General features: G+C 73.1%; 106 protein-coding genes and 3 pseudogenes (1 of these 109 cut by a window edge). 51 read left to right on the top strand and 58 right to left on the bottom strand.

Going from position 1 to position 112,294, the window contains the following annotated elements; translation table 11 throughout:
• Positions 1–722: pseudogene (locus C4J65_RS00005) on the bottom strand (GAF domain-containing protein); the annotation flags it as partial.
• Positions 723–1,060: 338 nt separating this feature from the next.
• Positions 1,061–2,323 (bottom strand): S1 family peptidase, encoded by a 1,263-nt coding sequence (locus tag C4J65_RS00010; RefSeq protein ID WP_115740455.1) that lies wholly within the window; start codon positions 2,321–2,323, stop codon positions 1,061–1,063.
• A gap of 605 nt (positions 2,324–2,928) precedes the next feature.
• Here C4J65_RS00010 and C4J65_RS00015 point away from each other — a divergent pair.
• The 9 genes from C4J65_RS00015 (at position 2,929) to C4J65_RS00055 (ending at position 12,373) form a co-directional block, all read left to right on the top strand.
• Complete coding sequence (locus C4J65_RS00015) at positions 2,929–3,144, top strand: type A2 lantipeptide (protein ID WP_115740456.1); 216 nt, start codon at positions 2,929–2,931, stop codon at positions 3,142–3,144.
• A 119-nt stretch (positions 3,145–3,263) separates the two neighbouring features.
• The gene (locus tag C4J65_RS00020; RefSeq protein ID WP_162832950.1) at positions 3,264–4,070 is read left to right on the top strand and encodes an HlyD family efflux transporter periplasmic adaptor subunit; all 807 of its coding nucleotides are present in this window, start codon (positions 3,264–3,266) and stop codon (positions 4,068–4,070) included.
• Positions 4,067–6,289: an NHLP family bacteriocin export ABC transporter peptidase/permease/ATPase subunit gene (locus C4J65_RS00025; RefSeq protein WP_115740458.1), complete on the top strand. Its 2,223-nt coding sequence runs from the start codon at positions 4,067–4,069 to the stop codon at positions 6,287–6,289. Before C4J65_RS00020 ends, C4J65_RS00025 begins: the two co-directional genes overlap by 4 nt.
• A 1-nt stretch (position 6,290) precedes the next feature.
• Positions 6,291–9,113 carry an NHLP bacteriocin export ABC transporter permease/ATPase subunit gene (locus tag C4J65_RS00030; RefSeq protein ID WP_115740459.1) on the top strand — a complete coding sequence of 941 codons (2,823 nt, stop codon included), beginning with the start codon at positions 6,291–6,293 and terminating at the stop codon, positions 9,111–9,113.
• A 30-nt stretch (positions 9,114–9,143) separates the two neighbouring features.
• Complete coding sequence (locus tag C4J65_RS00035; RefSeq protein WP_115740460.1) at positions 9,144–10,154, top strand: Ppx/GppA family phosphatase; 1,011 nt, start codon at positions 9,144–9,146, stop codon at positions 10,152–10,154.
• 48 nt (positions 10,155–10,202) lie between these two features.
• Positions 10,203–10,382 carry a hypothetical protein gene (locus C4J65_RS00040; protein ID WP_115740461.1) on the top strand — a complete coding sequence of 60 codons (180 nt, stop codon included), beginning with the start codon at positions 10,203–10,205 and terminating at the stop codon, positions 10,380–10,382.
• Positions 10,383–10,437: 55 nt separating this feature from the next.
• Positions 10,438–11,469, top strand: a complete 1,032-nt coding sequence (locus C4J65_RS00045; RefSeq protein WP_115746222.1) for an iron-containing redox enzyme family protein — start codon at positions 10,438–10,440, stop codon at positions 11,467–11,469.
• A 30-nt stretch (positions 11,470–11,499) separates the two neighbouring features.
• Entirely contained in the window at positions 11,500–12,144 is a 645-nt protein-coding gene (locus tag C4J65_RS00050; RefSeq protein ID WP_205350932.1) for a HemK2/MTQ2 family protein methyltransferase, read from the top strand.
• Entirely contained in the window at positions 12,125–12,373 is a 249-nt protein-coding gene (locus tag C4J65_RS00055) for a CDGSH iron-sulfur domain-containing protein (RefSeq protein WP_162832951.1), read from the top strand. Before C4J65_RS00050 ends, C4J65_RS00055 begins: the two co-directional genes overlap by 20 nt.
• Positions 12,374–12,518: 145 nt before the next feature.
• Here the strand turns inward: C4J65_RS00055 and C4J65_RS00060 are convergent, their stop codons facing one another.
• Positions 12,519–12,953, bottom strand: coding sequence for a protease inhibitor (locus tag C4J65_RS00060; protein ID WP_115740463.1), 435 nt, complete (start codon positions 12,951–12,953; stop codon positions 12,519–12,521).
• 359 nt (positions 12,954–13,312) lie between these two features.
• Here C4J65_RS00060 and C4J65_RS00065 point away from each other — a divergent pair, with 359 nt between their 5' ends.
• The gene (locus C4J65_RS00065; RefSeq protein WP_115740464.1) at positions 13,313–14,482 is read left to right on the top strand and encodes a lactate 2-monooxygenase; all 1,170 of its coding nucleotides are present in this window, start codon (positions 13,313–13,315) and stop codon (positions 14,480–14,482) included.
• A 61-nt stretch (positions 14,483–14,543) separates the two neighbouring features.
• Here the strand turns inward: C4J65_RS00065 and C4J65_RS00070 are convergent, their stop codons facing one another.
• From C4J65_RS00070 to C4J65_RS00080, 3 genes are all read right to left on the bottom strand, one after another.
• Positions 14,544–16,151 carry an RICIN domain-containing protein gene (locus tag C4J65_RS00070; RefSeq protein WP_115740465.1) on the bottom strand — a complete coding sequence of 536 codons (1,608 nt, stop codon included), beginning with the start codon at positions 16,149–16,151 and terminating at the stop codon, positions 14,544–14,546.
• 379 nt (positions 16,152–16,530) lie between these two features.
• Positions 16,531–18,774 carry a cellulase gene (locus C4J65_RS00075; protein ID WP_115740466.1) on the bottom strand — a complete coding sequence of 748 codons (2,244 nt, stop codon included), beginning with the start codon at positions 18,772–18,774 and terminating at the stop codon, positions 16,531–16,533.
• Between the two features lie 153 nt (positions 18,775–18,927).
• Positions 18,928–22,014: a glycoside hydrolase family 2 TIM barrel-domain containing protein gene (locus tag C4J65_RS00080; RefSeq protein ID WP_115740467.1), complete on the bottom strand. Its 3,087-nt coding sequence runs from the start codon at positions 22,012–22,014 to the stop codon at positions 18,928–18,930.
• Between the two features lie 278 nt (positions 22,015–22,292).
• Between C4J65_RS00080 and C4J65_RS00085 the strand changes: the two genes are divergently transcribed.
• Entirely contained in the window at positions 22,293–24,674 is a 2,382-nt protein-coding gene (locus tag C4J65_RS00085) for a SpoIIE family protein phosphatase (RefSeq protein ID WP_115740468.1), read from the top strand.
• A 132-nt stretch (positions 24,675–24,806) separates the two neighbouring features.
• A complete protein-coding gene (locus C4J65_RS00090) occupies positions 24,807–25,472 on the top strand; it encodes a DUF4232 domain-containing protein (protein WP_115740469.1) in 666 nt (221 codons plus the stop codon).
• A 37-nt stretch (positions 25,473–25,509) separates the two neighbouring features.
• Here the strand turns inward: C4J65_RS00090 and C4J65_RS00095 are convergent, their stop codons facing one another.
• The 5 genes from C4J65_RS00095 to C4J65_RS00115 all read right to left on the bottom strand — a co-directional run bounded on the left by C4J65_RS00095 (position 25,510) and on the right by C4J65_RS00115 (position 29,836).
• On the bottom strand, positions 25,510–26,478 hold the full coding sequence (locus C4J65_RS00095) for an aldo/keto reductase (protein ID WP_115740470.1): 969 nt from the start codon (positions 26,476–26,478) through the stop codon (positions 25,510–25,512).
• A gap of 78 nt (positions 26,479–26,556) precedes the next feature.
• Complete coding sequence (locus C4J65_RS00100; RefSeq protein ID WP_115740471.1) at positions 26,557–27,114, bottom strand: flavoprotein; 558 nt, start codon at positions 27,112–27,114, stop codon at positions 26,557–26,559.
• Positions 27,115–27,119: 5 nt separating this feature from the next.
• Positions 27,120–28,757, bottom strand: coding sequence for an IS200/IS605 family accessory protein TnpB-related protein (locus tag C4J65_RS00105; RefSeq protein WP_115740472.1), 1,638 nt, complete (start codon positions 28,755–28,757; stop codon positions 27,120–27,122).
• The gene (locus C4J65_RS00110; RefSeq protein ID WP_115740473.1) at positions 28,750–29,325 is read right to left on the bottom strand and encodes an IS607 family transposase; all 576 of its coding nucleotides are present in this window, start codon (positions 29,323–29,325) and stop codon (positions 28,750–28,752) included. The genes C4J65_RS00105 and C4J65_RS00110 overlap by 8 nt, the downstream gene beginning before the upstream one ends.
• Before the next feature lie 73 nt (positions 29,326–29,398).
• Positions 29,399–29,836, bottom strand: coding sequence for a nuclear transport factor 2 family protein (locus C4J65_RS00115; RefSeq protein ID WP_115740474.1), 438 nt, complete (start codon positions 29,834–29,836; stop codon positions 29,399–29,401).
• Positions 29,837–29,931: 95 nt separating this feature from the next.
• On the opposite strand from C4J65_RS00115, the gene C4J65_RS00120 reads away from it, so the two are divergent.
• Entirely contained in the window at positions 29,932–30,510 is a 579-nt protein-coding gene (locus tag C4J65_RS00120; protein ID WP_115740475.1) for a TetR/AcrR family transcriptional regulator, read from the top strand.
• Here the strand turns inward: C4J65_RS00120 and C4J65_RS00125 are convergent.
• Together C4J65_RS00125 and C4J65_RS00130 are read right to left on the bottom strand one after the other, a co-directional pair.
• Positions 30,485–30,685: a ferredoxin gene (locus C4J65_RS00125; protein ID WP_115740476.1), complete on the bottom strand. Its 201-nt coding sequence runs from the start codon at positions 30,683–30,685 to the stop codon at positions 30,485–30,487. The two genes, C4J65_RS00120 and C4J65_RS00125, sit on opposite strands and share 26 nt — an antisense overlap.
• Positions 30,686–30,697: 12 nt before the next feature.
• A complete protein-coding gene (locus C4J65_RS00130) occupies positions 30,698–31,918 on the bottom strand; it encodes a cytochrome P450 (protein WP_115740477.1) in 1,221 nt (406 codons plus the stop codon).
• Between the two features lie 310 nt (positions 31,919–32,228).
• On the opposite strand from C4J65_RS00130, the gene C4J65_RS00135 reads away from it, so the two are divergent.
• Positions 32,229–32,678, top strand: coding sequence for a nitroreductase family deazaflavin-dependent oxidoreductase (locus tag C4J65_RS00135; protein WP_115746224.1), 450 nt, complete (start codon positions 32,229–32,231; stop codon positions 32,676–32,678).
• 64 nt (positions 32,679–32,742) lie between these two features.
• Here C4J65_RS00135 and C4J65_RS00140 read toward each other — a convergent pair whose 3' ends face one another.
• On the bottom strand, positions 32,743–33,726 hold the full coding sequence (locus C4J65_RS00140) for a cation diffusion facilitator family transporter (protein ID WP_240330353.1): 984 nt from the start codon (positions 33,724–33,726) through the stop codon (positions 32,743–32,745).
• A 222-nt stretch (positions 33,727–33,948) separates the two neighbouring features.
• On the opposite strand from C4J65_RS00140, the gene C4J65_RS00145 reads away from it, so the two are divergent.
• Both C4J65_RS00145 and C4J65_RS00150 read left to right on the top strand, forming a co-directional pair.
• Positions 33,949–34,974, top strand: a complete 1,026-nt coding sequence (locus tag C4J65_RS00145) for a glutathione S-transferase C-terminal domain-containing protein (RefSeq protein WP_115740479.1) — start codon at positions 33,949–33,951, stop codon at positions 34,972–34,974.
• A 48-nt stretch (positions 34,975–35,022) separates the two neighbouring features.
• Positions 35,023–35,325 (top strand): DUF4235 domain-containing protein, encoded by a 303-nt coding sequence (locus C4J65_RS00150; protein ID WP_115740480.1) that lies wholly within the window; start codon positions 35,023–35,025, stop codon positions 35,323–35,325.
• Positions 35,326–35,345: 20 nt separating this feature from the next.
• Here the strand turns inward: C4J65_RS00150 and C4J65_RS00155 are convergent, their stop codons facing one another.
• Positions 35,346–35,741, bottom strand: a complete 396-nt coding sequence (locus C4J65_RS00155; RefSeq protein ID WP_115740481.1) for a VOC family protein — start codon at positions 35,739–35,741, stop codon at positions 35,346–35,348.
• A gap of 163 nt (positions 35,742–35,904) precedes the next feature.
• On the opposite strand from C4J65_RS00155, the gene C4J65_RS00160 reads away from it, so the two are divergent.
• Positions 35,905–36,846, top strand: a complete 942-nt coding sequence (locus C4J65_RS00160; RefSeq protein ID WP_115740482.1) for an NADP-dependent oxidoreductase — start codon at positions 35,905–35,907, stop codon at positions 36,844–36,846.
• 185 nt (positions 36,847–37,031) lie between these two features.
• Entirely contained in the window at positions 37,032–37,418 is a 387-nt protein-coding gene (locus tag C4J65_RS00165) for an anti-sigma factor antagonist (protein ID WP_115740483.1), read from the top strand.
• On the opposite strand, the gene C4J65_RS00170 is transcribed toward C4J65_RS00165, so the two are convergent.
• A complete protein-coding gene (locus C4J65_RS00170; RefSeq protein WP_115740484.1) occupies positions 37,384–38,337 on the bottom strand; it encodes a ribose-phosphate pyrophosphokinase in 954 nt (317 codons plus the stop codon). The two genes, C4J65_RS00165 and C4J65_RS00170, sit on opposite strands and share 35 nt — an antisense overlap.
• Positions 38,338–38,538: 201 nt before the next feature.
• Here C4J65_RS00170 and otr(A) point away from each other — a divergent pair, with 201 nt between their 5' ends.
• Together otr(A) and C4J65_RS00180 are read left to right on the top strand one after the other, a co-directional pair.
• Entirely contained in the window at positions 38,539–40,446 is a 1,908-nt protein-coding gene (gene otr(A), locus C4J65_RS00175) for a tetracycline resistance ribosomal protection protein Otr(A) (RefSeq protein ID WP_115740485.1), read from the top strand.
• A 17-nt stretch (positions 40,447–40,463) separates the two neighbouring features.
• Positions 40,464–41,147: a DUF4230 domain-containing protein gene (locus C4J65_RS00180; protein ID WP_115740486.1), complete on the top strand. Its 684-nt coding sequence runs from the start codon at positions 40,464–40,466 to the stop codon at positions 41,145–41,147.
• Between the two features lie 28 nt (positions 41,148–41,175).
• On the opposite strand, the gene C4J65_RS00185 is transcribed toward C4J65_RS00180, so the two are convergent.
• Genes C4J65_RS00185 through C4J65_RS00210 form a run of 6 tightly spaced genes read right to left on the bottom strand, consistent with a single transcriptional unit; the run spans position 41,176 to position 45,012 of the window.
• Positions 41,176–42,957 carry a complex I subunit 5 family protein gene (locus C4J65_RS00185; protein WP_115740487.1) on the bottom strand — a complete coding sequence of 594 codons (1,782 nt, stop codon included), beginning with the start codon at positions 42,955–42,957 and terminating at the stop codon, positions 41,176–41,178.
• Positions 42,957–43,316 carry a sodium:proton antiporter gene (locus C4J65_RS00190; protein ID WP_115740488.1) on the bottom strand — a complete coding sequence of 120 codons (360 nt, stop codon included), beginning with the start codon at positions 43,314–43,316 and terminating at the stop codon, positions 42,957–42,959. Before C4J65_RS00190 ends, C4J65_RS00185 begins: the two co-directional genes overlap by 1 nt.
• Before the next feature lie 7 nt (positions 43,317–43,323).
• Positions 43,324–44,100, bottom strand: a complete 777-nt coding sequence (locus C4J65_RS00195; protein WP_115740489.1) for an MnhB domain-containing protein — start codon at positions 44,098–44,100, stop codon at positions 43,324–43,326.
• On the bottom strand, positions 44,097–44,387 hold the full coding sequence (locus C4J65_RS00200; RefSeq protein WP_115740490.1) for a hydrogenase subunit MbhD domain-containing protein: 291 nt from the start codon (positions 44,385–44,387) through the stop codon (positions 44,097–44,099). Before C4J65_RS00200 ends, C4J65_RS00195 begins: the two co-directional genes overlap by 4 nt.
• Complete coding sequence (locus C4J65_RS00205) at positions 44,384–44,833, bottom strand: MrpF/PhaF family protein (protein ID WP_115740491.1); 450 nt, start codon at positions 44,831–44,833, stop codon at positions 44,384–44,386. Before C4J65_RS00205 ends, C4J65_RS00200 begins: the two co-directional genes overlap by 4 nt.
• On the bottom strand, positions 44,830–45,012 hold the full coding sequence (locus C4J65_RS00210) for a hypothetical protein (protein WP_115740492.1): 183 nt from the start codon (positions 45,010–45,012) through the stop codon (positions 44,830–44,832). Before C4J65_RS00210 ends, C4J65_RS00205 begins: the two co-directional genes overlap by 4 nt.
• A gap of 231 nt (positions 45,013–45,243) precedes the next feature.
• Between C4J65_RS00210 and C4J65_RS00220 the strand changes: the two genes are divergently transcribed.
• Positions 45,244–45,783, top strand: a complete 540-nt coding sequence (locus tag C4J65_RS00220; RefSeq protein WP_115740494.1) for a VanZ family protein — start codon at positions 45,244–45,246, stop codon at positions 45,781–45,783.
• A 130-nt stretch (positions 45,784–45,913) separates the two neighbouring features.
• Positions 45,914–47,188, top strand: a complete 1,275-nt coding sequence (locus tag C4J65_RS00225) for a glycoside hydrolase family 16 protein (protein ID WP_115740495.1) — start codon at positions 45,914–45,916, stop codon at positions 47,186–47,188.
• A gap of 52 nt (positions 47,189–47,240) precedes the next feature.
• On the opposite strand, the gene C4J65_RS00230 is transcribed toward C4J65_RS00225, so the two are convergent.
• On the bottom strand, positions 47,241–47,477 hold the full coding sequence (locus C4J65_RS00230; RefSeq protein WP_115740496.1) for a hypothetical protein: 237 nt from the start codon (positions 47,475–47,477) through the stop codon (positions 47,241–47,243).
• Positions 47,478–47,617: 140 nt separating this feature from the next.
• On the opposite strand from C4J65_RS00230, the gene C4J65_RS00235 reads away from it, so the two are divergent.
• The 4 genes and pseudogenes from C4J65_RS00235 (at position 47,618) to C4J65_RS00250 (ending at position 51,982) form a co-directional block, all read left to right on the top strand.
• Positions 47,618–48,649: a PHP domain-containing protein gene (locus C4J65_RS00235; protein WP_205351121.1), complete on the top strand. Its 1,032-nt coding sequence runs from the start codon at positions 47,618–47,620 to the stop codon at positions 48,647–48,649.
• A 55-nt stretch (positions 48,650–48,704) separates the two neighbouring features.
• Positions 48,705–49,361 (top strand): HAD family hydrolase, encoded by a 657-nt coding sequence (locus tag C4J65_RS00240; RefSeq protein ID WP_115740498.1) that lies wholly within the window; start codon positions 48,705–48,707, stop codon positions 49,359–49,361.
• A 106-nt stretch (positions 49,362–49,467) separates the two neighbouring features.
• Positions 49,468–50,664, top strand: coding sequence for an FUSC family protein (locus C4J65_RS00245; protein ID WP_205350933.1), 1,197 nt, complete (start codon positions 49,468–49,470; stop codon positions 50,662–50,664).
• A gap of 296 nt (positions 50,665–50,960) precedes the next feature.
• Positions 50,961–51,982: pseudogene (locus tag C4J65_RS00250) on the top strand (SDR family oxidoreductase).
• Positions 51,983–51,999: 17 nt separating this feature from the next.
• Here C4J65_RS00250 and C4J65_RS00255 read toward each other — a convergent pair.
• Positions 52,000–52,308, bottom strand: a complete 309-nt coding sequence (locus tag C4J65_RS00255) for a hypothetical protein (RefSeq protein WP_115740499.1) — start codon at positions 52,306–52,308, stop codon at positions 52,000–52,002.
• 63 nt (positions 52,309–52,371) lie between these two features.
• On the bottom strand, positions 52,372–53,661 hold the full coding sequence (locus C4J65_RS00260; protein WP_115740500.1) for an ROK family transcriptional regulator: 1,290 nt from the start codon (positions 53,659–53,661) through the stop codon (positions 52,372–52,374).
• 226 nt (positions 53,662–53,887) lie between these two features.
• On the opposite strand from C4J65_RS00260, the gene C4J65_RS00265 reads away from it, so the two are divergent.
• The 4 genes from C4J65_RS00265 (at position 53,888) to C4J65_RS00280 (ending at position 58,126) form a co-directional block, all read left to right on the top strand.
• Entirely contained in the window at positions 53,888–54,382 is a 495-nt protein-coding gene (locus tag C4J65_RS00265) for an FBP domain-containing protein (RefSeq protein WP_115740501.1), read from the top strand.
• A 105-nt stretch (positions 54,383–54,487) separates the two neighbouring features.
• Positions 54,488–55,756 carry an FUSC family protein gene (locus C4J65_RS00270; RefSeq protein WP_205350934.1) on the top strand — a complete coding sequence of 423 codons (1,269 nt, stop codon included), beginning with the start codon at positions 54,488–54,490 and terminating at the stop codon, positions 55,754–55,756.
• 76 nt (positions 55,757–55,832) lie between these two features.
• Positions 55,833–56,873, top strand: coding sequence for a hypothetical protein (locus C4J65_RS00275; protein WP_115740503.1), 1,041 nt, complete (start codon positions 55,833–55,835; stop codon positions 56,871–56,873).
• Positions 56,874–56,908: 35 nt separating this feature from the next.
• Entirely contained in the window at positions 56,909–58,126 is a 1,218-nt protein-coding gene (locus tag C4J65_RS00280; protein WP_205350935.1) for a lactonase family protein, read from the top strand.
• Here the strand turns inward: C4J65_RS00280 and C4J65_RS00285 are convergent.
• Together C4J65_RS00285 and C4J65_RS00290 are read right to left on the bottom strand one after the other, a co-directional pair.
• Positions 58,094–58,817: pseudogene (locus tag C4J65_RS00285) on the bottom strand (DUF2470 domain-containing protein). The gene C4J65_RS00280 and the pseudogene C4J65_RS00285 sit on opposite strands and share 33 nt — an antisense overlap.
• A 107-nt stretch (positions 58,818–58,924) precedes the next feature.
• Positions 58,925–59,533, bottom strand: coding sequence for a TetR/AcrR family transcriptional regulator (locus C4J65_RS00290; RefSeq protein ID WP_162832952.1), 609 nt, complete (start codon positions 59,531–59,533; stop codon positions 58,925–58,927).
• Positions 59,534–59,656: 123 nt separating this feature from the next.
• Here C4J65_RS00290 and C4J65_RS00295 point away from each other — a divergent pair, with 123 nt between their 5' ends.
• Complete coding sequence (locus C4J65_RS00295; protein WP_115740506.1) at positions 59,657–61,174, top strand: cytochrome P450; 1,518 nt, start codon at positions 59,657–59,659, stop codon at positions 61,172–61,174.
• Here C4J65_RS00295 and C4J65_RS00300 read toward each other — a convergent pair.
• The 10 genes from C4J65_RS00300 to C4J65_RS00345 form a co-directional block, all read right to left on the bottom strand.
• On the bottom strand, positions 61,136–61,984 hold the full coding sequence (locus tag C4J65_RS00300) for a pentapeptide repeat-containing protein (protein ID WP_115740507.1): 849 nt from the start codon (positions 61,982–61,984) through the stop codon (positions 61,136–61,138). The genes C4J65_RS00295 and C4J65_RS00300 overlap by 39 nt on opposite strands.
• Positions 61,985–62,005: 21 nt before the next feature.
• Positions 62,006–62,980, bottom strand: coding sequence for a sigma-70 family RNA polymerase sigma factor (locus C4J65_RS00305; RefSeq protein WP_115740508.1), 975 nt, complete (start codon positions 62,978–62,980; stop codon positions 62,006–62,008).
• Between the two features lie 4 nt (positions 62,981–62,984).
• Positions 62,985–63,728, bottom strand: a complete 744-nt coding sequence (locus tag C4J65_RS00310; RefSeq protein ID WP_115740509.1) for a PIG-L deacetylase family protein — start codon at positions 63,726–63,728, stop codon at positions 62,985–62,987.
• Positions 63,729–63,824: 96 nt separating this feature from the next.
• Positions 63,825–65,126: an alpha/beta fold hydrolase gene (locus tag C4J65_RS00315; RefSeq protein WP_115740510.1), complete on the bottom strand. Its 1,302-nt coding sequence runs from the start codon at positions 65,124–65,126 to the stop codon at positions 63,825–63,827.
• A gap of 127 nt (positions 65,127–65,253) precedes the next feature.
• The gene (locus C4J65_RS00320; RefSeq protein WP_115740511.1) at positions 65,254–66,279 is read right to left on the bottom strand and encodes a LacI family DNA-binding transcriptional regulator; all 1,026 of its coding nucleotides are present in this window, start codon (positions 66,277–66,279) and stop codon (positions 65,254–65,256) included.
• 87 nt (positions 66,280–66,366) lie between these two features.
• Complete coding sequence (locus C4J65_RS00325; RefSeq protein WP_115740512.1) at positions 66,367–66,687, bottom strand: L-rhamnose mutarotase; 321 nt, start codon at positions 66,685–66,687, stop codon at positions 66,367–66,369.
• Positions 66,688–66,724: 37 nt separating this feature from the next.
• Entirely contained in the window at positions 66,725–67,807 is a 1,083-nt protein-coding gene (gene rhaS / locus C4J65_RS00330; RefSeq protein WP_115740513.1) for a rhamnose ABC transporter substrate-binding protein, read from the bottom strand.
• A gap of 39 nt (positions 67,808–67,846) precedes the next feature.
• Positions 67,847–68,860 carry an ABC transporter permease gene (locus C4J65_RS00335; RefSeq protein WP_115740514.1) on the bottom strand — a complete coding sequence of 338 codons (1,014 nt, stop codon included), beginning with the start codon at positions 68,858–68,860 and terminating at the stop codon, positions 67,847–67,849.
• Complete coding sequence (locus C4J65_RS00340; protein WP_115740515.1) at positions 68,853–69,893, bottom strand: ABC transporter permease; 1,041 nt, start codon at positions 69,891–69,893, stop codon at positions 68,853–68,855. The genes C4J65_RS00335 and C4J65_RS00340 overlap by 8 nt, the downstream gene beginning before the upstream one ends.
• Positions 69,890–71,407 (bottom strand): sugar ABC transporter ATP-binding protein, encoded by a 1,518-nt coding sequence (locus tag C4J65_RS00345; RefSeq protein ID WP_115740516.1) that lies wholly within the window; start codon positions 71,405–71,407, stop codon positions 69,890–69,892. Before C4J65_RS00345 ends, C4J65_RS00340 begins: the two co-directional genes overlap by 4 nt.
• A gap of 277 nt (positions 71,408–71,684) precedes the next feature.
• On the opposite strand from C4J65_RS00345, the gene rhaI reads away from it, so the two are divergent.
• From rhaI to C4J65_RS00385, 8 genes are all read left to right on the top strand, one after another.
• Positions 71,685–72,845, top strand: a complete 1,161-nt coding sequence (gene rhaI / locus C4J65_RS00350; RefSeq protein WP_115740517.1) for an L-rhamnose isomerase — start codon at positions 71,685–71,687, stop codon at positions 72,843–72,845.
• Positions 72,846–72,987: 142 nt separating this feature from the next.
• The gene (locus C4J65_RS00355) at positions 72,988–75,027 is read left to right on the top strand and encodes a bifunctional aldolase/short-chain dehydrogenase (protein WP_115740518.1); all 2,040 of its coding nucleotides are present in this window, start codon (positions 72,988–72,990) and stop codon (positions 75,025–75,027) included.
• Positions 75,024–76,478 (top strand): rhamnulokinase family protein, encoded by a 1,455-nt coding sequence (locus tag C4J65_RS00360; protein ID WP_115740519.1) that lies wholly within the window; start codon positions 75,024–75,026, stop codon positions 76,476–76,478. The genes C4J65_RS00355 and C4J65_RS00360 overlap by 4 nt, the downstream gene beginning before the upstream one ends.
• A 78-nt stretch (positions 76,479–76,556) precedes the next feature.
• The gene (locus tag C4J65_RS00365; RefSeq protein WP_115740520.1) at positions 76,557–77,309 is read left to right on the top strand and encodes a (Fe-S)-binding protein; all 753 of its coding nucleotides are present in this window, start codon (positions 76,557–76,559) and stop codon (positions 77,307–77,309) included.
• Positions 77,306–78,799: a LutB/LldF family L-lactate oxidation iron-sulfur protein gene (locus C4J65_RS00370; protein WP_115740521.1), complete on the top strand. Its 1,494-nt coding sequence runs from the start codon at positions 77,306–77,308 to the stop codon at positions 78,797–78,799. The genes C4J65_RS00365 and C4J65_RS00370 overlap by 4 nt, the downstream gene beginning before the upstream one ends.
• Positions 78,796–79,443 (top strand): lactate utilization protein C, encoded by a 648-nt coding sequence (locus tag C4J65_RS00375; RefSeq protein WP_115740522.1) that lies wholly within the window; start codon positions 78,796–78,798, stop codon positions 79,441–79,443. Before C4J65_RS00370 ends, C4J65_RS00375 begins: the two co-directional genes overlap by 4 nt.
• Before the next feature lie 126 nt (positions 79,444–79,569).
• A complete protein-coding gene (locus C4J65_RS00380) occupies positions 79,570–80,355 on the top strand; it encodes an ABC transporter ATP-binding protein (RefSeq protein WP_205350936.1) in 786 nt (261 codons plus the stop codon).
• A 3-nt stretch (positions 80,356–80,358) separates the two neighbouring features.
• Positions 80,359–81,669: an ABC transporter permease gene (locus C4J65_RS00385; protein WP_115740524.1), complete on the top strand. Its 1,311-nt coding sequence runs from the start codon at positions 80,359–80,361 to the stop codon at positions 81,667–81,669.
• A gap of 77 nt (positions 81,670–81,746) precedes the next feature.
• Here C4J65_RS00385 and C4J65_RS00390 read toward each other — a convergent pair whose 3' ends face one another.
• The 3 genes from C4J65_RS00390 to C4J65_RS00400 form a co-directional block, all read right to left on the bottom strand.
• The gene (locus tag C4J65_RS00390; RefSeq protein ID WP_007389344.1) at positions 81,747–82,106 is read right to left on the bottom strand and encodes a cupin domain-containing protein; all 360 of its coding nucleotides are present in this window, start codon (positions 82,104–82,106) and stop codon (positions 81,747–81,749) included.
• A gap of 80 nt (positions 82,107–82,186) precedes the next feature.
• Positions 82,187–83,164: a pyridoxal-phosphate dependent enzyme gene (locus tag C4J65_RS00395; RefSeq protein ID WP_115740525.1), complete on the bottom strand. Its 978-nt coding sequence runs from the start codon at positions 83,162–83,164 to the stop codon at positions 82,187–82,189.
• Between the two features lie 8 nt (positions 83,165–83,172).
• Positions 83,173–83,853, bottom strand: a complete 681-nt coding sequence (locus tag C4J65_RS00400; RefSeq protein ID WP_115740526.1) for a PAS domain-containing protein — start codon at positions 83,851–83,853, stop codon at positions 83,173–83,175.
• A 222-nt stretch (positions 83,854–84,075) separates the two neighbouring features.
• On the opposite strand from C4J65_RS00400, the gene C4J65_RS00405 reads away from it, so the two are divergent.
• Both C4J65_RS00405 and C4J65_RS00410 read left to right on the top strand, forming a co-directional pair.
• Positions 84,076–84,219 (top strand): hypothetical protein, encoded by a 144-nt coding sequence (locus C4J65_RS00405; RefSeq protein ID WP_240330354.1) that lies wholly within the window; start codon positions 84,076–84,078, stop codon positions 84,217–84,219.
• Positions 84,220–84,275: 56 nt separating this feature from the next.
• The gene (locus tag C4J65_RS00410) at positions 84,276–85,076 is read left to right on the top strand and encodes a class I SAM-dependent methyltransferase (RefSeq protein ID WP_115740527.1); all 801 of its coding nucleotides are present in this window, start codon (positions 84,276–84,278) and stop codon (positions 85,074–85,076) included.
• Positions 85,077–85,120: 44 nt separating this feature from the next.
• Here C4J65_RS00410 and C4J65_RS00415 read toward each other — a convergent pair whose 3' ends face one another.
• On the bottom strand, positions 85,121–85,276 hold the full coding sequence (locus tag C4J65_RS00415; protein WP_205350937.1) for a hypothetical protein: 156 nt from the start codon (positions 85,274–85,276) through the stop codon (positions 85,121–85,123).
• A gap of 145 nt (positions 85,277–85,421) precedes the next feature.
• Between C4J65_RS00415 and C4J65_RS00420 the strand changes: the two genes are divergently transcribed.
• Positions 85,422–87,083, top strand: a complete 1,662-nt coding sequence (locus tag C4J65_RS00420) for an alkaline phosphatase D family protein (protein WP_115740529.1) — start codon at positions 85,422–85,424, stop codon at positions 87,081–87,083.
• A 204-nt stretch (positions 87,084–87,287) separates the two neighbouring features.
• The gene (locus C4J65_RS00425) at positions 87,288–88,664 is read left to right on the top strand and encodes an alpha-lytic protease prodomain-containing protein (protein ID WP_115740530.1); all 1,377 of its coding nucleotides are present in this window, start codon (positions 87,288–87,290) and stop codon (positions 88,662–88,664) included.
• A 62-nt stretch (positions 88,665–88,726) separates the two neighbouring features.
• On the opposite strand, the gene C4J65_RS00430 is transcribed toward C4J65_RS00425, so the two are convergent.
• From C4J65_RS00430 to C4J65_RS00460, 7 genes are all read right to left on the bottom strand, one after another.
• A complete protein-coding gene (locus C4J65_RS00430; protein ID WP_115740531.1) occupies positions 88,727–89,806 on the bottom strand; it encodes a serine hydrolase domain-containing protein in 1,080 nt (359 codons plus the stop codon).
• Positions 89,803–90,723, bottom strand: a complete 921-nt coding sequence (locus C4J65_RS00435) for a hypothetical protein (protein ID WP_115740532.1) — start codon at positions 90,721–90,723, stop codon at positions 89,803–89,805. Before C4J65_RS00435 ends, C4J65_RS00430 begins: the two co-directional genes overlap by 4 nt.
• Entirely contained in the window at positions 90,720–91,652 is a 933-nt protein-coding gene (locus tag C4J65_RS00440) for a hypothetical protein (protein ID WP_115740533.1), read from the bottom strand. The genes C4J65_RS00435 and C4J65_RS00440 overlap by 4 nt, the downstream gene beginning before the upstream one ends.
• Entirely contained in the window at positions 91,649–92,338 is a 690-nt protein-coding gene (locus C4J65_RS00445; RefSeq protein WP_115740534.1) for a hypothetical protein, read from the bottom strand. Before C4J65_RS00445 ends, C4J65_RS00440 begins: the two co-directional genes overlap by 4 nt.
• Positions 92,339–92,358: 20 nt before the next feature.
• On the bottom strand, positions 92,359–92,547 hold the full coding sequence (locus C4J65_RS00450; RefSeq protein ID WP_115740535.1) for a hypothetical protein: 189 nt from the start codon (positions 92,545–92,547) through the stop codon (positions 92,359–92,361).
• Between the two features lie 125 nt (positions 92,548–92,672).
• Positions 92,673–93,311, bottom strand: coding sequence for a class I SAM-dependent methyltransferase (locus C4J65_RS00455; protein ID WP_115740536.1), 639 nt, complete (start codon positions 93,309–93,311; stop codon positions 92,673–92,675).
• A 139-nt stretch (positions 93,312–93,450) separates the two neighbouring features.
• Positions 93,451–94,470 carry a mechanosensitive ion channel family protein gene (locus C4J65_RS00460; protein ID WP_115740537.1) on the bottom strand — a complete coding sequence of 340 codons (1,020 nt, stop codon included), beginning with the start codon at positions 94,468–94,470 and terminating at the stop codon, positions 93,451–93,453.
• A gap of 142 nt (positions 94,471–94,612) precedes the next feature.
• On the opposite strand from C4J65_RS00460, the gene C4J65_RS35965 reads away from it, so the two are divergent.
• Entirely contained in the window at positions 94,613–94,831 is a 219-nt protein-coding gene (locus tag C4J65_RS35965) for a hypothetical protein (RefSeq protein WP_162832938.1), read from the top strand.
• 124 nt (positions 94,832–94,955) lie between these two features.
• Complete coding sequence (locus tag C4J65_RS00470) at positions 94,956–95,381, top strand: PPOX class F420-dependent oxidoreductase (protein WP_115740539.1); 426 nt, start codon at positions 94,956–94,958, stop codon at positions 95,379–95,381.
• 13 nt (positions 95,382–95,394) lie between these two features.
• Here C4J65_RS00470 and C4J65_RS00475 read toward each other — a convergent pair whose 3' ends face one another.
• Together C4J65_RS00475 and C4J65_RS00480 are read right to left on the bottom strand one after the other, a co-directional pair.
• Entirely contained in the window at positions 95,395–97,512 is a 2,118-nt protein-coding gene (locus C4J65_RS00475; protein ID WP_115740540.1) for an MMPL family transporter, read from the bottom strand.
• Positions 97,513–97,655: 143 nt separating this feature from the next.
• Positions 97,656–98,162 carry a MarR family winged helix-turn-helix transcriptional regulator gene (locus C4J65_RS00480; protein ID WP_115740541.1) on the bottom strand — a complete coding sequence of 169 codons (507 nt, stop codon included), beginning with the start codon at positions 98,160–98,162 and terminating at the stop codon, positions 97,656–97,658.
• A 311-nt stretch (positions 98,163–98,473) separates the two neighbouring features.
• Here C4J65_RS00480 and C4J65_RS00485 point away from each other — a divergent pair, with 311 nt between their 5' ends.
• The gene (locus tag C4J65_RS00485; protein WP_115740542.1) at positions 98,474–99,850 is read left to right on the top strand and encodes a deoxyribodipyrimidine photo-lyase; all 1,377 of its coding nucleotides are present in this window, start codon (positions 98,474–98,476) and stop codon (positions 99,848–99,850) included.
• A gap of 27 nt (positions 99,851–99,877) precedes the next feature.
• On the opposite strand, the gene C4J65_RS00490 is transcribed toward C4J65_RS00485, so the two are convergent.
• The 3 genes from C4J65_RS00490 to C4J65_RS00500 are packed head-to-tail and all read right to left on the bottom strand — an operon-like array spanning position 99,878 to position 100,880.
• Positions 99,878–100,312 carry a hypothetical protein gene (locus C4J65_RS00490; RefSeq protein WP_115740543.1) on the bottom strand — a complete coding sequence of 145 codons (435 nt, stop codon included), beginning with the start codon at positions 100,310–100,312 and terminating at the stop codon, positions 99,878–99,880.
• Positions 100,305–100,646, bottom strand: a complete 342-nt coding sequence (locus C4J65_RS00495; protein WP_115740544.1) for a DUF3140 domain-containing protein — start codon at positions 100,644–100,646, stop codon at positions 100,305–100,307. The genes C4J65_RS00490 and C4J65_RS00495 overlap by 8 nt, the downstream gene beginning before the upstream one ends.
• Before the next feature lie 6 nt (positions 100,647–100,652).
• Positions 100,653–100,880 (bottom strand): DUF2945 domain-containing protein, encoded by a 228-nt coding sequence (locus C4J65_RS00500; RefSeq protein WP_115740545.1) that lies wholly within the window; start codon positions 100,878–100,880, stop codon positions 100,653–100,655.
• A gap of 187 nt (positions 100,881–101,067) precedes the next feature.
• Between C4J65_RS00500 and C4J65_RS00505 the strand changes: the two genes are divergently transcribed.
• Positions 101,068–101,868, top strand: a complete 801-nt coding sequence (locus tag C4J65_RS00505; RefSeq protein WP_115740546.1) for a thioesterase family protein — start codon at positions 101,068–101,070, stop codon at positions 101,866–101,868.
• Between the two features lie 28 nt (positions 101,869–101,896).
• On the opposite strand, the gene C4J65_RS00510 is transcribed toward C4J65_RS00505, so the two are convergent.
• The 4 genes from C4J65_RS00510 to C4J65_RS00525 form a co-directional block, all read right to left on the bottom strand.
• Positions 101,897–102,349, bottom strand: coding sequence for a VOC family protein (locus tag C4J65_RS00510; RefSeq protein WP_115740547.1), 453 nt, complete (start codon positions 102,347–102,349; stop codon positions 101,897–101,899).
• An 86-nt stretch (positions 102,350–102,435) separates the two neighbouring features.
• Positions 102,436–103,437 (bottom strand): NADPH:quinone reductase, encoded by a 1,002-nt coding sequence (locus C4J65_RS00515; protein ID WP_115740548.1) that lies wholly within the window; start codon positions 103,435–103,437, stop codon positions 102,436–102,438.
• Between the two features lie 71 nt (positions 103,438–103,508).
• Complete coding sequence (locus C4J65_RS00520; protein WP_115740549.1) at positions 103,509–105,143, bottom strand: fucose isomerase; 1,635 nt, start codon at positions 105,141–105,143, stop codon at positions 103,509–103,511.
• A gap of 62 nt (positions 105,144–105,205) precedes the next feature.
• The gene (locus tag C4J65_RS00525) at positions 105,206–106,684 is read right to left on the bottom strand and encodes an FGGY-family carbohydrate kinase (RefSeq protein ID WP_115740550.1); all 1,479 of its coding nucleotides are present in this window, start codon (positions 106,682–106,684) and stop codon (positions 105,206–105,208) included.
• 284 nt (positions 106,685–106,968) lie between these two features.
• Here C4J65_RS00525 and C4J65_RS00530 point away from each other — a divergent pair, with 284 nt between their 5' ends.
• The 4 genes from C4J65_RS00530 to C4J65_RS00545 all read left to right on the top strand — a co-directional run bounded on the left by C4J65_RS00530 (position 106,969) and on the right by C4J65_RS00545 (position 111,368).
• Positions 106,969–108,060, top strand: a complete 1,092-nt coding sequence (locus tag C4J65_RS00530; protein WP_115740551.1) for a glycoside hydrolase family 172 protein — start codon at positions 106,969–106,971, stop codon at positions 108,058–108,060.
• A 74-nt stretch (positions 108,061–108,134) separates the two neighbouring features.
• Complete coding sequence (locus tag C4J65_RS00535) at positions 108,135–109,514, top strand: sugar ABC transporter substrate-binding protein (protein WP_115740552.1); 1,380 nt, start codon at positions 108,135–108,137, stop codon at positions 109,512–109,514.
• Positions 109,511–110,473, top strand: coding sequence for a sugar ABC transporter permease (locus C4J65_RS00540; protein WP_115740553.1), 963 nt, complete (start codon positions 109,511–109,513; stop codon positions 110,471–110,473). The genes C4J65_RS00535 and C4J65_RS00540 overlap by 4 nt, the downstream gene beginning before the upstream one ends.
• A complete protein-coding gene (locus C4J65_RS00545) occupies positions 110,463–111,368 on the top strand; it encodes a carbohydrate ABC transporter permease (protein ID WP_115740554.1) in 906 nt (301 codons plus the stop codon). The genes C4J65_RS00540 and C4J65_RS00545 overlap by 11 nt, the downstream gene beginning before the upstream one ends.
• A 125-nt stretch (positions 111,369–111,493) precedes the next feature.
• On the opposite strand, the gene C4J65_RS00550 is transcribed toward C4J65_RS00545, so the two are convergent.
• A protein-coding gene (locus C4J65_RS00550; protein ID WP_115740555.1) for a LacI family DNA-binding transcriptional regulator crosses the window boundary here: on the bottom strand, positions 111,494–112,294 show its 3' portion. It continues 264 nt past the right edge of the window; 801 of the gene's 1,065 nt are visible here — the last part of the coding sequence; the start codon falls outside the window, past its right edge; it ends in the stop codon at positions 111,494–111,496.

Genomic DNA, 112,294 nt, shown 5'->3' on the forward strand with positions numbered 1-112,294 from the left:
GGACTCGGTCACCGACATGAGCGACGGCAGGTCCTCCGGCACGGTCAGACCGAGCAGCGTCTCGACCTTGCCGTCGAACTCCCGGGGGCGAGTCCGAACAGCCGCAGGATGCCGTCGCCGACCTCCGCCCGGCCGGTGTCCATCGCCAGGGTGAAGGCGTCCGGCTGGAGGTCACCGGACCCGGCGCGCTCGGCGCTCCCGGCCGGGGCGGGGCAGGTCATCGCCTCGGCGATCACCTCCAGGCACGCACGGTCGTCGGCGTCGAAGCCGTCGGGGCGTTCGGTCAGGGCGAGGAGGCAGCCGCCGCCGTCCCCGCGCACGGGCAGGACGGCGAGCGAGAAGCCGCTCGACGGCACGTGCCGTGACTCCGCCGATCCGGCGAACTCCTCCGGTCCGATCCACACCGCCTCGCCGGCGCGGTGGGCGTCGGCGACCGGGGAGCCGCCGGACGCGGGATAGCTGTCGCGTACGCCGTACAGGGTGCGGGGCACTCCGGCCGACTCGACCAGGCAGAGCAGGTCGCGGTCGTCGCCCGGCGAGTAGAGCCCGGCGAAGGAGGCGCCCGCGAAGACCAGCGCCTGCTCGAGGATCCCGCGCAGCCGCTGCTGCGGCACCGGCCCGGCCACGATCGCGTTCAGGGCGCCCTCGGCACGCAGCGTCCTCGGTCCGCGTTCCGCAGCGTCCTCTCCGACCACGTCGCCATTACAGCGCTTATGGGACATCTGCGCAGCCCCTACGGACCGGGGACCGGAGATCGGGAGCACTCCGGGCTCGCGGACCGGCGCTTCGCACCCCGCGCCGCTGCGCGAGGGACATGAACCGGTGCGCCGGGCGACACGGCCGGGGCAGACCTGCCGAGCCGTCCCTGGCCCGCGCCGGCGTCGCACGGTCTCGCGCGGGCCACGGACACCTGCCACCGGCTGCCGGCTGCGGAGCCTGCACGTCCACCGGACGCCCGGACCGGACCCGGGCCGCCGCCCGGCCCCGTCGAAGGGTCCGGCCGCGGTCCGGGGCGGGAGAACGTGGCGTCAGCCCCTCAGCCCCTCCGCCCCTCAGCCCCTCAGCCCGTCAGCCCCGAATCGTCTCCACCGCCGACAGCCGCACCGTCACTCGCGTCACCCGCACCGCCGTCACCCGTGTCTCCGGCACCCACGTCGCCCGCGTCCCCCGCACCGGCACCGCCGGCACCCGCGCCGCCGTCCTCGCCCCCGAGGGTGGCGCCGACCGCCTCCAGTGCGGTGGTGACCGGCTGGAAGAAGGTCTCGCCACCGGCCGTGCAGTCACCGCTGCCGCCGGAGGTCAGGCCGATCGCCAGGCCGTCGCGCGTGAACAGGGAGCCGCCGCTGTCGCCGGGCTCGGCGCAGACGTCGGTCTGTATGAGGCCGGTGACCGTGCCCTCGGGGTAGTTGACGGTGGCGTCCAGGCCGAGCACCTGCCCGTCGGCCAGTCCGGTCGTGCTGCCCATGCGGAAGACCTCCTGACCGACCGTCGCCTCGGCGGCCCCGCTGATCGGCAGGGTCTGGTCGCCGAGGTTGACCTCGCTCGGTGCCTCGGTCGCCGGGTCGTCGTACCTGACGAGTGCGAAGTCGCCCTCGCCGGGGAAGACCGCCTGGTCGACGGTGGCGACCGGCTGGCCGCCCTGCGCGTCGGACCACTGGTCGGCCGCGACCCCGCAGTGACCGGCCGTCAGGAAGGCGGGCGAGCCGTCGCCCGCGGTGACGTTGAAGCCTAGGGAGCAGCGCGCTCCGCCGCCGAAGATCGCGTCGCCGCCCGACGCGAAGGTCTTGAAGGTGCCGGCGGACTTCCTGACCGTCGCCATGCCGGAGCCGAGGCCGTCGACGGTGGACTCCAGCCGGTCCCACCGGTCGCCGGTGACGGTGCTGTCGGCGGTCACCAGGATCTTGTTGGTGCGCGGGTCGATCGCCCACGAGGTCCCGGGGATGCTCGCCTCGGCCTTCAGGGTCTGCGCGCCGCTCCGCAGCTCGCCCATGCTGTTGTCGACCTCGCGGACCTCCGCGCCCGCCTTCTCGGCCTGCACGACCACCTGGTCGTCGTCGCCGGGGACGACGTTGACGACGAGCTGCCGCGCGCCGGAGTCGTAGTAGGAGCCGGCGAAGGTGTCGCCGAGCAGGCCGGCGAGCCGTGAGGCGAGATCCGAGGCGTCCGCCGCCTTGAGGGTCCTGGGTGCCGCGGCGGCATCGTCGGAGGAGCCGCCGTCCTGCGAGGCGTTGGCGTTCGGCAGCAGGATCGCGGCCGCGCCGAGCGCCACCACACCGCCCGCCGCCATCGCGGCCCTGCGCTTCGGGATTCGCTTGTGACTCAACCTACTCGACCTCCTGGGACCGGGGTTGCTACCCGACGGTCCGGCAGCTGTTGGGGGGCGCCTGGACGGCTGTTGGTACGCACGGGCCGCGCGGGGTGTTCAGACGGACCGTCAGCTCGCACCGGGCGCACGCCGATCAGCGCGCCGCACGAGCACCCTGCGCGTCCACTCGGCGACGCACCGTTGCGATCACGGAGCGGAATGCCTGCTTCAGTGAATCTGCACATCGAATGCCCAACCCGGTCACTCCCGTTGGAGCATCTGCACAAGCCCGCGGCGGCCCGTACGCCTTTGGGGCCGGAGTGCCCCAATCCTCTCCGCAGGGGCAAGGGGTCGCACGAGCCGATCTCGCGCACGGTGTGAAGAAGTGGCCGCGAAGGCGTGCGCGCCCCTGCACGCTTGGGCGCGCATGCCTCGCAAGTGTGCTGGTGAGAGGGGTGTTTGATTGGAAGCCCGGACCGGCCGCGTGCTTTGATCCATCGCACCGCGGGGGCCGCGGAGGGCTCCGGAAAGGGGCGCCCGGCGCCTGCGGTCGCGGCCGTCATCTGTCCCCAGAGGGGGCCGCTCCCCCCTTGTGAAATGGCTATACGAAGGGAAGTTCCATCATGAACTCCACCCCCCGGGTTGAGACCGTCGAGATCTCCGACGCCGACCTCGACAACGTCTCCGGCGGCCTGAACGTGAACGCCGTCGGCACCGTCACCGGCCTGGTGGACGGCATCGCCCCGGTCTCCGGCCTGCTCAACACGGCCGTCGGCACCGTCGAGGGTGTCACCGGCCTGAACACGGCCCCGGTCACGGGCCTGGTCGCCGGTCTCTGACCGCGCCCTTGCGTCGCTGAGTCCCGGAGCCGTCCAGGCTCCGGGACTTTTCGGCTGTTCTCCCTCTTCGGCCGTGCTCGTCCTCCGGCCGTTCTCACCGAGCCCTGGATACGTCAGCCGTGCAGTTCCGCCAACAGGCCCTCGCAAAACTCCAGTCACCGGAGGAGCTCGATCTCCCGGTGCGCTTCGCCCGTCCCCAGGGCTGGCTGGTGCTGTCCGTGACGGTGATCGCCATGGCCGCCGCGTCCGTGTGGGCGGTGGGTGGCTCGGTGACCTCGACCGTGTCCGCGCCCGCCATCCTCACCCACGGCCAGGGCAGTTACCTTCTGCAGAGCCCCGTCTCCGGGCAGGTCACCGCGGTCCTCGCCCGTCCTGGTCAGCGGCTGGCCGCCGACGCCCCGGTGCTGAAGGTCCGCACCGCGAAGGGCGAGACGGTGGTCCGCGCGGTGGACGCCGGCCGGGTCAGCGCGCTCGCGGCCACCGTCGGGCAGATCATCGGCACTGGCGCGAACGTCGCGTCCGTCGAGAAGGTCGCCCACGCCGACGATCCCCTCTACGCCACCGTCTACGTCCCCGCCGAGAAGGCCGCCGCCATCCCCGCGCACGCCTCCGTCGACCTGACCGTCCAGTCGGTGCCGACGCAGCAGTACGGCGTCCTGCACGGCGAGGTGAAGGCCGTCGACCGCTCGGCCCAGTCGGCGCAGACGATCACCGCGTTCCTCGGGGACAGCCAGCTCGGCGAGCAGTTCACCGAGGACGGCAGGCCGGTGGCCGTGACGGTGCGGCTGGCCTCCTCGAAGTCCACGAAGAGCGGCTACGAGTGGTCCTCGGCGGACGGACCGCCGTTCGAGCTGACCTCCATGACCCTGGCCTCGGGCTCGATCCGTTTGGCCGACCAGCGTCCCGTCGATTGGCTGCTGCCGTGAGCACCGCACAGGAGACCCGGGGCAGACGCCGCGCCGCCCCGCCGAGGCGCAGCGTGCCGAAGAGCCGCGCGAAGACCGTCCGCACGCCCACCGTGCTCCAGATGGAGGCCGTGGAGTGCGGCGCGGCCTCCCTCGCGATGGTGCTGGGGCACTACGGCCGCCATGTCCCGCTGGAGGAGCTGCGGATCGCCTGCGGAGTCTCCCGCGACGGGTCCCGGGCGAGCAATCTGCTGAAGGCGGCGCGCAGTTACGGGTTCACCGCCAAGGGCATGCAGATGGACCTGGCCGCCCTCGCCGAGGTTTCGGCACCGGCCATCCTCTTCTGGGAGTTCAACCACTACGTCGTCTACGACGGCATGGGCCGCCGGTTCGGGCGGCGCGGGGTGTTCATCAACGACCCGGGCAAGGGCCGCCGTTTCGTGTCCCTGGAGGACTTCGACGGCAGCTTCACCGGTGTCGTGCTGACCATGGAGCCCGGCGAGGACTTCACCCGGGGCGGCCGCAAGCCCGGTGTGCTCGGCGCGATGCCCGCCCGGCTGCGCGGAACCGCCGGCACGCTGCCCGCCGCCGTGCTGGCGAGCCTGCTCCTCGTGGCGGTCGGCGCCGCGGTACCCGCGCTCAGCCGCACCTATATCGACATGTTCCTCATCGGGGGGCAGACCTCGCTGCTCGGCGTGCTGTTCGCGTCGATGGGGGCCTGCGTCCTGCTCACGGTGGTGCTGACCTGGCTCCAGCAGGCCAACCTGCTGCACGGCCGCATCATCTCCTCCACCCTCTCCAGCGCCCGCTTCCTGCGGCACCTGCTGCGGCTGCCGGTGACCTTCTTCTCCCAGCGCAGCCCCGCCGACCTGGTGCAGCGCCTCCAGTCCAACGACGCCGTCGCCGAGACGCTGGCCCGCGACCTCGCCGCGGCGGGCGTGGACGCGATCGTGGTCGTCCTGTACGCCGTGCTGCTGTACACGTACGACCCGCAGCTCACCTTCGTCGGCGTCGGTGTGGCACTGCTCAACATCCTCGCGATGCGGGTCGTGATCCGTTTGCGCGCGACCCGTACGGCCAAGCTGCGGGCGGACACGGCGCGGCTGACCAACACCGCGTACACGGGTCTCCAGCTGATCGAGACGATGAAGGCGACCGGCGGCGAGGACGGCTACTTCCGCAAGTGGGCCGGACAGCACGCCACCACGCTGGAGGAGCAGCAGCGGCTCGGGGTGCCGAGCGCCTGGCTGGGTGTGGTCGCGCCGACGCTCGCGACGCTGAACAGCGGGCTGATCCTGTGGATCGGCGGCATGCGCGCGGTCGAGGGGCACATCTCGGTCGGGCTGCTGGTCGCCTTCCAGGCGCTGGTGGTCCGCTTCACGGCGCCGCTGACCCGGCTGAACGGTGTCGCGGGCCGCATCCAGGACTTCGCGGCCGACGTGGCCCGGCTGAAGGACGTGGAGAACTTCCGGGCGGATCCGCTCTACGACCGCCCCGGTGGCGGCGAGTCCACCCGCCGGCTGCGCGGGCACGTGGAGCTGCAGAACGTCTCCTTCGGCTACAACCCGCTCGACAAGCCGCTGCTGACCGGTTTCGACCTGACCGTGGGGCCGGGGCAGCAGGTGGCCCTGGTCGGCGGTTCGGGCAGCGGCAAGTCGACGGTGTCGCGGCTGATCTCGGGCCTGTACGCGCCCTGGGACGGCGTGATCCGCATCGACGGGCAGCGGCTGGACGACATCCCGCGCGGGGCGCTGGCGTCCTCCGTCTCCTTCGTCGACCAGGACGTGTTCCTGTTCGAGGGCTCGGTGCGCGACAACGTGGCGCTGTGGGACCCGTCGATCCCCGACGACGCCGTGGTGGAGGCGCTGAAGGACGCCGCCCTGTACGACGTGGTGACGCGCAGGCCGGGCGGCCTGCACAGCCCGGTGGAGCAGGACGGCCGCAACTTCTCCGGCGGGCAGCGCCAGCGCCTGGAGATCGCGCGGGCCCTGGTGCGCCGGCCCAGCATCCTGGTCCTGGACGAGGTGACCAGCGCGCTGGACGCGGAGACCGAGCTGGTGGTGATGGACAACCTGCGCCGGCGCGGCTGCGCCTGCGTGGTGATCGCGCACCGGCTCAGCACGGTGCGGGACAGCGACGAGATCGTCGTCCTGGACCACGGCACGGTCGTGGAGCGGGGGCGGCACGAGGAGCTGCTGGCGCGCGGTGGCGCGTACGCGGCGCTGGTCAGGGAGCGGTGAGATGACAACCGTGCACGACGGGCAGGGCGACCTGGTCCTGGGGGCGCTCGGCTCGCTGGGCACCCGCGTCGACTGCGCCGGGTTCAACCGCCTCGACCTGGAGGGGCCGCAGGTCCTGTGGCTGGTGGCGTCCGGCGCGGTGGACCTGTTCGCGGTCGACGCCGGGGAGCAGGGCCACTGGCACCACCTGGGGCGCCTGGAGGCGGGTTCGGTGCTGCTCGGCCCGGTCGCCGGACCGCAGCACACGCTGGTGGCGCGTCCGCTGCGGGACTGCGTGGTGCACCGCATCGGACTGCGCGAGCTGTACCAGCCGGCACAGACCCAGACGTGGTCGTACGACGCGTACGGCAATCCCCAGTACGTGCCGCCGACGACGAGTCCGCTGGAGTACGCCCTCGCCCTCGGCGTGGGCCGGGGCCTGACCGTCCTCTTCCAGGCGCCGATGGCCACCGAGCGGACCCACACCCCCACCGACGACGACGTGTTCTGGATGCAGGTCCCCCCGGGCAGCGTGCAGTACGGGGCGGTGTACGGCGAGGAGGCGGCCGCCGACCTGCTGATGGACCCGGCGCTGTGGCAGAGCATGGTCGACCAGCAGTACCGGCTGCTCACCACCCTGGACCGGTGGATCGAGCAGCTGGAACGCACCCACGAGACCCGGACGGCGGCCGGTATCAAGGCCGGTGAGGCGGTGCGCGCGCAGGCCGACCGGACGCTGCTGGCCTCCATCGGCAAGCGCCCGGCGCAGCGCACCACTGCCGCCGACGCCGACGCCACGTACGCGGCCTGCGGGCTGGTCGCCCGCGCCGCCGGGATCCCGCTCGCCGAGCCGGCCCCGGGCGGCACGGAGAGCGACCGGCTCGACCCGGTGGAGCGCATCGCGCTCGCCTCACGCGTGCGCACCCGGTCCGTACGGCTGGAGGACCGCTGGTGGCGGGACGACGTGGGGCCGCTGGTCGGGCACCGCACCCTGTCGGGGGCGCCGGTGGCGCTGCTGTGGCGGCGCGGGGGATATGTGGCCGTGCATCCGGCGACCGGTCGTGAGACGCCGGTGGAGCGGGCGAACGCCGGGGAGTTCGAGCCGCGTGCGGTGATGTTCTACCGGCCGCTGCCGGAGCGGCGGCTCGGTCCGCTGCGGCTGCTGCGGTTCTGTCTGGCGGGCACCCGCCGGGATCTGACCGGGCTGCTGCTCGCCGGTCTCGTGACGGTGGCGCTCGGCGCGCTGGTGCCGATCGCGACGGGCCGGGTGCTCGGCGAGTTCGTGCCGAAGGCGCAGACCGGGCTGATCGTGCAGGTGTGTCTCGCGGTGATGGTGAGCAGTGTCGTCGCGGCGGCCTTCATGCTGCTGCAGAACCTCACCATCCTGCGCTTGGAGGGCCGGATCGAGGCGACGCTCCAGCCCGCCGTGTGGGACCGGCTGCTGCGGCTGCCGACGAGGTTCTTCACCGAGCGTTCCACCGGTGAACTGGCGAGCGCGGCCATGGGCATCAGCGCGATCCGCAGGCTGCTCGCGGGGGTCGGCCCGACGGTGGCCCAGTCGGTGACCGTCGGGGCGATGAACCTGGGCCTGCTGCTCTGGTACAGCGTGCCGATGGCGCTCGCGGCGATCGCCATGCTGGTGGTCGTCGCCGGGGTCTTCCTCGGGCTCGGGCTGTGGCAGGTGCGCTGGCAGCGGCGGCTGGTCAAGCTCACCAACAAGCTGAACAACCAGGCGTTCCAGACGCTGCGCGGGCTGCCGAAGCTACGGGTGGCGGCGGCCGAGAACTACGCCTACGCGGCGTGGGCGGACCGGTTCGCGCACAGTCGGGAGCTCCAGCAGCGGGCGGGGCGGATCAAGAACCTGAACGCGGTGCTCGGCGCGGTGTACCTGCCGCTGTGCACCCTGTTGATGTTCATGCTGCTGGCCGGCCCGGCGCGGGGCTCGATGTCGGCGGCGGAGTTCCTCACCTTCAACGCCTCGGTGACGATGCTGCTGACCTCGGTCACCCAGCTGACCGGCGCGTTCGTGTCGGGCGTGGCGGCGCTGCCGCTGTTCGAGGAGATCCGGCCGGTCCTGGACGCCACGCCCGAGGTGCGGACGGCGAGCACCCGGCCGGGGCCGCTGTCGGGGGCGATCGAGGCGCGCCGGCTGTCGTTCCGGTACACCGACGACGGGCCGCTGGTCCTGGACGACGTCTCCTTCGAGGTGCGGCCGGGCGAGTTCGTGGCGGTCGTCGGCCCCAGCGGCTGCGGCAAGTCGACCCTGCTGCGGCTGCTGATCGGCTTCGACCGTCCGCTGTCGGGCAGCGTCCTGTACGACGGCCAGGACCTGGCCGCGCTGGACCAGTCGGCGGTGCGCAGACAGTGCGGGGTGGTGCTCCAGCACGCCCAGCCCTTCACCGGCTCCATCCTGGACGTCATCTGCGGCACCGAGCCGTACACGCCCGAGGAGGCGATGGCGGCGGCCGGGATGGCGGGGCTCGCGGAGGACATCGAGCGGATGCCGATGGGGCTGCACACCATCGTGTCGGGCAGCGGGGCGGTCTCCGGGGGCCAGCGGCAGCGGCTGATGATCGCGCAGGCGCTGATCCGCCGGCCGCGCATCCTCTTCTTCGACGAGGCCACCAGCGCCCTGGACAACGAGACGCAGCGCACGGTGATCGAGTCCACCAAGGCGCTCAACGCCACCCGGATCGTGATCGCGCACCGCCTGTCCACGGTCCTGGACGCCGACCGCGTGATCGTGATGGAGGACGGCAGGGTCGCCCAGCAGGGCCCGCCCGCCCGGCTGCTGGCGGACACCGGTGGCCGGCTGCACGAGCTGGTGCGGCGGCAGCTGGCCTGATCGGCGCTCAAATGGGTACCTGTTGCCCTCATGCGTACGAGCGTGGTGGATGTGGGATCGAACACGGTCCGGCTCATGGTGGCGGACGCCGAGGGCGGCGTCCCGCTGCCGGTGCACACCGCGAAGTGGCGGCTGCGGCTGTCGGAGCAGGTCAGGCCGGGTGGCCCGGTCCCGGAGGAGGCCGTTGAGCGGCTCGTCGGGGCGGTCGCCGACGCGAGCGGGACCGCGGACCGGTGGGGGGCGTCGGGGCCGCTGGCCTTCGCGACCGCGGTGGTGCGGGCCGCGCCGAACCGGCGTGAGGTGCTGCGCACCGTCCAGGCCCGCACCGGCGTGCCGCTGTGCACCCTGCCGGGCGAGGTGGAGGCGGAGCTGACGTTCCTCGCGGCCCGGCGCTGGATGGGCTGGCGGTCCGGTCCGCTCGCCCTGCTCGACATAGGCGGCGGCTCGCTGGAGGTGGCGTTCGGGCGTGGCCGGCTGCCCGGCTTCGTGGCCTCGCTGCCGCTGGGGGCCGCCCGGCTGACCCACGAGTTCCTGGCGGGCGGCCGGGCCCCGGCCTCGCCGGAGCAGGTCAAGGCGCTGCGGCGCAAGGTCCGCCACCAGCTGCGGGACGCGGCGGCGCGGATCCGCTGGGAGGGGCCGCGGACCGCCGTGGCCACCTCGCGGACCTTCCAGCAGCTCGGGCGGCTGTGCGGCGCCCCGCCGGGCCGGTACGGACCCTTCACGGAGCGGCGGATGCGCTGCTCGGACCTGGGGGACGCGGTGGGCCGGCTGGCCGCCCTGTCCGCGGCCGAGCGGGCCCTGCTGCCCGGCATCTCTGCGCCGCGCGCGGCGCAGAGCCTGGCGGGCGCCGTCGTGGGGCACACCGCGATGAAGCTGACCGGTCTCGAGTCGGTGGCGCTCTGCCCCTGGGCGATCCGCGAGGGCATCCTGCTGCGCCACATCGAGGACGGGCCGGCCTGGTGGGCCGAGGTGGTGCGCCGCAGCGACGAGGCCGCTCCCCCGGCGCCGGTGCCCCTGCGCCTGGCGTCCGCGTCGAACTGAACGACCGGGAGCAGGAGCCGTACGACGAGAAGCGAGAAGGAGGACCCCGTGTCCCAGGACGGCGAGCACGACCGCAAGCAGCCCGAGACCGCCATCGAGGAGGTGCTGCGCGAGATCGAGGAGGCCAGGCCCCGCGACGCGGAGTCCGACGAGGGCGAGCACCGGGGCGAGGCGGGTGACGCCACCTCCCCGAACACCGGTGCCCAGGAGGACGCCGAGGGCGAGTGAGGTGCCGCTCCGTGCGGCCGGGGGTGCCACGGCGCCGTCCGGGTACTCGCGGCGCATGGAGTACGACCGCGAAGGACCACGGCTGCCGACGGCCCGGGGACCGGTCTCCGAGGCCGTCGGCGCACATCTGCTCGGCTCGGGCCCGCTGCCCTCCCCCGCGGCCGTCGCCGCCGCGCCGGTGTACGGCGACGACCTGCAGCTCGCCCTGTACCAGTGCTACGAGCTGCACTACCGGGGCTTCGCGGGCGTCTCCCCCGATCTGGAGTGGGACCCCGGCCTGCTGGGCGTGAGGGCCGGGCTGGAGCGACGCTTCCTTTCCGCCCTGCGGGCCGGCACCCCGGTCCACGACAGCGTCGCGGACGCGGTCGGGGCGCTGCTCGTCGAGCCCGTCCACGGCGAGGGGGTCAGCCACTTCCTGCAGGGCGAGGGCGAGTTGTGGCAGCTGCGGGAGTACGCGGCCCAGCGCTCCCTGTACCACCTCAAGGAGGCCGACCCGCACGCCTGGGTGCTGCCCCGCCTGTGGGGCCGTTCGAAGGCGGCGATGGCGGCGGTGGAGTTCGACGAGTACGGCGGCGGTCGCGCCGACCGGGTGCACGCCCGCCTGTTCGCCGACCTGATGGCGGACCTGGACCTGGACACCACGTACGGGGCCCATCTGGACGCGGCCTCGGCCGAGTGCCTGGCCACGGTCAACATGATGTCCCTGTTCGGCCTGCACCGGTCGCTGCGCGGGGCGCTGGTGGGGCACTTCGCGGCCGTGGAGATCACCTCGTCGCCCGGTTCCCGGCGGCTCGCCGAGGCGATGCGCCGCACGGGCGCGGGTCCGGCCGCCGAGCACTTCTACGACGAGCACGTCGAGGCCGACGCGGTGCACGAGCAGATCGTGCGGCACGAGGTGATCGACGGCCTGCTGGAGCAGGAGCCGCACCTCGCGGCGGACGTCGTGTTCGGCGTCGACGCCACCGGTCACCTCGAGGAGCGCTTCGGCGCCCGGCTGCTCGCCGAGTGGCGCGCGGGGCGGTCGTCCCTGCGTACACCGCTGCCCGCCATGCGCGGCGCCCGTGGGGAAATTTCTCATATTTCCTGACGGACGGGGTACGTGGGATCCGTGAATTTCATGGTGCTACCGGGCGTCTACGCCCCTCAGGAGGACACCGCCCTGCTGGCCGGGGCGCTGTCCGGCGAGTCGCTCCCGCCCGGCGCCGCCGTGCTCGACGTGGGGACCGGCACGGGCGCCCTCGCCCTGGCGGCGGCCCGGCGGGGCGGCCGGGTGACCGCGGTGGACGTGTCGTGGCGCGCGGTGTGCGCCGCGCGGCTCAACGCGGCCCGGGCCGGGCTGCGGATCCGCGTCCGGCACGGCAATCTCTTCACACCGGTGCGCGGCGAGTCGTTCGACCTGGTGCTGGCCAATCCGCCGTATGTGCCGGCCCCCGCTCACGGCCGCCGGCCGCATGGTGCCGCGCGGGCCTGGGACGCGGGTCACGACGGTCGCATGGTCCTGGACCGGATCTGCTTGGAAGTACCCCGGCTGCTGCGCCCCGGCGGGGTGCTGCTGCTCGTGCAGTCGGCGCTCAGCGACCCCGGGAGGACCGAGGCGTTGCTGCGCGAGGCGGGCTTGAAGGCGGCGGTGATCCGGCGGCGGCGGGTCGCGTTCGGTCCCGTGGTGCGCGGCCGGGAACGCTGGCTGCGGCAGCGCGGGCTGCTGTCCCTGGCCGATCGCGAGGAGGAGCTGGTGGTCGTCCGTGCCGAACTCCCCGTCTGACACCCCGCGCCCGCCCGACGCCCCGCGCCGGATCAAGGTCCAGCGCCGGGGACCGCTGCTGGTGGAAGGGCCCGTGGAGGTCGAGCTGGAGGACGGGACGACGGTGTCCTCCGACCGCTTCCGGGTGGCGCTGTGCACGTGCCGGCGCAGTCGGCGTTATCCCTGGTGCGACACCAGCCACCGCGCCCGGTCCTCCAAGGCCGGTGACGGCCCGGCCGCGAACGGGTGACCGCGCCCGTGAACCGGGAGAACGGCGGACGGCCCCACTCCGTCCGCCGTCCCCGGTGCGGGCCCGCGGGACCCGTACGGCGGCGCTCGCACTCCCCAGTAGCGAGCAGCCGATCACGCCGCACGGTCCCGGCGGTCCCGGTCCCTCAGAACGTGAAGACGCTCGCGCTGCCCGCGTTCTTCACGCACTCGTTGGCGAAGGTGCGTTCGTAGGAGAGGCGCCGGCCCTGCCAGACGCCGTCGACGGTGACGACCACGGGGGCGTACTCCCGGGTGCACATCACCGAGTCCTCGGCGGCCAGGGCGCTCGGGTCGCCGTGCACGGCACGCAGTTCGGCGCAGGCCGCGTCGGCCGCCGGGTGGGTGCCAAAGGCGGTCGGGGCGCAGGTCAGGGTGACCGCGCGCAGGGGTGCGGCGGTGGCAGCGCTCTCTCCGTGCCCCACGGTCAGCACCAGGGCCGAGGGGGCGTAGAGCGACGCGGGGGCGGTGGCCGGGGAGGCGAGGGAGGCCCCGGCGAGGGGCCCGCAGACGGCGGTGGCCGTCAGGCCCAGAGTCGCTGCCCAGCGCGCGGTGTTCCGCATTGTGTGCATCCTTCCGCTCGTTTCGAGGGTGGTGCCGGCCCGGCCCGGTCGGTGCCGGAGCGGCGAGCGCGAGTCTGCCGAGTCCGGCACCGAAACTCATCTCGACCCCATGGGTTTCGGTAACCTTGCGTATTGAATCAGTGGCGTGAAGTCACAGAATTAGAACGTTCCAAGTCCGGAACTGGGCATTTCTTGATCGATTATTGAGAACAGAACTGGCCGAATGGCGTGATCCGCACCTTCGTCAATAGGCCTGAAACACCCCCGAAACAGGTCCGTCGACCCTGACCGCCACCCCCGGCATACCCACGGGTATGGTGCCGGCAGCGCGAGCTCGACGACGAGGGGCGGACCTTGGGATGCCGAAGCACTGGGCGGATTTCCAGTACGAGATCTATCTGAACGGCATGACGGGCGCCGTCCCGCGGCTGCCCACCGACCTGACCCGGCTCGAGGAGCTCACCGAGCGGCGCCTCGGACCCGGCCCCTTCGGATACGTCGCGGGCAGCGCGGGCGACGGCAGCACCGCCCGCGCCAACCGGGCCGCGCTGGCCAGGCGCCGGATCGTTCCGCGCATGCTGCGGGACGTGCACGAACGCGACCTGCGCGTCGAGGTGCTGGGCCGTGCCCTGCCCGCCCCGCTCGCGCTCGCGCCGGTCGGCGTCCTGTCGATCATGCATCCGGACGCGGAGCCCGCCGCCGCCCGGGCCGCCGCGGCCCAGGGCGTGCCGTACATCCTCTCCTCCGCCTCCAGCACGCCCATGGAGGAGGTCGCCGAGGCGATGGGGGACGCCGAGCGCTGGTTCCAGCTGTACTGGCCCAAGGACCGCGAGGTGGCGCGCAGCTTCCTGGACCGAGCCCGGGCGGCCGGGTACACAGCGCTGTTCGTCACGCTGGACACGCCGCTGCTGTCCTGGCGCCCGCGCGACCTCGACCAGGCGTACCTGCCGTTCCTGCACGGGGTGGGGACCGCCAACTACTTCTCGGACCCGGCCTTCCGGGCCGGTCTGGCCAAGCCGGTGCACGAGGACCCGAACGCGGCGGTGATGCATTTCGTCGGCATGTTTGCCGATCCCGCCAAGTCCTGGCCCGACCTGGCGTTCCTGCGGGAGAACTGGGACGGTCCGGTCGTCCTCAAGGGCGTCCTGCACCCGGACGACGCCCGGCTCGCCGCCGAAGCCGGGATGGACGGCGTGGTCGTCTCCAACCACGGGGGCCGTCAGGTGGCCGGCTCGGTCGCGGCGGCCGACGCCCTGCCGCGTGTGGTGGAGGCGGTCGGCGACCGGCTGACCGTGCTGTTCGACAGCGGTGTCCGCACCGGCGACGACGTCTTCAAGGCGCTCGCGCTCGGGGCGCGTGCGGTGCTCCTGGGCCGTCCCTACGTCTACGGCCTTGGCCTGGACGGCCAGGCCGGCGTCGAGCACGTGATCCGTTGTCTGCTCGCCGAACTGGACCTCACTCTGGCCCTGTCCGGGCACGCCTCACCGGCCACGCCGGGGCCCGCGGACCTGGTCGAGGACCCGGTGTGAGGGGACGGTGGCACCGTCCCCCCGCACCGCTGACGATGCCACCGAAGGCGCGCCGCCCCTCTCAGCCGCCGGACAGTTCCACGGCCCGCGCCCCCGGGGCGTCGGTACGGGCGATCGACAGGGAGCCCTCCGCCGTCGGTACCGGGTCGGTGCGCCAGCGCTGGTCGTCGGAGCCGTCGTGCACCTTGACGACGACGTCGGCGTCCGGGGCACGGGTGGTGGCGGCGAGTGCGAGCAGTTTCTGCCCGCGCGGCACCAGTTCGCCCCGGCCGGTCAGCCCGTAGCGCACGTCGTCGCCCCGCTCGGTTCCCTCGTCGGCGCAGGTACCGAGAATGACGACTCCGGCGTCCGCCCGCGAGTCCAGACACAGCCCCGGGTCGGCGACGCTGCGCAGCAGACCGTCGTCCTCGTAGGTCCACTCCTGGGTCCCCGCCCCGGAGCACTCCGCCAGCCGGGCGCCGGCCCCCGCCTTCGGCTCGCCCCGGACGTCGAGGCACAGGTTCGCGGCGACGTTGCGCAGCCGCGTGCGGTCCGCCGACGAGGGCATCCCGGCCGCGTCCGGCGGTTTCGGACGGCTCGTCGCGGACGTCTCGCCGTCGCCGTCGACCGCACTGGTGGAGGCGGCCGGATCGGCGCCACCACCGTCGTAGGACCACACGCTCACCACGAGCACGATGGCCAGCACCCCGGCGGAGGCGGCGCCGAACTGCCGGAGCACCGACCGGCCGGAGCGCGGCCGGCCCGGCACCCGGCGCACCGGCACGGGGATCCTGGCCAGCAGCCCGGTGCGTGAGCCGCGGTGCCGGGCCGCGCCCTCGGCCAGCCCGCCCAGCGTCGCCCGCGCCGGACGCGAGTCGAGATAGCGCCGCGCACCCCAGCCGAGTACGGCCTCGGCGATCAGCGTGCCCAACTCCCGCTCGAAGTGGCCGAGTTGGTCGGCCGCGTGCCGGCAGTGACGGCAGTCCGCCAGGTGCTTGCGGACATCGGGCAGCAGGGCACCGCCCCGGCGAATCGGGACGTCGAGCAGTCGGCTGTGGAAGCGGCACTCCTGGCTCGGCGCGAGCTGCCGGTGGGCGTGCAGACATCCCTCGCGGAATTTCTCACGCGCCTGTTCGAGAGTGGCCGACGCGGTGTCGGTGTCCATGCCCAGCAGACCGGCCGGGACGCTTATGGACTCGCCTTCGACCTCCGTGTGCCACAGCAAACAACGGGCCGGTCCGGGAAGAGAAGCGAATGCCCGGGCCGCCAGCGTGCGGTTTTCCGGAGTCAGGGACTTCGCCGCTCGCATACCCCGTCCCCCGGCGGGTTTGAGCAACTGCGGCAGGGCGCCGGATATCGCGTCGTCGCCGGACCACTGACGGACCGTGTCGCGCACGGCCACCAGCAGCCGGGGGCGCAGCGCGGTGGCCGGCTCGCCCTCGGTGAGCCGGGCCAGCACCCGGTGCCAGGCCGCGGCGGTGACCATGGCGGTGACCTGGGCCGAGGTGGCCAGGCAGATGGTCGCGTAGTCGTGCGCCGGCTGCCAGTGGCGGGCCATCAGCAGCGCGGCGATCCGGTCGGCCTCGTTCTCCGGGCCGTCCCTGAGCCGCGCGGCCAGCAACTCGTCGGACTCCCCGGGATCCCCGCCCGAGGGCGGGTAGGCGGGCCGAGGGGGGTGGGGGGTGGGCACTGAGATGTTTCCTTCCCACGCGCAGGTGACTCAGAAGTTCCGATCGCCGAAAAGGACCCACGGATTGGTGTGTACCTCTTGGGCGGAGCGCGGGAGGTGTGAATTCGCCATGGCGAAATCGGACCCGGCCCGTCAAAGCGCGTGCGAGACCCGGCCTTTACCCCCCGCACGGGTGCTTCACTCTCGCACAAACCACTCATGGTCAACAAGGCGACCGGTCAACATCGGCCGCCTTTGAAAGAAGGTCAGAATCCACGGCATGCCATGATCCCCGACATGCCGAGAGGGCCGCACCGCTTTCCGCATTCTCCCGCGGAAGCGGCACGGCCCTCGGGCACAGTGCGCAATGCGCAGTGCGCAGTGCGCAGGGGTCAGCCGGTCATCCCTGGTCCGCCACGAACGAGGCCATCCGGGCCAGCGCGGCGTTCCAGTTGATCGTGTGCTCGTTGGTCGACCAGGACTGGATGTCGTCGATGAAGCAGAACTGGCCGACGCAGCCCTGGAGTTTGCTCTGCGCGTAGGGGTCCTGGATGCTCGAGTTCGGACCGCCGGACAGGGTGCCGTCGGGCGGCGCGGGCAGCGCGGGGTCGAGCTGGTGGGCGTACCAGCGGCTGTGCTGGTTGTGCGCGTTGGCCTCGCCGTATCCGGTGACGTAGGACATGTTCAGCGCGTTGCGGCCCAGGATGTAGTCCATGGACTGGACGGCGCCGTCACGGTACTTGGAACCGCCGGTGATGTCGTAGGCGGTGGCGAGGACGACCGCGTTGTTCAGGACCTGGTGGCTGGAGCCCCAGTCGTACACGTTGCCGTCGGGGGCGTAGGGCATGCCGTACGGGTGCGCCTTCAGGGTGGCCAGGTAGCCGTCGGCGCCCCGGACGACGGAGCGGCGGACGTGGTCCCGGCCCGGGAGGCGGCTGGGTACGGTCGCCAGGTCGAGGCGGGCGGCGGCCGCGGTGCGCGCCCAGTCGAAGCCGATCGGGCCGAAGATGTCGGCGGTGTGGACCGGGGAGTTCAGCACGTGGTCCTTGAAGTCCCGCTCCCCCGTCGTCAGGTACAGCTCGGCCGCGGCCCAGTAGAACTCGTCGGCGACCTCGTTGTCGGGGTAGGCGCCGCCGCCGATGCCGTCGCTCTCGTCGGCGAGCAGGTCCGGGTGGGCGAGCGCCGCCTTCCAGGCGGTGCGGGCCGCGGCGAGCGCCTTCGCGGCGAACTCCCGGTCGTAGGGGCGGTACAGGCGGGCGGCCTGCGCGGCCGTCGCCGCCAGGTTGAGGGTCGCCGCGGTGGTCGGCGGGTGCAGCTCGCGCTTTTGCGGGTCGTCGCTCGGCAGCAGCGGCAGCCCGGTCCACTGCTCGTCGTGGATCTTGTGGTGCGCCATCCCGGCCAGCGGCTGCCCGTCCGGCACCTGCATCTTCAGCAGGAAGTCCAGCTCCCAGCGGGCCTCGTCGAGGATGTCCGGCACCCTGTTGCCGCTCTCGGGGATGTCGAGCGAACCGTCGCCCAGCTTGCGGGGCTCCCCGGTGCGGGCGTGCAGCGAGCGCTCGTAGGTGCTGAGCAGCTCCCAGGTGGAGATGCCGCCGTTGACGACGTACTTGCCGTGGTCGCCGGCGTCGTACCAGCCGCCGGAGACGTCCAGGGTGTAGTCGCACACGCCGGGTTGGCAGGGCACCTCGGTGTCGCCCTGGTTGGGCGCCGTGCCGACGTGTCCGGCGGGGCGTCCGTAGCCGGGGCGGAGTTCGTCACTGATCGCGGTGCCGCTGCGCTGTGTGTAGTAGTACTTCGCGGAGTCCAGGCGCAGCCGCTCGTAGGCGGCCGTGCCGATGTCGAAGGGGCGGCTGGTCTCGCCGTCGGCGACCAGGGTGTAGCCCTCGCCGCGCTTCTTGTAGCGGCCGAAGTCGATCGAGTGGACGTTCTGCCCGGAGGAGGCGTCGACGCCGCGCGGCGTGCTCCAGCCGTGGGCGACGACCCGTCCGGCGTCGCTCTTCAGCTGCCAGGGCAGGCGGGTGGTCGCGTCGGTGACGAGGGTGGCGTTCTTCGGCCCCGAGGGCAGGTAGGCGACCTGGTTCACCCGCACCCGCGGCCCGGTGTCCGGCACGTACGGCTCCGGTGCCACGCCGCCCAGCAGGGACACGTCGTCCACGCAGAACCGCCAGGCGTCGGGCGTGCCGCCGAGCTGGAAGCCGACCTGGCCCTGGCTGGTGTCGACGGGCGAGGTGAAGGTGTACGAGTAGGTGTTGCCCGAGACGCTCAGCTGCGGGCTGACCTCGAAGTACGTGTCGTACGGGGACACCGACAGCCCGACGATCGCCCGGACCACGTGGTCGGCGGGCGTACCGGTGGCGGTGAAGGAGATCTTGTACGACTCCCCGGCGACCAGGGTGACGTCGTTCTGGCCGAGGGCGGCGTCCCAGCGGTTGGTGGTGCCGCCGGGGGCGTCGGCGCACAGCCGGCCGTCGGTCACGGCGGCGGTGACGTTGCTGCTCGTCCACCAGGAGTCCGTGCCGTTGTCGAAGGTGCCGTTCCTGACCTGCTCGGTCTCCTCGGCGCCGGCCGGGGCTGCGGGCAGCGCGGTGACGGCCGCCGCCAGCAGGGCCGTCAGGGAGACGAGCGCGGTTCTGCGTCTTTTCACGTCCGGGCTCCTCGGGGGAGGTGGCGCTCGCCATGAATGGGAGCGCTCCCAAATGCGGTCGCAGGACATGCTTGTGGCAGACATGACACGCCGTCAACGGTCCGGACGGGACCGGTTTCCAGACCGGTCCCGTCCGGGGCGTGGAACGGCGGTTCAGGCGGCCGGCGTCTCCAGGCGGCTGATGCGGACCGCTCCCCGCGCCTCGCCGGGGTGCCGGCTGGTGACCGTGAGACGGACCCGGGAGCCGCGCAGCCGGTCGAAGGTGACGACCGTGGGCGCGTCGGATGCGGTGGCCCAGTCGGTCCGCGTCCCCTCGGCGGTACGCCAGGCACGGCCGTCCCAGACCGCGACCTCGACGGCGGCGGGCAGGCTGTGCCCGTCGTCCACGGTGAAGGTGACCTCGACCCGGTCGTAGGTGCGCGTGCGCCCGTGGTCGACGGAGATCCAATCCTCGGCGCGGGCCCCGTCGAAGGCGGGCAGCAGAGCGGTGGCCGCCTTGTGGAAGCCGTTGGACCAGCCGGTGGCCGGGTCACCGTCCAGCACGGCGGCGGGGAGGGTGCCGGGCCGGCCGGAGTAGCTCGCGTCCGCGTGCGGGTGCTCCACGGGCGCCGGGTGCTCGGCCGGGAACTCCGGGACCGGTGTGGTCGCCCGGTCGGGGGCCCGCCGGGCGCGCACCGTCGCGGTGTCCGTACGCAGGCCGTCCGCGCGGGCCGTCACCCGGAGCGTGCCCGGCCGGGTGCCGGACCGGACGATCGCGAGCGCCTTGCCGTGGAAGGCGGTGCGGGTGCGGGACTGGTAGCGCTCGGCACTCTCCTGGCGGCCGTTGTCGAGTCCGGCCAGCGAGCCGCCCGCGACGTCGAAGGAGATCAGGTGCTCGGCGCCGGGCACCACCACGCCGTGCCGGTCGACCACGTCGGCGGTCACGAAGACCAGCGAGCGGCCGTCCGCGTCGACGGACTCCCGGTCCGGGGTCAGGCGCAGGGCGTGCGGCGTCCCGGCGGTGCGCAGCACATCGGTGGCGACCGTCCTGCCGCCGCGCCGGGCGACGGCCTTCAGCTCGCCCGCCTCAAAGGGCACCTTCCACGTCAGGTGGAGCTTGCCCGCGCTGCCGTTGGGGCTGGTGTAACTGCCGGGGTAGGGACCGTCGGTGAAGGTCTTGTCGTCGCCGGTGGGCTCGGTGGTCTCCAGATAGGCCCGGCCGTCGACGGTCTTCTTGGTGTCGAAGCGGCGGGTGCCGAGGGACTTGCCGTTCAGGTACAGCTCGACGGTGTCGACGTTGGTGTAGGCCCAGACCTCGACGGTGTCGCCCTCGCGGTGGTTCCACGTCGTCGGCAGCAGGTGGACCATCGGCTCGTCGGTCCACTGGCTGCGGAACAGGTGGTACATGTCCTTCGGGAAGCCGGCCGTGTCGACCGCGCCGAAGAAGGACGCCTTCACCGGGAAGACGTCGTACGGCGTGGGCTCCCCGATGTAGTCGATGCCGGACCACAGGAACTGCCCGGTGAACCACTTGCGGTCCCGGTCCTTCTTGTGGCCGTACTCGCCGCTCATCGTCCAGGAGGCGAGGTTGTTGTCGTAGGACGAGGTGGCCCGCCCGCCCGGCGTGTGGTTCTCGCCCGTGTTGAGGTGCTCCGGCTCCTGGTAGGTGCCGCGGGTGGAGGTCTCGGAGGACGACTCGGACTCGAAGAGGAACAGGTGCGGGTAGGCCGAGTGCAGGTCGTCCACCGACTTGGCGGTGTTGTAGTTGAGGCCGAGTCCGTCCAGCTTGGCCAGCATCAGGTCGGCCGCGGAGCCCTTGGCGGGCAGCCGGCGGTACTTGTCGGAGCCGATGACCAGCGGGCGGGTGTCGTCGGCGGCCCGGACGGCGTCGATGATCCGGTCGGCCATGGCCAGCCCGGCGGTGGCGGTGGAGTCGGGGACCTCGTTGCCGATGGACCACATGACGACGGCGGGCGAGTTGCGGGCCGCGAGCACCATCTCGGTGGCGTCCCGCTCGCACCACTCGTCGAAGAACCGCCCGTAGTCGTAGCGGTTCTTGCCGGTGCGCCAGCAGTCGAAGGCCTCCACCAGCATGATGATGCCCATGTCCTCGCAGACCTCGATCATCTCGGGCGAGGGCGGGTTGTGGGAGGTGCGGAAGGCGTTGACGCCCATCGACTTCATGAGGGTCATCTGGCGGCGGATCGCGTCGATGCTCACGGCGGCGCCGAGCGCGCCGAGGTCGTGGTGCAGGTCGACACCCTTGATCTTGGCGTGCCTGCCGTTGAGGTGGAAGCCCTCGTCGGGGTCGACGTGGAAGGTGCGGATGCCGAACGGGGTGCGGTAGGTGTCGACGGTCCGGCCGCCGACGCGCAGTTCGGTGTGCAGGGTGTAGCGGTGCGGGCTCGCGAAGTCCCACAGCCGCGGACGCCGGACGGTGAGTTCGTGGGTGTCGGTGAGCGCGTCGGTGACGTCCACCGTGGAGGCGGTACGGGCCGCGGTGCGGCCTTCCGCGTCCGTCACCGTCGACCGGATCTCGACCTCGCGTGCGGTGCCCGAGGCGTTCACCACCGACGTCTCCACCCGGACGACGGCGCTCTCCTCGCTCACCCGGGGCGTGGTGACGCGGGTGCCCCAGCGCCGTACGTGCACCGGCTCGGTGACGACCAGCCGGGCCTCGCGGTAGATGCCGCTGCCGGAGTACCAGCGGCTGCTCGGCAGTTGGTTGCGCACCCGCACCGCGAGGACGTTCTCGGTGCGGCCGTCGGTGTGCACCAGGTCGGTGAGGTCGAGGGCGAAGCCGGTGTAGCCGTAGGGGTGGTGGCCGACCTCCCGTCCGTTGCAGTGGACGCGGGAGTCCATGTACACGCCGTCGAACTCGACCGATATCCGCTTCCCGGCCAGGGCGGGCGGCAGGGTGAAGGCGAGGCGGTACCAGCCGAGGCCGCCCGGCAGGAAGCCGGTGCCGCTGGTGGTGCCGTGCTCGGTGGTGGGCGCCTGCTCGATGCTCCAGTCGTGCGGGACGGCGACCTCGCGCCACGCCGAGTCGTCGTGGGCGGGATCGGCGGCGTCCGTGACGTCCTCGGCCGCGCCGTCGGGGTCGATCAGCCGGAAGCGCCAGCCGTCCCGCAGGGCGATGGTGCCGCGACCGGCCGAGCCGCCGCTCGCGTCCGCGGCCCACGCCGACGGGGCGGCGAGCGCCATCCCGGCCGCGGGCGTGGCGGCGGAGGCGATCAGAACCGATCTGCGCGTGACCGTCATGACGGATCTCCCTCATCAGAACTCATCGAGGCTCATCAGAACTCAGAAGTACTCACAAGCGATCGCGAACAAACAGATTCTGACGTCGGGCCCCACGCGCCCGTCAAGGCCGCGGAAAGCACTTTCTATCCCGTGCCGCCCGGACCGCGCCCGGGACGCGTGGGGCTGCGGGGCGCCGTGCGCCCGATGGGTCGGGGTCCGTTCGGCGCCCCGACCCACTAGGCTGGGAAGCAGGTGACGCGCTGATCACTGTGAGTGTGCGCAATGGAGTGGCGACGATGAGTCCGGTCAACCCGTTCGACGATGCCGCCACGGCCCGCGCCGTCGTCGACGGCTCCGGCACCCTGGTCGAGTGGAACGAGGGCGCCCGCCTGCTGCTCGGCCACCAGGCCGCCGATGTGGTGGGGCGCCCCGCCGCCGACCTCCTCGCGGGCGGCCCGGACGGCACACCGCCGGGGCGCGGCGACGCACGGTGGAGCGGCACCCTGGACCTGCGCCACCGCGACGGGCACACCGTGTCCGCTTGGGTGCTCGCGCACCGCAGACCCGCGGCCGACGGCGCCCCGGCCGGCTGGCTCGCCGTCACGCGCCTGGATCCCGGTCCCGGACCGGAGGAGGACCCGCTGGTCAGAGCCGCGCTCGCCCAGGCACCCTGCGCCATGATGATCTTCGACGACCGGCTGCTGCTGCGCGGGGCCAACGACGCCATGGCGCGGTTGCTGGGGCTCCCGTCCGATCGCCTGCGCGGTCTGCGGGCCACCGACTTCAGCATCCGGCCGCAGGACGCGGAACTGGAACGCCGGATGCGGCGCGTGCTGGCCTCCGGCCGCCGGCACGACATGCAGACCCACCTCAAGGCGGAGGACGAGAGCCGCGCCCACGCGTGGAACGCCCGGATCGCACCGCTGACCGACGCCGACGGCCGGGTGCGCGGCGTGTGTGTGAGCGTCCACGACTTCACGGAGCAGCACCGCGCCCGCGAGCGGCTGCAACTGGTCAACGAGGCCAGCGTGCGCATCGGCACCACCCTCGACGTCACCCTTACGGCGCAGGAGCTGGCGGACGTGTGCGTCCCCCCGCTCGCCGACTTCGTCAGCGTCGACCTGCTGGACCCGCACGAGCACGGCGGTGAGCCCGCCACCCTGGTCGAACCGCCGGTCGGCCTGCGCCGTACCGCGCACCGGTCGATCACCGCGGACGGCCCGCAGGCGGTGGCCGACACCGGGCAGCTGGACGTCTATCCGGCCGGCTCCCCCCAGGCCGAGTGCCTGCTCTCGGGGCAGGTGATCGTGGCCTCGCAGGCCTACGGCGACCTCGAACGCTGGCTCGAGTGGGACCCCGTCCGCCTGCGGCGGGTGAAGGAGTACGGCATCCACTCCACGATGTCGGTGCCGCTCCAGGCCCGCGGCACCACCCTCGGCGTCGCGGTCTTCACCCGGTTCCGGCGCCCCGACCCGTTCACGCACGACGACGTGCTGCTGGCCGAGGAGGTCAGCGCCCGCGCCGCCGTCTGCATCGACAACGCCCGCCGCTACTCGCGCGAGCGCGAGGCCACGCTGACCCTGCAGCGCAGTCTGCTGCCCCGGTGGCTGCCGCCCACGGCCGCGGTGCAGGCGGCCTCCCGCTACCTGCCCGCGGCCCGCTCGGGCGTCGGCGGCGACTGGTTCGACGTCATCCCGCTGTCCGGGATGCGGGTCGCCATGGTCGTCGGGGACGTGGTCGGCCACGGCATCCCGGCCTCGGCCACGATGGGCCGGCTGCGCACCGCCGTTCGCACCCTCGCCGACATCGACCTGACGCCCGAGGAGCTGCTCACCCACCTCGACGACCTGGTCGTCCGGCTGTCCGAGGAGTCCGGCGACGACCGGGCGGGCGAGGTCGGCGCGACGTGTCTGTACGTGGTGTACGACCCGGTGTCGCGGCACTGCTCCATGGCACGGGCCGGACACCCGGCGCCTGTCCTGGTCCCGCCGGACGGTCCGCCGGAGCAGGTCGAGCTGCCCTCCGGGCCACCGCTGGGCGTGGGCGGACTGCCGTTCGAGGCGGCCGAGCTGGAGCTGCGCGAGGGCAGCGTGCTGGCCCTCTACACCGACGGACTGGTCGAGAGCCGGGACCGGGACACCGACACCGGCCAGGCGCTGCTGCGCGAGGCGCTGGCCGCCCCGGCCGACTCCCTGGACACCGTCTGCGACCGGGTGCTGCACCGCCTCCTCCCGTCGGGCAGCGCCGCCGACGACGTGGCGCTGCTGCTGGCCCGGACCCGGGGGCTGCCTGCCGGACAGGTCGCCACCTGGGACATTCCCGCCGACCCCGCGCTGGTCGCCCCGGTGCGCAAGCAGGTCCTCGACCAGCTTTCCGACTGGAACCTGCTGGAGGCGACCTTCACCGCGGAGCTGGTCGTGAGCGAGCTGGTCACCAATGCCATCCGGTACGGCTCCCCGCCGATCCGGCTCCGGCTGATCCACGACACGGCCACCCTGATCTGCGAGGTCTCCGACACCAGCCACACCGCGCCGCATCTGCGCCGGGCCAGGACCTGGGACGAGGGCGGGCGCGGCCTGCTCCTGGTGGCTCAGCTCACCCAGCGCTGGGGCAGCCGGCACACGGCCGAGGGCAAGACCATCTGGGCGGAGCTGGGGCTGCTCGACGACGAGGCGTGAGCCCCTCGCCACGATGCGGAGTGCGCCCCCTCGTTTCCCGGACCGGGCCGCGGGACACTCGCAGTACGGGGGCGTGCGGTGCCGGTCTCGCCGGGGCCGCACGCGAGAGCCCGACGGGAGTGTGGAGAAGCGATGGCGAACACGTCCCAGCCGCTGCGCCGGACGGCCCTGCTCGCGAGCGGGGTCGCGCTGCTCGGCCTGTTGACCGCATGCGGCACCGAGAGCGCCACGTCGAGCGGCACCCCGCGGCCCAGCGAGGCCGGCCGCACGACCGGCGCGGACCCGGGCGGCGGCACCCCGACGTCCGGCGACACGGCACCTGCGGTAGGCGCCGCACCCACCGACACCGCGGGCTCGTCCTCCGCATCGGCCCGCACCGACGGCCGTTGCCGGACCGCCGAACTGCGGGCCACTGTCGGCCGCGTGGACCCGGGTGCCGGCCAGCGCAACTTCCCCGTCGTGCTGACCAACACCTCCGACCGCACCTGCACGGTGTACGGCTATCCGGGTGCCGCCTTCGTGGACGCGTCCGGCAAGCAGCTGGGTCCGGACCCCGAGCGCGCGCCGGGCTCCCCCGAGTCGGTCACGCTGACGCCGGGCAGGAGCGCGTGGGCCGGGCTGTCGTTCTCCAGTCCGCAGATCAGCGGCGCCCGCACGGCCGGCCCGGCGGCGCTGCTCGTCACCCCGCCGGACGAGCGGGAGCCCCTGAAGGTGAAGTGGACGGCGGGCGAGGTCCCGGTCGGCGGCAACGAGTCGTCGGTGTCCGTCACCGCCCTGGACGCGGGCACCGGCCCCTGAGGCACGGCACCGGTGCCCGGCAGTGCCGGTCCCCTGCTCAGTGACCGGCGATCGGGTGCGGCGCGTAGGGCCGCTCCAGCTCCTCGATCTCCTTCTCGCCCAGCGTGAGTTCGACCGCCGCCACGGCATCCTCGAGGTGGCCCGGCCTGGAGGCGCCCACGATCGGCGCGGTCACCGTGTCCTGGTGCAGCAGCCAGGCCAGGGCCACCCGCGCGCGCGGGACACCGCGCTCACCGGCGATGCGGGTGACGGCCTCCACCACGGCGCGGTCGCCCTCCTGGTAGAGGGTGCTGCCGAAGTCGTCGGTGGCGCTGCGCCCGGTGGCGATGTCCCAGTCGCGGGTGAGGCGGCCGCGGGCGAGCGGGCTCCAGGGCAGCACGCCGACGCCCTGGTCCGCGCAGAGGGGCAGCATCTCGCGCTCCTCCTCGCGGTAGACGAGGTTGTAGTGGTTCTGCATGGACACGAACGGGGTCCAGCCGTGCCGCTCGGCGGTGTACTGCATCTTGGAGAACTGCCAGGCGTACATCGAACTGGCCCCGATGTAGCGGACCTTGCCCGCCTTCACCAGGTCGTGCAGGGCCTCCATCGTCTCCTCGACGGGGGTGTGCGGGTCGAAGCGGTGGATCTGGTAGAGGTCGACGTAGTCGGTGCCCAGCCGGCGGAGGCTGTGGTCGATCTCGGTCATGATCGCCTTGCGGGAGAGTCCGGCGCCGTTCGGCCCGGGGCGCATCCGGCCGTTCACCTTGGTCGCGAGCACGATGTCGTCCCGGCGGGCGAAGTCGGCCAGCGCCTTGCCGACGATCTCCTCGCTGGTGCCGTCGGAGTACACGTTGGCGGTGTCGAAGAAGGTGACGCCGGCCTCCAGCGCCTGCCGGATCAGCGGACGCGAGGCCGCCTCGTCGAGGGTCCACTCGTGCGTGCCGCGGTCGGGCACGCCGTAGGTCATGCAGCCCAGGCAGATCCGCGACACGTCCAGGCCGGTCGAACCGAGCTTCACGTACTGCATCGTTGCTGCTCCTGTCTTCGCCGATCATCGGTACCAGGGCGAGCGTACGTCTTCGCGCGCGCTCGAACCCCGTCCGGGTCAGGCGCGTTCGAGCAGGTCGAGGGCGCGTTCCCAGCCGAAATCCGGACGGCCGCCGGCCTGCGCCGCGCCCCCGGCGTTCCCGGCGTACGGGTCCCCGAAGCGCACGCCCATCCCGCGCAGCCGGGCCAGGCTCTCCCGATAGGCGGGGTGAGCGGCCAGCGCCTCGCCCACGCACGGCAGGACGGCGACGGGCACCCCGAGGCCGCTCGCCTCGCACAGGGTGGCCACGGCGAGGGTGTCGGCCAGGCCCGCGGCCCACTTGTTGATCGTGTTGAAGGTGGCCGGAGCGACCACGACGGCGTCGGGCGCGGGGAAGGGCCGCGGATCGCCGGGCGTGCGCCAGGCCGAGCGGATCGGGCGGCCGGTCCGCGCCTCGGCGGCGTCCGCGTCGAAGAAGCCGCCCATGGCGACCGGTGTCGCTATGACCCCGACCTCCCAGCCGCGTCCCCGTGCCGCGTCGATCAGCCCGCCCACGCCTTCGGCCACGCCCGCGGCGCAGACGACGACGTAGAGGAAGGGTCGGGCGGCCTTGCCGCTTCCAGCCTGTGCGCTCACCGTTCCTAGTCAGTGAGCAGGAGTGAGTCTTGGACCCAGTCCTGGTCACTGCGGACATCCCGAACGGTTTTGGGTGTCCTGGTCGCCCGCGTTCGCTCCGCGTCCGGCTGCACGGATCGTGTCCGTGGTCCGGGGATGCGGGGGCGGGTTTCCTCACGCCTGCGGTCACGTGGTCGGGCCTGGGCGCTCCGATGCCCCTGCACATCACTCTGGTGTGCAGGGGGCGGTGTCGTCCGTCGCCGGATCGCGTGTCCGAGGGCGCGCCTACCGATCGCCACCGAGGCGGCGGCGTGTCGGGAAGTCTTGCGGTTTTTGCTGGTCAGTGGTTCCTGCCAGTGCTGTGCGCCCCACATCGAGGTGTAGGCGGGATCGACGGCGATCACGCTGATGCCGGCCTCCGTGCACATCGACAGCAGGCGGGCGCGGAGGCGGCCGGTGGGGATGCCGGAGATGAGCTGCCGGAACTTCTTCTTCCGGCCGTGCTTCTCGCGGGTTGTGGAGTCGGTGAAGTCGAGGTCCTCGATGGCGATTGCCTGCACGCCCGTCGTCTGGGCCCAGTGCAGAAGCCGGGTGAGGGCGTGGCGGAGCTGCGCGTCCCGGTGGTCGGCGGTGCCGGTGAGGTCGTAGTCGATGCGGCGGGGGCTGCCGGTCGGGTTGCCGTGCTCGTCGAGCAGCCACGCGGCCAGATGGTCCGCGTTCGTGTCGACACCGATCACACCGTCGGGGCGCAGGGCGTCCAGCGGGATCACGGGGAGGTCTTTGCGGGTCCAACTGGCGTCGAGGTACCAGCGGTCACGGGTCACGTCGAAGTGGATTCGGTAGGCCACGGCCCGGTTCTCTTCGATCCGGTCGCGCCATTCCTCGCCACGGTGCGGGAACGACACCTTCGCGGTGAGGATGTACCGGCCGCGCTTCGCGTTGGCCAGGTCAGCAAGCGGCGCCGGAAGTCTGATGCTGATCTCGCCGTCGGGGGTGACGCGGATCGTCTCGTTGCCGTGCCGTTTGCCGGACTCGCCGTCAGCGGTCACAAACCAGCGGGCGGCCTCCCACTGCTGACGCCAGGCTGCCTCGGTGAGACCGGCGGCGTCCAGGTTGTGGCGGGTGTTGAGCAGTCGCCTGCCGCCGCGTACGACCGAGACGCGCCCGGCTTCACGCTCGGCGCTTACCTGCTCGTAGCGGTCTTCGAGGACTGCCAGGCGGCGGGTCTTGGCGAACCACTCGCCCTTGGAGCGGTAGCCGCCGGGCTTCCCCTTGCAACCCCTCTGCCCGATCGGCAGCGACAGCCGGTGCCGTACCGTCGCGATGCCGGCGTCCAGCGATTGCAGGTGAGCGTGCTGGGCGCGGCGGGACAGGCCCCACTGGTCGTGGGTGTTGGAGGTGACCGAACCCGCCCACCGCGATGACGAGGCGGCCGTCAGCTCCCGCTTCCGCTCAGCCCACCTGTCGGTGGAATGGTCCAGGCCGTCACGGCAGCGGCGGGCCAAGTCCGCGGAAGCCAGCCGACCCATGTGGGCGCCCACGGCCCGCAAGACCTGCTCATCCTGCACAGTGAGGCCCTTGAGCCGGTCCCGGATGCTGACACCGGACGGACCGTCGGCGACAAACGGCCGGGCAATCTGCCTGAGCAGTTTCTTCTCAGCCATGCCCGGCAGCCTCCAGCGCCTTCCTGGCGCGGTTCTTCGCCGACCTCCGGCCGTACAGGCGGGCGCAGAACGACGTCAGCACATCCACGACGTCCTGCACCAGGTCGTCTTCAACCTCTCCGTCATCCAGCACCACCAGGCGACGCCCGGTCGCGAACAGGGCGGCCTCGACGAGTTCGACGTTCATCCGGCCCAGACGGTCCTTGTGCTCGACCACGACCGTGGTCACGGCGGGGTCGGTCAGCAACCGCTTCGCCTTCGGCCGGGCACCGTTCATTCCCGAGGCGATCTCCGCCTCCACCCGCACGACGCGGTGACCGCCCTTGACCGCCCACTGCGACAACCGGGCAACCTGACGCTCCAGATCGGCCTTCTGGTCATGGGAGGAGACACGGGCGTACAGGCCCAGACCACCGACCGCCTCCGGCGCCGCGGCAGCGTCGATGTTCACCAGGACCGTGCGCGGCCCGACCCGCACAGCCGGTACCGGAAGAGTCCCCTCACGGAACCAGCGATACGCGGTCTGCGGATGCACACCCTGCGCCTTCGCCCACTCCGTCAGATTCACACTCCAACAACGACACTCACTCATGCATGGTTACGCTCACTCACCCGACTTCGAGAACCAGCAGTTGACAACCCTACTGGGCGGGCCTGGGGCCGAAGATGCGCCGGTCGCCCTCCTCGATGGGCACGTCGTTGATGCTGGCCTCGCGCCGGGTCATCAGGCCGTGCTCGTCGAACTCCCAGAGCTCGTTGCCGTAGGAGCGCCACCACTGGCCGTCCGCGTCCTGGGACTCGTACTGGAAGCGGACGGCGATGCGGTTGCCGTCGAAGGCCCACAGGTCCTTGCGCAGCGCGTACCGCCGCTCGCGCTCCCACTTGGCGGTCAGGAACTCGACGATGGCGGCGCGGCCGGTGAAGAAGGCGTCACGGTTGCGCCAGACCGAGTCCTCGGAATAGGCGAGGGCCACCTTGTGCGGATCGCGGGTGTTCCAGGCGTCCTCGGCGGCCCGCACCTTGCGTTCGGCGGTCTCGCGGGTGAACGGCGGCAGGGGCGGCCGGTCGGTCGTCGTCATGGCTCAACCTCCAGGGGCAGCAGTGGAGAACGTGCGTTCTCCACCGGACTGCTACCGTAGGAGAACGTGCGTTCTCCAGTCAAGGAAGAGGTCCCATGGACAGCGAGGTCGCCCGGGAGCGGGCCCTGGACGCGGCGGAAAGGCTGTTCTACGCGCGAGGCGTGCGGGCCGTGGGCATGGACGAGGTCCGCGGTGCCTCCGGCGTCTCGCTCAAGCGCCTCTACCAGCTCTTCCCGGCCAAGGAGCAGCTCGTCGTGGCCTGTCTGGACCGGCGCGACGTGCGCTGGCGGGGGCGGCTGGCCGAGTACGTCGACCGGTACGAGGAGCCCGGCGCGCGCGTCCTGGCCGTGTTCGACTGGCTCGGCGGGTGGTTCGCGGAGCCCGGTTTCCGTGGCTGCGCCTGGATCAACGCCTACGGCGAACTCGGCCCCGCCTCACCCGCCGTGGCGGATCGGGTGCGGGCGCACAAGACGGCGTTCCGCGCCTTCCTCGACGCTCTGGCGGCCGGCGCGGGGCTGCCCGCCGCGCTGGGCGGGCAGCTCTTCCTGCTGGCGGAGGGCGCCATGGTGACGGCGGGCGTGACGGGCGGTACCGAGCCCGCGCGTCAGGCACGGGAGGCGGCACGGGTGCTGCTGGGCGCGGCCGGGGTCAGCCGACCCGCTCCGACACGGTGATCGCGCCGACGGGGCAGGCGCGGGCCGCCTCCCGGACCAGCGCGCTCCCGCCGCCGTCCTCCCGGCCGGGCCTGAGCGTGCTGTAGCCGTCGTCGTCCTGGGTGAAGACGCCGGGGGCGGTGAGGGCGCACTGGCCCGCGCCGATGCAGGTGTCCTTGTCGATGCCGATACGCATGCGGGGAGCCTCCTACCAGGCCACGGGGAGTTCCAGCATCCCCTGGATCGTGTCGCCGGGTTTGAAGGGGATCTCGTCCGCCGGGGCGGCCAGGCGCAGCGTGGGCAGCCGGTCGAAGAGGGTGCCCAGGGCGATCTCCAGTTCGGCGCGGGCCAGGTTCTGACCCAGGCACTGGTGGATGCCGAACCCGAAGGCGACGTGGTGGCGGGCCGGGCGGTGCCAGTCGAGGGCGTCCGGTTCGGGGTAGACGCTCTCGTCGCGGTTGATGACGGAGGTGGCGAAGACGACCCCGTCGCCGGCCCGGATGGTCTGCCCGTCCACGTCGATGTCCTCGGTGGCCATCCGCAGCAGCCCGTCGGCGATCGACAGGACGCGCATCAGCTCCTCCACGGCGCCGGGCAGCAGCGCGGGATCGGCCCGCAGTTCGGCCAGCCGCCCGGGGTTGGTCAGCAGGGTGTAGGTGCCCAGCGAGATCATGTTGGCGGTGGTCTCGTGACCCGCGACCAGCAGGATCACCGCGAAGGCGATCAGCTGTTCGCGGTCGGGCGCACCCTCGGCCGGCTGTTGCCGGACGAGGTCGTCCAGCAGGCCGTCGCCGGGTGCCTGCCGCTTGCGGTCGACCAACTCCCCCAGGTACGTCTCCAGCCGGTCGCGGGCGTCCGCGGTGTCGGCGGGCAGGGGGCCGCGCAGCAGCCGGCGGGACTGTTCCTCGAAGAACTCGTGGTCGGCGTAGGGGACTCCGAGCAGCGCGCAGATCACCATCGAGGGCAGGGGCAGCGCGAAGGCCGTCACCAGGTCGGCGGGCGGACCCTGCGCGATCATCGCGTCGAGCCGTTCGTCGACGATCCGCTGGATGCTCGGGCGCAGTGCGGCGGCGCGTTTGAGGGTGAACTCGGGGAGCACCATCCTGCGCTGGGCGCGGTGTTCGGGGTCGTCCACGCCGAGCAGGGCGGTCCTGCGCCCGCGTACGGCGGCCAGGCGCGCCGACGTGGCGGGGAAGCCGTCGCGGGTGCGGTCGGTCGACAGCCGTCGGTCGGCCAGCAGCCGGCGCGCGGCGGTGTGCCCGGTCACCAGCCAGGCCGGGCGGCCGTCGAAGAGCGTGATCCGGGCCAGCGGACGGGCGGCGCGCAGCGCGTCGTAGGCGGCGGGCGGGTGGTAGGGACAGGTCCGGTCCTGCGGGAAGGCGACGGGGGGTGCGGGGTGGGTGTTCGTCGTCGTGTCGGTGTCCGTCATGGAAGACCTCGCAGACGAGGAGTGCGTCGTATCGATCTTCATTAGATGCCTGGGGCATCTATGGGGCGACGGCAAGTTCGGCCAGATCGGTGGCGGAGGCAGACTGGCCGGGGAACACCGCTCCGGAGGTGGTAGGACCCTTGCGTGCCGGTCTCCGCCGCGTCGCGAGTGGCGTGATCGCGGCCTCCTTCGGCCCCGATCGCGTCCCGTGACTGGCCGAGCGGTACGGGGTTCGGGGGGCGGGATGCGGTAAGGATGGGAACGCGCCGGTCCGCCGGCCCCACGTCACGACGAACACGGACGGATGCACATGCCTCTTGACGGCGAGTACGAACCCAGCCCGACGCAGTGGGTGCGCGAACAGGTCGAACTGTACGAGAGCTCCGGCGGCACCAAGGGCACGACGCTGATGGACACCGGTCTGCCCGTGATCGTGCTGACCACCCGGGGCGCGCGGAGCGGCAAGCTGCGCAAGACGCCGCTGATGCGCGTCGAGCACGAGGGCCGCTATGCCGTGGTCGCCTCCCTGGGCGGGGCACCCAAGCACCCGGTGTGGTACTTCAACGTGAAGGCCGACCCCCGCGTGGAGCTCCAGGACGGGCCGGTGAAGCAGGACATGACGGCGCGTGAGATCACCGGCGCGGAGAAGGCCCAGTGGTGGGAGCGCGCGGTCGCGGCGTTTCCGTCGTACGCCGACTACCAGAAGAAGACGGAACGGGAGATCCCCGTCTTCGTCCTGGAGCCGTCCGACGCGGGCTGAACCGGGCGCGCGGAGGTTTCCCGGACCGGCGTGCATGGGCCGGCGGGTTCCGGGAACACGTCGTTCAGGCCCCGCCGCGTTCCCCCGTCGCGGCGGGGCTTTCCGCCGCCTCCCCCGCGGGCCGGTCCGTGACGTCGAGGAAGACCTGGTCCGTCTCGGGGACGGCGCGCGCGATCGACCTCTTGATACGCACGGCGGCCTCCTCCACCCGTTCGCTGTCCAGGCCCGGCACCAGGTCGACACGGGCCGCCACCAGCGTCGAGTCCAGGCCGGTCTTCATGGTGAACAGTGCCTCGACGCTGTCGATCTCCGGCTGGGCGCGCAGCAGCGCCCGGATCCGCCCGCTGGCCTCCGGGTCGGCGGCCTCGCCGATCAGCTGGTCGCGGGCCTCTCGGCCCAGCCGGTAGGCCACGTGGACCAGCAGTGCGCCGATGGCGAGGGAGGCGCAGGCCTCCCACACCACCTGCCCGGTGACCATGTGCAGGGCCATGCCGGTCATGGCGAGGCAGACGCCGAGCACCGCCGTGCCGTCCTCGGCGACGACCGTGCGCAGCGCCGGGTCCCGCATTCCGTCGGCGAGCCCGCCCTGGCCCCGCACCTGGTGCAGGGCCCGCAGCAGGGAACCGCCCTCCGCGAGCAGGGCGATGCCGAGCACGATCAGTCCGGCCACGTAGCCGCCGAGGTTCTCGTCGGCGCCGGTGCGCAGGGCCTCGACGCCCTGGAAGAAGGAGAAGCAGCCGCCCATGACGAAGATGCCGACGGCCGCGAGGAGCGACCAGAAGAACCGTTCCTTGCCGTAGCCGAAGGGGTGCCTGCGGTCGGCGGGGCGGCGGCTGCGGCGCAGGGCGGCAAGGAGGAAGATCTCGTTCATGCTGTCCGCGACGGAGTGTGCCGCCTCCGACAGCAGCGCGGGCGATCCCGCGACGACCCCGCCGACCGCCTTGGCGGCGGCGATCACCAGGTTGGCCGCCAGGGCCACGAGTACGGTGACGCGTGTCCTGCGGTCGGCCTTCCGGCCCGCCTTCTCTTCCCCGGCTGTCCCGCTCACGAAGCCCCGACTGCCCCGGCCGGCACGGTTCACACCCCGCCTTGCGGGTGGCCGCCAGTGCCGGCCGGCGAAAACGGGGAACGCCTCTACAAGGGACCGGTCAGAGGGCGCACGGCCGGTCGAGGACACGACGCACGGACGCACGGACGCACGGACGCACGGACGCACGGAACCACGGCACTCGGACCCACGGACTCGGACGGCGGGAAGGCAGGCAGGGGCATGAGCGGTGACGACGGGACGCCCGGGAACAGCGGCTACGGGAAGAAGGCGTTCAAACGCTCCCGCAGCCACTTCGCGGACCGGATCACGGCGGACGGCCGGGACGGCTGGCCCGTGGAGGCCGGCCGCTACCGGCTGGTGGTGAGCCGCGCCTGTCCGTGGGCGAGCCGGGCCCTGGTCTCCCGGCGGCTGCTCGGTCTGGAGGACGCCCTGTCCCTGGCGGTCGCCGACCCGATCCAGGACGACCGCAGCTGGCGGTTCACGCTGGACCCGGACGGCCGCGACCCGGTCCTCGGCATCCGCTACCTCAGCGAGGCCTACGACCGGCGGGAGACCGGCTACCCGGGCGGTGTGAGCGTGCCCGCGGTCGTGGACGTGCCCAGCGGGGCGCTCGTCACCAACGACTACCAGCAGATCACCCTCGACCTCGCGACCGAGTGGACCGCGCTGCACCGGCCGGGGGCGCCCGACCTGTATCCGCCGGCCCTGCGCGACGAGATCGACGAGGTGATGGCGGGGATCTACGAGGACGTCAACAACGGGGTGTACCGGGCGGGCTTCGCCACCGGCCAGGAGGAGTACGAGGCCGCGTGCGCGGGTGTGTTCCGGCGACTGGAGCAGTTGGCGCCCCGGCTGGAACGGCGGCGCTACCTGGTCGGTGAGACGATCACGGAGGCGGACATCCGGCTGTTCACCACGCTGGTCCGCTTCGACGCCGTCTACCACGGTCATTTCAAGTGCAACCGCTGGAAGCTGGCGGAGAACCCGGTGCTGTGGGCGTATGTCCGGGATCTGTTCCAGACACCCGGATTCGGGGACACCGTCGACTTCGACCACATCAAGCGCCACTACTACGAGGTGCACACCGGCGTGAACCCGACCGGCATCGTGCCCCTGGGCCCGGACCTGGCCGGCTGGCTCACGCCCCACCACCGGCAGGAGCTGGGCGGACGTCCATTCGGCGAGGGCACCCCGCCGGGGCCGCCCCGGGCCGAGGAGGAGGTGCCGGCGCGGGGCAGGCCCTGATCCGGGACTCGTACGACCATTCAGCGCACACCAGGCAAGGAGATTCCCATGGCGAAGACGGCGAAGAAGAAGAAGCTCCCCCTCGCCTACAAGCCCGTCGGGTTCGCGCTCGGCTGGCTGGGCGGCACGCTGGCCGGAATGACGTTCCAGAAGACCTGGAAGGTGATCCGGCACGAGGACGACGCGCCCGACGCCCTCGACCCGGACCGCGGCTGGGGCGAGATCCTGCTGGCGGCCGCGATCCAGGGCGCCATCTTCGCCGCGGTGCGCAGCGCCGTGGACCGTACGGGCGCCAAGGCCATCGAGCGCTCGACGGGTTCCTGGCCGGTCCCCGCGAAGGGCCGGGACTGACCCGCGCCGCCCGGCAGGGTCTAGCCCTGCTTGGGTGCCGTCGGAGCGAGAGTCCCGCGGAGGGTGAAGGAGTGGCCGGCCGGGTCGGAGAAGCCGCGCTCCTCGTGCGGGCCGGCCGGGTCCTTCGCCTCCACCGGACGTCCGCCGAGCCCCACGATCGCGCGCTCCGCCTCGTCCAGGTCCGCCACCACGAAGTCCAGGTGGACCTGGAGGGAGTTCTCCGGGCGCGGCCAGCTGGGCGGAGTGGCGTTCACGTCCCGCCGGAAGGCCATGCGGAAGCCGCGGGGGCCCTCGATCTCGATCCGGTTGGCGCTCACTTCACTCTCCTCCGCGCCCAGCAGCCCCTTGTAGAACTCGGCGAGCTGTTCGGGTTCGGCGCAGTCGAGCACCACGACGCCCGCGTTGACCAGTGCCATGTCTCCTCCGAAGGATTCCGGGCGACGGGCCGTCGTGCCCCCGCCCTGTACCTTGCGGATGTCCCGGCCCGGCGGAAACAGTCGGCGGGCAGCCACTCGGCGGCACGGTTGCAGAGCCTGCCGCCCGTCCCCTCCCTCCCCCTCCCCCAGTTGCGAGGTCTCGATGAACACCATGCGCGCCATCGGCCAGGACGTCCTCGGCGGTCCCGAGGTCCTGAAGGAGGTACGACCCGAGCGCCCCGAGCCGCGCCCGAACGAGGTGCTGGTGCGGGTGCGTGCCGCCGGGGTGAACCCGACCGACTGGAAGCACCGGGCGACCGGCGGCTTCCTCGGCGAGCCGCCCTTCGTACTGGGCTGGGACGTGTCGGGCGTCGTGGAGTCGGTGGGCATCGGCGTCGCCGCGTTCCGTCCCGGTGACGAGGTCTTCGGCATGCTGTCCTACCCCTTCGGCCACGGTTCGCACGCGGAGTACGTCACCGCTCCCGCGCGCACCTTCACGCCCAAGCCGTCCGGGATCGACCACGTCCAGGCGGGCGCCCTGCCGCTGGTCTCGCTGACGGCGTGGCAGGCCCTGGTGGAGCGCGCGGACGTGCGGCCGGGGCAGCGGGTGCTCGTCCACGCGGCAGCCGGCGGTGTGGGCCATGTGGCGGTGCAGATCGCCAAGGCACGGGGCGCCCATGTGATCGGCACGGCCAGTGCGGGCAAGCACGAGTTCCTGCGCTCCCTCGGGGCGGACGAGACCGTGGACTACCGGGAGACGGATTTCGCCGAGTCCGTGAAGGACGTCGACGTCGTCCTGGACACGATCGGCGGCGACACGTCACTGCGGTCCCTGCGGGTGCTGCGTCCGGGCGGGGTGGTGGTCTCGATCCTGCCGGTCGGGCCGGACGACTTCTACGAGGAGGCCGACCGGCTCGGAGTGCGGGCGGTGCGGATGCTGGTCGACGCCGACCGGGCCGGTATGGAGGAGATCGCCCGCCTGGTCGAGTCGGGGAAGCTGCACGCCACGATCGCACAGACGTTCCCGCTGGCCGAGGCGGCGCGGGCGCACGCACTGGGCGAGACCGGCCGCACCACGGGCAAGCTCGTCCTCGAGGTCGGCTGAGCGGACGACGGAGGGGCGGTCGCCCCCTGACCGACGGACGGTTGGGCACGGCTCTGAGATTTCGATGACATATGTCAATCGAACATGCTCAAACTCGCTCGATCGAGGTAACTTTCCGAGCGGACTGGGTAGTTGAGCCCCCGGAAGCAGGCCGGTAAGGCCGCGACAGGCTGGAGGCAAGGTTCGTGCGGCAGGAATCCGCGTCGCCCACCCGGCACCTACGTGTGCGCCACCACCGGGGACACACGGTGCTGGAGTTCCGGGGCGAGATCGACATCGCCTCGGCGGCGGAGATCGCCCCGTACCTGGACCGGGAGACGGGCCGTCCCGGTGCCCGGGTCGTCCTGGACCTCGGCGGCATCGAGTTCTTCGACTGCTCCGGGCTGCGCCTGCTGTACCGGGCCCGTGGCCAGGTGCTCGACGGGGGCGGGCAGGTGCACCTGGTGTGCACCCACGCGCTGACCCTGCGCATGCTGCGGATCACCGGCCTGGCCCGGCTGCTGCCCCCGTGGCCGACCCTGGACGAGGCCCTCGGCGTCAGCCGCCCGGCCGGGCGTCGAACAGGGCACTGACCGACTCGCCGTTGTGGATGCGGCGCACCGCCTCGGCGAGCGCCGGGGCGATGGACAGGATCCGCAGCTTGTCCGTGTGGTCGTCCGCCGGCACCGGCACGGTGTTGGTGCACACGATCTCCAGCACGTCCGGCTGCTCGCTGAGACGCCCCAGCGCACCGGCCGCGAACAGCCCGTGCGTGCAGGCGAGGCGGATGGTGCGCGGGCCCGACTCCCGGAGCCGGTCGAGGAGTTCCAGAACCGTACTGCCCTTGGCGATCTCGTCGTCGAGCACGATGACATCCCGTCCCGCGACGTCCCCGATCACCGAGCTGATGCTGACCCGGTCGTCGGCGTACCGCTGCTTCGCCCCGGCCGCCACCTGGGCGCCGAGCATCCGGGCGAACGCGGCGGCCTCCTTGGCGTTGCCCAGGTCCGGCGAGACGACGGTCGCGCGGGAGAGGTCGTACTGCCGGAAGTGCGCCGCGAGTTCCCGCAGCGCGTGCAGGTGGTCGACCGGCACGGAGAAGAAGCCGTGCACCTGGGGCGAGTGCAGGGTCATGGCCAGGACCCTGCTCGCCCCCGCGGCCACCAGCAGGTCGGCCACCAGGCGCCCGCCCAGCGAGATGCGCGGGGCGTCCTTCTTGTCGGAGCGGGCGTAGGAGTAGTGCGGCATGACCACGGTGATGCGGCCGGCCGACGCTCCGCGGGCCGCGTCGCACATCATCAGCAGCTCGACGAGGTGTTCCTGGACCGGTGTGACCAGCGGCTGGACGAGGAACACGTCCCGCTCGCGGCAGTTGGCCATCAGCTGCACTTCCAGGCAGTCGTTGGCGAACCGGCTGACCCGGGTGGGGCTGAGCGGCACGCCCAGCTGGGCGCACACCTCCTCGGCCAGCTCGGGGTGGGCACTACCGCTGAACACGGCGATGTCTCGCACGGACCGCTCCTCGCGTGATCCTGTCCGGCCGGGATCACCAGCTTACGGATATCCTGTTGCGCCGCGCCCGGGGCCCCGCGCCATGATGGCGCCGTCCGTGCTCCCTCCGCCCTCCTCACGTCAGGATCCCCCGCATGCGCCGACTCCTCGGAACCCCCCAGTGCCCCTTCCGGCCCACGGCTCCCGAGGACTCCTCCACGCATGCGCACCCTGAACATCGGCATCCTGGCCCACGTCGACGCCGGTAAGACCAGCCTCACCGAACGGCTCCTGTTCGACCACGGCGCCGTCGACCGGCTCGGCAGCGTCGACACCGGCGACACCGTCACCGACGACGGCGGCATCGAGCGCCGCCGCGGCATCACCATCCGCTCCGCCGTCGCCGCCTTCACCGTGGGCGACACACGCGTCAACCTGATCGACACCCCGGGACACTCCGACTTCGTCGCGGAGGTCGAGCGGGCCCTGGAGGTGCTCGACGGCGCGGTGCTGCTGCTGTCCGCCGTCGAGGGCGTCCAGGCGCGGACCCGCGTCCTGATGCGTACCCTGCGGCGACTGCGGCTGCCCACGCTCGTGTTCGTCAACAAGATCGACCGGGCCGGCGCGCGTACCGACGGCCTGCTCGGCGACGTCCGGCGCCTGCTGACGCCGCACGTCACGCCGCTGACCGAGGTGACGGACGCCGGTACCCCGCGCGCCCGGGTCACCCGCCGCCCGCCCGACGTGCGGACCGCGGAGGCGCTCGCCGAGGTCGACCCGGAGATCCTGGCCGCGCTGGTCGACGGCCCCGAGCCGACGGCGGCGGGCCTCGCCGCGGCCCTCGCCGCCCGTACCGCCGACGGCTCGTTCCACCCGCTGTACCACGGCTCCGCGCTCGGCGGCGAGGGCGTCGCGGAGCTGGTCGAGGGACTGGTCGGCCTGGTCCCGGCCGCCACGCCGGACGCGTCCGGCGGCACGGAACCGCGCGGCACGGTCTTCGCCGTACGCCCCGGACCCGCCGGCGAGCACACCGCGCACCTCAGGCTGTACGGCGGCGAGGTGCACCCGCGCCGTCGGCTCACCTTCCTGCGGCGCGAGTCCGACGGGCGGACCACCGAGGTCTCCGGCCGGGTGACCCGCCTCGACGTCGTCGGCGGCGACGCCACGCTCACCGCCGGGAACATCGCCGCGCTCACCGTCACCTGCGGCCTGCGCGTCGGCGACCGGCTCGGTGAACTGACCGACCGCACACCGCAGTTCGCGCCCCCCACCCTGCAGACGCTGGTCCGGGCCCGGCACCCGGAGCAGGCGGCACCGCTGCGCTCCGCCCTGCTGGTACTGGCCGACCAGGACCCGCTGCTGCACGCCCGGCCGGCGGCGTCCGGCGCCACCGCACTGCTGCTGTACGGCGAGGTCCAGATGGAGGTGCTCGGGGCGACACTGGCCGAGGAGTTCGGGATCGAGGCGGAGTTCACGCCGGGCCGCGTCCGGCTCCTGGAGCGCCCGGCGGGTACCGGTGAGGCCGCGGAGGAGATGCCGTGGCTCGACCACACCCGGTACTTCGCGACGATCGGGCTGCGCGTCGAACCGGGGCCGCGCGGCACCGGCGGGGCCTTCGGGTACGAGACGGAACTCGGCGCGCTCCCCCGGGCCTTCCACCGGGCCGTCGAGGAGACCGTCCACGCCACGCTGCGGTCCGGGCTCACCGGGGCCGCGGTGACCGACTACCGGGTCACGCTGGTCCGCTCCGGCTTCAGCTCGGTGTTCAGCACGGCCGCCGACTTTCGGGGGCTGACAGCGCTCGTGCTGCGCCGTGCTCTGGCCCGGGCCGGGACCGTGCTCTACGAGCCGTACCAGGCCTTCGAGGCGGAGGTCCCGGCGGACACGCTGGCCGCCGTGACGGCCCTGCTGGCCTCGCTGGGCGCGGACTTCACCGGTACGGCGGGGGGCGACCCGGCCTGGATCGTCACCGGCGAGCTGCCGGCCCGGCGGGTGCGGGAGGCCGAGCTGCGGCTGCCGGGACTGACGCGGGGGGAGGCGGTCTGGTCCTCGCGCCCCTGCGTGGACCGTCCGCTGAAGCCGGGAAACGGTGGGCCTGGCAAGGGAGTTGGGGGGCATCCGGGTGAGTAGGAAGGAGGGCCGTCGCCATGACGACTCCCGTCAGGAAGCCCACCAGTCCCGTCGAGAGGCCCGCGCGGCGCATGCCCGGCTGGGCGAAGGCGCTGACCGCGCTGGTGCTCGTGCTCGTCGTGCTGTTCGCGGGGCTGCGCCTGAGTGTCGTACCGGGGCTGAAGGACCTGTTCGGCTCCGAGACCCGGGACCGTTCGGGCCCCGCGCTGCTGAAGTCCGTCCAGGACATCAGCCGGTACGACGCCGCGTCCGGCAACTTCCAGGTCGTCGTGGACCTGGAGAAGGACGCCAGGTTCCTGCCCGACGCGATCCGCGGCACCCGCACCCTGTACGTCGGGGCCGGCACCGTCGACGCCTTCGTCGACCTCGGAAAGGTGGCCGAGGAGGACGTGACGGTCGACGACGCGCGGACCTCGGCCACGCTCCGGCTGCCGCACGCCGCGCTGGGCGAACCGGCGCTCGACCCCGACCGTTCCTACGCGGTCTCCAAGCAGCGCGGGCTGCTCGACCGGCTCGGCGACCTGTTCTCGGACAACCCGAACGGCGAGCAGGCCGTGCAGAAGCTCGCCGCCCGGCACATCGGCGACGCGGCGAAGGACAGCGAGCTGAAGGCGCGGGCGGAGAGCAACACCACCGCCATGCTCCGGGGGCTGCTGACCTCCCTCGGCTTCGAGAAGGTACGGGTGACGTACGGGGCCTAGGCCGGGGCGGCCGTGGGTGGCGCTCGGCTCACCCGGACAGCACGCCGGGCAGGGCCAGCGCCCCCAGCAGGGCGGTGCCCACCAGCAGCCACGCCACGTAGTCGCCGACGTGCCCGGACTGCAGCCGCCGCAGGGGCAGCACCCGGTCCGGGACGACGAGCAGCCCGGGCCGGCCGACGGCGACGGCCGCCAGCGCCACGGCCAGGACGGTCGACAGGAGTCCCAGGCCGACGCCCAGGGGCGTCCAGTGCACGGAGGTGTGGACCAGACCGGCCGAGGTGGCCTCGCTCATCGCGTGCGCCACCGCGTTGCCGAAACCGGGGACGGCACCGGCCGCGAGGGCCCCGGCGAGCAGGAGGGCGGGAACGGCCGTCATGGTGTCGGGCACCTGGCCGAGCCGCTGGCGGGTCTCCGGCTCCTCCCCCGCGCCGGTCGTCTCGTACGCGTCGCCCCCGCCCCCTCCGTCGGCGTCCTCGGGTGCGGGGCCCAGGCCCCAGAACACCCGGGCCGCGACCCGCAGCACGGCGGCCGCGGTGACCGCGCTCGCCAGGACGTAGAGCACGGTGAGCGGGCCGCCCACCGCCTCCTCGGTGAGGGACTTGCCGAGCGCCGTGCCGAACGGCGGCAGCCCCGCGAGGCCCAGCGCGCCGGCGACGACCATCGCGCCGACGCCGCGCAGCGGACGGGCGCGGCCGTGCAGGACGTGTTCGTCGACGCTGCCGTACCGGTCGAGGAGAACCCCCGCGCAGGCGAACAGCGCGGCCTTCACCCCGGCGTGCCCGACGACGTACAGCGCGACCCCGTCGTCGCCCTCGGGCGTGAGGGTGCCGACGCCCAGCAGGAACAGACCGGTGTGCGCGATCGTCGAGTACGCGAGGAGCCGTTTGATGTGCCGCTGGTGCCAGCACATCACGGCGCCGAGCGCCGCCGTGAGCGCGCCGAGCACCGTCAGCACCCGCTCCGCGTCGGCGGCGGGCAGCCCGCCGGGGCCCGAGAACACGGTGTCGTAGACCCGCCAGACGCCGAAGACGCCCAGCTCGACCATGACGCCGGAGAGCAGCATGCACACCGGGGTGGGAGCGACGGCGTGCGCGTCCGGCAGCCAGAAGTGGAAGGGGACGGCCGCCGCCTTGACCAGCAGGCCGGTCAGGACGAGGACGAAACCGGTCAGCACCAGTGCGTCGGGCGGGCCGTCGGCGTCCAGCGCGCCGCCGATCCGGGCGAGGGCGAGTTCGCCGGTCCGGGCGTAGAGCAGCGCGATGCCCATGAGCAGGGCGTAGGCGCCCAGGGAGTTGACCACGGCGAAGGTCAGCGCGCCCTGCACGGCCCTGGCCTCCTCGACCCGGTGACCGGTCAGGGCGTAGGCGACGACGCTCATCAGCTCGAACCAGACGAACGCGTTGAACAGGTCGCCCGCGATCGCGAAGCCGCACATGCCGGCCTGGAAGACCAGCACGAGCGCCGGAAACGCCCCGGCGTGGCCGTGCGGCGGCTCGTCGAAGGAGCGCCAGGAGTAGGCGAGGGCGGCGAGGGTCAGCACGGACACCAGCGCGGCCGTGCCGAGTCCGGGGCCGTCCCCCGTCAGGGCGATGCCGACGCTGTGGCCGGCCACGGGCTCCCAGCCGCCCACCCACTCGGTCAGCGGCGGCGAGGAGTGCGTCAGCAGGAGGACCGCGAGCGCGGCGGTGCCGGCCGCGACGGCGCAGGCCGTGCTCTCCGCGACGAAGCGGGGCACGTGTCTGCCCGCGGCGGCGAGCAGGGCGGCGCCGAGCAGCGGGACGGCGACGAGGAGGGGCAGCAGATGGTGCATCAGCCGCGCAGCTCGCTCAGTTCGTCGGGGTCGACGGTGCCGTGCCGCTTGGCGACCTGCACGACGAGGGCCAGCAGGAGGGCGGTGACGGTGGCGCCGACCACGACGTCGGTCAGGGCGAGGGCCTGGACCACGGGGTCGACCACCGGCCGGGAGCCGGGTGCGAGGTCGGAGAAGACCGGTGCGGTGGCGCCGTCGCGGTAGCCCACGGCCAGCAGCAGGACGTAGGTGGCGGCCTGGCACACGGACAGACAGCCCACGGCGTGGACCAGGTCGCGGCTGGTGGCCAGGCCGTAGCAGCCGGCCAGGAAGACCCAGGCGGCCACCAGGTAGGGCAGCATGTGCGTCGGCTCGGACATGGGGCTCTCACTTCCCGCGCCGGCCGGCGTCGTCGGGTCCCTGGGCGTTCTCGCCCTCGTCCACGATCTCCACGGCCTGGTCCAGGAACCCGGCGAGCAGGACGACGACCGCGCAGGCGACCTCCATGCCGATCGCGGCGTTCAGCAGCGGGACGGTGCCCGCGGAGGCGAGCGTGTTGAACGTGCCGTACGGGAGCGGCGTGTTGGCGAGGAAGGCGGAGCCGCCGAGCAGGGCGGCCAGGCCGGTGACGAGGTAGGCGGAGGCGGCGAGCGCGTCCCCCGTCTCGTAGGGGACGAGGGGGCGTACGCGTTCGAGGGCGCGGTAGTCGGCGCCCAGGTAGAGCAGGTGCAGGGCGGTGGCGGCGACGACGCCGCCCTGGAAGCCGCCGCCGGGGCTGACCTGGCCGTGGGCGACGACGTAGAGGCCGGTCAGCAGGGCGACCGGCAGCACGAGCAGGGCGTAGCGGCGCACGGGCCGGGAGACGGCGGCCGGTTCGGGGCGGGCCCGGTGCTCGTCGCGGGTCTGGCGCAGCAGGACCACGCAGCCGAGGACCGCCGCGAACAGGATGCTCATCTCGCCGAGCGTGTCGTAGGCCCGCTGGTCGAAGGTGACGGAGGCGACAGTGTTGGCGGTGTGCCGGCTCAGGGACGCCTCGACGGCCCGGTCGCCGTAGGGGTGCCGGTCGCCGCCGAAGCGGGGCAGGTCCAGGCCGGCGGCCACGAGGAGCGCGGCGAGACCGGCGCCGCCCGCGGCCACCAGCCACAGTCGGGTGCGGGGGCTCACCGGCCGCTCTCCCTTCCGCGCCGCGCGGCGGGCCCGCCGCGCCCGCGCTGCCCGCGCCGGCGCACCTTGCGGACCGTCAGCATGAGCAGGAGGGGGGTCAGGGCGGAGCCCACCGCCAGCTGCGACAGGGCGACGTCGGGTGCCTGGAGCACGGTGAACAGCACGGCGAGGACGACGCCGAGGACGGCCAGGACCAGCGACTGGCGCACCGGGTCGCGGACCGCCACCGCCGCCGTGGCGGACACGGCGACCAGCAGCAGCGCGATGACGATCACGGCCTCAGTCACGACGGGCCCTCCTGCATTCCGCCGGCGAGGGCCCGGGAGGCGACCAGGTTGCCGCCGACCAGCAGTGCCCCGACGACCAGCAGCTTGACCAGGGCCCTGCCCGGGCCGGTGGCCACACCCACCGCCACCACGACCGCGGCGCCGAGGGCGGCCGCGGTGAGGGCCGGGCCCCGGGCGTGCGGCGGGTCGTCGGTCAGTTCGTCGGCGAGCAGCCGGGCGAAGACGAGCGTGCCCACGGGCCCGAGGACGGCGAGCACGAGGGCGAGGTCGACGTACGCGGGCCGTTCGTAGCCCTGGGCCAGCAGCAGGAGGACGGGGCAGGCCAGCGCCGTGCACAGGTTCTGAGCGGCGGCGCGCCGGCGCAGGGGGCCGGTCACCACGCCCCAGAGGGTGGCTCCGACACCCGCGGCGAGTACCACGGCGGCGGCGAGGATCCAGCCGTTCACGGACCGGTCACCGCCCGTCGCGCGGCCCGTGCGACGAGCGCCGTCACGGCCGAGGCACCCGCACCCACGGCCAGTTCCAGGGGGTCGACGGTGCTGACGAGGACCAGCCAGAGCGCGGTGAGCGGGGCCCACCAGGCGGCCACCTCGGCCGCGGCGAGGAGTGTCCTACGGCTCTTCACGCGCCACTCGCCACCCTTTTGTCGCTGTTATTCCGGCTTCGCCGTCATCCAAGCACCGTGCGAGGGGCGGCCGGCGGCGACGCGCGGTCCCTCCCCCGGCCGGAGTGCCCCGGGCGGGGGAGGGAAAACCGGACAGCCGGGCGCGGGGGTCGCGCGGTTCGCCGGGCATCCTCGGCGGTTCGGCGGGTAACCGCCCTACCACGCGGGGAAGTTGACGACTGGAGGACCGACATGGCTCGTGCCGCCTCAGGACCGCGTTCGCGGCCGCGCCCCCGCGCCGGCAAACCGCGGGACGGCGACCGTCCCGAACGGCACACACTCGCCCTGCCGTTGCGGCTGCTGGCGACGGCGTGCGCGTTCGTCTTCATGGTGGCGTTCGCGGTGGTGCTGGCGCGGCTGACCCTGCACCCCTCCCCCGCGTCCGAGGCCCTGACGCACACCAACCTGCACCCCGGACGCTCGCTGAAGGCGTATCTGGACCAGCCCGCCCTGCGCGACGCGGTCAAACAGATCGGCGGGAACATCCTGCTCGGCGTGCCGTTCGGTGTGCTGGTCCCGGTCGTCGCACCGCGCACACGCGGGGTGCTGCGCGTACTGGCGCTGACGGCCTTCGTGATGCTGCTGGTGGAGTGCGCGCAGGGCGCCCTGGTCGCCGGGCGGGCCTTCGACGTCGACGACGTCATCCTCAACACCGGTGGGGCGCTGATCGGTTACCTGCTCCTCGGCCGACGCATGAGCCGTACGGTGCACGCGCGCGGGGGACGTACCTGAGACCGGGCCATCCGGTCCGTACCAAGGTATTGACCGACCCTTATCTCACTACTTGAATAAAGAGGCGTCATCCCCAACCCCCCACCTCGGTCGGTGCCTTCGCGCGAGGCGCCGTACGGAAGGGAGAGCCGTGGCCCGCCCACGCCTGCTCCGCAGATGCCTCCTCGCCGCCGCCCTGTCCGCCGGGCTGGCCGCGTCCCTCGTGACCGGCCCCGCCCAGGCGGACCCGGAAACCTCCCGGGCCGCAGGGTCCGCCGGATCGGTCGGCGTCTCGTCCTCCGCGGCCGCTGCCGTTGCCTTCTCCGACACCTTCGACGGCCCGGCCGGCGCGGCCGTCGACTCCTCGAAGTGGCAGATCGAGACCGGCGACAACGTCAACAACCACGAGCGGCAGTACTACACCTCCGGCAACGGGAACGCGGCCCTGGACGGCCAGGGCCACCTGGTCGTCACCGCCCGCAAGGAGAACCCGGCCAACTACCAGTGCTGGTACGGCACCTGCCAGTACACCTCCGCCCGGCTCAACACCTCGGGGAAGTTCACGGCGCAGTACGGCCACGTCGAAGCACGGATGAAGGTGCCGCGCGGCCAGGGCATGTGGCCCGCGTTCTGGATGCTGGGCACCCCGGTGAACTGGCCGGACTCCGGCGAGATCGACATCATGGAGAACGTCGGCTTCGAGCCCTCCACCGTGCACGGCACGATCCACGGCCCCGGCTACTCCGGCTCGGGCGGCATCGGCGCGGGGTACACCCTGCCGGGCGGCCAGGCCTTCGCTGACGCCTTCCACACCTTCGCCGTCGACTGGGCGCCCGACTCCATCACCTGGTCGGTGGACGGCACCGTCTACCAGCGGCGCACCCCGGCCGACCTGGGCGGGAAGCAGTGGGTGTTCAACAAGCCGTACTTCCTGATCCTGAACCTGGCGGTCGGCGGCTACTGGCCCGGCGACCCGGACGGCTCCACGGTCTTTCCGCAGACCCTCGTCGTCGACCACGTGTCGGTGACGACGGGCGAGACTCCGGCCGGCGGCGCGATCCGCGGCCTGGCCGGCAAGTGCGTGGACGTCGCCGCGGCGAACAGCGCGAACGGCACGCCCGTACAGCTCTACGACTGCAACGGCACGGCGGCCCAGCAGTGGACGGTGGGCTCCGACGGCACGGTCCGGGCGCTGGGCAAGTGCCTGGACGTCAACGCCGGCGGCACCGCGGACGGCACCGTCGTCCAGCTGTGGGACTGCAACGGCAGCGCCGCCCAGCGCTGGGTGGTCACCGCCGCGCGCGACATCGTCAATCCCCAGGCCGACAAGTGCCTCGACGTCACCGGCAACAACTCGGCCAACGGCACCCGGCTGCAGATCTGGACCTGCACGGGCGGCGCCAACCAGAAGTGGACCGTCGGCTGAGGCACGGGGCGGGCGGGGGCCGTCGTTCCGCCCGGGGCCCGTCCGGCGGATCCTAGCGAGGCGTCCAGGTGAACTTGTCCCCGCCCACCCAGCGGACCACGTCCGGGTCGTCCAGGTCGTGGACCGTGATGCCGAACGCTGCGGCGGCCTCCAGGACGTCGGTGACGGCCTTGGCCTCACCGACCACCTGGCCGTCGATCTCCACGATCCGGAACGGGGGCGGGCCCGCCTGCACCCCGAGCACGAGGATCCGCGGACTGCCGATGTGCGGGCTGTCGATCTCGGTCATGCCTAGAGGGTAGGCCGCAACCCGCGCGGGCGAGGACCCGGCCCCTGGTCCGCGGCCCACGGAGCCACCCGCTCGTGGTGCGGGCCCGGGCGCTCTGGGGAACCCTGGACGTGCCGGCACAGGCGCACGAGGAGGTGGCCATGGACCCCGTCGAGGCGCTGGAACGGATCGCGTTCCTCCTGGAGCGGGCCCAGGCGCCGACGTACCGGGTCCGGGCCTTCCGGACCGCGGCCGGAGTACTCGGGGCCCTGCCGTCCGCCGAGCTGCGCGAGCGGGCGGGATCGCTGGAGTCGCTGAAGGGCGTCGGGCCCAGGACGGCGCAGGTGGCGCGCGAGGCGCTGGACGGCCGGGTGCCCGGCTACCTCGCGAAGCTGGAGGACGAGGCGGACGCCCCGCTCGCCCGGGGTGGTGAACGGCTGCGGGAGCGGCTGCGCGGCGACTGCCATCTGCACTCGGACTGGTCCGACGGCGGCAGCCCGATCGAGGTGATGGGCCGGACCGCGGCGGCGCTCGGGCACGAGTGGGCGGCCCTGACCGACCACTCCCCGCGGCTGACGGTGGCCCGCGGGCTCTCCCCCGCGCGGCTGCGCGAACAACTGGACGTGGTGGCGGAGCTGAACGCCACCTGGGCGCCCTTCCGGCTGCTGACCGGCATCGAGTGCGACATCCTCGACGACGGCTCCCTCGACCAGGAGCCGGAGCTGCTGGAGCGGCTGGACGTGGTGGTCGTGTCCGTGCACTCCAAGCTGCGGATGGACGCACGCTCGATGACCCGCCGGATGGTGACCGCCGTCCGCGATCCGCACGCGGACGTGCTCGGGCACTGCACCGGCCGGCTGCTGACCGGGCGGGGGCGGCCGGAGTCGGCGTTCGACGCGGACGAGGTGTTCACCGCCTGCGCGGAGTCCGGCACGGCCGTGGAGATCAACAGCCGTCCGGAGCGGCTCGACCCGCCGCGGCGGCTGCTGCGCCGTGCGGTGGCGGCCGGCGTGCTGTTCTCGATCGACACGGACGCGCACGCGCCGGGTCAGCTGGACTGGCAGATCCATGGATGCGTACGGGCCGAGGAGTGCGGGGTGCCCCCGGAGCGCGTGGTCACGGCCTGGTCCCTGGACGAGCTGCTGGCCTGGACGCGGGAGGGCCGTACGCCGGCCGGAGTGGCGAGCCGCTGACGTGGTACCCGCACGCCGAGCCACGGGCCGGGAAGGGACCAGGAAGGAACAGCGCATGGAACGGGCCGCCGTGTTCGACGTCGACGGGACCCTGGTCGACACCAATCACCTGCACGTGACCACCTGGTGGGAGGCGTTCCGGCAGGCGGGGCACCGGGTGCCGATGCACGCCGTCCACCGGGCCGTGGGCCTGGCCTCGGGCGACCTCGTCGCACGGCTGCTCGGCGAGGACCGGGACAAGGAGCGGGACGCGGAGCTGAGCGCCGCGCACAAGGCACTGTACGGACAGTACTTCGACCGGCTGCCGGCGCTGCCGGGCGCCGGGGACCTGCTGCGCCGTCTGGCCGCCGACGGCTGGAAGGTGGTGCTCGCCACCTCGGCGGGCGGGCCCGAGCTGGGCGCCCTGCGGCGCGCGATCGACGCCGACGACGCGATCGACGCCACCGCGAGCGCCGACGACGTGGACGCGGGCAAGCCCGACCCGGAGCCGGTCGAGCACGCCCTGGAGCTGGCCGGGGTACCGGCCGGGCGGGCCGTCTTCGTGGGCGACACCGTGTGGGACATGCGCGCGGGCAGCCGCGCCGGGGTGCGGTGCGTGGGGGTGCTGTGCGGCGGTCTCCCCCGCGCCGACCTGGAGGCGGCGGGAGCGGAGGCCGTCTACGCCGATCCGGCCGACCTGCTGGCGTCGCTGAGCGGGAGCCCGCTGGCATGAGGCGCCGGTCCCTGCTTCGCATGCCCCCGTCCCCTCGCCCGCCCCACCTGCCCCGGCCTCCCCGCGCCGAGACGGGTCCGCCGGCCACGCGGGCGTCCGGCACCGCATGAGCGCTGTGACACACACCCTCCGGGAGGCACTCCGGGGACGGCGGCCCGCGGCCGCGGTGTGGTGGGAGGCGTGTGCCGTCGGACGGGCCGTCCGCGCCGCCTGGCGGGGGCCGGGGCGGGAACGCGACCTGGTCGTGCAGTCGCTGAAGGCCGCGGGCGCGGCGCTGATCGCCTGGACCGTGGCGGGCGTGTGGCTGGGCGATCCGATGGCGCTGATGGCGCCCTGGGTGGCGCTGGTCCTGGTGCAGGCCACCGTCTACAGCTCGGTGCGGCAGGCCGGGCAGCAGTTCGCGGCGATCTGCGCCGGCGCGCTGCTGGCGTCGGCGGCGCAGGCGATCACGGACGACAACACGGGGGCGCTGGTGCTGTCGCTGCCGGTGCTGATGCTGGTGGCGAACTGGTCGCGGTTCGGCGGGCAGGGCATCTACGCGGCCACCACGGCGGTGTTCGTCCTGGCCTCCGGCACCACCGTCTCGGCCGCCGCGGTCGGTCACCGGGTGGGGCAGGCGGCGCTCGGGGCGGTCATCGGCGTGGCGGTCAACGCCCTGGTGCTGCCGCCGATCCACCTGCGGGACGTGCGGGAGAACCTCGCGGCGCTGGCCGAGGAGGCGGGCGACCTCCTGCACTCCGTCGCCGCCGACCTGCGGGAGACCCAGTGGGACGCACAGAGCGCGGCCGGCTGGACCAGTGACGCGGCACGGCTGGAGCGGCGGCTGGGGGCGCTGGACTCCGCCCGGTCGTGGAGCCGGGAGAGCCTGCGGCTGACCTCGGGCCCCCTGCGACGGCTGCACCGCGGGCCCACCGTCGTGCCGCCGGAGGACGAGGACCGGCGGTGGAGCCGGGTCACCGGGAACCTCGGCGCGCTGACCCGGACCCTGGCGGTGGCGGCCGACGAGCACCGGACGCCCGCGCCGCCCGAGGGTCCGGTCCTGGACCTGTACGCGCGCCTGCTGCGGCTGATCGGCGACGCCTGTCACGCCGAGGCGGGCCGGTGGGCGGGCGAGCAGCCCGAGGCCGATCCGGCGGCCACCGAGGAGACGATGGAGGAGCTGCACCTGCGGCTGCAGGAGGGGCTGCGCGAGCACGCCGGGCGGGGCGCCGCCCGGACCGCGGTGCTCGGCACGCTGCTCCTGCAGGCGGAGAACCTGTGGGCCGAGATCGTGCCCGAGCCCCGCCAGTCCACCGAGCAGTGACACACATCACCCCAAACCCCGACAGACGGTGGAACACGGGCCGGTCGTTCGCCGTTGAACAGATCGTGGGTACGGACGGAACAGTGTCCCCGGGCCTCACCTATAGCCCACAGGGAAGATCGTTCGGCTGAAGCCCTGTGGAGCCCTCCGCCGAGAGGCGACCGCCGTCCGTATCCACCTCGTACCGCCCCGATCGTGATTCCCCCGTCGCGGTCGGGGCTTCTCCTTGCGTGCTCCTCCCGGGCGGCGGGTACCCGGTGCTCTCCGCACGGGCAGGCGGCCGAGAGGAGCACGAGGTGAGCAGCGCGAAGGGCAGCAGGATCGTGGTCACGGGTGCCACGGGCAACGTGGGCACCAGCGTGGTGCGACTTCTCTCCGAGGATGCGGAGGTGGGGTCCGTGCTGGGGCTGGCCCGGCGGATCCCCGACCGGTCGCCCGCGAGGACGGAGTGGGCCGCGGTGGACCTGGCCTCGGAGCAGAGCGACCTGACGGGCCGTTTCGCGGGCGCCGACGCGGTGGTCCATCTGGCCTGGGCGTTCCAGCCGACGCACGACCCGGCGACGACCTGGCGCACGAACGTGCTCGGCTCCATCCGGGTGTTCGAGGCGGTGGCCGCGGCCGGGGTGCCGGCGCTGGTGCACGCCTCGTCGGTCGGCGCGTACTCGCCGGGGCCGAAGAACCACGCGGTGGACGAGTCCTGGCCGACGCACGGCTGGCCGGACGCCGCGTACTGCCGGGAGAAGGCCTATCTGGAACGGGCCCTGGACACCTTCGAACGCGATCACCCGGGGATCCGGGTGGTGCGGATGCGGCCCGCGTTCCTCTTCAAGCGGGAGTCGGCCAGCGAGCAGCGCCGGATCTTCGGCGGCCGGGTCCGGCGGCGCGTCCGGAGCTGCTCCCGTTCCTGCCGGACGTCCCCGGTCTGCGGGTGCAGGCCCTGCACACGGACGACGCGGCCCGGGCCTACCGGCTGGCGGTGCGGTCCGCGGACGCCCGGGGAGCGTTCAACCTCGCGGCCGATCCGCCGGTGGACGCCGGGTTGCTGGGCGAGCTGCTCGGGGTGCGCCCGGTGCGCCTGCCGCGCACCGCGGCCCGCTCGGCGATCGCCGCCGCGTGGGGGATGCGGCTGCTGCCCGCCTCACCGCACCTGTTCGACGCGGTGCTGCGGCTGCCGGTCATGGACTGCACACGGGCGCGGGTGGAGCTGGGCTGGCGCGCGACGCGCAGCGCCACGGAGGTGCTGGAGGAGTTCCTGCGGGGGCTGCGACAGGGCGCGGGGGCGGACACGGAGCCGATGCGCGGGCGCAAGGTGGGCTGAGCGGCGCGGGCCGGGCCTCAGCCGGAGGACTCGTCCGGCACCGGGTGCTCGGGGTGTACGGCAGCCGAGTGCGGTGCGCCCTGCCGGCCCGTGCCGGCCTCGTCGGTGTCGGGCACGTCGGGCACGGGCCCGGTCTCCGCGTCACCGGCGCTCTCCGCGTCGTCCTCGGGCCGTGCGTCGTCCGGACCCTGCCGGTGCTCGCTCTGCTCGGGGGTGGGCGAGGCGGCCTCCCACGGATCGTCGTGATCGCCGGCCTGCTGGTCGGGCATGTCGCGCGGGACGGGGGCACCGTTCTCACCCGGTCCTTCGTGGCGGTGCTCGGACACGGCGCGCTCCTTCCCCTGGGTTTAGGAGCGACGTCGGGTACCTCCTCGGCGACCGGCGAAACCTCAGTGCGGTGCCCGCTCCTCGAGCGCCGTGCGCCAGGCCGGGACCGGATACTCGGGGGCCGGTTCGGGGCGTCTGCCGCCCCGCGCGAAGAAGTCGGCCAGGGGCAGGATCGCGGCGCCGACGGTGACGGCGTCCGGGCCGAGCCGCCCCAGCTCGACCGTCACCTTCCGGGCGGGGTGGCGCAGCGCGTACGACACGGCGTGGCGGCGGACGGCGGGCAGGAAACGGGCGCCGAGCTGGAGGCCGGCCCAGCCGCCGATGAGGATGCGCTCCGGCTGGAAGAGGTTGATCAGGTCGGACAGGCCCGCGCCCAGGTACTCGGCGGTCTCCTCCAGGACGGCGAGCGCGACCGGGTCCGCCGCCGAGCCGTCGGCGGGGTAGGCGGCGGCGAGCATCGCGGTGAGGGCCGTCTCCTCGTCGGTGCCCTCGGGCACCCGGCCGTCCTCCTCCCGCCAGCGGGCCAGCAGCGACTCCGCACCGGCGTAGGCCTCCAGGCAGCCGAGTGCTCCGCAGCGGCAGCGGCGGCCCCTGACCCGGACCGTCAGGTGCCCCCATTCGACCGCCCGGCCCTGCTCGGCCTCGGGGGTGACGAGGCTGGCGCCGACACCGGAGCCGAAGAGGACCACGACCGCGTTGCGGGCACCGCGCCCGGCGCCGAACCACATCTCGGCCTGGCCGAGGGTCTTGGCGCCGTTGTCGATGAGGTAGGGGACGGTGTCGGGCAGTGGTGAGCCGGCGCGGAGCAGGGCCTCCAGCGGGACCGCGTCCCAGCCGATGGTCTGACCGTGCACCACGGCACCGCGGTCGGCGGTGTGCTCGACGATGCCGGGGACGCCGATCCCGGCGCCGAGCAGCCGCTCGGGCGGGAGTCCGGCCGTGGCCAGGACCTCGGCGATGCCGTCGCGGACGTGTCCGACGATGACGTCGACGTCGTGCCGCTGCGGGGCCAGCGGGCGTTCGGCGCGGGCGAGTTCGGTGAGCGTGAGGTCGAACAGTTCGACCCGCACCCGGGTCTCGCCGACGTCCACGCCGATCATGTGCCCGCTGGCGGGGGCCACGCGCAGCAGGGTGCGGGGCCTGCCGCCGTCGGAGTCGACGCTGCCGGCCTCCTCCACCAGTCCGTCGCCGACCAGGTCGGCGACCACGTTGCTGACGGAACCCGAACTGAGGCCGGTCGCCGGACCCAGCTCGAAGCGGCTGAGCGGTCCGTCGAAGTAGAGCCGTTGCAGTACGGCCGTGCGGTTGGCCCTCCTGAGGTCGCGCACCGTGCGCCCGTTCCGCCCCGCCATGTGGCTCCTCCCGTACCGTGCCCGGTCTGCAAGATACCTCCGCCGCGGGGCCGCACGCGACTTCCCTTTGTGCTTAATTCATGCTATGAACTCGCCTCCTCGGAAATCCGCGGAAATCCGGTGGCGACTCCATCGTGGGCTATCTACGCTAGGTGGAAACCTAGAGACCCTAGGCACCTGTGGCCCATATCGCCCATGTGCCCGACATGACCAAGGGGAGGCTCCGATGAGAGCACTCGACGAGCAGGACGTCCGCACCTCCTTCATCAACTGCTCGAAGGGCGAGGCCAAGCGCCTGGCCGTCCCCCGCGACCTGGACGAGCGCCCCTGGGACGATCTGGACTTCCTCGGCTGGCGGGATCCCGGGGCGCCCGACCGCAGCTACCTGGTCGCCGACCTCGACGGGCGTCTCACCGGTGTGGCACTGCGCTTCCAGACCGCCAGGAGCGGCTACTTCCAGCGCAGCATGTGCGCGCTGTGCCTGACCACCCACCCCCGGGGCGGTGTGTCCCTGATGACGGCGCGCAAGGCCGGAGCGGCCGGCCGTGAGGGAAACTCGGTCGGCCTGTACATGTGCACCGATCTCGCCTGCTCCCTGTATCTGCGCGGCAGGAAGGTGTCGCAGAGCGGCGCCCGATTCGAGGAGAGTCTGACTCTGGAGGAACAGGTCGCCCGGGCGCTGGGCAATCTGTCCGCGTTCGTCGCCAAGGTGACCGCCTGACCCGTCCGGCCGCGCCCGGCGCGTGAGAGGGGCCCGGCCGCCCGCGTCCGGCTACCGTCCTGATCGGACACGTTCGAGGCGCCTGCGGAAGGGAACCGCCCGAGGATGCGGGATGTGCTTGAGGCCGCGAGGGCGGCTCTGCGGCGGGTGAAGTGGCTGCGGGACCCCATGGTCGTACAGGCCCTGCGCTCCGCAGCCGCGGCTTCGATCGCCTACGTCATCGCGGTGCGGCTGTCCCCCGACAAGTCGGCGGCGCCGCTCACCGCTCCCCTGACCGCGCTGCTGGTCGTCCAGGTCACCCTGTACGCCACGCTGAAGATGAGCTTCCGCCGGGTGAACGCCGTGGTCGCGGGTGTCCTGGTCGCCATCGCGTTCAGCCAGCTGGTCGGGCTGAGCTGGTGGAGTCTGGCCCTGATCATCGTGGCGGCGCTGGGTGTCGGGCACCTGGTGCGCGCCGAGGAGTTCACCGCCGAGGTGGCGATCAGCGCGATGCTGGTGCTCGGCGTCACCTCGCACGGGAGCCTGGCCTGGGCGCGGGTGGTGGAGACGCTGATCGGGGCGATCGTCGGACTCGTCTTCAACCTGATCCTCGCGCCTCCGGTGTGGGTGGAGCAGGCCGGGGAGTCCGTCGTGGGGCTGGCCCGGCAGGTGCGCCAACTGCTGCTGCGCATGGGCGAGGAGGCCGCCGGCAGCACGCCGTTCCACGAGGCGGCCGCCCGGCTGCACGAGGCCCGCCGGCTCGACCACGACATCGGCGAGGTGGACGAGGACCTGCGCCAGGCGGAGGACAGCCTGCGGTTCAATCCCCGGGTGCGCGAGGGGCTGCTCCACCGAGTCGTGCTGCGCACCGGTCTGGACACCCTGGAGATCTGCACGGTGGTCATGCGGGTCCTCGCGCGCAGCTTCACCGATCTCGCCAAGGAGCGCGAGCCGGAGCCCCTGTTCGCGCCGGAGACGGGCGCCGCGATCCAGCAGCTGCTGTCCGAGATCGCCGACGCCGTGGTGAGCTTCTCGGTGCTGGTCACCAGCAATGCCAGTGAGAACGCCGAGTCCGCGGAGGAGCGGCTGACCGCCGAGCTGCGCCAGGCCGCGGCCACCCGGGACAGGCTGGCCGACCTGCTGCTGGAGGAGGTCCGGCGCGACGCGACGCAGTGGCAGCTGCGGGGCGCGGTGCTGGCCGAGGTGAACCGGATCATCGACGAGATGGACACCGAGCACCGCTCCCGCCGGCTCCTGGAGGAGCTGGACCGTCACACGCGCGAGCAGCGCGAGCGCATGCCGCGGCTGACCCGGCTGCGGGACCGGGCGCGCGACCGGCTGCGGGCCGGGCGGCGCGGGCGGAACCGCGACACCGCCGCGCGGCGTTCCCCTTGAGGAACGACGAAGTGAGGAACGACGAAGTACGCGCGGCCCGCGAAGTCGCGTGAACCGCGAATGAGGGGGCGTTCGGATGACCGACACCAGTGTGCGGATCGACGGGAACCGGCTGTCGCTGCCGGGCGGTGCGACGGTCCGCTTCATACGCACCCTGCGGCTGCCCGAGACGGGCACGCATCCGCTGCCGCCCGGGCTCGGCGAGTTCCCGGTCCGCCGGGTCTCCGACTACGCCGACAGGGTGCCCGAGGCGTGGCGGGCGCGCGGCGGCGTGATGCTGCCGGTGTACCTGCGGGAGGCCATGTGGCTGAGTTTCGCGGGCACTCGGGAGCCCGCCGCGCTCCAGGTGGGAGTGGGCAAGGTGTGCGCGGTCTCGGGCAGGCCCTGGAGCGACCGGCTGTCCCGGGACCCGCAGAACTACGTGGTCCTTCCCCGCCAGCCCTGGCTGGACGGCATCAACTCCGGTACCGGCACGGTCCGTCAGTTCGTGGCGGTGCCGCTCGGCATGGGGGCGAGTGTCGAGGGCCAGGTCACCGGCGAGGAGGTCTGGGGAGGCGTCCAGTTGCAGGCGTTCACCCTCAATGACACCGAGCTGGCCCGCTGGCGCGAGGAGGAGCGGCGCCGTGCGGAGACGGCCCGCAGGGCGGCCCGTCCGGGCGGGGCCCTCGGCGCTCCGGCACCGGCCGCCCCGGGCGCGGCCCCGGCGTACGGCGGAGCGGCCCGGCCCCGGTCGGCGCCCGCCATGGGTCTCGGCGTCGGCGGCTCCATGCGCCAGGAGGTGTACCGCGACCAGCGGCCGCCGACGGACTGGGCCGAGCGTCCGGCGGGCCGGGTCTTCGTGCACCTGGTGACGCCGCCCGAGTGGCGCCGCATCACCGGCGAGGCGCCGCCGCCGTCCCCCGTGGACCGGGCCGCGTACACCCGGGCCGGCCTGCCCTGGTACGACTACTACGACCAGGACGCCCACGACCTCGCGCCCACCGGGCCGCTTCAGGACGTGAAGCCGGTCGGGGACTGGATCGGCGACGACCACGAGCCCTGGCAGCCGCCCGCGCCCCACCAGGTCCACCCGCTGGGGGACGCGCCGGGCAAGCCGGTGCGGGACGGGGACTGGTAGCGGCGCGAGGGACGGTACGGGTGCGGGAGGGCGGCATGGACGGGGACGGCTGGAGCAGGCGGCGACTGGTCGGGCTCCTCGCCCGGACCGCCACCGCGGCGGCGGCACTCCCCGCGGCGGCGTGCGGAGGTCCGGCGGGGACGGAGGCACCGTCCGCGACGCCCACCGCGCCCCGGGCGAGCAGCGGTGCGTCCGGCAGGGAGCGGGGGTCCTCCGGCCGGCGCCCGCTCCTCCTCGGCACCTACACCTCCGCGGAGGGCGGCGGCCGGGGCGTCGGGCTCGCCGAGTACGAACCCGCGACGGGCCGCATCACCGGGAGCGGCCTCCTCGCCGAGGTGGCCGATCCCTCGTACCTGGCGGTGCATCCCGACGGCCGGACCCTGTACACGGTGAACGAGCGCGAGGACGGCGCGGTGACCGCCGTCCGGCTGTCGGACCGCAGGGTGCTGGGCAGCCGGAGCACCGGCGGCGCGGCGCCCTGCCACCTGTCGGTGCACCCGGGCGGGCGCTGGCTGTTCAGCGCCAACTACGGCTCCGGAAGCCTCGCCGTACACCCGATCGACGCCTCCGGCGCACTGGGAGAACGCACCGGCCTGGTCACGCACTCCACTCCCCCGCCGGGCCCGGGACAGCGGGGCCCGCACGCGCACCAGGTCGTCACCGCCCCGGACGGGGCCCATGTCCTCGCCGTGGACCTCGGCACGGACACCGTCTACACCTACCGTCTGGACGAGGGCGCGGGGACCCTCGTGGAGCTCTCGCGGGCCCGGACCCGGCCGGGCGCCGGGCCCCGGCACCTCGCCTTCCACCCCGGCGGACGCCATGTCTATGTCGCCAACGAGGTCGACAACACCGTCGCGGTCTGCGCGTACGACCCGGGGACGGGACGGCTGGCCGTCGGCGAGCCGCAGTCCACCGGGGCGCCATCGGGCCGGGGGACCGGCGCCAACCACCCGGCGCAGATGCTGGTGACGTCCGACGGCGCGTACGCCTTCCTCGCCAACCGGGGGCACGACAGCGTCACGCGGTACGCGGTGGAGGCGGAGGGTGCCCGGCTCCGGTTCCTCGGCACCGTGCCGGCGGGCGGCGACTTCCCCCGGCAGATCGCCTTCTCCCCCAAAGGCGGGCTGCTGTTCGCGGCCAACCAGCGGTCCGGCACCGTCAGCACGTTCCGGGTGGGTGCGGACGGCGGACTGCGGCTTACGGGAGAGCCCTTCGCCTCACCCGTCGCCGTCTGTGCGCTGCCGTTGTAGGGCTCGCGGTCGGGAGACGGCGCCCGCCTGCGCGAGCAGCACGTGCACCCGCTCCGTGAGCTGTGCGATCTCGTCGGCGGGCGCGTGGAAGGGCAGGCGTACGTCGCCGTGGCCACGGACGCGTTCGACGCGCAGGGTCAGTCCGTGCCGGTCGACGGCGAGCGGCCGCACCCGGACCGCTCCGTGCAGGCTGTGGGTCGACGAGCCGGGTCAGCCGCTGCACGGCGTCGTCGTGGCAGTCGGCGAGATGGGTCAGCAGCCGCGCCTCGGCCAGCGCCAGCGGATCGGGCTGCGCGGCGGTGAACTCGTCGACGTCGACCACCACGGCGCCGGACGGCCGCCGCAGCACCACACGGGTGGGCCGGAAGGCCAGGTGCCCGTCCGTCACGGCGAACCAGCCGGCGAGCCAGAGCCGGGCCCTGATCCGGCCCCGCACCGGGACGGGCGCCACGTCGGCGAACTCCAGCACGGCGGACGGCTCGCCGCGGGGCGCGCACACCGCCGCGGTGAGCAGCGCGCTGTCCTCGGGCACGCGCAGAAGCACCCGGCCGTCGTCGGCCACGGTGTGCGCGCCGACGAACTCCTCGCGGCCGCCCTCCGCGGTCACCGCGCAGGACCAGGCGGCGGCGAGCACGGAACGGGCCTGTTCCGCCGCGCCGGGTGCGGCCGTCCAGGTGTGGCTGTCACGCATCCCAACCTCCGTTCACAGTTCATTAGGTAAGGCTCACCTAACCTAGCGGAGATCGGGGAGTGCGCCAACCACGACAGTTCCTCGAACCGGCATCCGGAGCGGCACCGTCAGGGCGCGATGGCTCCCAGCAGCGCCCGTGCGCACAGGTCCCGCACCTGCTCGCGGGCGGGCTCCGGATCCCGCAGCCACTCCAGGCAGACGGCGGTGGTGAAGGCCAGCCAGCCGCGTACCGCGAGCCGTACGTCGCCGCGCTCCTCGAAGGCCGGGCCGAACTCCGGGTCCGCGGCCAGGGCGGCGAGGATCTGCCGCTCCTGCGCGGCGAGCGCCCTCTGGTAGACGCGGCGCACCGCGCGGTCCCCCGCCGCGTCGGCGCGGTGGAAGGCACGGTAGCCGTGCGCGTGGGCCCGGACGTACTCCAGGTAGGCGTCGAGGCCCGCGGTGAGCTGCTCGCGGACCGGGACGCCAGGCACGGCCGCCGTCATCCGCAGCATGCGCTCGCTCTCGCGCTCGACGACCGCCGCGAAGAAGTCCCGCTTGTTCGGGAAGTAGTGGTACAGCAGCCCGCGGGAGACCCCGGCGATCTCGGCGACCTGCTCGATCCAGACCTCGTCGTAGGGGCTCTCCGAGAACAGCCGCGCACCCACCGAGAGCAACTGCTCCCGGCGCTCGATCGTGCTGAGCCGGCGGCGGACGCGCCCGCCCTGGTTCGCGGCCATGCCCCGCACCTTACTTGACGCCGGTTCAACAACGGGTCGAGACTGGGGCGCGTTATTGAATCCATGTACAACACGCTCGCCTCGGCTCGTGCAACACGCCGCTGCGTCAAGGGAGATCGCGTCATGGCCCAGACAGCGAGGGAACCGGCACCGGGCGGACTGCCGAAGGGCTTCCGCAGCGCCGAGCTGGGCTGGCCCGAACTGCACCGCATCCCGCACCCTCCGTACCGGCTGCCCCTGCTCGGTGACGTCGTGGGGGCGAGCAGGCGCACCCCGATGCAGGACTCGCTGCGGTACGCGCGGCGGCTGGGGCCGATATTCCGGCGGCGGGCCTTCGGCAAGGAGTTCGTGTTCGTGTGGGGCGCGGCCCTCGCCGCCGACCTGGCGGACGAGGCGCGGTTCGCCAAACACGTGGGCCTGGGAGTGGCCAACCTGCGGCCGGTGGCCGGGGACGGGCTGTTCACGGCGTACAACCACGAGCCCAACTGGCAGCTCGCGCACGACGTGCTGGCGCCCGGCTTCAGCCGCGAGGCCATGGCCGGGTACCACGTGATGATGCTGGACGTGGCCGCGCGGCTCACCGGCCACTGGGACCTGGCCGAGGCGTCGGGCCGGGCGGTGGACGTGCCCGGCGACATGACGAAGCTGACGCTGGAGACCATCGCGCGCACCGGTTTCGGGCACGACTTCGGCTCCTTCGAACGCGCCCGCCTCCATCCCTTCGTCACCTCGATGGTGGGCACGCTCGGCTACGCGCAGCGCCTGAACACGGTGCCCGCGCCGCTCGCACCCTGGCTGCTGCGCGACGCGAGCCGCCGCAACGCCGCCGACATCGCCTACCTCAACCGCACGGTCGACGATCTCGTCCGCGAACGCCGGGCGAGCGGCGGCAAGGGCAGGAAGGGCGACCTGCTCGACCGGATGCTGGAGACGGCCCATCCGGAGACCGGCGAGCGGCTGTCGCCGGAGAACGTCCGCCGGCAGGTCATCACCTTTCTGGTCGCCGGTCACGAGACCACCTCGGGCGCGCTCTCCTTCGCCCTGCACTACCTCGCCCAGCACCCCGAGGTCGCGGCCCGGGCGCGTGCGGAGGTGGACCGGGTGTGGGGCGACACCGAGGCGCCGGGTTACGAGCAGGTGGCCAGGCTGCGCTACGTGCGCCGGGTCCTGGACGAGTCGCTGCGACTGTGGCCGACCGCCCCCGGCTTCGCGCGGGAGGCCCGCGAGGACACGGTGCTCGGCGGCACGTACCCGATGCGGCGCGGGGCCTGGGCGCTGGTGCTCACGGGCATGCTGCACCGCGACCCCGAGGTGTGGGGTGCGGACGCGGAGCGGTTCGACCCGGACCGCTTCGACGCGAAGGCCGTACGGTCGCGCGCCCCGCACACGTTCAAGCCGTTCGGGACCGGGGCGCGCGCGTGCATCGGACGGCAGTTCGCGCTGCACGAGGCCACGCTGGTCCTCGGACTGCTGCTGCGCCGCTACGAGCTGCGGCCGGATCCCGGCTACCGGCTGCGGGTGACCGAGCGGCTGACGCTGATGCCGCAGGGGCTGCGCCTGCACCTGGTCCGGCGGACCGCGGACGCCGGCGGCGCCGCCCCCTCAGAGTCCCGCTGTCCAGTGCCCCGGGCGGGTGACTGAGCACGGCAGCCTGGTGCCGGGGCCGCCCCTGGCCGCGTCGACCTGCGGCTGGGTCAGGAAGAAGGCACCCGTCAGGTCCGCGTCGGTGAGGTCGGCGTCGCGCAGGTCCGCGCCGATCAGGTCGGCGCCCCGCAGGTCGGCGCGGGTGAGGTCGGCGGCGATGAGGTAGGCCCCGCGCAGATCGGCACCCGCCAGGTCGGCGCCCTTGAGCCGGGCGCCCATCAGGTCGGCGTTGCGGCGGTTCTTCTTCCGGCCGCGGGTGCCGGCCCGGACCAGCTCGCTGGTGCGCAGCAGGAGCACGTTGACCCGCTGCCGGTGCGCGGCCACGTCGAGGGCGGCCAGCTCCTCGGGGGTTCCCCCGGCGAGGCGTTCGGTGTCGGCGAGGGCACCGCGCAGGTCGGCGTGGACCGGGCGGGCGGTGGCCAGGGTCAGCGCCTCGGTCAGGTACCGGAGCAGCTCGTGCAGTTGACGGACGACCGGGAACACGTCGAACATGCGGCGGGTCCGCTCCGGTGGGCCCGCGCGCCAGTCCCGGCCGCCGAAGGTGATCTGCGAGACCCGCTGCCCGGCGCCGAAGCAGTCGTAGACCGTGCAGCCGGTGAAGCCGCGCTCCCGCAGTCTCGCGTGGATGCCGCAGCGGTGGTCGGTGCCGAGGTTCGGGCAGGGCGTTCCGGCGTCCTTGTCGATCGCGAAGTCCGCCGAGCGGGCGAACGGCAGGGCCGCACAGCACAGGCCGAAACAGCTCGCGCAGTCGCCGCGCAGTTCCGCCCCGGCCGGGGCATCCGTCCGGTCCGCCGTGTGTTCTCGCATGTCGTCGAGGATACGGGCCGGTCAGGGCTCCAGCGCGGACAGGTCCAGCCGGGCCAGCCGCTCCGGGTCGGACAGGATGTACAGACCCGTGATGAGGCCGTCGGCGACGGTGACGTAGGTGACCGACACCGGCCGCCCCTCGGACACGGCGACGGTGCCGACCGCGTCGTTGATCAGGACGACGTGGGCGAGTCCGGCGAGGTGGCGGAAGTGGAACGCACCGGTGGCGACCGTCCGCGCTCCCCGCGCCACCTTGGACGCCGCGATGCCCCGGGCCAGCGCGCCCGCGTCGGCCCGCAGCACCACGTCCGGGTGGAGGACGGACACCAGTGCCTCGAAGTCACCGGCGCGGCTGGCGGCGAGGAAGGCCTCCACCACCCGGCGCTGACGGCCGAGGTCCGGTTCGGCGGCGGGGGTGGCGTCGCGCACCCGGCGCCGGGCCCGGCTGGCGAGCTGCCTGGTGGCGGCCGGGGTGCGCTCGACGACCTGCGCGATGTCGTCGAAGGGCACGGCGAACATGTCGTGCAGGACGAACGCCAGCCGCTCGGCCGGTTCCAGCCTCTCCAGCACCACCAGCAGGGCGATGCCCACCGAGTCGGTGTGCAGCGCCTCCGCCTCCGGGTCGGCCTGGGGCAGGCTCCGCAGCACGGGGTCGGGCATGAAGGAGTCGAAGCCCTCGGTCATGGGCTCCTCGCGGCGCGCGGTGCGGGAGCGCAGCAGATCCAGGCAGATCCGGCCGGTCACGGTGGTCAGCCAGGCGCCGAGGTTGTCGATGCCGTCCCCGCCGGAGCGGTCGAGGCGCAGCCAGGCCTCCTGCACGGCGTCCTCCGACTCGGCCAGGGAGCCGAGCATGCGGTAGGCCACCGCCCTGAGCTGCCCGCGGTGCTCCTCGAAGCGCTCCGCGAGACGCTGCTGTCCCCGCACGTCCCCTTCTCCCAGCACGTCCCGCTCTCCCCGCGCGTCCCGTTCTCCCCGCATGCCCTGCTCCCCCGTCATACCGCTACCGCGCGAAGACTTCGAAGGTCACCGCCGGCTTTCCGCCGAACCGCTCCCCCGCGGCCTCGGCGAAGCCGGTGAGGAATCCGCGCACGTACGTCTCCGGGTCCTCCTCGGTCAGCACCTCGATGTACGTGCGATGTTCCAGCAGCGAGCGCACGGCGCGCTCCAGACCCGGGGTGGCGTCCACGGCGTGGGTGGGCGAGGAGGAACCGGCGACCGCGACCCAGCGCACGCCGTTCCAGGGTTCCAGGCCCTGGTCCGTCAGCTCCGGGAAGATCCACCGGTTGCCGGCGTCGGCCGCCGCGTCGAGCGTGGCGCGGCCGACGGCGACGTGGTCCGGGGTGTTCCAGGTGACGCCGCCCCAGGTGTCCCGGTGGTTGAGGGTGATGACCAGCTCGGGCCGGTGCCGTCGGATCGCGGCGGCGATGTCACGGCGCAGCGCGGTGCCGTACTCGACGACGCCGTCCCGGTGGTCGAGGAACTCCACCTCGCTCACCCCGACGACGGCGGCGCTCGCCCGCTGCTCCCGCTCACGCAGCGGGGCGCACTCCGCGGGCGGCAGCGTATCGATGCCCGCCTCGCCCCTGGTCGCGAGCACGTAGACGACCTCGCGGCCCTCGTCGGTCCAGACCGCGATCGCCGCCGAGCAGCCGTACTCCAGGTCGTCCGGGTGGGCCACGACGGCGAGGGCACGGCGCCAGTCGCCGGGCATGGGCTCCAGTTGCGTGATCGTCGGCTCCGTCATGCCCGCACACTAACCCGCGCCACTGACATCCCACCCGGACATCCCACCCGGACATCCCGTCTGGACATCCCGTCCGGACATCCCGTCCGGCGTCGTTCAGGCCTCGTCGCGGGCGAGCGCGAGCAGCCGGTCCAGGACGCGGGGGCCGCCCGCCCGCACGCCGTCGTGCTCGAACTCGTCGGTGACCCAGGTGCGCAGGCCCCGAACCGTCCGGGCGGTGGCCAGCGCGTGGGCGGTGTCGACGTACATGTCGTCGTGGTAGACGGCCGCGGCGGCCGGCACCTCGTTGGCGGCGAGGCGGGCGGGGTCGTACAGCGGGGTCCAGTCGGTGTGGGCGGCGAGCAGTTCGGCCGTCTCGCGCAGCGGGCGCAGCGCCGGGTCGCAGTCGAACATCCAGGGGTGGATCGACTCGCCGGTGAACAGCAGGGGTTCGTCGCCGGCGAGGGCCTTCGCGGCGTCGAAGCGCGGGAACTCGGCGCGGACCCGCTCGGCGGACCAGGCGGTGGGCCGGGCGTCCTGGCCGTAGATCACCTCGTGGATGAGGGCGTACAGCGGGTTGGCCGCGAAGGACAGCAGGCCCTGCGCCTGCTCCTGGAAGGCGTCGGAGAGTTCGTGCCCGTTCGGGGTGCGGACGAAGGCGTCCTCCAGCAGGAAGTGCAGCCGGTGGCTGCCCTCGCTGCCGCCCAGCATGATGCCGAGCGACTGGAAGGCCTCCACGGTGAGGCGGTAGCCGTTCGGCAGGACCACGTCGTGGGTGAGGAGGTGGTCGGCGATGCGGCGGGCGCGCTCGACGTCCTGCGGGTAGCGGGCGTAGTGCGCGGCGACCTTGCGCTCGATGCGGGGGTAGGCGGCCCGGTAGACGTCGTCCGCGTGGGCGTCCAGGGAGGGCAGACCGCCGGTGATCAGGGCGGCGCTCAGGCCCTCGGGGGCCAGCGACAGGTAGGCGACGGTGCAGAAGCCGCCGAAGCTCTGGCCGAGGACGGTCCAGGGGGCGCCGCCGGTGACCCGGGGGCGGATGGCCTCGCAGTCGCGGACGATGGCGTCGGAGCGGAAGTGGGTGAGGTAGTCGGCCTGCTCGGCGGGGCCGCCGCGCAGCGGGAGCGTCTGACGGTTGGCCGGGGTGGAGGCGCCGGTGCCGCGCTGGTCCAGGAGCAGGACGCGATACTCCTTGAGGGCGCGGCCGAACCACGCGGGCCGGCCGATGAAACGGTTCGCCCCGAAACCCGGTCCGCCCTGGAGGTAGACCAGCCAGGGCAGGTCCTTGTCGGCCTTGTCGCTCGCGACGGCCTCGCGGGCGTACAGCTCGATCGTCTCCCCGGTGGGGTCGGCGTGATCGAGGGGCACGGTGAAACGGCGGTCGGTGAGGACGACGCCTGGCTGGCGGTAGCTGACGCTCAAGGGGTCTCCCGGGGCGGACGGATCTGGCGACCGATGCTTTCGGCCGCGTCCCAGTTCAGCACACCGTCCTTCGGCCGCCGACCCCCGGGATCATGAAATCGTACTGACAGATCTACTGAACGGCCGGTCAGCGGGCGGCGAGGCTGGAGCGCCGCACGACCAGCTCCGGCTGGAGGACGACCCGCCGGTGCGGGTGGGTCCGGTCCGTGCCCTCCAGCTCGGTCTCCTCCAGGAGCAGCTCGGCGGCCATGGCGCCCATGGTGTGGGCGGGCTGGCGCACGGAGGTGAGCGGGACGGCCGCGGCGGCGGCGAACTCGATGTCGTCGTAGCCCACGATCGCGAGGTCGTCGGGGACGCCGACCCCGGCGGCGTACATGGCCTGCAGGACGCCGAGGGCGAGCAGGTCGTTGGCGCAGAAGACGGCGGTCGGCCGCTCGGCGAGGCCCAGCAGGCGGGCGCCGGCGTCGCGGCCCGCGGCGACGTCGAGGCGCTCGGTGGGCAGTTCGCGCAGCGCGTCGGGGCCGAGCCCGGCCTCGGCGAGCGCGGCGAGGGCGCCGGTGCGGCGGTCGCGGACCTGGTTGAGGCCGGGCGGACCGCTGACGTAGGCGATGGAGCGGTGTCCGGCGTCCACCAGATGGCGTACGGCCAGCGCGCCGCCCGCGACGTCGTCGACGGAGACCGAGCACTCGGTGGTGCCCTCGGCGACACGGTCGACGAGGACGAAGGGGATGTTGTGGCGCCGGAAGCCCTCGATGTTGCGGCCGGTGGCGTCGGCGGGGGTGAGCAGGACGCCCCGGACCCGCTGCTCGGCGAAGAGCGAGAGGTACTCGGCCTCCTCGCCCGGGTTCTGCGCGCTGTTGCAGACCATCACGCCGAGCCCGGCGTCGCGGGCGGCCCGCTCAGCACCGCGGGCGACGTCGACGAAGAACGGGTTGCCCATGTCCAGGACTAGCAGTCCCATGATGCGGCTGCGGCCGGCGCGCAGCTGGCGCGCGGACTCGCTGCGGACGTAGCCCAGCCGGTCGATCGCGGACAGCACCCGCGCCCGGGTCTCGGTCGCGACGGTGTCGGGGCGGTTGATGACGTTGGAGACCGTGCCCACGGAAACTCCGGCGGCGCGGGCGACGTCCTTGATACCCACGGAATGGGCCATCGGGCAGGGACCTCCGAGGTCGGGTGGGAGTGGGGGGCAGCCGTGGGACCTTCACACAGTACCCGGGCCGCCCCGGCGGGGCCCCCGTCAGGCGAGGTGGAACACCTCGGTGAGGGGCTTCATCGCCTCGTCGGCGCGGGCCCCGTCGAGGGACTCGAAGAGCGGACCCATCTCCGCCTGCCAGCGGGCGTTGACCTCGGTGGCCTCCATGCCGGCCCGGGCGGCGGCGAAGTCCTCGGTCTCCAGGTAGCCGACGAGCAGCCCGTCGTCGCGCAGGAAGAGCGAGTAGTTGTGCCAGCCGGTGGCGGAGAGCGCCTCGCACATCTCCGGCCACACGGCGGCGTGGCGTTCGCGGTACTCCGCGATGCGGTCCCGGCGGACCTTGAGCAGGAAACAGACGCGCTGCATGAAGTACCGCTCCCGGGTCGAGTGCTGAGGGCCGCGACTAGAAGTCGAACTGGTCGACGTTGTCGGCGGTGAACACGGTCGGCTTGCCGAGGTTGATCACACCGTCCTTGCCGATGGTGTACTCGCCCATGGCCCCGGCCTTGAAGGTCTCGCCCTCCTTGCCGGTGATCTGCCCGGAGGACAGGGCGACGGCGGTGCGCGCGGCCAGTTCGCCGAGCTTGGCCGGGTCCCACAGCTCGAAGGCCTCGACGGTGCCGTTCTTGACGTACTTGCGCATGTCGTTGGGGGTGCCGAGGCCGGTCAGCTTGACCTTGCCCTTGTACTTGGAGCCGGACAGGTACTGGGCGGCGGCCTTGATGCCCACGGTGGTCGGGGAGATGATCCCCTTCAGGTTCGGGTGCTCCTGGAGCAGGCCCTGGGTCTGCTGGAAGGACTTCTGGGCGTCGTCGTCGCCGTAGGCGACCTTGACCAGCTTGATGTCCTTGTACTTCGGGTCCTTCAGCTCGTCCTTCATGATCTCGATCCAGGCGTTCTGGTTCGTCGCGGTCTGCGCGGCGGACAGGATCGCGATCTCGCCCTTGTTGCCGATCTGCTCGGCCATCTGCTGCACCTGGGTGCGGCCGATGTCGTCGGCGGAGGCCTGGGAGATGAAGGCGTTGCGGCACTCGGGGTTGGTGTCCGAGTCGTAGGTGACGACCTTGATGTCGTTCTTCATCGCCTGCTTGAGCGCGGTGCACAGGGCGCCCGGGTCCTGCGCGGAGACGGCGATGGCGTCGACCTGCTGCTGGGTGAGCGTGTTGACGTAGGAGACCTGGCCGGCGGTGTCGGTGCCGCTGGAGGTGCCGACCTCCTTGTAGCTGGAGCCCAGCTCCTTCAGGGCCTTCTCGCCGCCCTTGTCCGCGACGGTGAAGTAGGGGTTGTTGACCTGCTTGGGCAGGAAGCCGACGGTCAGCCCCTTCTTCGTCGCGGCGTTCGGGTCGGCCTTGCCCGCCGCGGCGGCCGAGCCGCCCTCGTCCTTGACGTCCTCCTTCGTGGTGCCGCCGCAGGCGGTGGCCGCCAGGGCGAGGGAGGTGACGGCGGCGAGGGCCGCGCAGGTACGGCGGATGGACGACTTGCGCATGGTGGGTTCCTTACGAGGGTGGACGGGCCGGGGACCGGGTTACGGGGTGGGGGCGGGCGCCTTGGACGGGGGCGCCGGTGCCGCCCTGCGTCCGGCCCTCGCGAGGGAGATCTGCCGTGCGACCCGGGGGCCGAGCACGGAGAGGACGAGCAGGACGCCGGTGACGACGATCTGCGACTGGGCGGAGACGTCCTGGAGGCTCATGACGTTCTGGAGCGCGCCGAGCAGGAAGACGCCCGCGATCGCCCCGCCGAGCGTGCCCTTGCCGCCGTCGAAGTCGATGCCGCCCAGGAGCACCGCGGCGACGACGGACAGTTCGAGGCCGGTGGCGTTGTCGTAGCGGGCGCTGGCGTAGTGCAGGGCCCAGAAGACGCCGGTGAGGGAGGACATCAGTCCGGTCAGCGTGAACAGGATCAGTTTCTGCCGCTTGACCCGGATGCCGGCGAAGCGCGCGGCCTCCTCGCTGGCGCCGATGGCGAACAGCGACCGGCCCAGCGGCATGGCGTGCAGGGCGACGACGGCGACGGCCAGCAGCACGAGGAACGGCAGGAAGGCGTACGGGACGAAGGTGCCGTCGATGCGTCCGGCCGCGAAGTCCAGGTACTGCGAGGGGAAGTCGGTCACCGCGTCGGAGCCGAGCACGATCTGCGCGATGCCCCGGTAGGCGGCCATGGTGCCGATGGTGACGGCGAGGGAGGGCAGTCCGAGCCGGGTGACCAGCAGGCCGTTGACCAGACCGCAGACCACGCCGAGCAGCAGGCAGATCGGGATGATCGTCTCGATGGTCATGCCCTGGTTCCACAGGGCGCCCATCACCGCGCCGGACAGGCCCGCGGTGGAGGCGACCGACAGGTCGATCTCGCCGGAGACGACCAGCAGCGTCATCGGCAGGGCGATGAGCGCGATCGGCAGCGTGTTCCCGATCAGGAAGGACAGGTTGAGGGCGTTGCCGAAGCCGTCGACGAAGCCGAAGGAGAGCAGCAGGACGACCACGAGGAGGGCGCCGACCACGGTGTCCCATCGGACGGCGCGCGTCAGGGAGCTGTCAGCCATGGCGGGCGTTCCTCTTCTTCAGGGCGGTGGCCACCCGCAGCGCGACGATCCGGTCGACGGCGATGGCGAGGATGAGCAGGGTGCCGTTGATGGCCAGCACCCACACGGAGCTGACGCCGAGGGCGGGCAGCACGCTGTTGATCGAGGTCAGCAGCAGCGCGCCGAGGGCCGCGCCGTAGACGCTGCCGGAGCCGCCGGTGAAGACGACGCCGCCGACCACCACGGCGCTGACGACGGTCAGTTCGTAGCCGTTGCCGGTGCCGGAGTCGACGTTGCCGAACCGGGCCAGGTAGAGGGCGCCGGCGAGTCCGGCGAGCGCGCCGCAGAAGGTGTAGGCGGCCAGGATCCGCTTGCGGACCGGGATGCCGGCCAGCCGGGCGGCCTCGGGGTTGGAGCCGAGGGCGTACAGCTCGCGTCCGCTGCCGAAGTGCTTGAGGTAGTACGCGGTGGCGACGAGCACCGCCAGGGCGATCATGGCCAGCCAGGGCACGGCGGAGATGCCGCCGGAGCCGAAGTCGACGAAGCCGCCCGGCAGATCGGCCGCGGTGATCTGGCGGGAGCCGACCCAGATGGAGTCGATGCCGCGGATGATGTACAGGGTGCCGAGGGTGACGACCAGGGCGGGCACCTGGCCGAGGCTGACCAGCAGGCCGTTGAGGAGGCCGAAGCCGATACCCAGCAGCACCGCGAGGAGCACGGCCACGACGGGGTTTCCGCCGCCCTGGAGGTAGGTGCCGGCGGCGAAGGCGCTGATGCCGAGAGTGGAGCCGACGGACAGGTCGACGTTGCGGGTGATGACGACCAGGGACTGTCCGGTGGCGACCAGGACCAGGATGGTCGCGTTCAGCAGCAGGTCCTTGATGCCCTGCTCGGAGAGGAACTCGCTGTTGCCTGCCTGGGTGATGGCGATCATCACCAGGAACACGAGCAGGATGGCCAGTTCACGCATCTTGAAGATGCGGTCCACCAGCCGGGTGGCGCCTGCCCCCGGCACGTCGGCCGCGGAGGCCTTCTCGGGTGCGGTGACCGTCATGCGGCGGCCCTCCCCGTGGCTGCGGCCATCACGGTCTCCTCGGTGGCGTCGGAGCGGGATATCTCGGCGGTCAGCCGGCCCTCGTGCATCACCAGGACGCGGTCGGCCATGCCGAGGACCTCGGGCAGGTCGGAGGAGATCATCAGGACGGCCACGCCGTCGGCGGCGAGCTGGGAGAGAAGCCGGTGCACCTCGGCCTTGGTGCCGACGTCGATGCCGCGGGTGGGCTCGTCGACGATCAGCACCTTGGGGCCGGTGGCCAGCCACTTGGCGAGGACGACCTTCTGCTGGTTGCCGCCGGAGAGGGTGGCGACGGTGTCGGCGATGCGCGCGTACTTGACCTGGAGCTTGACGGCCCAGTCCAGGGAGCGGCTGCGCTCGGCGCCGCGGTCCACGAGACCGGCCTTCACGCTGGTGCGCAGGCCGGTGAGGCCGATGTTGCGCTCGATGGACATGTCCATCACCAGGCCCTGGGCGCGGCGGTCCTCCGGGACGAGCGCGAGACCGGCGGCCATCGCGGTGGAGGGGGCGCCGTTGACGAGCGGCTTCCCGTCGACCACCACTTCGCCCGCGTCCCAGCGGTCGACGCCGAAGACGGCACGGGCGACCTCGGTGCGTCCGGCGCCGACCAGTCCGGCCAGGGCGACGATCTCGCCGCGCCGCACCTCGAAGGAGACGTCGGTGAAGACGCCCTCGCGGGTCAGCCTGCGTACGCGGAGGGCCGTCTCGCCGGGTATGACCTCCTGTTTGGGGTACAGCTCGTCGAGATCGCGGCCGACCATGCGGCGCACCAGGTCGTCCTCTGTCATGCCCTCCAGGGGCTCGCTGGCGATCCGGGCGCCGTCGCGCAGGGTGGTGACCCGCGCGCAGATGCGGAAGATCTCTTCCAGGCGGTGGGAGATGAACAGCACCGCGGCGCCCTGGTCGCGCAGGGTGCGCACCACGCCGAAGAGCCGGGCCACTTCGCTGCCGGTGAGGGCGGCGGTCGGCTCGTCCATGATCAGGACACGGGCGTCGAAGGAGAGCGCCTTGGCGATCTCCACGATCTGCTGGTCCGCGATGGACAGGCCGCGCGCGGGCCGGTCGGGGTCGAGTTCGACGCCGAGGCGCCGCATCAGCGCGGCGGTGGCGTCGCGGGTCGCCCGGTGGTCGATGCGGCCGAGGGCACGCCGCGGCCGGCGGCCCATGAAGATGTTCTCGGCGATCGACAGGTCGGGGAAGAGGGTGGGCTCCTGGTAGATCACGGCGATGCCGGCGTCGCGGGCGTCGCCGGGACCGTGGAACACGACCGGGGCGCCGTCGAGCAGCACGTGGCCGGCGTCCGGCCGGTGCACTCCGGCCAGCGTCTTGATGAGGGTCGACTTTCCGGCGCCGTTCTCGCCGGCGAGGGCGTGCACCTCGCCGGGGAACAGCTCCAGGGAGACGTCCCGCAGCGCACGGACCGCGCCGAAGGACTTGGAGACGTCCCTGAGCGCCAGAACCGGGGCCGAACCCGTGTCGGACGGGTGGGTCATTGGGGGCTCCTCGACGACGCCGGGCGGGACGGCCCTCACGGCGTCGTGAAAGGTTTCAACTCGGTTGCCGGGGACGTTAGGCAGCGAGGGTATGTCACGTCAATGGTTCCGGGTCCAAAAACTTTCGATAGCCGAAGGTCACGACCGAGTCACGAGCAGTCGGAGTGGCCAGAAGGGTTGACACCCCTTCGGGCGGCTCATAACTTCGCGTTCTGAATCGTTTCACACATGGTCGTACTCACAGCAGGCCACGACCCGATGCCACAGGAGCGCCGAAGTGACCGAGCTCGCCGCGGTGAAAGCCGCGCTCAAGACCCAGGCCGTCGAGACGCCGTCGTGGGCGTACGGCAACTCGGGCACCCGCTTCAAGGTGTTCGCCCAGGCCGGTGTCCCCCGCGACCCCTTCGAGAAGCTGGACGACGCGGCGAAGGTGCACGAGTTCACCGGCGCGGCCCCGACCGTGGCCCTGCACATTCCCTGGGACCGGGTCGAGGACTACGCCGCGCTGGCGGCGCACGCCGAGCAGCGGGGCGTGCGGATCGGCGCGATCAACTCCAACACCTTCCAGGACGACGACTACAAGCTGGGCAGCATCTGCCACCCCGACGCGGCGGTGCGCCGGAAGGCCGTCGACCACCTGCTGGAGTGCGTCGACATCATGGACGCCACCGGGTCGCACGACCTGAAGCTGTGGTTCGCCGACGGCACGAACTACCCGGGACAGGACGACATCCGCTCCCGGCAGGACCGGCTGGCCGAGGGCCTGGCCAAGGTGTACGAGCGGCTCGGCGAGGGGCAGCGGATGCTCCTGGAGTACAAGCTCTTCGAGCCGGCGTTCTACACGACGGACGTGCCGGACTGGGGCACGGCGTACGCGCACTGCCTCAAGCTGGGCGAGAAGGCGCAGGTCGTGGTCGACACGGGACACCACGCGCCGGGCACGAACATCGAGTTCATCGTGGCGACGCTGCTGCGGGAGGGAAAGCTCGGCGGGTTCGACTTCAACTCCCGGTTCTACGCCGACGACGACCTGATGGTGGGTGCCGCCGACCCGTTCCAGCTGTTCCGGATCATGTACGAGGTGGTGCGCGGGGGCGGTTTCACCTCCGACGTGGCGTTCATGCTCGACCAGTGCCACAACATCGAGGCGAAGATCCCGGCCATCATCCGGTCGGTGATGAACGTGCAGGAGGCCACGGCGAAGGCGCTGCTGGTCGACGGTCCCGCCCTGGCCGAGGCACAGGCCGCGGGGGATGTGCTGGAGGCCAACGCGGTGCTGATGGACGCGTACAACACGGATGTGCGGCCGCTGCTGCGGGAGGTGCGGGAGGAGTCGGGGCTGGGCCCCGAGCCGATGAAGGCGTATCGCTCCTGCGGGTGGGCGGAGAAGGTCGTCGCCGAGCGGGTCGGTGGGCAGCAGGCCGGGTGGGGGGCGTAGGCGTCTGCCGGGTTCCCGTCGTTTCGCGGCTGCGGGCCGGTTGTGGCCGGTCGCGCCCGCGCGGCGGAGCCGCAAATAGATACAGCCCCGCGCCCCTTGCAGGGGCGTTCCTCCTCGCCCTCGTTGAAAAGGACTGCCAGACATGGGTATCCACCCCTCGGCCTCCGCGCTTCTCGCCCGTTCCCATCGGCTCGGTGCCGATCCGCGCAACACCAACTACGCCGGTGGCAACACGTCCGCCAAGGGCACCGGTACCGATCCCGTCACCGGGGGTGACGTGGAGCTGATGTGGGTCAAGGGGTCCGGCGGGGACCTCGGCACGCTCACCGGGGCCGGGCTCGCCGTGCTGCGGCTGGACCGGATGCGGGCGCTCAAGGACGTCTACCCGGGCGTCGGGCGCGAGGACGAGATGGTCGCCGCCTTCGACTACTGCCTGCACGGCAAGGGCGGCGCCGCGCCCTCGATCGACACGGCGATGCACGGGCTCGTCGGGGCCGCACACGTCGACCACCTGCACCCCGACTCCGGGATCGCCCTGGCCTGCGCGGCGGACGGGGAGAAGCTGACCGCCGAGTGCTTCGGCGACACCGTGGTGTGGGTGCCGTGGCGGCGGCCCGGTTTCCAGCTCGGGCTGGACATCGCGGCCGTCAAGGAGGCCAACCCGCAGGCCGTCGGCTGTGTGCTCGGCGGGCACGGCATCACCGCCTGGGGCGACACCTCCGAGGAGTGCGAGCGCAACTCGCTGCACATCATCCGCACCGCCGAGGCCTTCCTGGCCGAGCGCGGCAGGGTCGAGCCGTTCGGTGCGGTGATCGAGGGGTACGAGGCGCTGCCCGAGGCCGGGCGGCGGGAGCGGGCTGCGGCGCTGGCGCCGTACGTCCGTGGTCTGGCGTCCCGGGACCGGGCGCAGGTGGGGCACTTCACCGACGCGGACGTGGTGCTGGACTTCCTCGCGCGCGCCGAGCACCCGCGGCTCGCCGCGCTCGGCACCTCCTGCCCGGACCACTTCCTGCGGACGAAGGTGCGGCCGCTGGTCCTGGACGTGGCGCCGACCGCGCCGCTGGAGGAGGCGGTGGCCCGGCTGGGGGAGCTGCACGCGGCCTACCGCGAGGAGTACGCCGCCTACTACGAGCGGCACGCGGAGCCGGACTCCCCCGCCATGCGCGGCGCCGACCCGGCGATCGTGCTGGTGCCGGGTGTCGGCATGTTCAGCTTCGGCAAGGACAAGCAGACCGCCCGGGTGGCCGGCGAGTTCTACGTCAACGCGATCAACGTGATGCGCGGTGCCGAGGCGGTGTCGTCGTACGCGCCGATCGAGGAGTCGGAGAAGTTCCGGATCGAGTACTGGGCGCTGGAGGAGGCCAAGCTCCGGCGGATGCCGAGGCCGAAGCCACTGGCCACCCGGGTCGCCCTGGTCACGGGCGCGGGCAGCGGGATCGGGAAGGCGATCGCGCGGCGGCTGGTGGACGAGGGCGCCTGTGTCGTCGTCGCCGACCTGAACGCGGAGAACGCGGCGGCGGTCGCGGAGGAGCTGGGCGGGGACGACAACGCCGTCGCCGTGACCGTCGACGTCACCTCCGAGGAACAGATCGCCGACGCCTTCCGGGCGGCCGTGCTGGCCTTCGGCGGCGTCGACCTGGTGGTCAACAACGCGGGGATCTCCGTCTCCAAGCCGCTCCTCGAGACCACGGCCGAGGACTGGGACCTCCAGCACGGCATCATGGCCCGCGGCTCCTTCCTCGTCTCGCGCGAGGCGGCCCGGGTGATGACCGCGCAGGAGCTGGGCGGCGACATCGTCTACATCGCGTCGAAGAACGCCGTGTTCGCCGGCCCGAACAACATCGCCTACTCCGCCACCAAGGCCGACCAGGCCCACCAGGTGCGCCTGCTCGCCGCCGAGCTGGGCGAGCACGGCATCCGCGTCAACGGCGTCAACCCGGACGGCGTGGTGCGCGGTTCCGGGATCTTCGCGGGCGGCTGGGGCGCCAAGCGGGCGGCCGTGTACGGGGTGCCGGAGGAGAAGCTGGGCGAGTTCTACGCCCAGCGGACCCTGCTCAAGCGCGAGGTGCTGCCCGAGCACGTCGCGAACGCCGTGTTCGCGCTGACCGGCGGCGACCTGACGCACACCACCGGCCTGCACGTCCCGGTCGACGCCGGCGTCGCGGCCGCGTTCCTGCGATGAGCACCGCCGTGGACGTCAAGGCGTTCGCCGCGGTCGACCTCGGTGCGTCCAGCGGGCGCGTCATGGTCGGCCGCGTCGGCGCCGACCGGCTGGAGCTGACCGAGGCGCACCGCTTCCCCAACCGGCCGGTCCGCACGCCCGACGGGCTGCGCTGGGACGTCCTCGCGCTGTACGCCGGTGTGCTGGACGGTCTGCGGGCGGCGGGCCCGGTGGACTCGGTCGGCGTGGACAGCTGGGCGGTCGACCACGGTCTGCTGGACGCGGACGGCGTACTGCTCGGCAACCCCGTGCACTACCGCGACGCCCGCACGGAGGGCGTCGCCGAGCGGGTGTGGGCCTCGCTGCCCGCGGGGGAGCTGTACGCGGCGACGGGCGTGCAGTACGCGCCCTTCAACACCCTGTACCAGCTCGTCGCCGCCCGGGGCACGGCCCAGTTCGCGGCGGCGCGACGACTGTTGCTCATCCCCGACCTGCTGTCCTACTGGCTGACCGGCGAGCAGGGCACGGAGCTGACCAACGCCTCCACCACCCAGCTGATCGATCCCCGCACCCGGGACTGGTCGCGGGAGGTCGCCGACCGGCTGGGGATCGACCTCGGCCTGTTCCCGCCGCTGCGCCGGCCCGGGGACGCGGCGGGACTGCTGCGCCCCGAGGTGCTGGAGGAGACGGGGCTGGCGGGGCCCGTGCCGGTGACGGCCGTCGGTTCGCACGACACCGCCTCCGCGGTCGTCGCCGTACCGGCATCGGGCGAACGGTTCGCCTACATCTGCACCGGCACCTGGTCACTGGCCGGGCTCGAACTGACCGCCCCCGTGCTGACGGAGGAGAGCCGGGCCGCCAACTTCACCAACGAGCTGGGGCTGGACGGCACGGTCCGCTACCTGCGCAACATCATGGGGCTGTGGCTGCTCCAGGAGTGCGTGCGGGCCTGGGGCGACCCCGATTTGGGCGGGCTGCTGCTGGAGGCGGCGCGGGTACCGGCGCTGCGGTCGGTGGTCGACGCCGGTGACACGGCGTTCCTGGCGCCGGGGCGGATGCCGGAGCGGATCGCCGAGGCGTGCCGCGCCTCGGGGCAGCCGGTGCCCGAGACGCCCGCCGAGGTGACCCGGTGCATCCTCGACTCGCTGGCGCTGGCCCATCGCGGGGCCGTCGAGGAGGCGCAGCGGCTCGCCGGACACCCGGTCGACGTCGTGCACGTCGTCGGCGGCGGCACCCGCAACGCGCTGCTGTGCCAGCTGACCGCCGACGCCTGCGGGCTGCCGGTGGTGGCGGGGCCGACGGAGGCCGCAGCACTGGGCAACGTCCTGGTGCAGGCCCGCGCCCACGGACTGGTCGGCGACCTCGCCGGGATGCGCCGGCTGCTGGCGCGCACCCAGTCGCTGACCCGGTACGAACCGCGCGGCGACCGGGCGCGCTGGCGGGCGGCCGCCGACCGACTCGCCGACCGGTGAGCCGGGGCTCCCCGGCGCCGGGTCCGCCGACTAGTCTGCACTCATCATTCATCCGATGATCGAATACGAGGAGCCGCGATGCGTGTCGCTCTGTTCCTGACCTGCGTCAACGACACGCTCTATCCGGACACCGGCCGTGCCGTGGTCAGGCTGCTGACCAGACTCGGTGTCGAGGTCGACTTCCCGATGGCCCAGACGTGTTGCGGGCAGGCGCACTACAACACCGGCTACCGGCACGAGGCCGAGCCACTGGCCCGGCACTTCGCGGACGTGTTCACGGACTACGACGCGATCGTGACGCCCTCGGGCTCCTGCGGCGCGATGGTGCGGGAGCTGTATCCGCGGATGGGCGAGCGGGCGCGGGCGGAGGGGCGCGGGGACACGCTCGCGGCCGTGCTGGCGCCGGTGGTGCCGAAGACGTACGAGCTGACGGAGTTCCTGGTGGACGTGCTCGGGGTGACCGACGTGGGGGCGTACTACCCGCACACGGTGACGTACCACCCGACCTGCCACGGCCTGCGGAGCCTCGGCCTGGGCGACCGGCCGCGGCGGCTGCTGGCGGCGGTGCGGGGGCTGGAGCTGGTGGAGCTGCCGGGCGCCGAGGAGTGCTGCGGCTTCGGCGGCACCTTCGCCGTGAAGAACTCCGACGTGTCGGCGGCGATGGGCGCGGACAAGGTCCGCAACGCCGAGTCCACCGGGGCGGAGGTGCTGTGCGCGGCCGACAACTCCTGTCTGATGCACATCGGCGGGACCATGACGCGGCTGCGCACGGGCATGCGGCCGGTGCACCTCGCGGAGATCCTGGCGAGCACCGAGGAGGCGGCCGTATGAGCGGGACGTTCGTGGGGATGCCGGCCTTTCCCGTCGCGGCCCGGGAGGCCGTGGGCAACGAGACGCTGCGCGGCAATCTGCGCCACGCCACCCACACCATCCGGGACAAGCGGGCCCGCGCGGTGGCCGAGCTGGACGACTGGGCGGCGCTGCGGGAGGCCGGGAAGCAGATCAAGGACCACACGCTGCGTCACCTCGACCGGTACCTGGTGCAGGTGGAGGAGGCGGTCACGGCGGCCGGCGGCACGGTGCACTGGGCCGCCGACGCGGACGAGGCCAACGAGATCGTCACCCGCCTGGTCCAGGAGACCGGTGAGAGCGAGGTCGTCAAGGTCAAGTCGATGGCGACGCAGGAGATCGGCCTCAACGAGGCCCTGGAGGCCCGGGGCATCCACGCCTACGAGACCGATCTCGCCGAGCTGATCGTGCAGTTGGGCAAGGACCGGCCCTCGCACATCCTGGTGCCCGCCATCCACCGCAACCGCGGCGAGATCCGGGACATCTTCCGCTCCGAGATGAGCGAGTGGGGCCGCCCCGCGCCCGAGAACCTGACGGACACGCCCGCCGAACTCGCGGAGGCGGCCCGGCTGCACCTGCGGGAGAAGTTCCTGAGGGCGAAGGTCGGCATCTCCGGCGCCAACTTCGTGGTGGCCGAGACCGGGACGCTGGTGGTCGTGGAGTCGGAGGGCAACGGGCGGATGTGCCTGACCCTGCCCGAGACGCTGATCTCGGTCGTCGGCATCGAGAAGATCGTGCCGACGTGGCAGGACCTGGAGGTCTTCCTGCAGACCCTCCCCCGCTCCTCCACGGCCGAGCGCATGAACCCGTACACGTCCATGTGGACGGGCACCGGCGACGGCCGGGCCGGGGAAGGGGACGGCCCGCGCACCTTCCATCTGGTCCTGCTGGACAACGGCCGCACCGACACCCTCGCCGACGAGGTCGGCCGCCAGGCGCTGCGCTGCATCCGCTGCTCGGCCTGCCTCAACGTGTGCCCGGTGTACGAGCGGGCCGGCGGACACGCCTACGGCTCGGTGTACCCGGGCCCCATCGGCGCGATCCTCAGCCCGCAACTGCGGGGCACCGGCAGCGAGATCGACGCTTCTCTGCCGTACGCGTCCTCGCTGTGCGGCGCCTGCTACGAGGTGTGCCCGGTCGCCATCGACATCCCCGAGGTACTGGTGCACCTGCGGGAGCGGGTGGTGCAGGGCGGACCGGCCGTCCGGCAGGGCAACCGGGTGGTGCTGAAGCCCGCCAGGGGCCATGCCGCCGAGCGCGCGGCGATGCGGGCGGCGCAGTGGGCGTTCACGCGTCCGGGCGCGCTGCGGACCGGGCAGCGGCTGGCCTCGCGCACCCGCCGTCTGCATCCGCGCACGCTGCCCGGTCCCGGCCGGGCGTGGAGCGGCAGCCGCGACCTGCCGGCGGTGCCCGCGGAGCCGTTCCGGGACTGGTGGCAGCGCACGCGCGGCGGGAAGGACGGGGCGAAGTGAACAGCAGGGAACGCATTCTGGGCCGGGTGCGGCGGGCCCTGGCGGACGTGCCGGACGACGCGGGGCCCTACGAGGAGGCCGTCGCCCGGGACTATCTGCGCGAGCACGGGCACCGGTCGGTGCCGGAGACGGTGGACCTCCTCGCCGAGAACCTGGCGGACTACCGGGCCCTCGTGCACCGGTGCACGGACGGGGAGTTGCCCGAGCTGGTGGCCCGGCTCCTGTCCGCGCACGGTTCCGGGAGCGTGGTGGTTCCGCAGGGGCTGCCGACGGGATGGCTGGAGGCCGTCGACGCGGCGCTCGTGCAGGACTCGGCGGCGAGTACGGCACCGGAACTCGACCGGATCGACAGCGTGGTCACCGGCTGCGCCGTCGCGGTCGCCGAGACCGGCACGATCGTCCTGGACGGCTCCTCCGACCAGGGGCGGCGGCGCATCACCCTCGTCCCCGACCACCACATCTGCGTCGTACGGGTGCCCGACCAGGTCGTGTCCTCGGTGCCCGAGGCGCTCGGACGCCTCGATCCGAAACGGCCGTTGACGTGGATCTCCGGGCCCTCCGCGACCAGTGACATCGAGTTGGACCGGGTCGAGGGCGTGCACGGCCCGCGCACTCTGGAGGTGGTGCTGGTGGACGGCTCGTAGCGCGGCGGGGGTGTCGCTGAGTACACCCCCCGATACGGGTTCTGCACCCAGTGTGGCCCGGCCGCACTCTCCGTAGCGTCTTCCACGAGGCACCGCACAGGGCGTGCCACACGGAAGGTGATCACGATGTTTCGCTCCGGCGCACGAGGCAACCACGACCCCGGCCCCGCCCCCGAGGCACTCCGGCTGGTCAAGGTGACCCGGACGTACGGCTCGGCGGAGAACGCCGTGACGGCTCTTGACGGTGTGACGCTGAGCCTGGGACGCGGCACGTTCACCGCGGTGATGGGGCCGTCCGGCTCGGGCAAGTCCACGCTGCTGCAGTGCGCGGCGGGCCTCGACCGGCCGGACGGCGGCATCGTGTGCGTGGACGGCAAGGAGCTGACGGGTGGCGGCGAGGCGGAGCTGACCAGGTTCCGGCGTGGCCGGGTCGGGTTCGCCTTCCAGCAGTACAACCTGCTGGAGACGCTGACCGTCGCGCAGAACACGGTGCTGCCGCTCAAGCTGGCCGGACGGCGCGTCGACCGCGGGCGCGCCCGCGAGGTGCTGACCTCGGTCGGCCTCGGCGACCGGCTCGGTCACCGCCCCGACCAGCTCTCCGGCGGTCAGCGGCAGCGGGTGGCGATCGCGCGGGCGCTGGTCACCGAGCCGCGGGTGATCTTCGCGGACGAGCCGACGGGAGCGCTGGACACGCGCAGCGCCCGGCAGGTGCTGCTGCTGCTCCAGGAGGCGGTCCGGACGCACGGGCGGACCGTGGTGATGGTGACGCACGACCCGGTCGCCGCCTCGTACGCCGACTCGGTGGTCTTCCTCGCCGACGGCCGGCTGGCGGGGCGGATGGACGCACCCACCCCGGACGCGGTCGCGGAGCGGCTGGCGCACCTGGGCGACGACGTGCCGGCGGGGGTGTGAGCGATGTTCGTACTGGCTCTCAGGTCGATCCGGCAACGCCCCGGGCGGTTCCTCGCGACGCTGCTGTCCGCCTTCCTGGGGGCGGTGGTCATCATGACGTTCAACTCGATGCACGACACGTCCGGGCAGGCCGGCGTCGACCCGGTCAGCGCGGAGACCCTGGGCACGTCGGCGGGCGTCGTCGGCGGTTACGGGACCCTGCTGGTGTTCTTCGCCGTGGCCTCGACGCTGACGGTCAACGTGCGCCAGCGCACCGCCGAGCTGGAGCTGCTGCGCTGCTCGGGGGCGACCCCGGCGCAGATCAAGCGGATGGTCGTGGGTGAGGCGGTGGCCGTGGCCCTGGTGGGCGCGGTGCTCGCCGTCGGCCCGGCGATGCTCGGTGGACGGGCGCTGCTGGGCATGTTCCACGACAGCGGCCAGGTGGCGCGGTCCGTGGACTACACCTTCGGGCCCGTCGCGCTGGCGAGCGGCGTGTCCATCACCCTGCTGGCGTCCGCGGGCGCCGCGTTCCTGGCGGTGCGGCGCCTGACCCGCGGTGGCCGGGAGCGGACCGGCGCGAAGCGGTTCCTGGCCGGTGCGGCGCTGGTCACCGGTGCCTCGGCGGCCGGTGCCACGTTCCTGTTCTCCGCGACCGACGAGATGCTGATGGCGGCACCGGCCTACGGGGCGATCCTGCTGTCGGTCGGTTTCGCGCTGCTGTCGCCGCGACTGCTGAAGGGCGTGCTCGACCGGCTGCCGCTGAACGGCGCGAGCGGCTGGCTGGCCGTGCGCAACCTGCGTGAGCGGGCGAGTCACCTGGCCGGGATCCTGGTCTCGCTGATCCTGTTCACCGCGGTGTCGACGGCGACGATCACCATGCAGTCGGTGGAGAGCGACGCGGTGAAGGCCTCGGGTCTGGTCAAGTCGGTCGACGCCAAGAACCTGGAGACGCTGAACCTCACGGTGGTCGGCATCATCGCGGTGTTCGTGTGCGTGATGCTGATCAACTCGCTCTACGCGGCGACGACGTACCGCTCGCGCGAATTCGGTCAGCAGCGGCTGGCGGGAGCGACGCCGGGGCAGGTGCTGGGCGTGGTCGGCGCCGAGGGCGTGATCCTCACGGTCACGGGGGTGTTCTTCGGCACGGTGGCCGCGCTGGCCGGTGTGGTGCCGTTCACGGTGGTCCGCACCGACGCGGTGCTGCCGGACCAGTTCCCCGGTGTGTGGCTCGCGATGGTGGCGCTGGCGGCGACGGTGACGCTGGGGACGAGCCTGGGCACGGCCCGGCGGGTGCTGCGGACGCCGGCGGTGGGGGCGGTGACGCCGGCCGCCTGAGCGGCGAGGAGGAGAGGGAAAAGGGGAAGGGGGCGACTGCCGTGGCGGTCGCCCCCTCTCGTGTGCCGGCGGGCGCGCTAGTCGGCCTTGGCGTACTCCTTCGCCATGCTGCCCGCGAAGTCGTACACGACGCACTGTCCGTCGCCCACGACCCAGGCGTCGTGGCCCGGCGAGCAGACGAAGACGTCGCCGGGGCCCACCTCGCTCTCGGTGCCGTCGTCCATGCGGACGTGCATGCGTCCCTCGACCACGTAGCAGTTGTGGTGGATCATGCAGCTGTCGGTGCCCGCGATCGGCGCCACGGACTCCGACCAGCGCCAGCCCGGTTCGAAGGTGGCGACGGCGAAGTCGAGCCCTTCCATGTGCACGGCCTCGATGTGCCCGCGGGGGAAATCGCGCCGCTCGTCCGGCTTGTCGAGCGTCTTTGCCTCCAGCATGACGCTCCTCCTTTCCCTGTCCCCACCACTCCATCGTCCGCCTGTCAACTCGGCGGCGCCATCCGGGGGACGCGCGCGGCTCAGCGGGGCGCGCCGCAGAGTTCGGCGAACCGGGCGGCGTCCACGTTGCCGCCGGAGAGGATCACGCCGACGCGGGGCGGCAGGGCGTCGATCCGGCCGTTCAGGAGGGCGGCCAGCGGGGTGGCGCCGCTGGGTTCGAGGACGGTCTTCAGCCGTTCGAAGGCGAACCGCATCGCGTCCCGGATCTCGCCGTCGGACACGAGCACGATCCCGTCGAGCAGGCGCCGGTTGAGGGAGAACGTCAGCTCGCCGGGGGTGGGCAGGGCCTGGCCGTCGGCGATGGTGCGCGGGACCGGCACCGTGACCCGCCGGCCCGCGGCCAGGGAGCGCCTGGTGTCGTCCCCGGCCTCCGGCTCGACACCGATCACCCGGGTGCCGGGGTGCAGGGCCTTGACCGCGGTGGCGCTCCCGGCGATCAGTCCGCCGCCGCCTACCGGGGCGACCAGCGCGTCCAGCTCCCCCGTCTCCTCGACCAGTTCGAGGGCGGCGGTGCCCTGGCCCGCGATGACGTGCGGGTGCTCGTAGGGCGGGATCAGGGTCAGTCCGCGGTCGGCGGCCAGCGCTTCGGCGACGGCCACGCGGTCGCCGGTGTAGCGGTCGTAGGTGACGATCTCGGCGCCGTAGCCCGCGGTGGCGGCCCGCTTGGAGGGGGGCGCGTCCTCGGGCATCACGATCACCGCGGTCGTGCCCAGTTCGCGCGCGGCCAGGGCGACCGCCTGGGCGTGGTTGCCCGAGGAGTAGGCGGCGACACCTCTGGAGAGCTGCTCCGGGGTGAGGCGGGAGGCCGCGTTGTAGGCGCCGCGGAACTTGAACGCGCCGACCCGCTGGTGGTTCTCGCACTTGAGGAAGACCTCGGCGCCGACGAGGGCGTCCAGGGTGCGCGAGCGCAGCACCGGGGTGCGGTGCGCGACGCCCGCCAGGCGGGCCGCGGCGGAGCGGACGTCGTCGAGGGTGACCGGCGGTGTGGTGGTCGTCACGGGTGTCCTCAGGGGGTGTCGGCGGCCGGGCCGGTGTCGGCGCGGGCCTGGGAGAGGTAGTGGTAGGCGGAGGCGCGGGAGATGCCGAGCCGGGTGGCGACGTGCTCGACCGAGCGGCGTACGGCGAACACTCCGCGCCCGTCGAGGTCGCGGAACAGCTGGAGCCGCCGGTCCCGGTCCAGCGCCGCCCAGCTGGTGTCGCGGCGCAGCGGGTGGGCGTCCACGATGGCGTCGACCACGGCGTCGATGTCGTCGCCGAAGGTGGTCGCCGGTACCTGGGCGGGGGTGCGGGCGGTCCCGGCGAGGGCGCCGAGGAGGGCGTGGGCCCGGTCGACGGCGGTGACGTCCAGGTTGACGCACAGGGCTCCGAACACGGCGCCCGAGGAGTCGCGCAGCACCATGGTGGAGGACTTGAGCAGGGTGCCGCCGGCCGTGCGGGTGACGTAGTTCAGCTCGTCGTGCGCCTCGTCGCCGCGGGCCAGCACGCGCATGCCGATCTCACTCATCGCCCCGCCCACCGTCCGCCCGGTCACCGACCCCGCGACGGCCACGACCGAGCGCTCGGGGCGCCGGTAGTCGTGCAGCACCGCCTCGCAGACCGGTCCGAACGTCGCGGCGATCCCGTCGACGACGGGGCGCAGCGCGGCGAGGACGGCGTCACGTTCGGCGTCCAGTGCGGGTTCGTTCATGCGAGTCAGATTACACGTCCAGCCATTGGACGAGGAGTCCAAGGAGAGTGTCGTTCGGCATCGGGGCGCGATCCGCTGTTCGACCACTGCGGCCCCGGGGCCGCTGCACTGCACCCCGGGCGCCGGACGGATCGCCCCGGTTCCTGGACGTCGAGCCGCTCAGGCTGCTCGGCGCGCTCGACATCGCGCTGCCCGCCCTCCGGGCGGGAACTGCGGGAGTGCATGACCCGGCACGGGTATGTCTCCCGCTACTACGAGGCCAATCCCGCCGACGACTACTGGACCTTCCGGTGGACCGACACGGCACTGCTCGGCGGCCTCGCCCTCGCCCTCGTCACGGTCCTTCTGCTGCGCCGCCGGGTCTGACACCCGGACCGGCGCCTGTCACTGTCCGAGTCCCCCGTACGGAGGTCGTTCCCCCCATGGCCAAGGACGCCAAGTCCCCGAAGAAGCTGCGCAGCAACCGTGCCGCGCTCACGCACAAGGTCGGGTACGCGCTGCGCCACCCCGAGCGCGTCGGCCCCTACGTCCGCCGGGCCGGCCGGGACGCGTGGCTGCGGGTCAAGCACCCCGACCACGTCGGCTACTACCGGGCGGTGATGGCCTCCGACACCCGGCGCAGCCCCGAGGCCGCGGTCGGCAGCCGGACGCACGACCGCTGGCTGGCCCTCGGGCAGATGCAGTTCGACTACCTGGTCGAGCACGGGCTGCGCCCCGAGCACCGCATGCTCGACATCGGCTGCGGCAACCTGCGCGGCGGCTGGCGGTTCATCGACCACCTCGACACCGGCCACTACTACGGCATCGACATCTCGCCGGACATCCTGATCGCCGCCAAGAAGATCCTGACCGAGCGCGGACTCCAGGCCAAGCTGCCCCACCTGACCCTCACCGGGGACCTGCGGCTGGAGTTCCTGCCCGACGACCACTTCGACGTCGTCCACGCGCACAGCGTCTTCTCGCACTCGCCGCTGAACGTCATCGACGAGTGCCTGGCGCACGTCGGGCGCGTCCTGACGGACACCGGGTTCTTCGACTTCACCTTCGACCGGACGGAGGACACCGAGCACCAGGTGCTCCGCGAGGACTTCTACTACCGCACGGACACGCTGCTCACCCTGGCCGCCCAGCACAACCTGCACGCGCGGTTCATGGAGGACTGGGAGAAGCGGCCGCACGGCCAGTCCAAGATCCGGGTGAGCCGCTCACCGCTGCCGTCGTAGGCGGCCGATCGAGCGACCCGGGGGCCGGACGGTCCGCCCGGCCCCTACGGGCGTGGGTCGACGCGCCGCCAGGCGGGCCGGGAACCCGCGCCCCGGCGGCCGGCCGCGGCCGCGCGGCGCGGGCGGACCCGGCGGACGCTGTCGCCCTCGTCCCACCAGCGGCCGGCGGCCGCCACCTCGTAGCGCCGTGTCCCGGCCATGGCTGCCGGGTCCCCCGGAGGGACCGCACCCACCCGCGCGTACCTCCTCCTGTGTGATCACTCCGCAAGCCCTGCCCGTTTAAGGCGTTTTGTCTGCTTAGCATGCGGGGTCCGCGCATCGCCCCGTTGTACGAGAGGACACCAGATGGCGCCCACGGGCCGACCCAGCGCACTGGCCGAGCACGCCTTCTCCCCCCACGACGCCGTGCTGGGCGCCGCCGCCCGGCACCTCGGCCGAAGGCGCTTCCTCACCGTGACCGCGGCCGCCGCCGCGCTCGCCTTCTCCACCAACCTGCCGGCCCGCGGCGCGGTCGCCGCGCCCGAACGCACCGCCCGGATCAGCAAGGACCCCTTCACCCTCGGTGTCGCCTCCGGCGACCCGCTGCCGGACTCGGTGCTGCTGTGGACCAGGCTGGCCCCCGAGCCGTTCCTCGAGGACGGCGGCATGGGCACGGAGCGGGTCACCGTGGAGTGGGAGGTGGCCCTGGACGAGTACTTCGCGGCCGTCCTGTCCCGGGGCACCGCCGACGCGCACGCCGAGTACAACCACAGCGTCCACGTCGACGTGAAGGGCCTGACACCGGGGACCGTCTACTACTACCGCTTCCGTGCCGGGGCGTGGCTCAGCCCTGCCGGCCGCACCCGCACCGCCCCCGCGGCGGGCAGCGTCACCCCGTCGCTGAAGCTCGCCGCGGTCGCCTGCCAGGCCTACCAGGACGGCTACTACACGGTGCTCCGCCACGTCTCCCAGGACGACGTCGACGTGGTGTTCCACCTCGGCGACTACCTGTACGAGTACGCGGTGAACTCCGAGGGCGGGGAGCGCCGATACACCGACATCACGCTGCCCGACGTCTTCAACCGCGAGACGATGACCCTCGCGGACTACCGGCTGCGCTACTCGCTCTACAAGAGCGACGAGGACCTGCGGGCCGCACACGCGGCGCACCCGTTCGTCGTCGCCTGGGACGACCACGAGACCGAGAACAACTACGCGGGCGGCATCCCGGAGAACGACATCCCGCCGTCCGAGTTCCTGCTGCGCCGGGCCGCCGCGTACCGCGCGTACTGGGAGAACCAGCCGCTGCGCGCCGCCCAGCTGCCGCAGGGTCCCGACGCGCGGCTGTACCGCCGGCTGCACTGGGGCACGCTCGCCCAGTTCGACATCCTGGACACCCGCCAGTACCGCTCCGACCAGGCCTACGACGACCGGCCGCACGCCCCCGGGGCCGAGTCGGACGACCCGGCGCGCACCATCACCGGCGCCGCGCAGGAGCAGTGGCTGCTCGACGGCTGGAAGGGCTCGACCGCGCTGTGGAACGTGATGCCCCAGCAGGTGTGCTTCTCCCAGCGCAAGTTCGACGTGACCGCCGACGCCGCGCTCTCCATGGACGCCTGGGACGGCTACCGGGCCTCGCGGGGCCGGGTGGTCGCCGGGGCGAAGGCCGCCGGGGTCGAGAACTGGCTGATCCTCACCGGCGACGTGCACGTGGGTTACGCCCTCGACGTCAAGGAGGACTTCGACGACCCGGCCTCCGCCACCGTCGGCACGGAGGTCACCTGCACCTCGGTGGCCAGCGGCCGGGACGGCGTGGAGCAGCCCGCCAACTGGGACCTGTATCTCAAGGCCAACCCGCACATGAAGTTCTACAACGGCAAGCGCGGCTACGTCCGGGCCGAACTCGGCCGTCAGGCCGCCCACCTCGACTTCAGGACGGTCTCCGCCATCAGCACGCCCGGCGCCCCGGTGACCACGGCCGCGTCCTTCGTCACCGAGGCGGGCGAACCGGGGCTGAAGCCCGCCTGACCCGGGTCCGACCGGCGGGAGGGCGGGCGTCCGCGTACTGCACATGGCACCCACGGCGTCCCCCATAGCGCGAAACAGTCCGGGGTCGGGCATCGCCGCGGAACTTTGCGGCAAGGCCTGTGACTTCGTCGCGGGCGCACCGTGACCCACGGTCGCCCACCACAACACCGCTGTCTCGCACAGCGTCCGAAGGAGGCACATCGCATGGTCGGCAGACATGCCGCGCGCAGCCGCCGCGCAGCCCTCACCGCGCTCGGCGCCCTGGTTCTGACCGCACTGCCCTCGGCCGCCTCGGCGGCGCCGCCGCCGGTTCCCGGACCGCGGCCCGCCGTGGCCCGCACGCCCGACGCCGCCACCGCGCCGGCGCGCATGCTGAGCGCGATGGAGCGCGACCTGAGGCTGGCGCCCGGACAGGCGGCGGCCCGGCTGGTCAACGAGGCGGAGGCGGGCACCCGCGCGGGCATGCTGCGCAACACGCTGGGCGACCGCTTCGCCGGTGCCTGGGTGAGCGGGGCGACCTCCGCCGAGCTGACCGTCGCCACCACCGACGCAGCGGACACCGCGGCCATCGAGGCGCAGGGCGCCGAGGCCGCCGTCGTGGGCCGGAACCTCGCCGAGCTGCGCGCGGTCAAGGAGAAGCTGGACGCCGCCGCCGTCCGCGCCCGGACCCGGCAGACGCCCGTCTGGTACGTCGACGTGAAGACCAACCGGGTCACGGTCCAGGCGACCGGCGAGCAGGCCGCGGCCGACTTCGTCGAGGCCGCCGGTGTGCCGGCCGAGGACGTGGGCGTCCGCGTCTCGCCGGACCAGCCGCGGGTGCTGGAGGACCTGGTGGGCGGCGACGCCTACTACATCAACGACCAGGCCCGTTGCTCCATCGGCTTCTCCGTCACCAAGGACGACCAGGAGGGCTTCGCCACGGCCGGGCACTGCGGCGACCCGGGCGCCACCACCACCGGGTTCAACGAGGCCGACCAGGGCACCTTCCAGGCCTCCACCTTCCCCGGCAAGGACATGGCCTGGGTGGGCGTCAACTCCGGCTGGACCGCCACGCCGGACGTGAAGGCCGAGGGCGGCGAGAAGATCCAGCTCGCCGGGTCGGTGGAGGCGCTCGTGGGTGCCTCGGTGTGCCGTTCCGGTTCGACCACGGGATGGCACTGCGGCACGATCCAGCAGCACGACACGAGTGTCACCTACCCGGAGGGCACCGTCGACGGGCTGACCGAGACCACGGTGTGCGCCGAACCCGGCGACTCCGGCGGCCCCTTCGTGTCGGGCGTCCAGGCGCAGGGCACCACGTCCGGCGGCTCCGGCGACTGCACCAACGGCGGGACCACCTTCTACCAGCCGATCAATCCGCTGCTCAGCGACTTCGGCCTCACTCTGAAGACCACCTCCGCCGCGGCTCAGACACCCGCGCCGCAGGACAACGCGGCGGCGGACGCGTGGACCGCGGGCCGGGTCTACGAGGTCGGCACCACCGTCTCCTTCGACGGCGTGCGCTACCGCTGCCTGCAGAGCCACCAGGCCCAGGGCGCCGGGTCACCGGCGAGCGCCCCGGCCCTGTGGCAGCGGGTCTGACGGACATTCGTCCGGCGCGGGTCCGCCCGAAGCGGCCCCGCGCCGGCCCGTGTCCCGGCGGCCTACCCCTGCGCGAGGAGCGCGTAGGCGGTGGCGACGAAGGGGTCCCGGGCGCGGAACCTGCGGGTGCACACGGCGGCCAGGGCCGTGTCCGTGTCGGGCCGGAAGCCCAGGAACGCCTGCTGGCCCAGGGTGGCGCCGCTGTGGAAGTACATCGGCCCGCCGTCCGTGGGGTGCCGGAACCACCCCACCGTGTGCACGTGCCGGTGTCCGAGTCCGCGCCGGAGCACCGGCACCCGCACCGCCCGCAGTGCGCCGGCGGCCGGTGAGCGGTCCGGGTCCAGGTGCGCCTCGAGGAAGGTGAGCAGGTCGTTGGGTGTGGACCGGACGGCTCCGGCGGCCTGGAAGCCGCCCGCGTCGAAGGGCGGCACGGGGGTGCGGCCGTCCTTGCGGTGGCCCACGGCGTCGGTCCCGGGGCCCTGTGCCCGCAGGACGGTGCCGTTGAGGCCGAGGGCGCGCAGCACCTGTCCGGTGATCAGGTCCTCCCAGGCGGTGCCGGTGGTCGCGGCGAGGGCGTGGCCGAGCACGGAGACGCCGTAGTTGGAGTAGTGCCAGCGGGTTCCGGGGCGGTGCTTCGGCTCCTGGCGCAGGAAGGTGTCGGTCAGGTCCTCGGCCGGGTAGCGGGCGTAGGGGTTGGTGTGCCAGGCGGGCAGGCCCCGGCGTACGAAGCCGGCCGGCAGGGCGGGCAGCCCCGACGTGTGGGTGATCAGGTGCGCGAGTGTCACGGGGTGCGGGCCGGGCGTCCTGCCGGGGTCCAGGCAGCCGGCGGCCGACTCTCCGCCGGTGAGCACGCCGCGCCGGATCAGGCGCGTCAGCAGCAGCGCGGCGAACGTCTTGGACGCCGACCCGATCTCGTAGCGCAGGTCCTCGCGGGGTACGGCGGGCGCCGGGGCGGTGCCGCCGGCGTACAGGGTGCGGCGGCCGCGCCGGGAGACGGCGAAGACGACGTCGGGCGCGTCGCAGGCGTGCGCGGCCTCGGTCAGCCGCTCGCGCAGCGCCGTGTCGTCGGCCGGTACCTGCTCCGGCGGGGCGTGCTCCTCGGTGTCGGGGGCGCCCGGCCAGGGCGTCTGAGGGCCCGTCACGACGCGGAGTGCGCCAGCTCGGTGAGGGCGCGGGAGGTGGCCAGCTGGGAGGCGAAGGCGGCGACGAGCGTCGGGTGGTAGACGATGTCGAACACCTCGTCGGGGTCGCCCTCGGGCATGTCGCGGATGGCGGGCATGGCGCCGTCGGGCTGCTGGGCGGCGGCGAACGCCTCCCAGGCCCGTTCGTCGAGGGCCGGTTCGGGCAGACAGGCGTCGACCACGAGGAGTTCGCCGAGCAGGTCCCAGCGTTCCAGGTCCGTCCAGTCGTCGATCCAGCTCGGCAGCCAGGCCGTGAGGTAGTCGGCGACGTGCGGTGGCAGGCCGGTGGGGTTCTCGCCCCAGTCGGTGAGGTGGAAGACGGCGTGGGTGATGTCGTAGGCGATGTGGCCCTCGACCGTCCAGGGTTCGGGGGTGCGGGCCAGCCAGGTGTCGCTCAGTGCCTCGGCCTCGGACGGGTGCGGGGTCAGGCCGAAGCGGCGCTGGAACGTGGCCAGGCCCAGTCTTCGGGTGGGGGTCCGCTCGAAGGCCCCCCAGCTGTCCAGCCGGTGGTTGAGGACGGCGGCCCGCTCCAGCTCGGGCTGGCTGTAACCCAGTTCCCTGAAGGGCAGGTACACCTCGAAGGGGATGGACGAGATCGGTTCCGTGCGCTGGCCGCGCACCAGCATGCGGCCGCCGTCCAGGCTCTCGCGCCAGACGTGGTCGAGGAGCCGTCGGGCCAGTTCGCTCTGCCGGGAGCCGGCCACGCCCTCGCGGAAGAGCACCTTGCAGATCAGGGCCAGTTCGCCGATCGGCTTGAAGCGCTGGAGGAAACCCACCTCCGGGTCCGCGTCGGGCTCCAGCCGGAAGCCGTCCCGGTGGGCCCACAGCCATTCCAGGGCGCGGGCCCCGACGGTGTGCATCAGGCGCGTGGCGGTCATCCGAGCGCTCCTTGTCCGCCGAGGTGTACGTGGGTGAGGGTCGCCGCGAACGCGGCCATGAGGGTGGAGTGGTAGCAGTGGGTGAAGTCGTCGGCGGGGGCCGCGGCCACCTCGGGCAGGGCGCCCGACGGGTGCCGGGCCGCCGCGAGGCGCTGCCATGCCTCCTCGAGCGCGGGCGGGTCGAGGGAGCCGGGCACGCTCGCCGCCACGGCGAGCAGTTCGCAGCTCAGGTCCCACAGGCCGGCGTCCAGGCAGGTGTCGAGCCAGGGCGGCAGCCACTGCGTCAGATACTGCGCGAGACGGGCCGGGACGCCGGCCGGACCGGCCCGGCCCCAGTCGGTGAGGTGGAAGACGACATGGGTGAGGGCGTATCCGGCGGACCGTTCGAAGGTCCACGGTTCGGGCAGGCCGCCCAGCCAGGTGCCGTCCCGTACGGCGTCGGGATCTCCGGACCGGGTGATGCCGCTGTGGCGTTCGGCCGCCAGGACGCCGAGGCGACGGGTCGGGTCCTGCTCGGTGAGCCGCCAGCCCCGGGTGCGGGCCACCGTGGCGGCGGCCCTCTCGTAGTCGCGGTGGCGCAGCCCGGCCGCGGCGAAGGCGGCGTAGACCTCCAGCGGGTACGTCGCGAAGGGCTCCTGGCGTTGCAGCGCGGTCAGGAGCGCGCCCCGTCCGGTCTGGTCCCAGGCGTGCGCCAGCAGGTCGCGGGCGCGGGTGTGCAGGGGGTCCGCGGGGCTGGTGAGCGCGGCCACGGTGGCGCACACCTGGGCGAGTTCGCCGAGTGGTTTCCAGGTGCGGTCGACCTCGGCGTGCGCGGCGAGGGCGTCGTCGCCCAGGGTGAACGCGTCGCGGTGCGCGTCCGCCCAGGCCAGTGCCGTGTCCGCCACGTCCCGTACGCTCCGGACCGCCTCCCGGACGGGCGCGGCGCTCACACGAGTGCTCCGGCCCGCAGCAGCCGGGCGGCCCGTACCTGGATGCCCACCTGCGGGTCGCCGTCGGCCATGAGTTCCACGAAGTCCAGCCCGGACTCGAGGCCGAGGGTCTGAGGGACGCCGTCCAGCAGGGTCAGCCAGCGGCCGGCGCCGGCCGCCTGGAGCCAGTCCCGGCGGCGGACCGCGCGGACGAAGCCGCGGGCCAGGTCGAGGGGGCGCTGCCGGGCCACGCGGGCCACGGCGCATTCCTCGCCGGGGAGGGCGAGCGGGGCCAGGACGGCGAGTTGGTGGCTCAGGGTCCGCCAGTCGGCGACGTCGAGCCAGCCGGCGGCGGGTTCGGGACCGGCCGGGCCGGGCCCCGCGGACCGGTGCAGGGCCCGGGTCATCGCCCAGTGGCTCCACACCACGGTGGGCGCGGCGTCGGCACGCGGCGGGTAGCTCTCCACGGCCCGGCGGAACAGGGCGAGTTCGGCCTCGCCCGGGCGGGTGCCGAAGAGAAGGTGCGGCAGCAGGAAGTCGGCTCCCAGAACCCGCACGGCGGCCGGTGCGAAGCCGTCGGTGCCGGTGGCCGGCGACAGGTCCCCGGACACCGGGCCGTGGCCCCCGCTGCTGAGAGCGGAGGCCACGCCGGTTGCCAACTCCCGCACCGCGTCCTTCAGGAAGGACGAAGTGCTTGGCTGGTGCATTCACTGCTCCTGTCGGTCGGTCAGCCCTTCTTCGGGCGCGGGGTCGGCGGCGACAGCAGCAGGCCGTAGTCGCCGCCCGCCAGGGCCAGTGCCGCGCACTCGCGGCTGTCGCGGAAGACGCCTTCCGCCTCGGCCGGGTCGAGCGCCGCGTCGATGTCGATGTTCGGGGTGCGGGTGATCTCTTCGGTCACCGTCTCCTTGGAAGGCATGTCACCATCTCCCTCTGGTCGGCCAAAAGCCTTCACACCACAGGTGTCCCCGTACTCACAAAACCATGCCTATCTCTCAGAAAACTCATGAGATAACTTTTTCAACAAATAGCGCAAACCAGACATCACTGGCTTCGCCGCAACCGCCACACGTGGTCCTCACGGTGGCCTTCGACACCGTCGGGCGAGGTGCTGGCACGGCGGACGGTCTCGCGGGTCTCGACGGTCCATCCGCCGTCCGGCAGGGCGAGGTCGGCCAGCACGCCGTCCAGGGTGGGGAACTCCGCGTCGAACGGGGGTTCGGTCTGCCAGGACGGCCAGCCGGCGTGCAGGACGAGCAGGAGAGTGCCGCCGGGGGCGACGGCGGCCGCCGCGCGGCGCAGGACCCCCCGCTGGTCCAGGGCGACCGGCGACTGCAGGTAGTGCGCGCTCACCAGGTCGAAGGTGCCCTCCGGGAACGAGTCGCCCAACTCGTGCCGCTGCCAGGCGACACGGTCCCCGACACCGGCCTCGGCCGCGTGCACGGCAGCGCGTTCGAGGGCCGTGACGGCGATGTCCACGCCGGTGACCCGCCAGCCCTGGGCGGCCAGCCACACGGCGTCGCCGCCCTCGCCGCAGCCGAGGTCCAGGGCGGTGCCGGGCGTCAGGGCGGCCGCCTCGCGCACCAGCAGCTCGTTGGGGCGGCCGCTCCACACGCGGCCGGAGTCGCGGTAGCGGGCCTCCCAGAATTCCGCGGCGGGAGCCGGCGCGGGGGTGTCGGTCATGGTGCCTCCTGGGGCGGGGGTCGTCTGCTCGGTGGGAGGCGCGCGAGCGGCGCGCCCCGTGTGCAGGCTGCCCCGGCCGGGCCGGCGACGCCAAAAGTCTTTGCCGGTACCGCAAATCCGGCGCCGGCGCAGCGGTCCGTCAGCGCGTGAGCGCCTCCGCGTCGCCGCCGGTGCTGTCGGTGCCGTCGGTGCTGTCGGTGCGCACCCACACCGCCCGGCGCGGGAAGGGGATCTCGACGCCCGCCTCGTCCAGTGCCTCCTTGACCCGGCGGCGCAGTTCGCGGGTGACGCCCCACTGCTGGAGCGGCACCGTCTTGACGGCGAGGCGTACCAGGACCCCGTCGGCGTCCAGGGACTGCACGCCCCACACCGCGGGGTCCTCCAGCAGGACGTCCGCGAAGTCCGGCTCCTCGCGCAGCGCGCGGCCGGTCTCCTCCAGCACGCGGTGGACGGTGTCGAGGTTCGCGTCGTGGGACACGGCGACGTCCAGGACGGCCCGGGCCCATTCCTGGCTGTCGTTGCGGACGCGCAGGATCTCGCCGTTGCGGATGTGCCACAGGCCGCCGTTGAGGTCGCGGACATGGGTGAGGCGCAGGCCGACGTGCTCCACCTCGCCGACGGCCTCGCCGAGGTCGACCGAGTCGCCGACGCCGTACTGGTCCTCGACCATGATGAGCAGCCCGGACAGGTAGTCCGCGACCAGGCTCTGGGCACCGAAACCGATGGCCAGACCGACCACCCCGGCGCTGGCCAGCAGCGGGCCGAGGGCGATGCCGACCTGGTCGAGCACCATGGCCACGCCGACCATGAACAGCACGATGGTGACGGCGCTGCTGAGCACCGAGCCGATGGTGCGGGCCCGCTGTTCGCGGCGCTGCCGTGCCCGGGACCGGTCGCGGTGCAGGACGGCGGCGCCGCGCGACGGCCTGCGGGGGCGGCTGCGTTCGGCCTCGCCCGCCGACGGTTCCAGGACCCGCTGGACGACCCGGGTGATGGCCCGCTTGGCCACCGCGCGCAGCACGAGCAGGATCACGACGATGAGCGCGATGCGCAGCGGTATCCCGATCAGTGCGGTGGTGTGGTCGCCGATCCAGTCCGACCACGAGCCCGCCAGTCGCGGGTTCGAGTCCTGGGCGGCGGACGGGGAGGTGTGCGACATCGGCTCGGCTGCTCCGTTCCTCGGGGGTGTCTTGTCCGTCGTCGGGGCCGCCTACCCGTCCGCCGCGCGAACATGACGGCTTTCACCGGCGCCCGTCCGGGCACCCGCAGGGGGTCGTCCCTCGGTGGAAGGGGTCCCCGGCGTGGTCATCGTTGCCGTCCTGCTGCTGCCCGCACTGGGTCTGCTGTTGTTCACCATGACGTATCTGGAGGACCGCCTGTTCGGTGATCCGGCGCCGCCCCGGCACGCCCGGCGCCGGCATCTGCGTCTCCTCCCGGGCGGCGGAAGCGGCGCGGAGCGCGGTCCCGGCACGGAGCGCGGTCCCGGCGCGGGCCGGGTGTCCGACCGCGACGCCGCGTGACACGGCTCTCCGGCGTGCCGGAGAGCGGTGGCGGCCCGCCGCACGCACCCCGCCGAACGGCCGGCCGGCCCGCCGGGCGATGCTGGTGCGCACGGGACACACGTGGCACGGCCGAGGAGAGTGGATGGACGCCGGGGAACAGCACGACGCGGACGACGAGTTCGTCCGGTTCTGGCAGGAGCGCCGGGTGTGCTTCCTGTCGACGCCGCGGGCCGACGGCACGCCGCACCTGGTTCCGGTCGGGGTGACGTACGACCACGCCACCCGCACGGCGCGGGTGATCACGAGCCGGGACACCGCGAAGGCACGCAACGTGCGGCGGACCGCCGGGACGGTCGTCGCCGTGGGCCAGGTGGACGGCCGGCGCTGGTCCACGCTGGAGGGCGTCGCCTCCGTGCTCGACGACGCCGGGGCGGTCCATGACGCGGAGACCCGCTACGCGGCCCGCTACCGGCAGCCCCGGGCGAACCCGGAGCGGGTCGTCATCGAGATCGACGTACGGCGCTTCCTCGGCACGGTGCGCCCCGCGGAGCGGCGTCCGAAGGCGTGAGGAGCGGGGCGGTTCAGTCCCGCCCCGCCCGGGTCCGGTGTCCGAGCCGCCCGGGCCACCAGGCGACGGCGCCGATGTCGCGGGCGAGCGCCGGGACCAGCAGGGAGCGCACCACCAGCGTGTCCAGCAGGACGCCGAAGGCCACGATGAAGGCGATCTGCAGCAGGAAGGCCAGCGGAATCACCCCGAGCGCGGCGAAGGTGGCGGCGAGGACCACGCCGGCCGAGGTGATCACGCCGCCGGTGGCGGTCAGCCCGCGCAGGATGCCCTCGCGCACGCCGTGGCGCAGCGCTTCCTCCCGTACCCGGGACATGAGGAAGATGTTGTAGTCAACGCCCAGGGCCACCAGGAAGACGAAGCCGTACAGCGGGACGGAGGCGTCGGTGCCGCTGAAGCCGAACACATGGGTGAAGACGAGCGCCGAGACGCCCAGGGTGGCCAGGAAGTTCAGCGCCACGGTCGCGACCAGCAGGACGGGCAGCAGCAGGGAGCGCAGCAGCAGGATCAGGACGACCAGGATGATGGCGAGGACCACCGGCACGATGAGTGTGCGGTCCTCGCCCGCGGTCTGCTGGGTGTCGTACTGCTGGGCGGTGTAGCCGCCGACGAGGGCGTCCGCCCCGGCGACCTCGTGGACGGCGGCCCGCAGCCGGACCACCGTGCTCTTGGCGGCGTCGCTGTCGGCGGGCGCCTCGAGCGTCGCGTCGATGCGTACGCGTCCGTCGACCACCAGGGGCGTACCGGCGCCGGGGCGGCCGGAGTCGGTCACCGGGTCGGCCGAGGCGACGCCGCCGGTGTCGCGGGCGGCCCGGAGGACCGGGCCGAGACGGTCGGCCTCGGCGATGACGACGGCCGGGTTGCCGGAACCGCCGGGGAAGTGCTCGGCGAGGGTCTGCTGGGCGGCGACCGAGGGCGTGTCGTTCACGAAGATCTCGTCGAGCGGGACGCCCTTGGAGCTCAGGGTCGGCGCGAAGGCGGCGCAGGCGAGCAGCGCGGCCAGCGAGGCGGCCCAGATGCGGCGCGGAGCGCGGTCCACGAGCGCGGCGACGCGGTGCCACAGCCGGTGTCCGGCCTCCGGGTCGCCGGTCCGCACCGGCTTGGCCGGCCAGTAGGCGACCTTGCCGAGCAGCACCAGGACGGCGGGCAGGAAGGTGAGCGTGCTCAGCACCGAGCAGACGATGCCGATGGCACCCACGGGTCCGAGCGCGCGGTTGTTGGTCAGGTCGCTGAGCAGCAGCGCCAGCAGGCCGAGCGCGACGGTGGCCGCACTGGCGACGACGGCGCCCCAGGAGTCGCGCAGCGCGGCGCGCACGGCGCCGAAGCGGTCCGGACGGCGGGCGAGCTCCTCGCGGAAGCGGGCGGTGAGCAGCAGCGCGTAGTCGGTGGCGGCGCCGATGACCAGGATGGAGAGGATGCCCTGGACCTGTCCGTCGACGCGTACGACGTCGCGGTCGGCCAGGGCGTAGACGATGGCGCACGACAGGGCCAGTGCGAAGACCGCGCTCAGGATGATGACCAGGGGCAGCAGCACGCTGCGGTAGACGAGCAGCAGGATCACCAGGACGGTGATCAGCGCGACGGCGAGCAGCAGGCCGTCGATGCCCGCGAAGGCGTCGGAGAGGTCGGCCCGGGAGGCCGCGGGCCCGGCGAGCTGAGCCCGGGTGCCGGGGACCTGTCCGGCGGCTTCGCCGATGTCCGCCAGCACCTCCGGGAGCCGTTCGCCGAGGTCCGGTTCGACCTGGACGACGGCCTGGAGTGCCCGGCCGTCGTCCGAGGGGAGCGCGGGGCTCGCGGATCCGACGATCCCCGGGTCGCCCTGGAGGGCCGCGACCGAACGGGTGGCGGCCTGCTGGTGCGCGGTGACCGTGGCGTCGCCGTTGCCGTCGGCGGTCCAGACGACGATCACGGGGAGCGTCTCGTCCTGCTGGAAGGCCTGCTGCGCTTCGACGACCCGCGTGGACTCCGCGCTTCGGGGCAGGAAGGAGGCCTGGTCGTTGGTGGCGACCTCGCCGAGCTTGCCGGCGTAGGGGCCGAGGGCTCCGCCGACGACGAGCCAGACCAGGAGGAGAAGGACCGGGACGAGCCATCGGGCGCGTCGGGGACCTCGGGACGCTCGGGAGGGGGTGGACATCGGTGTCGGGTCTCCAAATCTCGGGCGGCGCTGGCACCAAATGCGGCTCGATCATAAACAATCTCAATCATCGAGTTACCTTCGGGTGCGGTCGCAGTTCCGGACGGCGCGCCACACCGCCGTCCGTCAAGGCGGCGCCGGGCTCAGCGGTCGTCCGACGCCACGTGGCCCAGCTCCTCGTTCATCGCCGCCAGGAAGCGGGCCACGACGGCCAGCTCGTCGTCGTCGAACCGTGCGCGGGCGGCCACGGCGGCGTCGGCCAGCGGACGGAAGTACCGTCGGGCCGCCTCGCGGGCCTCGGGCACGTAGTGCAGGTGGACGACCCGACGGTCGGCGCTCTCCCGGACCCGGCGCACGTGTCCGGCGCGCTCGAGCCGGTCCACGCAGGCCGTCACCGCGCCGGAGGTCAGCCCCAGGTGCCGGCGCAGCCGTCCCGGCGTCATGGGTTCGGGCGCGTCCAGGATCGCCGCGAGGGCCTGGATGTCGGTGGCGTGCAGCGTGTGGGCACCGGCGAAACCGTGCACGACGCGGTTGATCTCGCCGTTCATCCGCCTCAGCTGGACGGCGAGGACGTGCAGGTCGCTCGCCTCGGGGCCGGGTCCGGTCCCCCGCTCGTGCGCGTACTGTCCACGCTGGTTCGCTGTCGCCACGTGATCAGCGTATAGAAGGGTCGATCCGGGCCGGGACGCGTCAACGGCGTCCCGTTCGGGGGAAGGGGTCACGGTGACGGCCGACCCGCGAGCGACGGAGCCGGATGAGCCAGGCAGCCGAAGGACCCGGTAGGACGAGCGGCGAGGGTGCCGGGGTCTCCGCCGGGGCCGGCGCGCCCCACCACGGGACACTCCGCGCCCGGGCGGGCGCGAGCGCACCGACCGGGCGCGGAGGTGGCCAGCGCGTCCCCGCGCCGGGGGCCCGTCGGTCCGGTACCGTCGCCCGCCCGACACTCCCTGAGAGGCGCGCCATGGCCACGTCGGTCGTCCTGTTCACCCGCGATCTGCGGCTGCACGACCATCCGCCGCTGCGTGCTGCCCTGGACCGCTCCGAGGCCGTGGTGCCGTTGTTCGTCCGCGACCGGGCCGTGGACGCCGCCGGATTCGCCGCGCCCAACCGGCTCGCCCTCCTCGCCGACTGTCTGCGGGACCTGGACTCCGGGCTGCGCGACCGGGGCGGGCGCCTGGTCGTCCGCTCCGGCGACCTGGTCGACGAGGTGTGCGCGGTGGCCGCGGAGGCGGAGGCCGACGAGGTGCACCTGGCGGCCGACGTCAGCGCGCACGCGCACCGGCGCGAGGAACTCCTGCGGTCCGCCCTCGCGGCGCGGGGCTGCCGGCTGCACGTGCACGACGCCGTGACCACCGTGCTGGCCCCGGGATCCGTCACCCCGGCCTCCTCCGACCACTTCGCGGTGTTCACGCCGTACTTCCGGCGCTGGAGCGAGCGTTCCGTCCGTGAGCCGCTGGCCGCCCCGCGCGGGGTCCGGGTCCCGGACGGCGTCGGCTCGGAGCCGCTGCCCGCCCGAGGGGACCCGACGGGACTGTCCCCGGGGCTGCCGGCCGGTGGGGAACGGGACGCCAGGAAGCGTCTGACGGCGTGGCTGCGCGGCGGCATCGACGGCTACGCCGACCACCACGACGACCTGGCCGGCGACGCCACCTCCCGGCTCTCCCCCGACCTGCACCTCGGCGCCCTCTCCCCCGTCGAGCTGGTCCACCGGGCCCGGCGTGCGGGCGGCCCCGGAGCCGAGGCGTTCGTGCGGCAGCTGGCCTGGCGGGACTTCCACCACCAGGTGCTGGCCGCCCGCCCGCACACCTCGGCCGCCGACTACCGCACCCGGCACGACCGCTGGCGCACCGGCGCGGCCGCCGAGGCGGACGCCGCCGCCTGGCGGGACGGACGCACGGGCTACCCGGTCGTGGACGCCGCCATGCGCCAGCTGCGGCACGAGGGGTGGATGCACAACCGGGGCCGCCTGCTGACCGCCAGTTTCCTCACCAAGACGCTGTACGTGGACTGGCGGGTCGGCGCCCGGCACTTCCTGGAGCTGCTCGTCGACGGCGACGTGGCCAACAACCAGCTGAACTGGCAGTGGGCCGCGGGCACCGGTACCGACACCCGACCGCACCGCGTCCTCAACCCCACCACACAGGCACGGCGGTTCGACCCCGACGGGGCGTACGTCCGGCGCTGGGTGCCCGAGCTGGCGGGGCTGGCGGGCCGCTCGGTGCACGAGCCCTGGCGGCTGCCGGAGGCGGAGCGGGCCGCGTACGACGCCTATCCGGAGCCGATCGTCGACCTCTCCGAGGGACTGGACCGCTTCAGGCGGGCCCGCGGACGCGACTGAACCCCGGGCCGCGGGCGGGAGAGACCGTCAGCCGCGGGGGCCGTCCGGGCGGGAGGTGTGGTCCGGGTGGTTCCGGGTCCGGCGGACCTCCTTCAGCTCCGCCTCGTACAGGTGGCGGCGGCCCTCGGCGAGGCGCGCCACCGCATCCCGCTCCAGGTCCCGGAACGGCTGGTAGTACGTCCGGTCGTAGGCGTCGACGATCTGGAACGTCCAGTGGCCGGGGATGACGTTGCGGCCCAGGATCTCGGTGCGCACCCGCTCCGCCAGCTCCGGGTGCCCCGCGGCGCGCAGCAGCTCGACGGCGCGGTCGAGTTCGAAGTCCGCCGAGCCGGTGTGCTGGTGGAAGGCGAACAGGTGGCCGCGGGCGCACTCGGTCGTCTCCAGGGCCTTGGACAGGGACCCGAGGGCCTCGACGGTCTCGTCGCTGACGCCCTCGGGGCGCCGGTGCGGGTCGTCATTCATGGTGGGCCAGGGGGTCGTGGCCCCAGTTCATCAGCGAGTACCGCCACCGGGTGTCCTCGACGTCGCCCGGCGGGCGCTGGGCCAGGTGACGGCGGACGTAGCCGACGACCTTGCGCATGTGCTCGTAGTCGTCGTCGGAGAGGTCGCCCCTGTTCTTGTGCAGGATCTCGACGATCCGGCGTCCCGACGCGTGGCCCACGGACTCGCCGCCGTCCTGGTGGTGCCCGGCGTCGCGCGACTCGTCGGTGTCGAGCCACCGGTCCAGTCCCGCCGGCGTCATGTTCACCAGTTCGCGAGAGGCGTCCCGGGTCCGGTCCTGCTCGTTGCCGTCCATGGCGCCTCACCTCTTCTTCGGCGCGGACGGCTTGTGCACCGCCGACCGGCCCGACCTGTCGCTGCGGACCTGGTACTGCGGGTCGTCGGCGGAGGCGTCCACGGTGCGGCCGGCCGCCTCGGCGCGCTCGGTGATCCTCCTCTCCACCTCCCCCTCGGTGCGGGAGCCGTGGCTGCTCCAGGTGGCCTTGTCGCCCTTCTTCAGGCGGTCGCCGTCGTCGCGGTCCTTCGCCATCGTGGTGCTCCTTCGCCTGCGCGCCCACCCTCGGCATTCGGGCCAGCTGGGTTCCCAGCCGGGGGCGTCCCACTCGGGCGGGGCAGTGATTCGCCGCCGAACTATCCTGGTCGCGGCCCCGGCGCCGGCCGTCCGGGCCCGCCGTCGTCCTCGTCCTCGTCAGCGCCGTCGTTCCAGGAGCAGCCCGTTGAACACCAGCACAGCGACCCCGGACAGCTACTACGAGCGGATCGACGAGCACCGCTACAAGCCGACCCGGCACGCGGGCGGGGCGTGGAGCTCGGACGAGCAGCACTTCAGTCCGCTCGGGGGGCTGATCGTCCACGCCGTGGACCGCCATCTGGCGGGTCGTGCCGGTGCGGGCATGTCACTGAGCCGGATCAGCTTCGACATCCTGGGCCGCCCGGCACTCGACGAGTGCGAGATACGGGTGGAGACCGTCCGGCCGGGACGCACCATCGAGCTGGTCGAGGCGACCGCGCTCATAGCGGACCGGTCGGTGGCGCGGGCCAGGGCGTGGCTGCTGGCCGACGGGGACACGAGCGCCGTCGCCGGTGGCGGTGCCGACCGGCTCGCCCCGCCGGACACCCTGGCCCGCTGGCCGATGGAGACCGAGTGGCCCGGCGGATACATCGCCTCCCTGGACGTACGACCGCTCGCCCCGCCCCGGCCGGGTCGCACCGCCGCCTGGATCTCCACCGGCCTCGATCTGGTCGCCGGGGAGAGCGCGAGCCCGCTGGCCTCCTACGTCGCGCTGGTGGACACGGCCAACGGCATCGCCGTGCGTCAGTCGCCGCGGGAGTGGATGTTCCCGAACGTCGATCTGACCCTGCACCTGCACCGTGCGCCGCGGGGGCGCTGGACCGGCCTGGACACCACGGTCGTCTTCGGGCCCACCGGTCAGGGCGTCACCAGCACCGTGCTGCACGACCTGGACGGCCCCGTGGGGCACGCCCAGCAGCTGCTGACCGTCCGTCCGCAGCCCTGAGGGAGCCCTGCCGGTCCCGCTGGGCGGGTCAGCTCCGGCCCGCGGGCGGATCGGCGAGGATGCCCTCCAGCAGCCCGGTGGCCTGGCCGACCTCGATCAGGTATCCGTCGGGGTCGCGCAGGTAGCACCGCAGCTCGGCCTTCCGGTCGATCGGCGGGGTGAGGAACTCGGCGCCCAGCGCACTCCACTCACGGTGGCAGCGCTCGATGTCGGCCACCCGGATGTTGAGGAAGCTCGTGGCCGTCCCGGGGTCGTCCGGCGGGCGCAGGGTGACGTCGGGTTTGTCCGGCGTCGGTCCCCCGCCCGGGTTCATGATGATCCAGCTGTTCGCGAGCTTGACGATGCACGGGTTCTCCGCGAGCACGACCTCGCCGCCGAGCACCTCGGAGTAGAAGGCTCGCGAGCGCGGCACGTCGGCCACGGTGAGGAAGTGGGTGAGCAGCAGTCCCGACTCCGGTGCCGGCAGGTCTTCACGGCGCATTCCTGGACCCCCACGCTCTTGTGACGGGTTTCGGGTTTCCTTCGACATGCCCACCATGGACCGGACCCGGCCGGCCGGAAAGACGATCAAGAGGGCCTGAGGACCAGCCGCCCCCGCACCTCGCCGGCCTCCAGCCTGCGGTGGGCCTCGGCCGTCATCGACAGCGGCAGCCGGTCGGCGATGCGCGGGCGCCACGGGGTGTCCGCGAGGACGCCCGCGACGCCCCGCGCCGCCTCGGCGAGGTCGGCGGTCGTGGCGTTGCTGATCGCGAACCCGACGATGCTCGCGTCCTTGGTGTAGAGCCCGCCCACGGACAGTGCGGCCGGCCCGGTGCCCAGTCCCACCATCGCGACCAGCCGCCCGCCCGGCGCCAGCGAGTCCACGGCGTCGGCGAGGACCCCGTGCCCGGACGTGTCCAGGTGCACGTCGTAGCCGTCGGGGGCGGCCCCGCGCACGCGCGCTTCGAGGTCGGGCGCGCGGTGGTCGAGGACCTCGGCGGCGCCCAGGCCCCGCACCTCCGCGGCGTCCTCCGCACGCGCCGTGGCGACCACGCGGGCTCCGGCCCGGGCGGCCAGGGCGACGGCGGCGCCGCCCACGTTCCCGGCGCCGCCCCCGACGTACACGGTCTCCCCCGCCCGCAGCCGGCCGTGCCGGAACAGCGCGAGCCAGGCCGAGGCCGCCGGGTGGGCGGCCGCCACGAGGTGCTCCGCGTCGATGCCGGACGGCGCCGGGTAGAGGCGTTCGGCGGCGACCGTCGCGTACTGGGCGAAGGAACCCTGGCGGCCCGCGTGGCCCAGACTGTTGCACCACACCCGCTGCCCGGCCGTGAAGCCCGCGGCGCCGGGCCCGGCCACGGCGACCTCGCCCACCAGGTCGCGGCCGACGACGAAGGGCAGCGGCAGCGGTGTGGCGTACGCACCGGACCGTACGAAGGTGTCCACGGGGTTGGCGGCCACCGCCGCCACCCGCACGAGCACGTCCGTGGGGCCCACGGGCGGCACGGGGAGTTCTCCCTGGCGGACGGCGTCGGCCGGTCCGACGGCGTCGATGTACGCCGCCCGCATCGTTTCCGGGGCTGTGCCGCTCATGGCCTCATGCTACGAACCGCCCGGTGGCGGCGCAGCCGCGAGCCGCCGAAGCGGGGCGGGAGCAGGGAGTACTACAGCGCCACGTCGCCGCACAGGTGCACCTCGACGCCCAGCTCGGCGAAGAGGGCGGCCTTGGCCCGCAGCGCCCGGTCGGCGGTGGCCGCGTCGGGCGCGTAGACGACGTTGAGGTGGTTGGCGCGGTGGCGGGCCATGAACTGGTCGCGGGTGACGCCGTGCAGGACCGCGTGCATGATCGGCCACTGCGGGTTGGTGGCGTCCAGCCGGCGCCGGGTCTCCTCCTCGGGCAGCTCGACGGCGCTCGCGCGGCCGAGGTCGACGTGGAGGCGGCCGTCCATCAGGAAGACGCGCGACCAGACGATCTCGCCGGGCTTGGAGACCCCGCTGAGGGTGCCGCCGCCGAGCGGGAAGAACATCGGCGGCTGCCGCATGCTGTACGACTTGTCGTAGCCGCCGTGGTGGGAGGCGGGGACGGAGCCGGAGATCTCGAAGACCCAGACGAAGCGGCCGTCGTACTCCTCGCCCCAGCGGATGTCGTGCAGCGTGGTGGCCGGGTCGAGGCCCATCGCCGTCCAGATGCGGTTGGTGACCAGGGAGTCGACGGCGACGCCCTCGTCGACCTCGTTGAAGTGCGGGAGCGGCGCGCCGGCGTACAGCTCGCGGGCGCCGTCGCGGCTGCGCACCGGCGGGCGCTGGACGTTGTTCAGCAGGCCCTCGGCGAGGTCGCTGGCCGGGACGGTGTCCTTGAGACCCTGCTGGTACTGGATGCCGACCGCGTCGAGTCCGAAGTCGTCGGAGATGCGCAGTGCGGCGATGTACATCCTGAACTGGCTGAGCAGTTGGGCGTCGGTGAGTTCGGTGGCCTCGTCGGTCCCGGTGTGGAAGGTCATGCCGGCGTCGTCGAGCCAGGTGCGGACGGCCTGGGCCTCCTCGTCGGCGACCTTGTTCATCTCCGCGACCAGGGCGCTCTGCGAGAGGCGTTCCTTGTAGATGCCGAGAGGATTGAGGAACTCGTCGTCGATGATCGCGTTGTACATGCCCATGCAGCCCTCGTCGAAGACGCCGATGATCGCCTTCTCCTCGCGCAGCTGCCGGGCGAGGGCCGTGCCCAGTTCGGTCTCGGCGTCCTTCGGCAGCGGGGGCAGGGGCCGGACGTGGCTGGTGTCATGGGTCAGGGTGCCCGTCTCCAGCCAGGTCCGCAGGCCATCGCGCGCCCACGCGTCGGTGAAGTCGGGGCTCCACAGCACCGAGTAGTCGATGCCCGCCTTGGTGAGGCTGCCGGCCAGGCCCAGCAGGCCGACCAGGCCCGGGTACTCACCGCTCCAGTTGGCCACGACCAGGATCGGTCCGCGGTGGTCGCGGAGTCCGGCGAGGACGTGATGGCTGTACTGCCACACGGCCTCGACGACGATCAGCGGGGCGTCCCTGGGCAGGTTCTTGAAGACCTCGATGCCGGCGCGCTGACTGTCGATGAACCCGTGGCCCTTGACCTCGTCGACCGGGTGGCCGCGGCGCACCCCGCGGCCCAGGGAGGCGAGGGCGGCCGAGAGGTCCTTCTCCAGCTTCTCCTGGGTGGGCCAGCAGGTGGTGTTGGCGGCCGGGCGGAGATCGCCGCTGGTCACGGTGTATACGGTGGCCGGCTCGGCGGCCGGCGGCTCGTGGAGTACGGGCAGGGTGTACGCGGTCATGCGGTCTCCGTAGGTTGTGCGTCCGGCCGGTGGGGGCCGGCGGGGTCGAGCGGGTCGGTCGGTCAGCGGTCCTGGAAGGTCGCCAGGGTGTGGACGACGTCCGAGGTGTCCGGGTAGAGGCGCCGGTAGAGGGCGTAGAGGTCGTCGTAGCGCCGGGCGTGTTCGGGGCGCGGTGCCACCGTGGCGCGCACCGGGTTCCAGTCGTCGACGGAGACGTCCTGGACGAGCCCGGCGGCCAGCAGCGCGCCGCCGTAACTCGCGCCGATGGTGGTGGTGCGCAGTTCCTGCGGGCGGCCGGTGATGTCGGAGACGATCTGCGTCCACAGGTCGCCCTGCGTGCCGCCGCCGACGGCGACCACGCGGCGGATGTCGCCGCCGGCCGCCTCGATCACCTCGATGTTGTGCCGGACGCCGAAGCCGGTGGCCTCCAGGGCCGCCCGGTAGAGGTCGCCGCGGGTGTGGGAGAGCGTCAGGCCGGCGATCACGCCGCGGGCGTCCGGGTCCATGACCGGTGTGCGTTCACCGGAGAAGTACGGCAGCATCAGCAGGCCGTTGGCGCCGGGTCCGGACTCGGCCGCCTGCCGGGTCAGGACGGTGTGGTCGCCGTCGGCGAACAGGTCCCGCAGCCAGTTGGTGACCGCCCCGGAGGTGGCCATGCCGCCGGCCAGGTTGCGGGTGCCGGGCAGGGCGCCGACCGTACCCCACAGGGACTCGCTGGTGAGGGGCTCGGGGACGGTGTGGACGAGGAACATGGTGGTGCCATACATCAGCATCAGGTCGCCGGTGTGCTGGGCGCCCACACTCAGGGCCTCCGCCCAGGCGTCGATCGTGCCGGTGGTGACCGGGATGCCGGCGGGCAGGCCGGTGTCCCGGGCGGCGTCCGGGGTGAGGGTGCCCGCGGCCTCGCCGGACCAGCGCAGCGGCGGCAGTTCGATGCCGGGGGCGACCTCGGCGGCCCAGGGGGCGTGCCACTGGCGGGCGTGGGTGTCGTAGAGCGGTGTGCACTGGCTGGCCGAGTGGTGGTCAAGGACGTAGGCACCGGTGAGCCTGCGGACCAGCCAGGAGCTGGGCATGTAGAGGCGGCGGGCGCGGGCGTAGCGCTCCGGTTCCTCGTCGGCGACCCAGGCGATCTTGGGCCCGGCCGCCTGGGTGGTGAGGGCGGAACCGCCCCGGCGGATGATCTCGTCGGCGCCGAGCCGTGCCTCGATCCGCTCGATCTGGCGGACCGAGCGGGTGTCCACGCCGTAGAGGATCGCGGGGCGCAGCGGTGTGTCGTGCTCGTCGGTCAGCAGGACGCAGGGGCCCATGCCGCTGACGCCGACGGCGGTCACGGTGACGTCGCCGGGGGCGGCCAGTTCGCGGGCGAGGGCGGTGAACTCGTCCCACCAGACGGCGGCGTCCATCTCGAAGCGGCCGGGACCCGGCCTGGCGGGGGTGTGTTCCCGTACGGCCGAGCGGATCAGGGTGCCGTCGAGGCCGACGAGTACGCCCTTGCTGCTCGAGGTGCCGATGTCCACACCGATGACTGCGTTGCGAGGCATGGCGAGCACGTTCGCAGAAATCGATTTCAGCGTCAAGGGAGCGCACACATGACGCGACTTGTCCGCAGAATGCCGGGTCAAAAGGGGGTGGATGCTACGCGGGAACGCGCAGGCGTCTCACCTCTTGACACCCCTTGGAGGCCGCTCTACGTTTCGGTGAAATGGATTTCAGGGATGCAGGAACGGCACGACGTCACGAAGACGGCGTACCGTCCTCCCCGCGCCCACGACGCCCCCTCGGGCCCACGGCGCGCTCCGCAACTCCACCTTGAGGGCAAGACACGATGACGACCTTTGGACTCGACGGCATCTCCCGCAGGACGCGCGCCGTCAGCCGCTCCATCAGCGCCGAGAACTTCACCGGCGCCAGGGCCGGCGGCGGCCGGGCCACGGAGGGCACCGGAGCCGTGGCGGCGAGCCGCCTCGGACCGGGCTGGAAGATCTCCCCCAGCATCGACATCGCCGCCGGCGAGACGGCGGTGCTCGCGGACATCGAGGGCCCCGGCACCATCCGTCACCTGTGGTGCACCACCGACCCGCACGGCGCCTGGCGCGGCACCCTGCTGCGGATGTACTGGGAGGGGGAGGACACCCCGGCCGTCGAGGTCCCGCTCGGCGACTTCTTCTGCAACGGCTGGAACGTCTTCAGCCAGGTCTCCTCCGTGCCCGTCGCGGCCAACCCCAACGGCGGCTTCAACGCGTACTGGCCGATGCCCTTCCGCCGCAAGGCGCGCATCACCCTGGAGAACCTGACCGCCGAGAAGGTCACGCTGTACTACCAGGTGGACTACGAACTGGACGAGGTCGAGGAGGACGCCTCCTACTTCCACGCCCAGTGGCGCCGCAGCCACCCCGTGCCGTTCGGCGAGGTGCACACCCTGCTCGACGGCGTCACCGGCGCCGGCAGCTATGTGGGCACGTACCTGGCGTGGGGCGTCAACAGCCCCGGCTGGTGGGGCGAGGGCGAGCTGAAGTTCTACCTCGACGGCGACGACGAGTACCCGACGATCTGCGGCACCGGCACCGAGGACTACTTCGGCGGCGCCTGGAACTTCGACGTCCCCGGGCAGGGCTACACCGCGTACACCACCCCGTACCTCGGTCTGAACCAGATCCTGCGCCCGGACGGGCTGTACCGCAGCCAGCAGCGGTTCGGGATGTACCGCTGGCACGTCCTGGACCCCGTACGCTTCGCCGAGGACCTGAGCGTCACCGTGCAGAGCCTCGGCATCGGCCCGGGCCAGGGCAACGGGCTGCCGCACCGCTACCGGCCCACCAGCGACGACATCGCGAGCACCTCGCTGTTCTACCTGGACGCACCCGCCTGCGTGTCCCGTCCGGCCACTCCGGACCTGCTCACGCTCGAGGTCGACTGACCGGGCACGTCCCCTCCCCACGCCCCCACAGCGTCCCACCTCCGTCTCCATCCCACTCCGACAGGAGCGCACGCATGCTCCAGCACGGCAATGAAGCCGGGCACCCGGCTCCGTCCCCGGCCGGCACCTCACGCCGCCGCTTCCTCACCGCCATGGCGGGCACCGGCGCGGCGGTCGCGGCCCCGGCCCTGCTCACCGGTTGCGGCACGGCCCGGGCCAAGGGGGGCAACCTCCAGTTCTGGAACTTCTACGGACCCCAGCGCTCGCCCGACCCGGCGATCAACGCGCAGTCCAAGTGGTTCACCGACATGGTCGGGAAGTGGAACGCCACCCACAAGCAGCAGATCGACCTCGTCTACCTGCCGCAGCCCACCTACCTCAACGGCTTCAAGCTGCCGTCCGCCTTCGCCACCGGCGAGGGCCCGGACATCTTCATGCTCTCCCCCGGCGACTTCCTGCGGTACTACAACGGGGGCGTCCTGGAGGACCTCACCCCGCACATGGAGAAGGCGGCCGTCGAGGACTTCGGCTCCTCCCTGGACAGCCGCAAGGTCGACGGCAAGGTCTACGCCCTCCCCATGGAGGTCGAGCCGCTGGCGATGTTCTACTCCCAGGGCCTGTGGGAGAAGGCCGGCCTGTCCGAGGCCGACATCCCCACCACCTGGGACCAGATGCTCGACATCGGCGACAAGCTGGGCTCCCGCACCACGGCCGGGCTCGTCTTCGAGACCAACCCGGGCTACTACCAGAACTTCACCTGGTACCCGTGGATGTGGCAGGGCGGCGGCGACGTCCTCGACAAGGACGGCGTCGTCGCCTTCGACTCCAAGGGCACCCGCCAGGCCCTGGCGCTGTGGCAGGACGCCGTGCGCCACGGCATCGCCCCGCGCACCGTGCCCGCCGCGGGCGACGTGATCGGCGGCTTCAAGGGGGGCAACGTCGGCATGTGGCAGCAGGGCATCTGGAACGTCGCCAGCTTCAAGGCCTTCGCGCCCGACTACCCGTACGGCGTGTTCAGGCTCCCCACTCCCCCGGGCGGCGACTACGTCACCGCGCTGGGCGGCTGGTCCTTCTGCGCCAACGCGCAGGGCCGCAATCCCGAGGTCGCGGCAGAGTTCTGCGTCTGGGCCCTCGGGTCCATGAAGGACGACTCCATCGACCGGATGGTCGACTGGTGCGTCCGGGCCAAGACCGACGTGGCTCCCCGCGCCAGCGCCCTGGAGCGCGGCGCCGCCAAGGGCGGCTACGACGCCGAGGTGATGCGCCGCTTCAAGGACGAGATCTTCCCCGGGGGCCGTGCCGAACCGCGCTATCCCCCGGTGGTCTACAAGGCGATCTCCGACGCCATCCAGGGCACCATGCTCGCCGGCCGTGGCGTGGCGGGCGAGATCGAGCGGGCCACCCGGTCCATCGACGCGTACACCAAGAGCTACAAGGGGGCGAGCCTGATATGAGCAGCGTCGCCGCGAAGGAGCGCCGGGCCGCCGCGGCCCCGGCGCAGGCACCGGTCTCGACCAGAGGCCCAGGGCTCAGCCGCAGGCACCGCGAGTGGCTGGCCGCCGCCCTCTTCCTCGCCCCGGACGTCCTGGGGCTGCTGGTCTTCGTCGCCGTCCCGATGGTGCTGTCCGTCGCCCTGAGCTTCTTCCAGGTCAGCGGCTTCGGCAGCTACGAGTGGATCGGGCTCGGCAACTACGAGCGGATGATGAACGACCCGCTCTTCTGGGACTCCATGAAGATCACCGGCCTGTACGTGGTGATCCTCGTGCCGGTGCTGTTCTGCGTGAGCCTCGGCCTCGGCCTGCTGGTCAAGCAGAAGCTGCCCGGCATGGGCGTCTACCGCACGGCGCTCTTCCTGCCGTACGTCATCAGCCTCGTGGTGGTCGGCGTGCTGTGGAAGTTCCTGCTGGACGAGCAGACCGGCGCGGTCAACCGGGCCATGCGGGCGGCCGGCCTGGACGGCGAGTCCTGGCTCGGCAGTCCCTCGCTCGCCCTCGGCTGCGTCATCGCGGTCATGGTGTGGGTGATGATGGGCTACTACATGATCATCTTCCTGTCGGGTCTGCAGGAGATCCCCAAGGAGTACTACGAGGCCGCGAAGCTGGACGGCGCCGGTCCATGGCGGCAGTTCCGCTCCGTCACCTGGCCGCTGCTGCGCCCGACCAGCTTCTTCGTCCTGATGATGTCCACGGTCGCGGCCATCACCGGCGGTCTCGACCTGATCTTCGTCCTGACCAACGGCGGGCCCGCCAACGGCACGTCGCTGGCGATCTTCTACATCTACCAGCAGGCCTTCGGGTTCGGCGAGTACGGCTACGCGTCGGCCATGGGCTCGTTCCTGGTGCTGATCATGGTCGCCGTGTCCGCGGTGATCTTCAAGTTCACGAGGGGCGGGAGGTTCGACGATGGCGAGTGACACCCTGACGACCGGGACCGGCCGGACCGGCGGTTCCGGCGGGCCGGGCGGGCCGGGCGGGTCCGGAGCACCGGCGGGCCGGCGTCGGCCGCTCTCTCCCCGCACCGGGCTGACCGCGCTGGCCGTCGTCCTGTCGGTGATCAGCGTCCTGCCCGTCCTGTGGATGCTCACGTCGTCCTTCAAGACCCGCGAGACGGTCACCGACGGCAAGCTGATCCCGACGGACTTCACCTTCGACAACTTCGTGTACGTCTTCACGGAGGTGCCGTTCGCGCGCTACCTGTGGAACAGCTTCTTCATCTCCGCGGTGATCACGATCGCGGCCCTGTTCTTCCACTCGATGGCCGCCTACGCGCTGGCCCGGCTGCGCTTCCCGGGCCGCGAGAAGCTCTTCGGCGCAATCTTCGCGACCCTGCTGGTCACCGCACCCGTCGTGCTGATCCCGCTGTTCATGGTCGCCCGCGAGCTGGGCCTGCTGGACAGCTACGCGGGTCTGATCATCCCGGCGATCTTCAACGCCTTCGGCATCTTCCTGCTGCGCCAGTTCTATCTGGGCCTGCCCAAGGAGCTGGAGGAGGCGGCCGTCATCGACGGCTGCGGGCACTGGCGGGTCTACTGGAACATCGTGCTGCCGATGTCCCGGCCGATCCTCTCCGCGCTGGCGATCTTCTTCTTCCTCGCCAACTGGAACGCCTTCGTCTGGCCGCTGGTCGCCACCAGCGACCAGGACCTGACGGTGGTCCAGCTGGGCATCGCCTCGTTCCAGACGCAGTACACCTCGAACTGGAACTACATCCTGGCGGCGGCGACGGTGGCCGCGCTGCCCATGCTGATCCTCTTCTTCGTCTTCCAGCGGCAGATCGTCGAGTCGATCAAGACGTCCGGTATCAAGTAGACGGGCACGCTTCACCGCTGACGAGCGGCGCCGCACCGGCCGACAGACCGGTGCGGCGCCGCTCGTGTGCGCTCGGGAACCTACCGCTCGGGGTCCTACCGCTCGGGGACCTACCGCTCGGGGACCTACCGCTCGGCGACGGCCGGCCGGTCACCGGTCGGGCCGCCGGTGCTCTCCCGGACCTGGAGCGTCGTACGGAGGACCACGGTCTGCAGGGGCGCCTCGCCGCCCTCGATGCGCTGGAGCAGCAGGTCGGCCGCGGTGCGGCCCAGCTCGTAGGAGGGCAGTTCCACGGCCGAGAGGGACGGCCGCACCAGTGAGGCCCAGGGGACGTCGCCGAAGGAGAGGACGCCGACGCCGGGCGGGGTGTGCCCCGCCTCGCGCAGGGCGTCGAGCACGCCGATGGTCATGAGGTTGTTGGCGACGAACACGGCGTCGGGCGGCTCCGGCAGGGACAGCAGGTCCCGCATCGCGGCGCGGCCGCCCTCGACCCGGAAGTCGGCATGGCGTACGTAGGTGTCGTCCGCGGCCTCTCCCGGCCGGGCCGCCCGCAGCGCCTCCCGGTGACCGGCCAGGCGTTCCTCGGAGGTGGAGGCGCCCTGGGGTCCGGTGATGCAGGCGATCCTGCGGTACCCCGCCCGCAGCAGGTGCCGGGTGGCGGCCTCGCCGCCGTGGCGGTCGTCGAGGCGGACCGCGTCCACCTCCGCGTCCCGCGGGCGGCGGTCGACGGCGACGACGGGGACGCCGCGGGCGATCAGCGGGCCGAGGTCCGTCTCGTCCTGGGAGGCCGCCGCCACGATCACGCCGGCCATCTGCTCGCCGAGGGCGACCTCGAGGTAGCGGCGCTCCTTGTCGGTGTCCTCGTCGGAGTTGCACAGCACCACCGAGAGGCTGGTCCGCTGCGCCGCGTCCTCGACGCCCCGCGC

Source organism: Streptomyces sp. CB09001 (assembly GCF_003369795.1).
GTDB lineage: Bacteria > Actinomycetota > Actinomycetes > Streptomycetales > Streptomycetaceae > Streptomyces.

Coding starts and splice junctions, on each gene's coding strand:
- C4J65_RS00310 (WP_115740509.1), bottom strand. CDS start 63,728: ATGACGGAGCCGACGATCACGCAACTGGAGCCCATGCCCGGCGACTGG.
- C4J65_RS00515 (WP_115740548.1), bottom strand. CDS start 103,437: ATGAGCGGCACAGCCCCGGAAACGATGCGGGCGGCGTACATCGACGCC.
- C4J65_RS00050 (WP_205350932.1), top strand. CDS start 11,500: ATGGTGCTACCGGGCGTCTACGCCCCTCAGGAGGACACCGCCCTGCTG.
- C4J65_RS00160 (WP_115740482.1), top strand. CDS start 35,905: ATGAACACCATGCGCGCCATCGGCCAGGACGTCCTCGGCGGTCCCGAG.
- C4J65_RS00370 (WP_115740521.1), top strand. CDS start 77,306: ATGAGCGGGACGTTCGTGGGGATGCCGGCCTTTCCCGTCGCGGCCCGG.
- C4J65_RS00400 (WP_115740526.1), bottom strand. CDS start 83,853: ATGAACGAACCCGCACTGGACGCCGAACGTGACGCCGTCCTCGCCGCG.
- C4J65_RS00300 (WP_115740507.1), bottom strand. CDS start 61,984: ATGCGAGAACACACGGCGGACCGGACGGATGCCCCGGCCGGGGCGGAA.
- C4J65_RS00015 (WP_115740456.1), top strand. CDS start 2,929: ATGAACTCCACCCCCCGGGTTGAGACCGTCGAGATCTCCGACGCCGAC.
- C4J65_RS00125 (WP_115740476.1), bottom strand. CDS start 30,685: ATGCGTATCGGCATCGACAAGGACACCTGCATCGGCGCGGGCCAGTGC.
- C4J65_RS00355 (WP_115740518.1), top strand. CDS start 72,988: ATGGGTATCCACCCCTCGGCCTCCGCGCTTCTCGCCCGTTCCCATCGG.
- C4J65_RS00540 (WP_115740553.1), top strand. CDS start 109,511: ATGAGCAGCGTCGCCGCGAAGGAGCGCCGGGCCGCCGCGGCCCCGGCG.
- C4J65_RS00320 (WP_115740511.1), bottom strand. CDS start 66,279: ATGGCCCATTCCGTGGGTATCAAGGACGTCGCCCGCGCCGCCGGAGTT.
- C4J65_RS00475 (WP_115740540.1), bottom strand. CDS start 97,512: ATGTCCACCCCCTCCCGAGCGTCCCGAGGTCCCCGACGCGCCCGATGG.
- C4J65_RS00325 (WP_115740512.1), bottom strand. CDS start 66,687: ATGCAGCGCGTCTGTTTCCTGCTCAAGGTCCGCCGGGACCGCATCGCG.
- C4J65_RS00445 (WP_115740534.1), bottom strand. CDS start 92,338: ATGCACCAGCCAAGCACTTCGTCCTTCCTGAAGGACGCGGTGCGGGAG.
- C4J65_RS00380 (WP_205350936.1), top strand. CDS start 79,570: ATGTTTCGCTCCGGCGCACGAGGCAACCACGACCCCGGCCCCGCCCCC.
- C4J65_RS00065 (WP_115740464.1), top strand. CDS start 13,313: ATGCCGAAGCACTGGGCGGATTTCCAGTACGAGATCTATCTGAACGGC.
- C4J65_RS00420 (WP_115740529.1), top strand. CDS start 85,422: ATGGCGCCCACGGGCCGACCCAGCGCACTGGCCGAGCACGCCTTCTCC.
- C4J65_RS00530 (WP_115740551.1), top strand. CDS start 106,969: ATGACGACCTTTGGACTCGACGGCATCTCCCGCAGGACGCGCGCCGTC.
- C4J65_RS00060 (WP_115740463.1), bottom strand. CDS start 12,953: ATGCGGAACACCGCGCGCTGGGCAGCGACTCTGGGCCTGACGGCCACC.
- C4J65_RS00485 (WP_115740542.1), top strand. CDS start 98,474: ATGGCCACGTCGGTCGTCCTGTTCACCCGCGATCTGCGGCTGCACGAC.
- C4J65_RS00470 (WP_115740539.1), top strand. CDS start 94,956: ATGGACGCCGGGGAACAGCACGACGCGGACGACGAGTTCGTCCGGTTC.
- C4J65_RS00045 (WP_115746222.1), top strand. CDS start 10,438: ATGGAGTACGACCGCGAAGGACCACGGCTGCCGACGGCCCGGGGACCG.
- C4J65_RS00450 (WP_115740535.1), bottom strand. CDS start 92,547: ATGCCTTCCAAGGAGACGGTGACCGAAGAGATCACCCGCACCCCGAAC.
- C4J65_RS00305 (WP_115740508.1), bottom strand. CDS start 62,980: ATGACGGGGGAGCAGGGCATGCGGGGAGAACGGGACGCGCGGGGAGAG.
- C4J65_RS00520 (WP_115740549.1), bottom strand. CDS start 105,143: ATGACCGCGTACACCCTGCCCGTACTCCACGAGCCGCCGGCCGCCGAG.
- C4J65_RS00435 (WP_115740532.1), bottom strand. CDS start 90,723: ATGACCGCCACGCGCCTGATGCACACCGTCGGGGCCCGCGCCCTGGAA.
- C4J65_RS00390 (WP_007389344.1), bottom strand. CDS start 82,106: ATGCTGGAGGCAAAGACGCTCGACAAGCCGGACGAGCGGCGCGATTTC.
- C4J65_RS00085 (WP_115740468.1), top strand. CDS start 22,293: ATGAGTCCGGTCAACCCGTTCGACGATGCCGCCACGGCCCGCGCCGTC.
- C4J65_RS00460 (WP_115740537.1), bottom strand. CDS start 94,470: ATGTCGCACACCTCCCCGTCCGCCGCCCAGGACTCGAACCCGCGACTG.
- C4J65_RS00135 (WP_115746224.1), top strand. CDS start 32,229: ATGCCTCTTGACGGCGAGTACGAACCCAGCCCGACGCAGTGGGTGCGC.
- C4J65_RS00335 (WP_115740514.1), bottom strand. CDS start 68,860: ATGGCTGACAGCTCCCTGACGCGCGCCGTCCGATGGGACACCGTGGTC.
- C4J65_RS00365 (WP_115740520.1), top strand. CDS start 76,557: ATGCGTGTCGCTCTGTTCCTGACCTGCGTCAACGACACGCTCTATCCG.
- C4J65_RS00260 (WP_115740500.1), bottom strand. CDS start 53,661: ATGGCGGGGCGGAACGGGCGCACGGTGCGCGACCTCAGGAGGGCCAAC.
- C4J65_RS00030 (WP_115740459.1), top strand. CDS start 6,291: ATGACAACCGTGCACGACGGGCAGGGCGACCTGGTCCTGGGGGCGCTC.
- C4J65_RS00090 (WP_115740469.1), top strand. CDS start 24,807: ATGGCGAACACGTCCCAGCCGCTGCGCCGGACGGCCCTGCTCGCGAGC.
- C4J65_RS00545 (WP_115740554.1), top strand. CDS start 110,463: ATGGCGAGTGACACCCTGACGACCGGGACCGGCCGGACCGGCGGTTCC.
- C4J65_RS00410 (WP_115740527.1), top strand. CDS start 84,276: ATGGCCAAGGACGCCAAGTCCCCGAAGAAGCTGCGCAGCAACCGTGCC.
- C4J65_RS00425 (WP_115740530.1), top strand. CDS start 87,288: ATGGTCGGCAGACATGCCGCGCGCAGCCGCCGCGCAGCCCTCACCGCG.
- C4J65_RS00385 (WP_115740524.1), top strand. CDS start 80,359: ATGTTCGTACTGGCTCTCAGGTCGATCCGGCAACGCCCCGGGCGGTTC.
- C4J65_RS00095 (WP_115740470.1), bottom strand. CDS start 26,478: ATGCAGTACGTGAAGCTCGGTTCGACCGGCCTGGACGTGTCGCGGATC.
- C4J65_RS00415 (WP_205350937.1), bottom strand. CDS start 85,276: ATGGCCGGGACACGGCGCTACGAGGTGGCGGCCGCCGGCCGCTGGTGG.
- C4J65_RS00245 (WP_205350933.1), top strand. CDS start 49,468: ATGAGCGCTGTGACACACACCCTCCGGGAGGCACTCCGGGGACGGCGG.
- C4J65_RS00035 (WP_115740460.1), top strand. CDS start 9,144: ATGCGTACGAGCGTGGTGGATGTGGGATCGAACACGGTCCGGCTCATG.
- C4J65_RS00360 (WP_115740519.1), top strand. CDS start 75,024: ATGAGCACCGCCGTGGACGTCAAGGCGTTCGCCGCGGTCGACCTCGGT.
- C4J65_RS00295 (WP_115740506.1), top strand. CDS start 59,657: ATGGCCCAGACAGCGAGGGAACCGGCACCGGGCGGACTGCCGAAGGGC.
- C4J65_RS00185 (WP_115740487.1), bottom strand. CDS start 42,957: ATGCACCATCTGCTGCCCCTCCTCGTCGCCGTCCCGCTGCTCGGCGCC.
- C4J65_RS00270 (WP_205350934.1), top strand. CDS start 54,488: ATGCGGGATGTGCTTGAGGCCGCGAGGGCGGCTCTGCGGCGGGTGAAG.
- C4J65_RS00275 (WP_115740503.1), top strand. CDS start 55,833: ATGACCGACACCAGTGTGCGGATCGACGGGAACCGGCTGTCGCTGCCG.
- rhaS (WP_115740513.1), bottom strand. CDS start 67,807: ATGCGCAAGTCGTCCATCCGCCGTACCTGCGCGGCCCTCGCCGCCGTC.
- C4J65_RS00535 (WP_115740552.1), top strand. CDS start 108,135: ATGCTCCAGCACGGCAATGAAGCCGGGCACCCGGCTCCGTCCCCGGCC.
- C4J65_RS00455 (WP_115740536.1), bottom strand. CDS start 93,311: ATGACCGACACCCCCGCGCCGGCTCCCGCCGCGGAATTCTGGGAGGCC.
- C4J65_RS00120 (WP_115740475.1), top strand. CDS start 29,932: ATGGACAGCGAGGTCGCCCGGGAGCGGGCCCTGGACGCGGCGGAAAGG.
- C4J65_RS00080 (WP_115740467.1), bottom strand. CDS start 22,014: ATGACGGTCACGCGCAGATCGGTTCTGATCGCCTCCGCCGCCACGCCC.
- C4J65_RS00115 (WP_115740474.1), bottom strand. CDS start 29,836: ATGACGACGACCGACCGGCCGCCCCTGCCGCCGTTCACCCGCGAGACC.
- C4J65_RS00290 (WP_162832952.1), bottom strand. CDS start 59,533: ATGGCCGCGAACCAGGGCGGGCGCGTCCGCCGCCGGCTCAGCACGATC.
- C4J65_RS00510 (WP_115740547.1), bottom strand. CDS start 102,349: ATGCGCCGTGAAGACCTGCCGGCACCGGAGTCGGGACTGCTGCTCACC.
- C4J65_RS00240 (WP_115740498.1), top strand. CDS start 48,705: ATGGAACGGGCCGCCGTGTTCGACGTCGACGGGACCCTGGTCGACACC.
- C4J65_RS00340 (WP_115740515.1), bottom strand. CDS start 69,893: ATGACGGTCACCGCACCCGAGAAGGCCTCCGCGGCCGACGTGCCGGGG.
- C4J65_RS00105 (WP_115740472.1), bottom strand. CDS start 28,757: ATGGCTGAGAAGAAACTGCTCAGGCAGATTGCCCGGCCGTTTGTCGCC.
- C4J65_RS00145 (WP_115740479.1), top strand. CDS start 33,949: ATGAGCGGTGACGACGGGACGCCCGGGAACAGCGGCTACGGGAAGAAG.
- C4J65_RS00190 (WP_115740488.1), bottom strand. CDS start 43,316: ATGTCCGAGCCGACGCACATGCTGCCCTACCTGGTGGCCGCCTGGGTC.
- C4J65_RS00405 (WP_240330354.1), top strand. CDS start 84,076: ATGACCCGGCACGGGTATGTCTCCCGCTACTACGAGGCCAATCCCGCC.
- C4J65_RS00495 (WP_115740544.1), bottom strand. CDS start 100,646: ATGGACGGCAACGAGCAGGACCGGACCCGGGACGCCTCTCGCGAACTG.
- C4J65_RS00155 (WP_115740481.1), bottom strand. CDS start 35,741: ATGGCACTGGTCAACGCGGGCGTCGTGGTGCTCGACTGCGCCGAACCC.
- C4J65_RS00235 (WP_205351121.1), top strand. CDS start 47,618: ATGGACCCCGTCGAGGCGCTGGAACGGATCGCGTTCCTCCTGGAGCGG.
- C4J65_RS00150 (WP_115740480.1), top strand. CDS start 35,023: ATGGCGAAGACGGCGAAGAAGAAGAAGCTCCCCCTCGCCTACAAGCCC.
- C4J65_RS00130 (WP_115740477.1), bottom strand. CDS start 31,918: ATGACGGACACCGACACGACGACGAACACCCACCCCGCACCCCCCGTC.
- C4J65_RS00230 (WP_115740496.1), bottom strand. CDS start 47,477: ATGACCGAGATCGACAGCCCGCACATCGGCAGTCCGCGGATCCTCGTG.
- C4J65_RS00220 (WP_115740494.1), top strand. CDS start 45,244: ATGGCTCGTGCCGCCTCAGGACCGCGTTCGCGGCCGCGCCCCCGCGCC.
- C4J65_RS00265 (WP_115740501.1), top strand. CDS start 53,888: ATGAGAGCACTCGACGAGCAGGACGTCCGCACCTCCTTCATCAACTGC.
- C4J65_RS00345 (WP_115740516.1), bottom strand. CDS start 71,407: ATGACCCACCCGTCCGACACGGGTTCGGCCCCGGTTCTGGCGCTCAGG.
- C4J65_RS00180 (WP_115740486.1), top strand. CDS start 40,464: ATGACGACTCCCGTCAGGAAGCCCACCAGTCCCGTCGAGAGGCCCGCG.
- C4J65_RS00490 (WP_115740543.1), bottom strand. CDS start 100,312: ATGAATGACGACCCGCACCGGCGCCCCGAGGGCGTCAGCGACGAGACC.
- C4J65_RS00500 (WP_115740545.1), bottom strand. CDS start 100,880: ATGGCGAAGGACCGCGACGACGGCGACCGCCTGAAGAAGGGCGACAAG.
- C4J65_RS00525 (WP_115740550.1), bottom strand. CDS start 106,684: ATGCCTCGCAACGCAGTCATCGGTGTGGACATCGGCACCTCGAGCAGC.
- C4J65_RS00280 (WP_205350935.1), top strand. CDS start 56,909: ATGGACGGGGACGGCTGGAGCAGGCGGCGACTGGTCGGGCTCCTCGCC.